Raw genomic sequence first — 115,343 nt, forward strand, 5'->3', positions numbered from 1 at the left:
TAGGCAGAAAAGAAGGAACGAAAGAGTTAACTCATATTACACATAAAGCTCCGATTGCGATTAGTCCAACAGATCAACTTTATTTTTTCCCTACCTATTCGTATTCTAGAAAAGAGTGCGCGTGGTTATCTCATTTTTATATTGAAAGCAATAAAGAATTAAAAGATGGAAACCTTATTATCCGATTTATAAATGGCTTTGCTGTGAAGTTAGAGATATCGAAAACTAGTTTTGAAAATCAACAAAATCGTACTGCGAAATTGCGAACGGAGTATGAAGATCGTAGGAAAAAACAAGGGAATCCTTGCTTTAAAGAGGTTGATCAAAGGGATGAATCAACATTAAGACCAGCTTATGAGAGAGTGTATGTTGTTAGAGAAGAGGATGTGTAAAAGGATTTTAGAAGTAGTTTAAAATGTAGTATGGGGTCTTTTAATATATGCGTCTTTCCGAAAAAAGCATTTCGGAAAGACGCATATATTTTTCGGGAGAATATATATATATTTATAATATAATATTAAAAGAGATTATATCGATTTCAAATTATAGAATTAAAAAATAGAAAGTGGGTATTAATTATGAAAAAAGTTAATTATAATTTATATTTCAAGTATATGACTTCTAGCTTTGTTGTATTAGTAGTGGCGCTGCCTACACTGCGTAATATGTTATGGCCATAAACAAATGCAGTTCTGAAAAGGAGTTATATTGATAGCTCCTTTTTTTGTTGTATACTCGGCAAGATTTCTTATTCTGGGAGGGTTTTGATGAAAAATATCCATAGTTATAAAAAAGAAATAAATTTTATACTTATTTCTTTTTTATTGGTAGTTTATTTTTCGACTATTATTGTTAAATATCCAATGCTGGGAATTGAAGTAGAGAAGATAGATGGAAATTATCAAATAGTAGATCTGGATGATGATAAATGGGCTGCAAAACAAGGAATTAAGAGGGGAGATATTATAAAGAATTTAGATAGAGAACCCCCGGAATTCAATTCATCTGTAAACATGTTTTCTAGAGTGGAAAAGGTACAAACTATTCATGTTCAACAAGGTGAAACTGAAAGGAAATATAATGTAATGTATGAAAAGGGTGATAAACAATTTACATATCATTTGTTTATGCCGTTGTTATATTACTTAATATTTATTAGTAGTTGTCTATTTATAATAATTTATAACGGTAGAAAAAATAATAATTGGTCTAACTACTTGTTGCAATTCCTTACATTGTTTAGCCTGACATATATTAGCTCAATTGCCTATGGGAGAATGGATGTATTAGGTATGATTGTTATGTCAAGTAGCTTCAATTACTCCCTAGTGTTATTCCTATTATTTTTAAATGCGTATTTTAACAATAGGAATGAGTGGATTATCAATGCTAAAACCCTTAATTTTCTGCAAAAAACTGTAATTATTCTATTAATATCAACGAATGCACTGCGGTTTTTTTATAATAGATTAGGTTCATTAATAAACGGAATTACCTTTTTAATATTGTTATTTACTATAATGTTTCTCTTAGTGCGCTTTATTTTTCGGAATAAACAAAATGTAAAATTGGAGTTTATTAAAGCTATTATTATTAGTTTTTTGATTTCTTTAATACCGTTTATATTCTTTTTTGTTATTCCCAGCTTATTTTTAGGGAAAGAATTAATAGAATTTGAAATATCTATAATATTTTTCTTATTCATCCCAACTTATTTTTTTTATTTATTGATTTCAAGGGATTTATTTGATGTGAATTTTATCATTAGTAGACTTAAATATTACTTATTTATATCATTGATTGTTTCAGGATTAATATTGATAATGGAAATAATTGTTTTTGACAAGAAGTTTGAGTTGGAAAATGTATTAGATTTTATTCAAGTAAATATTGTTGCTTTTATTTTTATTATTGTGAGTTATTATTTTAAAGACTATTTAGATTTTAAGTTTCGTAAGATCTTATATGATCATAAGAAAATTTATTCAAATAGTTTAAATAGATTTCTTCATCAAATGAAAAGTGAGTACAAACAATCTGATTTAATAAAAGTAATTAAACGAGAGTTTATAGACGTATTAGCAATAAAGGAAATAATTTTTCTACAAATTAATAATGTCAACCAAGAGATAGAACCTATTGAGGGAAAAGTGTCGCTAAATTATGAGGTGTTAAAAAAAGTAAAGTGGTGCGAATTCACAGTAGGATCCGTGATATGGATAGAAGGATATTTTATCGTTGTGGTTTCAGATTTAAATGCAAGTAAAGTAGTATTAATTTGTGATAGAGAGAGTTTAAGTATTGACGAAATTTTATGGTTGGAAACAATTTCAAATTATATCCATTTGCAATTTGAAGCTACTAAAAAGTTAGAAGATTTTATGGATGAAATATCTCATGAAAATTCAGAAAAAGAGTATGTCAATCGATTTGCTCGTTTATCTTTAATGATAAGTGAAAAGGAACGAGGGGATTTGTCTCGGGATATTCACGATGGCGTTTTACAAGATCAGTTACGTTTGTATCGAAAAATGGAAGGATATAAAGAATTATTTGTAGATGAAAAAGTAGTAGAAGTATTAAATGAAATCAAGGAGGAATTAATGGATCAAATATATATTGTTCGAGAAACATGCAACAATTTAAGACCTCCATTTCTAAAGGAGTTAGGTTTGCAACAATCACTTCAGCGATTGTTTAAAAAGATAAGTTTTGAGGCGAATTTTCATTTGAATTATGACATTCAAGAAAAGTTTAATATGAGAAATTTAGAGTATGAAAATGCTATATATAGAATTATACAAGAGTTGTTAAATAACGCATTAAAGCATTCGCAAGCTTCTGTTGTATATCTATATGTGTTCGAGGAAGCGGAATCGATTTATCTTGTATATAAAGATGACGGTATCGGAATGAAAACAAGTGCATTAACTGAATCCTATACAACCATGGGAATATCAGGGGTTGTTACTAGGGTGAAAAGCTTAAATGGAGAAATAAAAATAAACTCGAATATAGGTCAAGGATTAGAGATAGATATTAAATTTAATTAAAGACTATATGTGATTTGCAAAAAATTGTTAATAGGAGTATGAAAATGATAGAGGTTCTTATTATAGATGACCATATGGCTGTTGGAATGGGAACAAAGGCACTCATAGAAACAGAAGATATTTGTGCAGATGTTTTGTTTGACAGTGCTGAATATTTAAGTTGTATTACTAAAAAAAATATGATGTTTATTTAGTGGATTTATTTATGCCTAATTTAAATGGGTTGGAAGTTACAAAGGGGATTTTAAAGCATGATCCGGATGCTGCTATAATAATTTATACAGGTTTTGACATAGAGCCGCATTTCAATCTACTTCTAGAAAATAATATTTCTGGAATTATCAGTAAGACGGCGTCTAAAGAACAGATGATAACTACGATTCGTTGCGCTAAACGAAAAGAAGTGGTTATTCCATTAGGCTTATTTAGGCAATTGCGAATTCAGCAGTTTTCAGCAAAATCATTGTTACAATCTGAAAAAACAAATGAACTTCCTATTACTTTAACTCAAAGAGAGCGAGAGATTTTAATTTTTGTACAGCAAGGAATGACTAATAAAAATATTGCACTAACGTTGAATTTAAGCCAACGTTCTATAGAATATACGTTAACGGAATTATTTAATAAGTTAAGAGTATCTTCTAGAGTAGAGGCTGTAGAGAAAGCAAAATCTCTTGGGATATTATCTAAAATTAATTTGTAATATATGTAATAAAAGATCAAAAATTTAGTTTGTTGAAATAACCTTCAATCACTTCTTTTTCTTTTTTACAAATTCACTCTTTTATTCCCTTTATTATGATGTAGAAAAGTAAATTTGTCTTTTTCCGAAAACTGTATTTCGGAAAAAGACAAGAAACTCTTCGTATGAAACTTGCATTGTTTTTAATATAGTTATGTATAGAAACCAAGATAAAGTAACTTGGTACATATTAAAAACGACGTTATGTCAGTTTAATTGGGGGAATTGTGATGAAAAAGAAACTATTTAAAGGTACAGCGTTAATGCTGTCAGCTGCAATTTTAGGTGGAAGTCTAGCAAATACAACTTCTGTAAGTGCGGCAGAAATTAATCCACCAACTTATTCATTAGAAGAGAAGGCTGAAATGGACAAAGCATTTAAGCTGTTAAGTGTTATTGAATCAATTCCTGATAGTGTATTAGCGGAAGGTAGTGATTCTGTAAATCAGTGGATGGCGGAAAATAATTATGATGGTTTATTCCAAGTTATGGATGCTGTCGAAAATGATGAAGCTGTAGCATATGGGGTAGCAGGTTGTGTTTCAGCTGTCGGGATTGCAGTGCTTTCTAATGTATTCTCAATTACTAAGCTTACAAAAATTAAAAGTGCATTACAAGCGCTAGGTGGGGCAAAAACATTTGTGAATAAATTGATTCCAGCATATAATGCTGCTAGAGCTAGTGGACAAAGTAAAAAAGCAGCTGCAACTTCTGCAGTGAAAAAAGCAGCAAGTGCAGCGGGACCAGAAGCTAAACAAGCGTTGCTAGAGTTCTTTGCTTTAGGAAGTATTTATTCTGCTTGTTTTGAATAATGATATAGGAGTGAAATATGACTATTATCAGTACGATTTTCTTCTTTAGTTTTTCAGTATTTTTTGTAATTCGTTACTTAAAATTAAAAAAGACATACGATTTATTAATGATATTTGTAAGCTTGTATGCAGGGATTATGAGTGTGGAATTAATAAGTTTAAGTACAACGGTATCATATGTTTTAGATACCATAGTTATTGTTCTAGTAATAATTTCTGTAATTCTTTTTCTTAAAGATAAAAAGAATCATTAAATTTTATTATTAAAATTATATTGAAGTTCAAAAAGAGTTTGACCCAAAAGTAGCTGAATAGCTACTCGGGTCAAACTCTTTTTTATTTATAGGGTGTATTGTTGATATAAAATAGCATTATGCACAGCAAATTTATTTTTGAAAAATACTGATTGTCACTATGTATATCATTCCTTTCTAAATATTGTCGAATATTGATAGATTATCATAGCATAATAATGAAGGAATTCTCATGAAAGATATGGAAACTTAATAATTACATCTCCATATGTCGTATCTACCATTTCCTCTTTCATATAGGCAATGATACAGTAGAGGTAGTACTTAGAGTAAAGGGGTAAAGTGTAGAATGGATTTTCAGACAATCAAAGAGTATTTTTCACCAGAAAATATGGATCATATTGTTGAAAGCTATAAAGCGTTCGGACCACTTCTTGGTATTGGGTTACCGATGATAGAGGCGCTAATTCCAGCATTGCCACTTATCGTATTTGTACTGGCGAATGCTGTTGCATTTGGATTTTGGCTCGGTTTTCTTTATTCTTGGCTTGGATCAGTAATGGGTGCCTTACTTGTTTTTTTCATAATCCGCCATTTTGGCCGAAGTCGTTTCTTTTCTTTTGTGAATAAGCATGAGAAAGTACGAAAGGCAATGGGATGGATTGAAAGGAAAGGGTTCGCGCCGATTTTCGTCATCTTTTGTTTTCCGTTTACACCGTCTGCGCTTATAAATGTTGTCGCTGGTCTATCACGCATTAGTGTAAAACAGTTTGGCCTTGCGCTTGCGTTCGGAAAGCTTGTGATGATTTTTATTTTAACGTATATCGGTCATGATTTAATGTCATTTATTCATAATCCAGTGAAATCAGTCATTGTAGCAATTGGTATTTTTATTTTATGGTATGTCGGTAAGAAAATCGAAGTAAAGTTAGAACTACATTAAGAATAGTCTTCTTTGTAAAGGAAAGCTTCATTATTAATGGATAAGGGGAGAAGCGGATGAAGAAAACTTTGAAAAAAGAAGGCATAGAGTGGATACGAACAATTTTAATTGGTGTATTATTAGCTGTATTTTTTCGAACGTTTTTCTTTTCAACGTACGTTGTAGAGGGGAAATCAATGATGCCGACATTGCAAGATGGCAATATGCTCGTTGTAAATAAGGTGAGTTATCAAGTGGGGGACTTGAATAGGTTTGATGTTGTTGTATTTCATGCGAACAAAAAAGAGGACTACGTAAAACGAATTATCGGTTTACCTGGGGATCATATTGAATATAAGCATGATAAACTATATATAAACGGACAATTCGTGGATGAACCTTATCTAGAGAAATATAAGAAAGAGATAAATGGACGACAACTAACAGGTGACTTTACGCTAGAAGAGTTAACGAAGGAAAAAACGGTGCCACCTGGATATATTTTTGTAGTAGGTGATAACCGCCTCGGGAGCTGGGATAGTAGACATTTTGGTTTTGTAAAAGCTGATACAGTTGTCGGTAAAGTTGATTTACGATATTGGCCAATTCAAGAGGTACAAACGAATTTTTCAAAAGGTTGATATAATAGGTAGAAGTATAGAAAAAGACAAACTACTCCGTTTGTCTTTTTTCGTGTCCTATAATACAATTATAGTAGCAAACTAACGTTCGTTATGTAAGTGAAAGGTGGGGTTACATGTCACTTCGATTTGTGATTGGTAGAGCGGGAAGTGGAAAAAGTACACTTTGTTTACACGAAGTGCAAGAAGAGTTAAAACAGCGCCCAAGAGGGGAAACAATATTATATCTTGTGCCAGAACAGATGACATTCCAAACGCAGCAGGCGTTAATTGGTAGTGAGGATGTTAGAGGTTCTATTCGGGCACAAGTTTTTAGTTTTTCACGATTAGCGTGGAAAGTATTGCAAGAAGTTGGCGGAGCGAGTCGTCTTCACATTGATGAAGCGGGCGTACATATGTTACTTCGTAAAATTGTAGAGTCTCGTAAAGATGGATTATCGGTATTCCAAAAAGCAGCGGAGCAAAATGGTTTCTTTGAACATCTTGGCAGTATGATTGCGGAGTTTAAACGATATAACGTGACGCCATCAAACGTATATGAAATGTGGCAACAATTAGATGCACATAGTAGCAGTGCTGAACAAAAGCTATTAGCGAATAAAGTGTATGATTTACAGTTATTATATGATGATTTTGAACGTGCTTTAATCGGAAAGTACTTAGATTCAGAAGACTATCTGCAATTGCTAGTGGAAAAGCTTCCGCAGTCTGAATATGTAAAGGGAGCTGAAATTTATATAGATGGCTTCCATTCGTTTTCACCGCAAGAACTAGAAATTGTAAGACAGCTTATGATTTGCGGTGCGAGAGTGACAATTACATTAACGATAGATGAAAAAACGTTAGCGCAGCCAGTAAATGAACTAGATTTATTTTATGAAACGACGTTAACGTATGAAAAAATAAAAAAAGTAGCGCGTGAAGAGAAAATAGAAATTGAAAAAACGATTCCGCTTATGGAACAACCGCGTTTTCATTCTCCAGCATTAGCGCATTTAGAAGCTCATTATGAAGCGCGTCCGAATGAGAAATTTAACGGGGAAGCAAGTGTAACGATTCATACAGCCGCGAATTTACGAGCTGAAGTAGAAGGCGTTGCTCGTGAAATTCGTAGACTTGTGGCAGATGAAGACTATCGTTACCGAGATATTGCAGTTCTTCTTCGTAACGGAGAAAGTTATTACGATGTAATGCGGACTCTATTTACAGATTATAATATCCCGCACTTTATCGATGAAAAACGCCCGATGTCACATCATCCGTTAGTAGAATGCATTCGTTCTGCACTCGAGATTATTAGCGGGAATTGGCGTTATGATGCAGTATTTCGCTGCGTGAAAACAGAGCTTTTATATCCATTAGACGTAAGAAAAGAAACGATGCGCGAAGAGATGGATGAGTTTGAAAATTACTGTTTAGCGTACGGTGTACAAGGGAAAAGATGGACTTCTGAAGATCCGTGGATGTATCGCCGCTATCGTTCTCTTGACGATACGGACGGGATGATTACAGACAGTGAACGTGAAATGGAAGAGAAAATAAATCGATTGCGTGACGTTGTAAGAACGCCTGTTATTCGTATGCAAAAAAGACTGAAGCGTGCGGGAACGGTTATGCAAATGTGCGAAGCTGTTTACTTATTTTTAGAAGAGCTTGACGTTCCGAAAAAATTAGAAGCATTACGTATTCGTGCAGAAGAGAGTGGAGATTTCTTATTTGCGACAGATCATGAACAAGTATGGGAAGAAGTAATGAGTCTTCTTGATACGTTCGTTGAGATGCTTGGCGAAGAAAAAATGTCACTTTCTATGTTCACAGACGTTATGTCGACAGGTCTTGAGGCGCTTCAATTCGCAAACATTCCGCCGTCATTAGACCAAGTGTTAATTGCGAATATTGATCGTTCTAGATTATCAAATGTGAAAGCAACATTCGTCATTGGAGTGAATGAAGGTGTGATTCCAGCAGCACCGATGGATGAAGGTATGCTTTCTGATGAAGAAAGAGATGTTCTTAGCGCTGCAGGTATTGAACTCGCACCAACGACGAGACAAACTTTATTAGAAGAACAGTTTGTTATGTACCAAATGGTAACGAGAGCAACTGAGAAATTATACATTTCATGCCCGCTTGCAGATGAGGAAGGAAAGACGTTACTTGCTTCTAGCTTTATTAAGAAAATAAAAAGAATGTTCCCTGATGTGAAAGATACATTTATTACGAACGACGTAAATGATTTATCACGTTCGGAACAAATTTCATATGTAGCAACACCAGAAGTAACGTTGTCATATGTTATGCAGCAACTTCAAACGTGGAAGCGATATGGATTTGAAGGCAACTTAGACTTTTGGTGGGATGTATATAATTTCTACGTTACTTCAGATGAATGGAAGCAAAAAAGTAGCCGCGTATTATCAAGCTTATTCTACCGAAATCGTGCGCAAAAGCTAAGTACAGCTGTAAGTAGAGATTTATACGGAGATAAAATAAAAGGAAGCGTTTCTCGTATGGAATTATTTAACCGTTGTGCGTACGCTCATTTTGCGCAGCACGGTTTATCGTTAAGAGAGCGTGATATTTTCAAACTGGATGCGCCAGATATCGGAGAGCTCTTCCATGCAGCGCTGAAGAGAATTGCAGATAGGCTATTACGTGAAAATCGTACTTGGGCGGATTTATCAATAAAAGAGTGTGAGCATCTTTCTACTGTAGTAATAGAAGAAATCGCACCGTTATTACAAAGACAAATTTTATTAAGTTCAAACCGTCATTTCTATTTAAAACAAAAACTACAACAAATCATTTTCCGTACGTCAATCATTCTTCGTGAACATGCGAAGTCTAGCGGTTTCGTACCAGTTGATCTAGAAGTGCCATTTGGTATGGGCGGTACAGGATCACTTCCGCCAATGGAATTCTCCTTACCTAATGGTGTGAAGATGGAAGTAGTTGGCCGTATTGACCGTGTTGATAAGGCAGAAGATGAAAAGGGAACATTCCTACGTATTATTGACTATAAATCAAGCTCAAAAGCGTTAGACTTAACGGAAGTGTATTACGGATTAGCACTTCAAATGTTAACGTATTTAGATGTTGTTACTTCAAATGCGCATACGTGGATGAAAAAAGGCGGCACGGCATCACCAGCTGGTGTATTGTATTTCCACATTCATAACCCAATTGTGGAGGTAAAAGGTGACGCATCTGAAGCAGAAATTGAAAAGGAAATTTTAAAGAAATTCAAAATGAAAGGTCTCGTACTAGGAGATGCTGACGTTGTTCGTTTAATGGATAACAAACTTTCAACAGGAAGCTCTGATATTATTTCTGCTGGTCTGAAAAAAGACGGTAGTTTTAGTGCGCGTTCAAGTATTGCCAGTGAACAAGAGTTTAACGTCCTGCAAAAATACGTACACCATACGTTTGAAAATATCGGGAAAGACATTACAGAAGGCGTTATTGATATTGCTCCTTACAAAAAGGGGAATAAAGCGGCATGTACGTTCTGTAACTTCAAATCTGTTTGTCAGTTTGATGAATCACTTGAAGATAACCAATTCCGTACGCTAAAAGATATGAAAGATAGCGAAGCGATGGAGAAAATTAGAGAGGAGGTTGGCGGAGAATGATAGAAAATTGGCCTAAAAAACCAGAAGGTAGTCAGTGGACAGATGACCAGTGGAAAGCGGTTGTAGCGAACGGACGTGATATTTTAGTCGCGGCAGCAGCAGGATCAGGGAAAACAGCAGTATTAGTTGAACGTATTATTAAAAAGATTATTAATGAAGAAAACCCAGTCGATGTCGACCGCCTGCTCGTTGTAACATTTACGAATGCAGCGGCGCAAGAGATGAAAAACAGAATTGGGGAAGCGTTAGAAAAAGTATTAATTGATGAGCCGGGCTCTCAGCACATTAGAAAGCAGCTGAGCTTATTAAATAAAGCTTCCATTTCAACGATCCATTCATTTTGTTTACAAGTCATTAGAGGATATTATTACATGCTTGATGTTGATCCTCGTTTCCGCATTGCGAATCAAACCGAAAATGAATTGTTAAAAGAAGAAGTGCTAGATGACATATTAGAAGAAGAGTATGGGATAGAAGATAATACGATATTCTTTGAACTCGTTGATCGTTATACGAGTGACCGTAGTGACGATGATTTACAACGTATGATTTTAGCGCTTCATACAGAATCAAGAGCGCATCCAAATCCGGAAAAATGGCTTGATAAATTAGTAGAAGCATATGATGTGGAAGGAAAGACAATTGAAGATTTAGTGTACGCTTCCTACTTATTAGAAGATGTGAAATTTCAACTTGAAACAGCGGAACAGCATATTCGTAAAGCGACAGAGCTCGCAATGCTTCCTGACGGTCCAGCGCCTCGCGTTGAAACCCTGCAAGCAGATTTAGTTTTACTTGGAACGTTATCATCAGCTGCTCGTGAGTCATGGACAAGCGTGTATGAAGCGATGCAAAACGTATCGTGGCAAACGTTAAAGCGTATTAAGAAAAGTGATTACAACGAGGATGTTGTAAAACAAGTAGACTCCCTTCGTAATAAAGCGAAAGATGAAGTGAAAAAATTACAAGAAGAGCTATTTAGCCGTAAGCCTGAAAGTTTCTTACGAGATTTTCAAGATATGCATCCTGTATTAGAAAAGCTTGTTCAGCTCGTAAAAGTATTTACAGAACGTTTCCAAGCGATGAAGCGAGATAAAGGAATGGTCGATTTCACAGATTTAGAGCATTTCTGTTTACAAATTTTAAGTGAACAAAGTGAAAATGGTGAAATGAAGCCATCAGCAGTAGCGCTTCAATATCGTAATAAATTTGCTGAAGTATTAGTCGATGAATATCAAGATACGAACTTCGTACAAGAATCAATTATTAAATTCGTAACGAAAGATTCTGAGAGTGAAGGAAACTTATTCATGGTTGGTGACGTGAAGCAGTCGATTTATCGTTTCCGACTAGCAGAACCAGGATTATTCTTAGGGAAGTATAAACGTTTCACGCAAGAAGGATTAGGCGGCGGAATGAAGATTGACTTAGCGAAAAACTTCCGTAGTCGTCATGAAGTGTTAGCAGGTACAAACTTTATTTTCAAACAAATTATGGGCGAAGAAGTTGGGGAAATCGATTACGATGCTGACGCTGAATTAAAGCTAGGTGCTAGTTATCCAGAAGGTGAAGATGTAGCAGCTGAACTATTGTGCATTCAGCAAACAGAAGAAGAAGTAATAGACGGTGAAGAAGGTGCGGAAGTAGAAAAAGCACAGCTTGAAGCACGTCTTATGGCGCAGCGCATTAAAGCGATGGTTGATTCAGGTTATGAAGTGTATGATCGTAAAACGGATAGTATGCGCCCTGTACAATACCGCGACTTCGTTATTTTACTTCGCTCCATGCCGTGGGCACCGCAAATTATGGAAGAGTTAAAATTGCAAGGAATTCCAGTATACGCTGATCTTGCGACTGGTTACTTTGAAGCGACAGAAGTAAATATTATGATGAACGTATTCCGCGTTATTGATAATCCGATGCAAGATATTCCGCTTGCAGCAGTACTTCGTTCCCCAATCGTTGGATTAAATGATGAAGAACTTGCAACGCTTCGTGCTCATGGGAAGAAAGGATCGTTTTATGAAGTAATGAGCTCATTCTTAAAAGGGGCACCGCTTGAAGAAGAAAAAGAACTACATGATAAATTAGAGTGGTTCTATAACTTATTACAAGGATGGCGTGAATTTGCGCGCCAACAGTCTCTTTCTGATTTAATTTGGAAAGTGTACGGTGAGACAGGTTATTATGACTTTGTCGGTGGTTTACCAGCTGGAAAGCAAAGGCAAGCAAACTTGCGTGTACTATATGACCGCGCAAGACAATATGAAGCAACATCGTTTAGAGGACTATTCCGCTTCTTACGCTTTATTGAGCGTATTTTAGAACGCGGTGATGATATGGGTACGGCGAGAGCTTTAGGTGAACAAGAAGATGTCGTTCGCATTATGACAATTCATAAAAGTAAAGGACTTGAGTTTCCAGTCGTATTTGTCGCTGGACTTGGTCGTCGCTTTAATACACAAGACTTAATGAAGCGTTTCTTACTGCATAAAGACTTCGGTTTTGGTTCGCAATTTATCGATCCTCGTAAACGAATTAAATATACGACATTATCACAACTTGCAATTAAGCGTAAAATGAAAATGGAATTAATCGCGGAAGAAATGCGCGTCTTATACGTAGCGTTAACACGTGCAAAAGAGAAGTTAATTTTAATTGGAACGGTTAAGGATGCAACTAAGGAAATGGAAAAATGGCTGGATGCGAGAGAGCATAGTGAATGGTTATTACCAGATCATATACGTGCCGGAGCGTCTTGCTACTTAGACTGGATTGCACCTTCATTATATAGGCACCGTGATAGTGAAATACTTCTTGAATTAGGACAAGGAAGTGTTCCAGATGAAATTTATGGGTATGACACTAGCTGGAAAGTAGAAGTTGTTGACGGTAACACGTTACTCGCGCCAGAACCGGTTCAAGAAGAGAAACAAGAATTGTTAGAAGCACTTCGTGAGAAAAAGGCCGTTCCCCTGCAAAGTGAACGGAAAGAAGAGGTGTACGATAGATTAATGTGGAAGTACGGATATGAGGAAGCGACATCTCATCGTGCGAAGCAATCTGTTACAGAAATAAAGAGAAATTATCAATCTGAAGAAGGTAGCGATAATGCCTTTATTAAAAAATTACGTGCACCAATTAGGACACGTCCTCGTTTTATGGAGAAAAAGGGATTAACATATGCAGAGCGCGGAACAGCAGTACATGCCGTTATGCAGCATGTTGATTTGAAGAAGCCGATTACAGAAGAAGTGATTCGGGAGCAAATTGCTGGAATGGTAAATAAAGAATTATTAACATTCGAGCAGGCGGAAGAAATTGCGATTGAAAAAGTAATTTCATTCTTTGATAGTGACCTAGGTAAAAGGGTATTAGCGGCGAAAAGTGTTGAGCGTGAAGTACCATTTACGATGATGCTTGCAGCAGAAGAAGCGTATCAAGATTGGCAAGGGCAGAGCGGGGAATCCATTCTTGTCCAAGGGGTTATTGACTGCATGATTGAAGAGGAAGATGGTATTACTTTAATCGACTTTAAAACGGATACGATTGAAGGGAAGTTCCCAGGTGGATTTGATCAAGCGAAACCAATTTTAGAAGAGCGATATAAAGTCCAGCTTTCGTTATATGCAAAGGCACTTGAGAAAAGCTTACAACATCCTGTGAAAGAGAAATGTTTATACTTCTTTGATGGTAATCATGTTATAAAAGTTGAGGAATAGAGGGGCTTGCAAATGGTAACGGAAAAAACGTTAAGAACGTGTGAAAAAGGACATGAGTACTATAAAAGTAGCGATTGTCCAACTTGCCCAACCTGTGAGAAAGAGAGAACGCCAAAAGAAGGGTTTCTTTCCCTTCTTTCAGCGCCAGCAAGAAGGGCGCTAGAGCATCATGGAATTCACACTGTAGAAGAACTCTCAAAGTATAGTGAGAAAGAAGTTTTAAAACTGCATGGTATGGGACCTGCGTCGATGCCGAAGCTTAGAAAGGCTTTGGAGGAACAAGGATTATCATTTAAATAAAAAGAGTGCTATGCTCTTCTAGAAGAAATAGAAAAGAGTCCATCACGTTAGATGGACTCTTTTACTATCTACCTATAAAGAGTAATTACAGGGCAACTGTTTGATTAAGCTGTTCCAATCTGGTCTTGATCCGCCACATCAGAATCAAACGTATTTGTTGCACTAACACCGTTAAAAGTATTCACGACAAATCCAACATTGGAAGCTCCAGATCCATTATAAGCTTTCGTATTTTCTTTCGGAGAAACGTTATAAAAATCCCCTAAATTGAAAGAACCATTACTGTTTTGCACGACGAGATTTCCAACAACAGAAGGCATACCATCCACCTACTTTACTAAACTTTGTAATTACTATATGAATTATTGTGCGGAAGGTTCATCTGTAATATATTGGCGAATTTGCATAATACGAGAGTTATTAAAAACATAATCAACATTTCCAATTTGAAATCCACCAGAGTTTAAAAGTGTGCGCAATTCAACGTTATTCACTTCAATAAAAGGACATTCATTTACAATGTTTAATTTTACATCTGTCGTTCGTTTCGGGATTGTAATGTATTCATCTGTAAAGATTTCAAATGCATCTAAGCGACCTTCGTCTTTTATATAACAAGGGAATTCCCGGTGAACGGCAAGAGCTCTACTTTTTAATTCCATTTGATTGGCATCTCCAACTTGAAATACGGCAGCAATCCCTAACGAAACAATAGAAACATTTTGGACAATAGACACGTGATGTAACATAATTTCTCAGTCTCCTTAACCTGGAGTAGGAGGGACATCTGTTACTAATGGCACAAATGGACCCTCTGTAACAGTTTCAAACGGCGTATCAAGAATAGAAGATAGAATGAGGAAATTTGCATCCCCAATTAAAAAGAGTGCGGACGACGATACACCGTTCATTTTAATCTGTCCGACTTTGAACTCGCGGTTTACAACGTTAAGGTTCATACATACTTACTCCTTTCGGAAATTGCCCGGTATGTGTTGAATAAAAGAGAGGAAGGCTTTGTCGATATCATGTTTCATAGCTTGAATAATGATATCTCGTAAATAATCTGGATCTGTTGAAATCCCTTCATGTGATTGTGCTTGTGATAAATAATAAGGAAGTCTATGCTCCATCTGTTTCTTTATGTCGTCAACCATCATTTGTCGATACATTTCATCGAGCGGCGTTCTCTCTTCCTGTTCAAAATGGAGAATTCGATTATATGCTTCTTCATCTAAGTAACGATGCATTTCCTGAAGGATACCTTGGTAAAAGTCTGGGTTTGTATCTGTTTCAGGATTGACCTTCAAAGTTTCCGTGTCAACTTGAAAATCCTCAATTTGTTGTCCTTTTGTTGAAAATGGATTTAATCCAATATTTAAAGTGCCATTTAAATTTTCTACTTTTAATTGATCGAATTTATATTCCACTTTTCCTATAGAAGAGGAGGGGCGACTTTTTAATTCATTAAGCTCTTCTTGTAATTGACGAACTTGATCTTCTAAGTTAAGAATGGTCGCTTGTTGTGCTTGAAGAGCTTGTTGAAGTTGGTGTAAGTAAGTATATATATCTTGATTCATTTGTGAAACCTCCTTTTCAATAGGGAGGGTAAATATATTCCTACTATATATTTATGACAAGGATGTCTTAAGAAGAACTAGTTGATGGTTTGATAGAAATAATTTGTCCTTTCGCTTGTAATGGGCGAAGGGGTTCTGTAAATCCGCCAGTATTTGAGAATTTAGATAGGGCTTTAATACTTCCGGCAGTACCAATCTGGAATACAGAAGAGGTTGTAATGCTATCAATTTTAATACTGTTAATGATGATGCTTTGGTTTACATAAAAATTCAATACAATCGCCCCCTTTAAGTTGAACCAATTATCGCTTGATCAACAACATCTGAATCATTAACAGTCGTTGCGCTTTGATAATTGTAGACAGAAACGTTATCTCCAACATTAAAAGAGCCGGCCCCAGCGAAAGCGCGTGAATAACTAATAGGCCTAATCGCAAATACATCTCCAATATGAAAAATACCACTTGATCCAATATTAACGATACGAATATGTCCGACCATAGCTGGCATACAAAACACCTTTCGTTTTTAAAATTTTCTTTTCTACTATTGTATGGGCGTTTTTAATAAAATGTGTGTTTTTTTGAAATAAAAGAAACACACACGTTATTGTGTGTGTGTGTCGAGTGTTTGATTAGGGTGAAAATCCGTATGTACATGCCAAATTGCATTTAAGAGCCTGTCCAGTTCTTGGCTACAATCCACTGTTTTTTGAGAAGTCATTCCGTAGCGTTCAGCAAAATAAATCATTTTTTCACGTTTTTTTTCAATCGCTTGCTCAAACATTGAAATCGGCTCCATCTCTAAATGAAATTTTTAGTATATATGTAGTACATATTATACAAAAAAAACATAAAAAAGAAATGCATTCGCTAAAAAAAGTGAAATTTCTACATTTTATGCCAAATGATAAAGGAGTAACGAATCGGATATGAGAAGAATATTGTAAAAATTAGCGTGTATGAGAAGGTTTTTTTCTTACAGATGCGAATACAATTAAAAGGTATGAGTTTTAGGATGGAGAGTGGAAATGTTGCGTTTGGTAACGGCGAAAAAAGAAGAAAAGGTATTTGTAGGTATTGTGGATGAAGAAGAAGAAAAGGTATTGCACTTAAGAGAAGCGCAAAGGCAAAAGGGAGAAAAGGTTACAATCCCTATTACAATGTTAGAATGTATTGAAAGAGGAACCGAATGTGTTGAAAAAATGTGTGAAATTGTCAATTGGGCGAAGGAAAATGAAGGAACGGCGTATTACCCGTTAACTGAGGTGAAAATATTAGCACCAATTCCAAGGCCAAGAAAGAATATTCTTTGCGTTGGAAAAAATTATCGTGAGCATGCGATGGAAATGGGCGGCGTAGAGTCAATTCCAGAAAATATAATGATCTTTACGAAAGCACCAACGACAGTGATTGGAATGGATGAAAAAATTAATAGTCATCCCCACGCAACAAATGAATTAGACTATGAAGGGGAACTAGCTATCGTCATTGGTAAGCGAGGGAAACAAATAAAAAAAGAAAAAGCGCTTGAGCATGTTTTTGGTTATACCATTATAAATGATATAACTGCTCGCGATATTCAAAGGAAGCATAAGCAATTTTTCCTTGGAAAAAGTTTCGATACATTTTGTCCGATGGGACCGTATTTAATTCATAAATCGATGGTTAGTGCGCCAAATGCGTTACACATTGAAACGGTAGTAAATGGAGAAGTAAGACAAACTTCAAATACAAATAAAATGATTTTTTCAATAGAAGAAATCATTTCAACGATAAGTAAAGGAATGACATTAGAACCAGGAGATATTATTGCAACAGGAACCCCGGCTGGTGTTGGAAAAGGTTTCACACCACCGAAGTTTTTGCATGCCGGTGATGAAGTAGTTGTTACAGTAGAAGGAATTGGTACTTTGCGAAATGTAGTGAAGTGAAGAAAAGAGCTATCTTATTAATAAGATAGCTCTTTTCTATGGTCTTGGGTGATAGAGGTAATCGATAACGGAAAAAGTGTAAAGACCAATGACTGCAAGTGTACAAATGCCAAATAGTATAACCGTAAGTGCGCTTTTTTCGCGTCCAAAACCAATGATAGTAAGAATAACAGTAGTCCAAAATGATGCTTTCAGTAGTGTGAATGTAGTGGGAGTTGAGTAGTGACTAAGCGATGTTACGGAAACTAGGAAGCCAAAGAATGTAACTAAAAGAAAAGTTGTAGCTAAATAGTTAATATGTTTGCCGTATCTTAATAACATATCGCACCTCCTTTATGAATTTAAAATACAGAAAATTACAATTTTATTTTAGTATAAATCAATATAAAATGAAAGAGGTTGTCCCAACATGTAGGACAACCTCTCTATTATTACGATAATACAGCTTTAATTTTTTGGAATGCCCACTCTAAATCTTCTTCAGAGATTACTAGAGGTGGTGCGATACGAATTACGTTTTCGTGTGTTTCTTTACATAACAGTCCAGCTGCTTTTAGTTGTTCACAGTAAGGGCGAGCTGGCTCGTTTAATTCGATACCGATAAATAAACCTTTACCGCGAACTTCAGTAATCATTGGGTTATCGATTTCTTTTAATTGTCCAACTAATTTTTCACCTAATTGAAGAGAACGCTCTGTTAATTTTTCTTCTTCTAACACTTCAAGAGCTGCGATAGAAACAGCACATGCAAGTGGATTACCACCGAATGTAGAACCGTGAGAACCTGGCTCAAATACCCCTAAAATGTCGCGGTTTGCTGCAACGCAAGAGATTGGGAATACGCCGCCGCCAAGCGCTTTACCAAGTATGTACATGTCAGGAGTTACACCGTCCCAGTCACAAGCAAATACTTTACCAGTACGGCCTAAGCCAGTTTGGATTTCATCTGCTACGAATAAAACGTTTTCTTTTTTACATACTTCAAGAGCTTCTTTTAAGAAACCAGCTGGGGGGATGTTAATCCCTGCTTCACCTTGGATTGGCTCTAAAATGAATGCAGCTGTGTTTGGTGTAATAGCAGCTTTTAACGCTTCTAAATCACCGTAAGGAATTACAACGATGCCAGGAAGCATTGGACCGAATCCGCGCTTGTACTCTTCGTTTGAAGACATAGAAACAGCACCCATCGTACGTCCGTGGAAGTTATCTTCACAAACGATAATTTCAGCACGGTTTGCTTCTACTTTCTTCACATCATAAGCCCAGCGGCGAGCTGTTTTAATTGCAGTTTCAACAGCTTCTGCACCTGTATTCATTGGAAGTACCATTTCTTTATTAGTTAGTTTCGCAACTTTTTCGTACCAAGGACCTAATTGATCGCTATGGAAAGCACGAGAAGTTAACGTAACACGATTAGCTTGGTCAATTAAAGCGTTAATAATTTTTGGGTGACGATGACCTTGGTTTACTGCCGAATATGCACTTAATAAGTCCATATAGCGGTTTCCTTCAGGATCTTCTACCCAAACGCCTTCTGCTTTAGAAATAACGATTGGAAGTGGGTGATAGTTATTTGCCCCGTATGTGTCTGTAAGTTCGATAATATCCTTAGTTTGAATCATGATTGTTCCCCCTTTTGTTATTACAAGAAGTTTGTAAATACTCTAAATATTATAGCATTTAAATGTAAAAAAGCGAAACATTTCCTGAAAATAAATGAACATGTTATCATATAGAATGAAAAAGTGTGAAAAGAGGAGGTAAGGGATACGATGGTACATATGCATATTACAGCATGGGCGTTAGGTTTAATTTTATTTTTCGTTGCGTATTCACTTTATTCAGCAGGAAGAAAAGGGAAAGGTGTACATATGGGGCTTCGTCTTATGTACATTATCATTATTGTGACAGGTTTCATGTTGTACATGGGTATTATGAAGACTGCAACAAGTAACATGCACATGTGGTATGGTTTAAAAATGCTAGCTGGTATTTTAGTTATCGCTGGAATGGAAATGGTTCTTGTGAAAATGAGCAAGAACAAGGCAACGGGGGCATTCTGGGGATTATTTATTATCGCGCTTGTAGCGGTATTTTATCTAGGACTGAAATTACCGATTGGTTGGCAAGTATTCTAATAAAGAAAATAAAACCACCTTATAATCTCAAATGTTTGGGAGATAAGGTGGTTTTTTATTTTATGTTGCATCGATATGCAACTCTTCTCCGTTTACTTTCGTAAAACGAAACATATTTTTATTTGACGTAGCGTGACGAACGAAATGGTGCTGCAGTGTACAAATCATCTCTTCGTTATCAAATAAAAGAATATTTACTCCTTCGCATGCTTCCTCTTTCGGTAAAAAGGATAAATAATTATGACAATACATGCAATCATATAAAGAGTAATGAAGTGATTGCAATGCCTCTGTTAATAAGGCGAAGACAGAGTCAGGTAATTCCTCAAGCCATTCTGTATAGCTAAGGAGTAATTTTTTACGAATGCGTATCATTTCCCCATTTTGCAAATGGTGCTGTTCGTTGGCGATTTGTAATATATCTTGTTCATAGAAACGAGCCGGTAGCCAGTTGTTGTTATATAAAATTTCAAATCCATCTTCGGCAATATCTTCTAATAAAAATGCTTCCTCATTTTCATCATCAAAGAATACCCATTCATTGTTTATATATTCTACATTACCGACCGTATGAGCGCGAGGCTGGTTATATAAAATATGTTTACGTTGTATCATACACGATTTCTCCTTTTGAAAAGTAGTTATTCCTGTTATAGACAGTTCGTGCATTCTTTATAACTAGACACATCTACACATAGGTGGGCATACAATAAAACACGTTTTACTGAGTGAAAATGCTATTCCGTATATGGATAGTAGGTTATCGTCAAGTTTTTCATTTTGTAATCCGCACCTCTTAGGGTGGGGATTACTGCACGTTCAAGAAAAGAAATAAGATGGAAGGATGATTTATATGTGCGGGATTACAGGATGGGTGGATTATAAACGCTCATTAGAAGGAGAACGGGACGTCGTTACGAAGATGGCTGAGACGTTAGCGAAGCGTGGCCCAGATGATAATAAAGTTTGGATTAAAGGCAATGTCGCATTTGGGCATAAACGGTTAATCGTTGTTGATCCTGAAGGTGGTAAACAGCCGATGACTTGTTTAAAAGATGAAGCAAATTATGCAATTTGCTATAACGGCGAACTGTATAACACGGAAGATATTCGAAAGGAACTATTAAGAAGAGGATATACGTTCAAAGGTCATTCTGATACGGAAGTACTATTAGCATCGTATATGGAATGGAAAGAAGAATGTGTCGATCATTTAAACGGTATATATGCGTTTGCTGTATGGGATGAACAGAAAGAACAAGTGTTTATTGCGCGCGATCGATTAGGGGTAAAACCACTATTTTATAAATATGACAGTGGGCGATTACTATTTGGCTCAGAGTTAAAAGCGATATTGGCGCATCCAGATGTGAAGGCGGAAGTGACGTTAGAAGGATTATCTGAAATATTTGGCCTTGGACCATCTAGAACGCCTGGCCACGGCATTTATGCTGGTATAAAAGAATTACGTCCAGGTCATGCGATGACATTTTCAAAGAACGGTTTATGCATATGGAGATATTGGAATGTAGAAAGTAAAAAGCATGAAGATTCCTTTGAAGAAACAGTAGAAAAAACACGATTTTTATTACAAGATTCGATTACAAGGCAGCTCGTTTCTGATGTACCATTATGTACTTTTTTATCAGGCGGTGTAGATTCAAGCGCTATAACAGCAATTGCTGCAAAAGAATACGAAAGATCGGGAAAAGGTCAATTACACACGTATTCGGTTGATTACGAAGATAATGACAAATACTTTAAAGCAAATGCGTTTCAGCCAAATTCAGATGCACCATTTATTCATTTGATGACGGAGACGTTTCAAACGATCCATCATCGCTGCGTCATTTCAAATGAACAATTAGCGCAGTATTTAACAGAAGCAGTACTCGTTCGTGATTTGCCTGGTATGGCAGATATCGATTCGTCATTATTATGGTTTTGCCGCGAAATTAAACAAGATTTTGTCGTCGGTTTATCTGGGGAATGTGCAGATGAAATATTTGGTGGTTATCCGTGGTTTTATAGAGAAGATGATTTACAATCGAGCGCATTTCCGTGGATGCGTTCTACAGAAGCGCGTGAACAATTGCTAAAGAAAGAATGGAGAAATAAATTAAATTTACAACAATATGTACAGCAGCGCTATGAAGAGTCCATTCAAGAAGTTCCTATTTTAGATGGGGAAAGTCCGCTAGAAGCAAAAAGACGCCAATTATTTTATTTAAATATGGTATGGTTTATGACAACATTATTAGACAGAAAAGACCGTATGAGTATGGGGGCGAGCTTAGAAGTACGCGTTCCATTTGCAGATCATCGGCTTGTCGAATATGCGTGGAATATTCCTTGGGAAATGAAAATGTATAAAAACCGCGAAAAAGGTCTATTGCGTAAAGCGTTAGAAGGGTTACTTCCAAATGAGATATTATATAGAAAGAAGAGCCCGTATCCAAAAACACATAATCCGCACTATACGAAAGCAGTAACAGTATGGATACAAGATTTATTAACAGATAAAGGCTCGATTTTACACGAGCTATTTGATAAAGAACAGCTGAGTGGATTAATTGAGTCAGGCGGCAGTGCATTCCAAACGCCATGGTATGGTCAATTAATGACTGGGCCACAACTTTTAGCTCATTTAGCACAAATTCACGTTTGGTTTAAAGAATATGGAGTAAATATTAAAGAATAGGAGAAAAGCGACTTACTTTATAAGTAAGTCGCTTTTTATTAAATAAATTGTCATATAAAATTCAAAATCATATTAGAGAAAATACTTATTTAGAATAATTATCTTTACGTACTTATTATTAGTTGTTATAATTGGAAACAAATGTTCTTGAAAAAGATTCTCATTTATAAAATTGAGGTGTTATATAGATGAAAAAGAAAAAAATAGGTTTACTCGTAATGGCGTATGGAACGCCGGATTCATTAGATGAAGTAGAGGCATATTATACACATATTCGTCATGGGCGTAAGCCATCAGAAGAAGCACTCCAAGATTTAATTGGACGCTATAAAGCGATTGGTGGAATTTCACCGCTTGCAAAAATTACGAAAGAGCAAGCGCATAAATTAACAGACTCAATGAATAATATGTTTACAGAGTATGAATTTAATTGTTACTTAGGCTTAAAACATACTGCTCCGTTTATAGAAGATGCAGTAGAAGAGATGAAGCGCGATGGAATTGAGCAAGCAATTAGTATCGTATTAGCGCCGCATTATTCTACCTTTAGCATTAAGGCATATAACGAGCGTGCAATTCGTCTCTCGGAGGAAATAGGTGGTCCTGTTATTGAACCAATTGAACAATGGTATGATGAACCGAAGTTTATTTCGTATTGGGCAGATCAAATAAAAGAAACATTTACAAAAATTGAAGATAAAGAGAAAGCGGTTGTAATTTTTTCAGCGCATAGTTTACCAGAAAAAATTATTGCAGCAGGTGATCCTTATGTGGAGCAATTGCAGCATACGGCGGATTTAATCGCAGCAGCTGCAAACATCCAAAACTATACAATAGGTTGGCAAAGTGCCGGAAATACACCTGATCCATGGATTGGACCGGATGTGCAAGATTTAACGAGAGATTTATTTGAAGAGCATAGATATAAATCTTTCATATATTGCCCAGTTGGTTTTGTGGCAGAGCATTTAGAAGTTTTATATGACAACGATTACGAGTGTAAAGTTGTGACGGATGAATTAAATGCTGCGTATTTTAGACCAAATATGCCGAATGCACAATCTACATTTATTGATTGTTTAGCTACAATTGTTTCCAGAAAAATGAAAGAAATAGTTGACAAAGAACTAATTTCGAATAATAATTAATTTATAATAATTTTAAATAAATAATAATTACTATGAAAGAAAGAGGAGGATCCCCCTAGATGAATCCAAATAATCGCTTAACAACAAACCAAGGTGCTCCGGTCGGAGATAACCAAAATTCTCGTACAGCTGGTCGCCGTGGACCGGTATTATTAGAAGATTATCATTTAGTAGAAAAATTGGCTCACTTTGATCGTGAACGTATTCCAGAGCGTGTTGTGCACGCACGTGGTGCAGGTGCTCACGGTGTATTCGTTACGAAAAATAGCATGAAGCAATATACGAAAGCAGCATTTTTACAAAATGAAGGAACTGAAACGCCTGTATTTGTTCGTTTTTCAACGGTTATTCATGGTCAAGGTTCTCCTGAAACAGCACGTGATCCACGCGGTTTCGCTGTTAAATTTTATACAGAAGAAGGAAATTACGATATTGTAGGTAACCATTTACCAGTCTTCTTCATTCGTGATGCAATTAAATTCCCTGATATGGTGCATTCTTTAAAACCAGCACCTGATACAAATATTCAAACACCAGATCGTTACTGGGATTTCATGACGTTAAGTCCAGAATCTACACATATGATGACATGGGTATTTTCTGATTACGGTACACCAGCAAGCTATCGTGAAATGGAAGGTTTCGGTGTACATTCATTCAAATGGATTAATGCGGAAGGTAAAATCGTCTACATTAAATATCATTGGAAGCCACAGCAAGGTGTACGTAACTTAAGTGCAAAAGAAGTGCAAGAAGTACAAGGAAAAGACTTCAACCATGCAACTCGTGACTTATTCGATGCAATCGAAAAAGGAAATTACCCGAAATGGGATTTACACGTACAAGTGATGCAACTAGATGAAATGGATTCTTTAGACTTTGATCCACTGGACCCAACGAAAGTATGGCCAGAAGATCGTTTCCCATTAATGGAAGTAGGGACAATGACGTTAAACCGTAACCCGAAAAACTTCTTTGCGGAAGTAGAACAAGTAGCGTTCTCTCCAAGTGCAACTGTAAATGGTATTGAACCATCTGAAGATAAATTATTACAAGGTCGTTTATTCTCTTATCCAGATACACAGCGTTACCGCCTTGGTGCAAACTACTTACAAATTCCTGTAAACTGTCCATACGCAGCTGTTCATAATCAACAACGTGATGGTGCGATGCAAATCAATCAAAACCCATCTACAATTAACTATGAACCGAGCCGTCATGCTGAAAATCCAGTTGAAGACCCAGCTTACCGCGATTCAACTATGAAAGTAGAAGGCTATGTATCTCGTGAGAAAATTGACAAACCAAATGATTTCGAACAAGCGGGTGAGCGTTACCGTTCATTCTCTAAAGAAGAGCAAGACAACTTAATTGCAAATTTAACAAATGACTTAAAAGACGTAAATGAACGTACGAAATTACTAGCTGTATGTAACTTCTTCCGTGCAGATCAAGAGTACGGTATGCGTTTAGCGCAAGCATTAAACGTTGATATTACGCAATATGTAGGAAATGCTCCGAAATAAATTGGAAAAGACGACTGTTATGAAACGGTCGTCTTTTTTTGTTTATGTAAAGTTACACGCGGGTATTCTTCAGTTTCATTATGTCGGAATTTGTTGGTAAATCGATATATCGTGTCGAAACGTCGATATATTGAAATAATCGCTGATATATTTGAAAAATCGTCGATATATCCGAAGAATCGCTGATATATTTACAGGAATACTAGCTGGGGTATGCAGTGCCGATAAATGCAAAAAAGAGATGCAATCTACTATCAATAGATTGCATCTCTTTTTTAGTTCACTCGCTCAGTATATTCATAAGCTTTCTCTCCATGCATTGAAATATCAAGTCCCATATGTTCCTCGTGCTCATCTACCCGGACAGGGAGGAAGAAGTTAATTGCTTTAATAATCGCGTACGTCATTATAATTGTGAACGCATATGTTGCGCCGATTGCTACAAGTTGTTTCAACAGCAGCGCGGCGTTCCCGTAAAATAATCCGTTAGCACCATCACTGTTTACGGTGGTAGTTGCAAATAGTCCTGTCGCAATGCCGCCCCAAGTTCCGCCGATGCCGTGACATCCAAATGCATCGAGTGTATCGTCGTATCCGAATTTTGTTTTTAAGAAAAAGACCGCTCCGAAGCATAATACGCCGCCAATTGCTCCGATAAGAAGAGCTGAGAAAGGTGTAACGAACCCGCAAGCTGGTGTAATAGCGACTAGACCGGAAACAACGCCGCAAGCAGCTCCCATCGCGGTCGGTTTTGATTGGAAGAACCACTCTGAAAGCATCCAAGTTAATGCGGCGGCAGCGGCGGCTATATTTGTATTAATAAATGCAGTTAAAGCTACGTCGTTTAAAGATAATGCGCTTCCGACGTTAAAACCGAACCAGCCGAACCACAGTAAACCAGCGCCTAACATCGTAAATGGTAAATGATGAGGAGACGAACCGTTTATGTTTTTGCGTTTTCCAAGGAAAATAGCTAATACAAGGCCAGCCACCCCAGATGTAATATGAACGACATTACCACCAGCGAAGTCTAACGCACCAAGTTCTCTTAGCCATCCGCCAACGCCCCATACCCAATGAGCGACAGGATTGTAAACGATTGTTGTCCATAGAAGGATGAAAATAAGGAAAGCTGAAAATCGCATTCTTTCGGCAAATGCTCCTGAAATTAAAGCGGGAGTTAAAATAGCGAACATGAGTTGAAACATCATAAATAAATTGTGAGGAATAGTAGATGAGTAGTCTGGATTTGGTGCGTAGCTAACTCCGTTTAAACCGAACCAATCGAATGTGCCGATAAGTCCGTGCCAATCTGGTCCGAATGATAAAGAATAACCAATTAAAATCCATTGAATCGAAACGATAGCCATTGCGCTATAACTATGCATTGTCGTACTGAGTACGTTTTTACTGCGAACCATACCTCCATAAAAAAGTGCTAATCCTGGTGTCATTAACATGACCATTACTGTCGCTACAAACATAAAAACCGTATCTCCTGTATTCATTCTCTCTCCTCCTGTGATGTTAGAAAAAATAACATCAATTTGTTATGTTTCATATCATATTCGAAATAAAAAGAAAAATCAACTAAAAATTCAGAAAATTTTATATGTAATGTTAGAAAAGCTAACATGTATTAATTTGATAAGAATGAAATCAACGTATGCGATTCGTTCGGATAATTGGTATAATATTCTTACAATTAAAATACATGGGGGATGCGTGTGGGGAAAATACATACTAGGAAACTATTCATTTGTTTTTGTTTAGCTGTCGTTTTGTTTGTACCAATACATACATTTGCAGACGAAAAAAGAGAGTGGCGAGACGAAGTTATATATTCCATTATGATTGATCGTTTTAATAATGGGGAACCGAAAAATGACAAACAGTTAGAAGTTGGCAATTTAGAAGGATATCAGGGCGGAGATATAAGAGGTATTATAAAAAGAATGGATTACATAAAAAAAATGGGATTTACTACTGTTATGCTTTCGCCGCTTTTTGAAAGTGTAAAATACGATGGGTTAGACGTGCGCAATTTTCAGAAGGTAAATGAACATTTCGGAACAGAAAATGATGTGAAAGAACTTGTGCAAGAAGCTCATGCAAAAGGAATGAAAGTTGTATTTCAATTTCCGCTTGGAGAAAACGAACAACAAGTAATCGACTCGATGAAATGGTGGATCAAAGAAGTTGATTTAGATGCAAGTTATGTAATACATAGTGAAAAAAAATCGCCTGCTTTTTGGGATGATATGCAAAAAGATATGCAAGTGATAAAGAAAGATTTTCGAGTTATGACAAAAGAAGATAGTGAATACAACGAAAAAATAGTAGATGCGTTTTCCAAAGCGGACGTATCGGTGAAACCTTTATATGATGTAAGTAAAAAAGACGGAGCAGCCGCTACATTTTTAGATAATCAAGATACAAAAAGATTTGCTCGTATTGCAAAAGAGAATATGAATTATCCACCATCTCGTTTGAAACTAGCTCTTACATATTTATTAACAACACCAGGTATTCCGAATTTTTATTACGGAACTGAAATTGCATTGGATGGAGGAGGTACGCCAGATAATAGACGATTAATGGACTTCAAATCAGATGAAAAGTTTATGCAACATATAACGAAACTCGGTGAGCTTAGACAAGCGAGACCATCTTTACGCCGCGGTACGTTTGAGCTTCTATACGATAAAGATGGAATGAGTGTACTAAAGAGAAAGTATAAAGATGAAGTGACAGTAGTAGCGATTAATAATACGAGAGAAACACAAAAAGTTGCTTTACCTGCAAGTGCGATTGGTGAAAAACAAGAGCTAAGGGGATTGTTAGAAGATGAAATTATAAGAGAAGAAAACGGAAAATTTTATCTCGTTTTAAAGCGTGAAGAATCAAATGTGTATAAAGTTAACGGGGAAACAGGTGTGAATTGGCTATTTATTTCTTTAATCGTCGGTGTGAACGTATTGTTTATTGCTTTTTTAATTGTGGTTAAAAAGAGGCGGAAATAAGGGGATATTCTCTTTTGTGTTCAATTAAAAGTGCGTGATGAGGTGAGATGTTCAAGTCTTCTTATCGTATTCGTAATTCTGTATTTTGGGGATAACAGTGACGATGGGGAATTTGTTCGGTGGGACAGGCTAAGGAGAAAACTTTCTCCCTAGTCTGTTTTTCTTTGAAGTAAGACTCTCACCTCGAAATGCAACTGAGCAAAGAAGTAAAAAATCGATAGAAGAAACAATAATTGAAAATATACTAATTTTACATTACATTAAAGGGTGAAAAGTATTTTGTTACTCATTGAGGGCTATATTTGAGGAGGAAAAATGGAATTTTACGATTTGGGTATTACCATTAAAGAACTTAGAATGAAAAAGAATATATCACAATCTGAATTGTGTCATGGAATATGTTCGCAAAGTCAAATTAGCAAAATAGAAAAAGGTATGATTTATCCATCTAGCATATTGTTATATCAATTATCTGAAAGACTTGGTATTGATCCAAATCATATTTTCGCACTAACTCAAAACAAAAAACTAAAATATGTAGAAAATGTAAAATGTGTAATGAGAGATTGTACAAAACAAAAACAATATAATGAACTTTATGAAATAGTGAAACAAGAGAAAACCGAAAATAATTTCCAGTTAAAAGAAGATAAACAATTTCTAATATGGCATGAAGCGATTGCTATATTTTATGTGAATAAATCAATAAAAACTGCTTTAAATCTTTTAAATAATGCACTAAAACTAACTGTAACGAATGGTGATTTTTTATCGGAAAGAGAAATAGATATTATGCAGTCGATGGCTATATTTCATTGGGCAAATAAAGAATATGAAAAGAGTATTACTATATTAAGAAGATGTTTAACTAATTTTAACAAGTTAGATTTCCCTAGAGATAAAGAGATTAAATTAAAAATCATTTTTAATTTAGGGAAAATGTTAGGTCATGCAAATCAACATGAAGAGGCAATAAAATACAATGATATGGGTATTAAATTAGCTATTAATCTAAATACTTTATATTTATTAGGCGAATTATACTACGGGAAAGCTTGGAACATGCTAAAGCTGAAACAATGTAATGAAGAAGATGTAGCTGATAATATGAAAAAAGCATTATTTATCTTTGAACTAACAGAAAAAGAAGATCTGATAAAAATAGTTAAAGAAAAATATTTTGAACAACAAAATAAAAAAATCACTCATAATTTCTGATGAACATCTTATTATTCTCTATAAAAAAAGCACCATATGGTGTCTTTTTTATGATTTATATCATCGATTATTACAGTTCGTAGGTTTCTTATACCAAGCTTTGTTGATGTATTTACAATTCGCAGGTGTTGAAGTTTTAGATGTATCCCCAGGTGTAGTTATATTATTAGAACACCCTGCAATATATAGACAGAATGTAGTTAATAAAAAACATAGTATTAATTTCTTCAAATAACCACTTCTAACTCTTTTTAATTAACATTTTTCATAAAATAAATTCCTTACTAATTTTACATTACAGGAAAGGGTGGAAAATATTCTTATACTCATAATTTGTTACATTTGATTGGGGAGGGAGGTTTTTGTTCCGATTTTTAAAAGGTTCTTCTTCATTTATGCATAAAATTTATCCGATTGCCCGTAAGCTTAGACTTTTACAAGCTAAAAAGAAAAACATCCTCTACATAGAGGATGTTTTTCTTTTTAGCGGTAGTTAATAAATTGTACGTCAATTGGTAAATCAGCGCTACGAACTGCTGCGATAACTGCTTGTAAGTCATCACGGCTTTTCGCTGTAACACGTACTTGATCATCTTGTACTTGTGTTTTTACTTTTAATTTCATTTCTTTAATGATGTGGTTAATTTTTTTCGCGTTATCTTTATCGATACCTTGTTGAAGTGTTGCACGTTGGCGAACAGTGTTACCAGCTGCCGCTTCAACTTTTCCGTAATCTAAGTTCTTAATTGGAACGTTACGTTTTACGAGTTTAGAAATAAGAACGTCTTTTACTTGCTCTAATTTGAACTCGTCGTCAGAAGTTAAAACAAGTACTTCTTTTTCAAGTTTAATATCACTTTTACTTCCTTTAAAGTCATATCGGTTTTGGATTTCTTTTAATGCAGTGTTAATTGCGTTTGTTACTTCAGGTAATTCTACTTTCGAAACGATGTCAAAAGAACTATCTTTTGCCATAGTTAGCACCTCCAAATAAATTTCTACTCTTTTTATGTACTGTACATACTAAAGTATAGCTGAAAACGAGATTAGACTTAAGTGTTTTCATACTTATAATGATGTAACCTCATTTTATTATAGTGAATTTTGGGCAGTTGGACAAATAAAGAGAAAATCGTGTTATAATTAACTTTTGTTTGGAATGATAAAAATATAAAAAGTTAAAAAGTTCATTTTATATATATAGAAGGGAATTAAAAAAATATGTATTTACAAATAGGATCGATTGAACAGGTAACTGTTTTACGCGAAACGGAAATTGGATATATGGTTGGAAATGAAGAAGAAGAAATTTTCCTACATAAAAATGAAGTAGCTGGAGAAATTGAAGAAGGCGATACGATTGATGTATTCTTATACCTTGACCACCAAAATCGTATTTCGGCAACAATGAAGGAGCCAATTATTACAACATATGATTGGAACTGGGTAAAGGTTGTAGAAGTTATTCCTAGTTTAGGTGTGTTTGTTGATATTGGTGTATCAAAAGATATACTAATTCCAGCTGATGAATTCCCAATTTATATGCCAGTATGGCCTGAAGTTGGAGATGAATTATATTGTACGTTAAAATTAACGAATCGTGATCGTTTAATTGCTCTTCCGGCAAGAGATAGTGATATGCAAGAAATCGTTGTAGATGCGACACCATCTATGCGTAATAAAAACGTAAACGGACGTGTGTATCGTTCACTTCAAGTTGGTTCGTTCGTATTAACAGATGAGCATTTTCGTGCATTTTTACATCATACAGAAAGAAAAGAACAAGTTCGCATCGGTCAACGTGTAACGGGACGAATTATTGATGTAAAAGATGACGGTACAATTAACATTTCACTTCTTCCTCGTAAAGAAGAAGGAATGGAAGATGATGCTACAGTGATTTATGCATATATGGAAGAACGGGGCGGAGCAATGCCGTTTTGGGATAAGAGCTATCCAGAAGACATTAAAGAACGTTTCAATATGAGTAAAGCTGCATTTAAGCGTGCACTTGGTAAGTTGATGAAAGAAGAAAAGGTTTACCAAGAAGAAGGTTGGACGTACTTTAAGAAATAAAGGAAATAAAAAGCACCACCTTATATTTTACCTATAAGGTGGTGCTTTTTTAATTCCCTTGCTCATGTACAAGAGTAAACGTATCTTTCAACTCACTATCGTTTATTTTAATATTTGCTTTTTTTAATTCATTTTGCAATAGTTTTTTGCCGAATATAGGGTCAGAGATACGTTCTTCTTCTAAGTTTTTGCGAATAGAGTCTTTCACTTCATCATAGGGTTTTAATTCTTTTTTATCAGTTAATTTAATAATATGATAACCGTTTGGTGATGTAACGGGATTGCTAATTTGTCCGACCTTTAGTTTATAGGCAGCAGTTTCAAATTCAGGTGCCATTCTACCTGAATTGAAATATCCGAGGTCTCCGCCTTTTTCTTTTGATAGTAGGTCTTGCGATTCTTGTTTTGCTAGTTCTTCAAATGAAGCACCAGCATCTAATTTTTTCTTTATTTCTTTCGCTTCATTTTCGTCACTTACTAAAATATGGCTTGCTTTAATTTCTGGTTTATAGTGGTCTTTCACGTCTTTTTCTGTAATACTTTTCTTAATCGCTTCATTCATAGCAAGTTTGAACTTAATTTGATTTTTGAAATCAGCTTCATCTTTTAAACCATTGTTTTTCAATACGTTTTTAAATTGGTCTCCGTATTGATTTTTTGCTTTTTGTAATTCTTTATCTACATCATCGTCAGATACTTTATATTTTTTCGTGATAACGTCTTGCGCCATCATTTCGTACAGCATGTCTTTTCCGTAACGATCTTTCAACTGTTTTTCGAAGTCGCTCTTCGTAATGGTTGAGTCGGTTGCTGTAGCGACTGTATCTGAGTCGTTTTTTTGTCCACAAGCAGATAGCATTAATATACTTAGTAGTGCAGTAATAATGAAAATGTGTTTTCCTCTCATGCTAACACCTCATCCGAATATGTTATCGCTATTGTAGAATATAGAAGTGAACATGAAGTGAATTTTTAATGTTTTTTCCTGTGAAATGTAAAAAAAGTACATCAACAATATTGTTGATGTACGATGGGATCAAAGGTGATCGGTCTTTTTGGAATAAGCACGCTTACCTTGCTCTATATTCTTTTGTTCTTGCTCATTTTTTTGCGCGCGTTTTGCATTATTATCGCGTGCTTTTTTGTCGTTATCACTCGTATGTGGCATATGTATCAACTCCATTTCTAAACGTTGTACGTTTATCATTTCCTTTTTCGTAAAGACTATGTATAGCAGTGTATTCATGAATAATGAAGGTGTATTGGAAATGGATTTGAAGTTGAATTATACCGAACTTATAAAGAAGTTAATCGTTGTAATCGTCGCAGGTTTGTTAAATGCGATTGGAATGAATTTATTTTTAACGCCAGCGAAAGTGTATGCAAGTGGCTTTGCTGGATTGTCTCAATTGCTATCACAAATATTAGGTGATTTTTTATCTATTCACATATCAACCGGGGTATTATTTAGCTTGTTTAACATTCCAGTCGTTATTTTAGCATGGAAAAAGGTTGGAAAGGCCTTTACTTTCTTTAGTTTTCTTTGCGTTATCTTTATGACTATGTTTTTAGAAATTATTCCAGTTAGAGCAGTTTCAAACGACATCATATTAAATGCGATTTTTGGTGGGCTTATTTCAGCAATCGGGGTAGGGATTGCGTTGAAGTGGGGGGCTTCTACAGGTGGTTTAGATATAATCGCCATGATTTTATCAAAGATTAAAGACAAGCCTGTCGGTACGTATTTTTTCTTCTTTAATGCACTGATCATTATCGCTGCCGGCTATGTGTATGGATGGGAAAAAGCATTATATACTTTAGTGACTTTGTATGTGTCAACGCGAATCATCGATGCAATTCATACGCGTCATGTGAAGATTACGGCATTAATCGTTACGAAGAATGGGGCGGATGTACGAAAGGCGATTCACTCACGCTTAGTGAGGGGGATTACAACTATACCAGCAACTGGTGCTTATACGAATGAAAATAAGGAAATGTTAATGATTGTTATTACCCGTTACGAACTGTACGAATTGGAGAGGGTTATTAAACAAGTGGACCCAGGTGCATTTACAAACGTACTGCAAACAGTTGGGGTGTTCGGATTGTTTCGAAAAGATTAAAGAGGACCAAAGCTGGTCCTCTTTTTTAATGTGCATTCGTAATGTTTTGCAACTGCTCTTGCATTTCACGTAGCTGAACTTTTTCAGCAGTTGAAGAATTTGCGTAAGCGGATTGCAAAGCATTTTTTGCTCTATATACGAGATCTTGTTGCTCGACGCCGCTTGAACAAGATACAGCATTTGCAACAGCATCTCTAGCTTGTTGAAATAGTAAGTTCCCCATTTAGACCCCTCCAAAAGAAGAGTTACTTCTCGCTTTTTCTGCCTCAGCTAATGTACCTCGGTACGGGAATCTTGCATCATGCTTCATAACAGCATCGGCTCCTTGTTGGATAAAACGTTTTGATTTGTTCTTTTTACCCATTCGAAAAACCCCCTTTATTTAGCTGAAAACAATCGACGCGTTAACTTGTGCGTCTAATGATAGTATGAGCGTTTGGCGAGAAACTATAAGCAGGGAATTTTTAGATTACAACCCAAGAACCTCTTCTAAATATAGTGCAATACCATCTTCTTCGTTCGTTAGCGTCGTATGGTTTGCGAGTGATTTTAATTCAGGGATGGCATTTCCCATTGCGATGCCGTGACCAGCAAATTCAATCATTTCAAAGTCGTTATCTTCATCACCGAAAGCGATGATTCGCTCTTGTGGAATGTTATAATGACTAGAAATTTTTTGTAGTCCAACAGCTTTATTTAATCCGCTTTTTACAATTTCAATAATCGGCCAAGGTGCGCCCCACTTTCTATGGTCGATTACTTCAGCGTGCATATCAGTTAAATGTTGACGAATTGCACTGGAATGCTCGTCATGTGCGTCAATTAATAAGCAAGTTGGATGATCATTTAAAATATTTAATAAGTCTCCTGTAAAAATGTTTGGAGAACCGAATTCGAAAATATGTTTTTTATCTTCATCAATTTCACGTACATACACATCGTCCATTACTTCAGCGTATATGTTTTTTACGCCAAAATCAAAGCAAGCCCGGACAATTTCTTGCGCTGTTGCTAGCTCAAGAGGAGAGTGATGTGTGCCCCACTTTGAATCAAGAGGGTGATGTACGTAAGCGCCATTAAAGTTTACGATTGGTGTATTTAGACCAAGTTCTTTATAGTAATCATAACTAGCGCGGAATGGACGTCCTGTTGAGATAACAATAATATGTCCTTGTTCCTTTGCTTTTGCAATTGTATGTTTCGTTCGAGTGGAAATTATTTTGTTGTCTGTTAATAAAGTGCCGTCTAAGTCTAGTGCGATTAAATGTTGTTTGTTCATAATTTCACCTCTTATAATATTTTTTTGTTTTTATCTGTATTTCCGTTTTTAATCTGCAGAAATAAGAGGTTAGACTGGGTGAGACCACCAAAGATGGAAAGTTCACTATATATCCATCTTACGTCGCAAAGTGCTGCGGTGTCTACTATTTCTCGTTGGAAATTAAGAAAAGTCAACATCTTTTTAGAAAGTTCAAACAATGTTTCTTTCATTATGGACAAATTGTGAAAAGGGTTACATTTCTCGTATGATGAGGCTTATAATGAACATGTAATCTTCTCGTATATGTTTGACTCTCCTTTGAAACTGGCCTATAGTAGGTTGGTTTCTTTTTTTCTACAAATAGGAAAGAAATCCCTGCTTTAAGCTTGTGTCATTCATGTATATGTACAAGAACGAAATGTAGTACCTGTTTCCTAAACATGACAGAAAAGCTTTCTTTTAAAATGGATATACTAATGAGGCAAAGACGTCATGGAAGGAGAATGGAAATGGGACAAAATCGCAGGTTTCGTTCTGGACAAAAAGCGCCGAATGATGGCATTTACGTAGAAATTGGTGAAACGGGAAGTATGGTAAAAGACCCGCAAATGGTGAAACTAACTGCTGGTGACAAGTTTCCAGATAACACGAATCATAACCGTCAGTGGACGTATAAAAGAAAACCGTAACAGGAGCCGCAATCGTTATTGCGGCTTTTTTGTCGTTACACATTTTAATTTCATTTACCGTATATTTTTCAGTTGTATCATGAATGCTCCTTTTTTCTTTTTCAAATAATAAGTTTGAAAATACATAAGCAAAATTATTGTATAAAAAAGTCAGTTGGCGTATAATCAAATCAAAGGTCAAAGAAAGTCAAACATTTGGAGGACTGTAAAGATGGACTTAAATCAAATGACAACAAAAACACAAGAGGCGATTATGAGTGCCCAATCTTTAGCGGTATCTCATCACCATCAAGAAGTAGATACTGTTCATCTCTTGTTTACATTATTAGAAGAGCAAGATGGGTTAGCAGTACGTATTTTTCAAAAAATGAACGTCGATATAGAAGCATTAAAACAAGGCGCCGAAAATTTAATTAAGAAAAAGCCTTCCGTAACGGGGAGCGGTGCAGAAGCAGGTAAATTATATATAACAGGTGCTCTGCAACAACTACTTGTAAGAGCAGGAAAAGAAGCAGAGAAATTGCAAGATGATTACATTTCAGTGGAACATGTATTACTTGCTTTTACTGAAGAAAAAGGCGATATAAACCAATTATTTACAAGATTTTATATTACGAAAGATAACTTATTACAGTCTTTAATGACAGTTCGGGGGAATCAAAGAGTGACTAGTCAAAATCCAGAAGCAACTTATGAAGCGTTAGAAAAATATGGTCGTGATTTAGTAGCGGAAGTAAGAGCGGGGAAAATTGACCCTGTTATCGGCCGCGATAGTGAAATTCGCCGCGTAATCCGCATTCTTTCACGTAAAACGAAAAACAACCCAGTTTTAATTGGTGAACCAGGTGTTGGTAAAACAGCAATTGTTGAAGGGTTAGCACAGCGTATTGTGAAAAAGGATGTACCTGAAGGATTAAAAGATAGAACAATCTTTGCATTAGATATGAGTGCGCTTGTAGCTGGAGCGAAATTCCGTGGTGAATTTGAAGAGCGTCTCCAAGCTGTATTAAATGAAATTAAAAAGAGTGAAGGACGCATTTTATTATTCATTGATGAACTTCACACAATCGTCGGCGCTGGTAAAACAGAAGGCGCAATGGATGCAGGAAATATGTTAAAACCGATGCTTGCGCGTGGTGAACTGCATTGTATCGGGGCGACGACGTTAGATGAATATCGTAAATATATTGAGAAAGATCCAGCGCTAGAAAGACGTTTCCAACAAGTATTAGCAGAAGAACCAACTGTTGAAGATACAATTTCCATTTTACGTGGTTTAAAAGAGCGCTTTGAAATTTATCATGGTGTAAATATTCATGACCGCGCGATTGTAGCAGCATCAGTTTTATCAGATCGATATATTTCGGATCGTTTCTTACCGGATAAAGCAATTGATCTTGTTGACGAAGCGTGCGCAACAATTCGTACAGAAATTGATTCTATGCCAACAGAATTAGATGAAGTAACGCGTCGCATTATGCAGCTGGAAATTGAAGAAGCAGCTCTTGGAAAAGAGAAAGACTTTGGTAGCCAAGAACGTCTAAAAACATTGCAACGTGAATTATCGGATTTAAAAGAAGTGGCAAGTGGCATGAGAGCCAAATGGGAGAAAGAAAAAGAAGATATTCACAAAGTTCGTGACTTACGTGAACATTTAGAGCGTCTGCGCCGTGAATTAGAAGAAGCAGAAGGTAATTACGACTTAAATAGAGCAGCGGAACTTCGCCACGGAAAAATTCCTGCAATTGAAAAAGAGTTAAAAGAAGCAGAAGAAATGGGCGCGAATAATAAACAAGAAAATCGTTTATTACGTGAGGAAGTAAGTGAAGAAGAGATTGCTGATATTGTTTCACGCTGGACTGGTATTCCTGTCGCAAAACTCGTTGAAGGTGAACGTGAGAAATTATTACGATTAGAGCAAATTTTATCAGAGCGTGTTATCGGACAAGAAGAAGCGGTAAGCCTAGTATCAGACGCAGTTCTTCGTGCTCGTGCTGGTATTAAAGACCCGAACCGTCCAATTGGTTCCTTCATCTTCTTAGGACCGACTGGTGTTGGTAAAACAGAACTTGCAAAAACGTTAGCGCAGTCTTTATTTGATAGTGAAGAGCAAATGATTCGTATTGATATGTCTGAGTACATGGAGAAACACGCTGTGTCACGCTTAATTGGTGCACCTCCTGGATATGTTGGATATGAAGAGGGCGGTCAATTAACAGAAGCAGTAAGACGTAAACCGTATTCTGTTATTTTGTTAGATGAAATCGAAAAAGCACATCCAGAAGTATTCAACATTTTATTACAAATGTTAGATGACGGACGCATTACAGATTCGCAAGGACGTACAGTAGACTTTAAAAACACAGTTATTATTATGACGTCAAATATTGGATCTGCTCATTTATTAGATGGATTAGAAGAAGATGGCTCAATTAAAGAGGAATCAAGAGAACTTGTCATGGGGCAATTAAGAGGACATTTCCGACCAGAGTTTTTAAATCGTGTCGACGAAATTATTTTATTCAAACCTCTTACAACGAATGAAATTAAAGGTATTGTTGATAAAATTGTAAAAGAATTACAAGGCCGTTTGGCTGACCGTCATATTACGGTACAATTAACAGACGCAGCGAAAGAGTTTGTTGTCGAAGCTGGCTTCGATCCAATGTACGGAGCTCGTCCGTTAAAACGATATGTACAGCGTCAAGTTGAGACGAAATTAGCGAGAGAATTAATTGCAGGAACGATTACTGACAATAGTCATGTAGTTGTTGATGTAGAAAATAACGAATTAGTCGTTCATGTGAAGTAAAACAAAAAAGAGTTCGGATAAAATCCGGACTCTTTTTTTAGTGTTGTTCTACTGGCTCGTTTGGAATTGCAGCTGCAATTGCTAGTACGAATACCGCAAGAACAACTGAGAAAATAGACGCTTGGTTAAAATCGTATGTACCGCCAGTCATAGAGCCGATTACGTAGCTCATCATATGTACAAGCAAGAACGACCAAATTAATGCCCAAATGAAACGCATATTTTACACCTCTATTCGTTCAATCTGTCCTTATTGTAACACAATTGAAAAAAGAATATAGAAAAATATTTGTAGATTTTTCAACGCAAATTTGCATTCCGTTCATACATTATAAAAGAGTACTTTTATACGTTTAGAAAATAAGGCGGGGGAAAAATGAGTATTACGGAACGTTTTTTTTACTTAGAAAAAGAACCATGTGTCATTTATTTACCGGAGAAGCCAAATGGATTTTCTGTCATGCTTCTAGGTGATTACAACTACTTTATTGAGAATGGTACAAGTTTATGGACACAGCATGCGGGTAGATCTTATTTTTTACATGGCCTTATTGAGGAAGGCTATACGGTCTTTTCTTCTAATTTATACGGAAGACATTGGGGAAACGATCAATCTGTTCGTCTAGCAAAACGCCTATATGACGTTGTTCTGAGAAAAGAGACATTGAATGCGAAAATGCACATTATGGCAGATGGTATGGGGGCACTTGTAGCACTTGAAATGATGAACAAATACCCTGAATGTATACGCTCTGTCATTATGCTAAATCCGTGTTTAGATTTACCAGAATATGTCGAGTTTGAGAAAGAGCATAAGTTTTTTTACAAGAGACTCGTGAAGGAATTATGTTTAGCGTATGATTCCAAAGAAGAAGAATTAGAATCCAAAATAAATAAGAAATCATTTACGCTTCTTCCGTCTTGTGTACCTGTTAAAGTTTTCGTATCAACACAAGAAAAAAGAGGTAGAAAACAGTTGTTACGTAAATATGAGAAAATGAGGCAATTCAATCAATGTGATACTTCTGTCTTATTCCATCTGCAAGATGTGAAATATAAAATGGTTAGGCAAACGACTGATTTCTTTAAAAAATATGAAGAAGAATTGTGAAGCTCCCATATACATAAATGAGGAGCTATTTGTTTCAAGGAGAAAGGGTTGGTGGTATGGAACGCGTGCTAATTATAGGTGCACTTACGTTTGTAGGTTATCACCTTGTGAATAAAATGATTGCAGAAGAAGTAGAAGTATATGGTCTTGATTTTGATGAATTCGATAGTATGACAAAAATTAATGAAGAGAAGTTATTGTTAATTGGGCGAAATGCGTTATTTACGTATTATTCGATAAGAGATGAAGACGGATGGAGATCCGTAGAGGAAGAGAAATTTGATGCCGTTTACTTTTGTCTGTATGAGCCTAACCAACAAAGTGGCTTTCGAAATGAAAGAGTTATATTACAGTATTTAAAGCGAATGATAAGACTGTGTGAAGAACATAAAGTGAAGTTAAATCTAATTTCTTCTATTGAAGTAGGAAACGTAGATGAGTCCGAAAATAAACGTCTATTTGCGAAAGTGGAAGAAGGATTGAAAAAAGGAGAGGTACAATATAGTGTATTTCGAGTTCCTACATTATATGGGCCATGGCAACCATCTTTTATGATGTATCATCAGCTCATTTTATCAGAACTGGGTGAGAAAGAGTGCCATTATACGAGTGAGGAAAACGCCAGTGATCTACTGTACGTTGAAGATGTATGTGAATACTTATGGGAAAATGGAATGAACGAGGAGTATCTCGGTATATATAATTTACTTAGTGGTAAAAAATCATTATGGAAAAAAGGTATGAACCTTTTACGTGCAGAGGATAAAGTGAAAAAAGAGAATGTGGAAGAAAGAGATGGAACTGTAGAGGTTATTTCGATAAAAAGAAATACTCCGTTAGAATACGGTTTAAATAAACAATTGGCACATATGAAAAAATATAAAGAGTTATACGAAGGATAGCGAGCGTGTTACACTATGTATGTGAAAGTTTTAATGGAGAGGAAGAACATAATATGAATGAGAAAAGCATGCAATTTTTACAAATCGCAATGAAGCATTTACCAGAAGCAAAGGCCATTTTAGATGATAATGGAATTGCGCTTGATATGGAGAAAGCTCGACCTGTATTAGAGTTATTGATGAAAGTTATGAACGAAGCATATGAGCTTGGGAAAGCAGATCAAGAATAAAAAGAATAAAAAGCATCTTTTTAAGATGGAAGAGAGGCCCGAACCGTGGATAGAAGCGGTCAGGGCCTTTTTATATTTCGAAAGAACAGGGAAAGGTATGTTTCCGTTCCTTTTCATAAACAATAAGGTGAATAATGCGTTCGCTTTATGTTTTAGCAGAAATATATTCTAGACAAAAATACATTTATGTTTTAAAATTAGTACCAAGTCATAATAATTGATATAAAACGGAGGGCTGCGATGTGAACGTGGGCATTTTAGGGATCGGAAGATATGTGCCGGAAAAAGTAGTCACAAATCACGATTTAGAGAAAATAATGGATACATCCGATGAATGGATTCGTACGAGAACAGGGATTGCGGAAAGACGCATTGCCGATGATACAATAGATACTTCATATATGGCCGTAGAGGCTTCTAAAAAAGCGCTTGAAGATGCAGGGGTTAGCGGAGAGGATATCGATCTTATTTTAGTAGCAACAGTAACGCCGGATCGTGCTTTTCCAGCAGTGGCTTGTGTCATTCAAGAAGCAATTGGCGCAAAACATGCAGCTGCAATGGATTTAAGTGCAGCGTGTGCTGGTTTTATGTACGGAATGATTACAGCGCAGCAATTTATTCAAACGGGAACTTATAAAAATATACTAGTAGTTGGTAGTGATAAACTATCTAAAATTGTAGATTGGAACGATCGAAATACAGCAGTACTATTTGGAGACGGAGCCGGTGCGATCGTAATGGGAGCTGTTTCAGAAGGTAAAGGCGTTCTATCTTTCGAATTAGGAGCGGACGGAAGTGGCGGTAAGCATCTTTATCAAGATGAGTATGTTATGATGAATGGCAGAGAAGTCTTTAAATTTGCTGTTCGTCAACTTGGGGATTCTTGTCTTCGCGTTCTAGATAAAGCTGGTCTTACGAAAGAAGATGTGGATTTCTTAGTACCGCATCAAGCGAATATTCGTATTATGGAATCTGCAAGAGAGAGATTAAATTTACCACAAGAAAAGATGAGTATGACAATTGAGAAGTTCGGTAATACATCAGCTTCTTCCATTCCGATTGCAATGGTAGAGGAATTGCAAAACGGACGTATTCAAGATGGTGATTTAATTATACTTGTTGGTTTTGGCGGCGGATTAACATGGGGAGCAGTCGCTCTTCGTTGGGGTAAATAAGGACTGAGAGAAAAAAAGGAGTGTATTTTGTATGGAAAAAAAGAGGGTCGTAATTACAGGACTAGGAGCTGTTACACCGGTCGGTACAGATGTTGAAACAGCGTGGGAAAACATTAAAAAGGGTGTATCTGGAATCGGACGACTTACAAGAATTGATCCGGAACTATTTCCAGCAAAAGTAGCAGCAGAAATTAACGACTTTGAAGTCGAGAAATATATTGATAAAAAAGAAGCGCGTCGTATGGATCGCTTTACACAATATGCAGTAGCAGCAGCGAAAATGGCAGTTGCAGATGCAAAGCTTGAGATTACAGAAGAAAATGGACCTCGAATTGGTGTATGGATTGGTTCTGGTATTGGTGGTATGGAAACATACGAAGAACAATTTAAGATTTTTACTGAGAAAGGCCCGCGCCGCGTGAGCCCATTCTTCGTACCGATGATGATTCCAGATATGGCAGCAGGCCAAGTATCAATCGCAACAGGAGCAAAAGGAATTAACACTTGTTCTGTAACGGCTTGTGCATCTGGTGCAAACTCAATTGGTGATGCGTTTAAAGCAATTCAGCGTGGTGATGCTGATGCAATGATTACGGGCGGGGCAGAGGCGCCGTTAACAAGTATGGCATTCGCAGGATTTAGCTCAGCGAAAGCATTAACATTCAATGAAGATCCAGCAACAGCTTGCCGTCCATTCGATAAAAACCGTAGTGGTTTCGTAATGGGTGAAGGTTCAGGTATTTTAATTCTTGAAGAATTAGAGCACGCATTAGCTCGTGGTGCTCACATTTATGCGGAAATCGCTGGTTACGGTGCAACTGGTGATGCATTCCATATTACAATGCCAGCTCCTGGCGGTGAAGGCGGCGTGCGCGCAATGCGTCAAGCTTTAGCGGATGCAGGTCTACAGCCAGAAGATATTGATTACATTAATGCGCATGGTACAAGTACGGATGCGAATGAAAAGTATGAAACGATGGCAATTAAAGAAACGTTCGGTGAGCATGCGTATAAAGTAGCAATCAGCTCAACGAAATCAATGACAGGTCACTTATTAGGAGCAGCTGGTGCTGTTGAAGCGATCTTCTCTATTAAATCAATTACAGACGGAGTAATTCCTCCAACAATTAACTATGAGACACCAGATCCAGAATGTGACTTAGATTACGTACCGAATAATGCGAGACATCAAGAAGTAAACGCGGTGTTAAGTAATTCATTAGGATTCGGTGGTCATAACGCAGTATTAGTATTTAAAGCGTATAAATAATAGATGAGATAAGGAGTTTTTTCGCGATATATTGCGAAAAAACTCCTTATTTATTTTTACGTCTTTTTCTCTTTTTGCATATACATAAGAAAAAGGAGGGATAAAGATGGGGGTTGTTGAAACTGCTGAGTGGTTACATCTATATTATGGACGGCCAGAAAAGCTGTGTGAGAAGTTTACGAAGTATATCCCGCTGCCAAAAGAAAGGTTGTATCGCTTTTTAATTTCTAAAGGTATGTATCGCCCTGTTATGCGAGGAGAACGAGAAATTAAAGAGTTAGAGAAAAAGGAAGTTTGGAAAGAGTTACGTGCAGAGTATGAGAAACTGAAAAATTGGTTAAAAGGTCCAGATGTCCCTGTCTTTATTCTATTATCAGATTCCTATAATCGAACTGTACAAGAAGAGTATAACGGCAGGGCTGGATTATCTATGCGTCACGTTATTTTCTTATTCGTATGTGGACGGAATTCGGTGGAAGAATTAAAAGTGCTATTGGCGCATGAATATCATCATATATGCAGGTTGCATCAAATTGAGACGAAAGAAACGGAATATACATTACTTGATACGATGATTATGGAAGGGTTAGCTGAGCAAGCGGTAACGGAAAGATATTCAGAAAAAAACAATGCACCGTGGACGACGTATCTTTCAAAAGAAGAGGCTATATATTATTGGAAAAACGTTGTATATGAAAGAATAAGTATAAAGCGAGGAACAAGGGAGCACGACATCTTATTAAATGGATTTCACTCTTATCCGAAGATGCTTGGCTATGCGCTTGGATTTCATATTGTCAAAGATTGTGTAACTTTGGAAGGAGAAGATACACTTTCTTTATTACCTATAGATGCAAAAGAAATATTGAATAAAGCAAAAACATTTCATATATAAAAAAACAGGAGCTCTCTTTCCTGTTTTTTTAGTATTAATAGAAGAAAAAATAATAATTAGAATATATTTCCTTAGGTGGAATAAAGTTAAGAAAAATTGAACATAATGATGGATACAAACAGTAGTGAAGTGAGGGGTAGTGAATGTTATATCTACATGATGTATGGGTAAATTGGTTTGAAGGTGAAGAAAATGGGTATAACGTTTGTCATTTTTACGAATGGCGGAAAGATGATACGATTGAGCTATTAGATCAAGTGCCATTATTAAAAGTAGATTCCACATTATATCATTACATCGAGAACGAATTGTTAGAGCTTCCGCAAAAAATGTTGGAAGACGTACATCATAAGGCTTATATTCGTAAAAATCATGAACGTTTGCAGCAAGAGTATTGCTTTGTAGTTACAGATGGAAAAGGAATTATTGCAATCGACACAATTGGTTACAACGTACCGATTCGAAAGAGCAGACTTATACCGCGCCAAGAGCAGATGGTATATGAGATGGTAGAAAACGTACAAGCAGAAAAGTATGAGTTCCAAGTAGAAGAAATGGAAAAAGAACATCATATTTTATCACCATCACCTTCCATTATGAATGGCTTAACTCGTAAAGAAAGACAGCTTAAACAATTACTATTTATGGCGTTAGATCAATTACATACAACGAAAAACACAGCGGAAATTCGCTATTGGTTCACAGAGTGGGATCCATCAGCATACGGAATGGTTCAACATATGGAATTTGAAGATATTTGGGCTAAGCTGTATGATGAAGCGAAAACAGGTTGGTCTGAGAAGCACGAACAATTATGCGAGCGTCTCGTAAAAGGACAGCCATTTTTTGAAAAGTTATGGGAAATGGAAAACGAGCAAAAGGTAAATTAAAAAACCGCCAATCGGCGGTTTTTTTTATTTGTTGTAGTCTAGCTCCAGCGGCAAGAATGTTCGGTGGCTTCGCGCCTTCCTGCGAGGCAAAAAACGCCTCTACGTCAGGAGCTCCATCCCCCTCACATTCTAAGCGAGCCGCTTCTGCTTTATATGAAATCCAGCTCCAGCGGCAAGCTCTTCGTGTCTAAGAACCTTCCGCATAAGAAGGCAAAAAGCGCCTTTTATGCGAAAGAACCTTAGCCAGTCAGAGCTGAACGAGCCGCCTCCGCTTTATATGTAATCTAGCTCCGGCTCCTAACCCTTCGCGTCTAAGAACCTTCCCCACAAGAAGGTAAAAAGCACCTTCGCGTCTAAGAACCTTCCCCACAAGAAGGTAAAAAGCACCTTCTGTGGGAAAGAACCTTAGCCGTCAGGGCTAAGCAGTCGCCTCCGCTTTATATGTTACCTACGTTTTCTGCTTAGTCCCATTGCGTTTTCTACTTTGCGTAGTTGTTTGAATGCGACACGGTTTGCTTTTTCGGCACCTTTGTCTAGAATTTCGTCTAGTTCTGGTGAGTTGATTAGTTCGTTATATTTGTCTTGGATTGGACGAATTGCCTCTACGACTACTTGCGCTAAGTCGCCTTTGAAGTCGCCATATCCTTTTCCTTCGTACATTGCTTCAATTTCTTCAACTGTTTTTCCAGAGAATGAAGAGTAGATTGTTAATAAGTTAGAGATGCCAGGTTTGTTTTCTTTATCAAATTTCACGATACCTTCAGAATCAGTTACAGCACTCTTAATTTTCTTTTCAATTGTTTTTGGTTCGTCAAGCATGCTGATCATTGATTTTGGATTCGGATCAGATTTACTCATTTTTTTCGTAGGCTCTGTTAGTGACATAACGCGAGCTCCTACTTTTGGAATACGGATTTCAGGAATTGTGAATACTTCACGGAAACGTTTGTTGAAACGCTCTGCTAGGTCACGTGTTAATTCCATATGTTGCTTTTGGTCATCACCAACAGGCACGATTTCAGTGTTGTAAAGTAAAATATCAGCAGCCATTAATGGTGGATACGTTAGTAATCCAGCTGGTACTGAATCTCTACCTGACGCTTTATCTTTATATTGCGTCATACGCTCTAATTCTCCAACGTAAGCAACTGATTGCATAATCCATCCTAGTTGAGCGTGTGCCGGTACTTCTGATTGTACAAATAACGTAGCTTTTTCAGGATCGATACCGCATGCTACATAAAGTGCAGCAAGACTGCGGATGTTTTTACGAAGCCCGACGGGATCTTGAGGCACTGTAATCGCATGTTGATTTACAATACAGAAATAACAGTCGTGTTCGTTTTGAAGCTCTGTAAATTGCTTCATAGCCCCTAAATAGTTTCCAAGTGTAATCGTTCCACTCGGCTGAATACCAGAAAAGATAACTGACATAAGTAATTCCTCCTAAATTTGAATGCGTGATAGGGAAGAGAAGGCAAACAAAAAAGCCCATTCATCCCAAAAAACTATAGGGACGAATGGACCGCGGTACCACCCTAATTATTTCACTACTGTGAAATCTCTCTAATCCATAATAACGTTTGGATATAACGCCAAAGCCTACTACTTTCGGTTCGGTTTGGAGCTCAAAAGCCCATTCCATACTGTACAATTACTTGTTCACACCAGCCACAAGCTCTCTGAAATTGCCTCAATATGTACTCTTCTTTATCATCGCATACATATAAATTTATTTATTGTTACCTGAGCTCTTTTAAATATGAAAGAACTAAAGTTTTATAACAAAATGTTTTGCAGATTATTATATCATATGGGATAGTGTTTGCAAACTACATCAAAATAGTAAAGCTAATGAAGGTCGAGAACAACCCAAGAACGATACCGGTAATGCAAATTGGATACGTCCATTTGAATGAATATGTTTTATAAATACGTTCTTTCTTATCGACAGGTTCCTCTACTTCTTCAATTAAAGAGTCGATTTTTTTGTTCGTACCAAATACTCTTTGGAATGCGTAAATTGTTACGTTAAAAAATCCATTTTGAAATATGAATAAAAAACCGCCTGTAAGAATAAAAAATAGTGCAATATAAAAAGAGATGTTGACAAAATTCAACAAAAAATGCGATGAAACGAGGAATGCACCAATACTAGAAGCGATTATCGCTATGAAAATTAGTATACAAGTATGAAAAAAAACTTTATTCAAAATGTTCCCCTCCGTCAAAATATTACTAGAATTATTATACTATAAAAGCTATAATATGTACTAGAACTAATTTTTTGAAAATTATACGCAATTAAAGGTCTGATTGCAAGATGATGGTAGCAATGTTAACGTATCCCTTTACAAAAAAATAAAAAAATAAACATTTTATTAAAAATTTTAACAAAAAAACAAAAAACTATATTCACAATTGTTATATTATATGTATAATGAAAATTGTAGAAACTTGGAGATTATTCTTTCAATTCTACTTTTTTACAAGTGAGGGTACAGGAAGTGCAATTAGGGGAGGCAACACAACATGAAGAAAAAGATACCGTTATTACTTGCATCGACGTTGACTGTCAGTATGTTAGGAGCTTGTAGTTACCAAAAAGAGGATAATAAAGCAGGCGCGAAAGAAAAATCCTCAAACAAGCAAGTGTTAAATCTAACTGAGACAGCTGAAATCCCAACTATGGATACGACGTTATCAACAGATGCAACATCTTCTAACATCATGAATAACACAATGGAAGGGTTATATCGTCTGGGGAAAGATGATAAACTTGTTCCGGGTGTCGCTAAATCTTATGAGAAATCAGAGGATGGCAAAAAATATGTGTTTAAGTTACGTGAAGATGCGAAATGGTCTAATGGTGAACCTGTAACAGCGAAGGACTTCGTTTATTCTTGGCGAAGAGCTGTAGATTCAAACACGGGTGCCAAGTTTGCTTACATACTATTTGATGTTAAAAATGCGGAGAAAGTTAACAAAAAAGAATTACCAGTTGAAGAACTTGGTGTAAAGGCAATTGATGATCATACACTTGAAGTGGAATTAGATAACCCTGTTCCTTATTTTGTAAGTTTAACAGTCTATCCAACATTATATCCTTTGAATGAGAAATTTGTAACAGAACAAGGAGCAAAGTTTGGATTAGAATCCAATACGACACTTTATAATGGTCCATTCGTATTAAATGAATGGAAGCATGAACAAAGTTTCCAACTTAAGAAGAATCCAACGTATTGGGAAAATAAAGAAGTAAAACTTGAGGAAATAAACTTCAATATTGTTAAGGATCGTTCAACTGCTATAAATTTATATGAAACGAAAGCAATTGATCGTGTAGTCTTAACATCAGAGTTTGTAGATAAATACAAATCAGATGCTGACTTTAAAACGATTAAGAGACCATCTACACAATTTATTCGCTTAAATGAAAAGAATAAATTTTTAGCAAATAAAAATATCCGAAAAGCAATTGCAATGTCCTTTGAACGTGAAAACATCGGAAAAGTAATCTTAAACGATGGTTCAGAGGGTATATATGGTTTTGTTCCGAAAGGCTTAGCAAAAGGTCCGAATGGAAAAGACTTCCGTGAAGAAAACGGAAAGCTTATAAAAGAGGATATGAAAGAAGCACAAAAATACTGGGAAGCTGGTAAAAAAGAACTTGGTGTAGACAAAGTAGAGTTAGAGCTATTAAACTTTGATACTGATGATGCTAAAAAAATCGGAGAGTATTTAAAAGGCCAATTTGAAAAGAACTTACCAGGTTTAACAGTTCCAACAAAAATGCAACCATTTGCACAAAAATTAAAACTTGAAGCAAGTGGAGATTATGCAATGTCATATGCGGGATGGAGTCCAGATTATATGGATCCAATGTCATTCCTTGAAATGTATACGACAGGTAATGCACAAAACAAAGTACATTACGCAAACCCAGCGTATGATGATTTAATTAAAAAAGCAAAAACAGAAGTTGATGTACAAGCTCGCTGGGATGCATTATTACAAGCGGAAAAACAACTGCTTGAAGATGCGGCGATTGCTCCAGTATATCAACCTGGAAAAGCATATTTACAACGCCAATCTATTACTGGCCTATTAGAACATAAGTATGGCGGGGAATTTAGCTATAAGTGGGTTGAACTCAAAAACTAAAAATGGTTTCCATCATGAATAAGGGTATATGCCTATGATGGGCGTGTACTCTTATTTTAAAAAAATAAAAGTAAGAATATTTTAAACTATCTTATTGCTTTTGAGAAAAACGGGGAGGTGCTTGACTATGGGACGTTATGTATTAAAACGTTTCGTGTACATGGCTTTGACATTATTTTTAATTACTACGTTGACTTTCTTTTTGATGAAATTACTTCCAGGTTCTCCGCTTAAAAATCAGGAGAAGTTATCACCGGCACAAAAAGAAATCATTCTTGAAAAATATGGTTTAAATGATCCAGTACCAGTTCAATATGCACGTTACTTAGGTAACTTAGCAAAAGGGGATTTAGGGGTATCATTCCAATATGATAACCGTCCAGTAACAGACATGATTGTGGATCGCATTGGACCATCAGCACAACTTGGTTTACAAGCGATTATATTAGGAACATTTATCGGTTTAATTTTAGGAATCGTTGCGGCACTTCGTAACAATACGTGGGTCGACTATGGAGCGACAATTATTTCCGTACTCGGGATGTCGGTACCATCGTTCGTATTTGCCGCATTACTACAATATTTCGTAGGGGTAAAACTTGGATGGTTCCCAGTAGCATTCTGGAAAGGGCCAGAGTTTACAGTAATGCCTACAATCGCTTTATCGATGGCAGTTATCGCAACAATCGCACGTTTCGCTCGTGCAGAGTTAATTGAAGTTATGCAAGCTGACTACATTTTAACAGCGAAAGCGAAAGGAATTAGCCAAGGCGTTATCATTATCAAACACGCCCTTCGTAACGCGTTAATTCCAGTTGTAACAATTTTAGGACCAATGGTTGCAGGGTTAATTACAGGTACATTAGTTATTGAGCAAATTTATGCTGTACCAGGACTAGGGGAACAGTTCGTTAAATCTATTACAGTGAATGACTATACAGTTATTATGGGAACTACAATTTTCTATAGTGCGATCTTCATCTTAGTTATTTTCATTGTTGATATTTTATACGGAATTATTGATCCTCGTATTCGTTTAGCGGGAGGGAAAAAATGATGAAAGATGTACAAAAATTATCTCCAGACTTATTTCAACAAGCTAATCAAAATAATGTGGATAATGAAGTCATTGCCCGTCCAAGCTTAACGTTTTGGCAAGATGTAAGAAGACGTTTGTTCCAACATAAAGGAGCAATGTTTGGTTTAGTTTTATTAACGCTTATTATCTTACTAGCAATCTTCGGACCGATGGTAAGTAAGCACTCGTATAAAGAGCAAGATTTAGGACGTGCAAAATTGCCACCGAAAATTCCAGTTATTGAAAATGTTCATTGGTTACCATTTGACGGTACAGATCAATATGGTGTTGACCAATATGAAAAACGTGATATTAAAGAGTATTTCTGGTTTGGTACAGATGATCTTGGACGCGATTTATGGACAAGAACATGGGAAGGTACACGCGTATCATTATATATCGCTCTTTTAGCAGCAGCAATTGACTTAGTAATTGGGGTTGCATATGGAGGTATTTCAGCATTCTATGGCGGTAGAGTAGATAACATTATGCAACGTATTATGGAGATTATTAACGGTATTCCATACTTAATCATCGTTATTTTAATGGTAATCATTATGGGATCTGGTATATGGTCAATTACACTCGCAATGGCAATTACAGGTTGGATAGGGATGTCGCGTATCGTTCGTGGACAAATCCTTAAATTAAAAAATCAAGAATACGTATTAGCATCTCGTACATTAGGTGCAACAAATACACAATTAATTGTAAAACACTTAATCCCGAACGTAATGGGACCAATTATTGTAATGACAATGTTTACAATTCCAACAGCGGTGTTTGGTGAGGCGTTCTTAAGCTTCATCGGTTTAGGTATTCAACCACCATTCGCATCACTTGGTTCTCTTGTAAATGACGGTTATAAATCAATTCAAACGTATCCGCATATGATGTTCATTCCTGCGGTTGTCATCAGTATATTAATTTTAGCGTTTAACTTAATGGCAGACGGATTACGCGATGCGTTAGATCCAAAAATGCGTAAGTAAAAGAGGGGAGAGGCAAAGATGAAAACATTGTTAGAGGTAAAAGATTTACAAGTCTCCTTTGATACACATGCAGGTGAAGTACAAGCTGTACGCGGCGTTACTTTTGATTTGAAAAAAGGGGAAACATTAGCGATTGTAGGAGAATCTGGTTCTGGGAAATCAGTTACTTCTAAAGCGTTAATGGGATTAATTCCGAATCCTCCTGGACGCATTAAAAATGGTGAAATCGTATTTGAAGGTCGTGACTTAACGAAATTAACAGAAAAAGAAATGCAGCAAGTACGTGGTAAAGATATCGCGATGATTTTCCAAGATCCAATGACATCATTAAACCCAACGATGACAATTGGAAATCAAATTATGGAAGGCCTTATTAAACACCAAGGAATGAGTAAAGCAGACGCACGTAAAGTTGCGTTGGAATTAATCGACCTTGTAGGTATTCCAAATCCAGAAGCTCGTTTAAAACAATATCCGCACCAATTCTCTGGTGGTATGAGGCAGCGTGTAGTTATTGCGATGGCATTAGCTTGTAACCCAAAATTATTGATTGCCGATGAGCCGACAACAGCGCTAGACGTTACAATTCAGGCGCAAATTTTAGAGCTTATGAAGGACATTCAACAAAAAACAGAAGCAGCAATCATTTTCATTACGCATGACTTAGGTGTAGTGGCGAACGTTGCGGACCGCGTAGCAGTTATGTACGCTGGTAAAGTTGTTGAAATCGGAACTGTAGATGAAATTTTCTACAATCCAAAACATCCATATACTTGGGGCTTAATCGCATCTATGCCAAGTTTAGATGGTTCAGAAGAAGAGTTATATGCAATTCCTGGAACGCCTCCAGATTTATTGAAGCCGCCAAAGGGAGATGCTTTTGCACCACGTAACCCACAGGCACTGAAAATTGATTTTGAAATGGACCCACCTTTATTTAAAGTAAGTGATACACACTATGCGGCAACTTGGTTACTTCATGAGCAAGCTCCAGAAGTAAAACCGCCGGCAGTCGTTGAAAAACGCATTCTTCAAATGAAAGCAGGTGAACAACATGACTAAACAACGTGAGAAATTAATTGAAGTAAAAAATGTAAAGCAGCACTTCGACGTGAGTGGTGGTGTTGTCAAAGCGGTTAATGATATTTCATTTGATATTTACCGCGGAGAAACATTTGGTCTTGTAGGAGAATCGGGTTGTGGTAAATCAACAACTGGAAGAACGATCATTCGTTTATATGATGCAACTGCAGGTGAAGTATTGTTCGACGGTGAAAATGTACATGGCAAAAAATCACGCGCAGAATTGAAGAAATTCAACCGTAAAATGCAAATGATTTTCCAAGATCCATATGCATCATTAAACCCTCGTATGACAGTAGGGGATATTATTGCAGAAGGTATTGATATTCACGGATTAGCGAAAAACAAAAAAGAGCGTATGGACCGTGTTCATGAATTATTAAACACAGTTGGCTTAAATAAAGAGCACGCAAACCGTTTCCCTCATGAATTCTCAGGTGGACAACGTCAGCGTATCGGTATCGCTCGTGCACTTGCTGTAGAACCTGAATTTATCATTGCCGATGAGCCAATCTCAGCACTTGACGTATCAATTCAGGCGCAAGTTGTAAACTTACTGAAAAAGTTACAAAAAGAAAAAGGTTTAACATACTTATTCATTGCCCATGATTTATCAATGGTAAAATACATTAGTGACCGCATTGGTGTAATGTACCGTGGTCAAATCGTTGAATTAACAACAAGTGATGAGTTATATGCAAATCCAATTCATCCATATACAAAATCACTATTATCAGCAATTCCACTTCCAGATCCAGATTATGAGCGCAATCGTAAACGTATCGTATACGATCCATCTCAGCACAATTATGGCAGTGAAGAACCGACAATGCGTGAAATTCGCCCGGGACATTTCGTACTATGTTCTGAAGCGGAGTACAAGAAATATAAAGAGATTTATCAATAATAAAAAATCCATTCTTCTATTACAGAAGAATGGATTTTTTTACTATATAAAAGAGTTGTCAATATTTCTCGGTAAGTCGATATATTTAAAGAATCGCAAATATAAGTTGCCTATACTAATGACTACACCTTAATTAAACGAGTATTATTGCGCCTGAACAGAAACAATCTCCTCTTGTTCTTCAGGTTTAACAAGTGCATAACGCTCCCACGCTCTACTTTTCCAGCGGAAGAACATAATAATGGCACGTGTCCATTCATCAATAGCAATTGCTAGCCAAATACCAACGAGCCCCATATCTAAATGGAAGGCGAAAAAATAACCGAGTGGTAAACTCATTAACACCATAGAGAATGCGCCGATTAAAACTGGGTACTTTGCATCACCAGCTGCGCGAAGTGAATTGATGATGACGATGTTCATCGTACGCCCTGTTTCAAGTAGTACACTTAGTAAAAGAACTGACGCACCTAACGCAATAATGTGCGGATTATCTGTAAATAGTCCCATTAATTGTGTGCGGAATGTAATAACGAGAGCAACCATACATAAAGTGACACCGATCGCCCACTTTACACTTTTCCATACACGTTCATACGCTTCATCTTTTTCACCACCGCCAACGAGGCGTCCGATAATAATTGCAGTTCCCATACCGATTGCAATAGCGAATAAATAAGTGAACATAGAGATGTTCGTAGCGTATTGTCTAGCAGCTAACGATTCCGTTCCTAAATATGTTGCATAGTATAAGAAGACAATTTGGCAAGCTTGATACATAACCTGCTCAAACGCAGATGGAATTCCGATTTTTAAAATTTTCCCGATATATTCTTTTGATAAGGTGAAGTAGTATTGTAATTTTACACGGTACTCCATAACGCGGTACAGTAACCAGAAGAAAACGAGAAGCGCTATAAGTCGGCTGACAGCAGAAGAAATGGCAGCCCCTTGTACACCTAGCTCTGGGAAACCAAATTTTCCGAAAATGAGTACGTAGTTTCCAGCGATATGAATAATATTCATTCCAAGAGAAATAAACATCGCTTGCTTTGTGAAGCCATGTACGCGGATAATTGCGGCTAATGAATTAATAATAGCTTGAAGGAAAATAGCTCCTCCGACGATAGATAAATAGCTCTGTGCATACATTAGTACATCGCCTTGTAAGTTCATTGCCATCATCATATGTTTTGAGAATAAAAGAAAACCAGCGCTTATAACGAGTCCGACCACTAAATTTAATGTGACGGCTAAAGCTGATATTTTTGATGCTTCCATAAAACGTTTGGAACCGAGGTATTGAGATACGACGATGGCTGCGCCGTTCCCGATGACTTCTAGTACCAAAATAGCGATATGGAGATATTGATTCGCTGCACCAACCCCAGATACAGCATCGTCTGATAATGCACTTAACATGAAAGTATCAGCGATCCCCATTAACATAAATAGAAAAACTTCTAGAAAAATAGGCCATGTTAATAAGAATAAACTTAATTTCTCAGTAGGCCTGTTTTTTGCCTGAATTGCTGTCATGTCCGTCCCCTCTTTACCGATATCTATTTTTAGCAAAGTGTATCGTAACATACTTTCTTAACCTTTGCACTCATTTTAACCTACATATCTTTATTATGAAGGGAGAGCTATTTTATGATAAAAACAGAAGGATAATTATGCGTAAAGTATTATAAGATATAAATTTTGTTTTTCTCTGATAATTTAGAAAAATATAAAAATAACTATTTTCAACACTTTAGTAAGGATAATTAGCAATATGAAACGTTTACAAAGGTTTAATTTTTAACAGAAAATTTTAATAAAATAGAAATATAAATATACAAAAAATATATTTGTGTGTATAATATGAATTATTAGAATATATATATATTTCTTTTTGTTTGAAAATGAAAGGGCTAACATTTTTGTGGAGGGTGGAAGTATGAAAAAAAAGATGCCAGTTTTTGTAGTATCAACAGTAGCAATGAGCATGATGTTAGGGGCATGTAGCTACCAAAAAGATGAACCGCAAGCGAACGCAAAAGGGGATAGCGGGAAAAGCGGTGCGAAGCAAGTTATTAACTTAATTGAAACGCAAGAAATTCCAACGATGGATCCAGCGTTATCAGCTGATGCAGTTTCTTCAAGAGTAATGACTAATACGATGGAAGGCTTATACAGTTTAGGAAAAGACGATAAGCTTGTTCCTGGTGTAGCGAAGGAATTCAAAAAATCAGAAGACGGTAAAAAATATACATTTACATTACGTGAAGACGCAAAATGGTCAAATGGTGAGCCTGTGACGGCAAAAGATTTCGTATACGCATGGCAAAGAGCGATTAACCCAGATACAGCTGCGAAATCAGCGTACATTATGTATGATATAAAAAATGCAGAGAAAATTAACAAAAAAGAGATGAGTCCGGACCAATTAGGGGTAAAGGCGATTGATGATTATACATTAGAAGTGGAATTAGACAATTCCATTCCATACCTTGTAGATTTAATGGTATATCCAATCTTCTATCCTGTGAATGAAAAGTTCGTGAAAGAGCAAGGTACGAAGTTTGGTTTGGAAGCGAATACAACACTCTATAACGGACCATTTACATTAAGTGATTGGCAACATGAACGTAGCTTTAAAATGACAAAGAGCTCGTCATATTGGGATAATAAAGAAGTGAAGATTGAGGAAGTAAACTTTAATATTGTTAAAGACACGTCTACACCAATTAATTTATATGAAACAAACGCAGTCGATCGAGCAACGTTATTAGCGGAGTTCATCGATAAATATAAAGGAAAACCAGATTTCCAAACAGTAGAAGATACATCTGTATTCTTCCTTCGTTTAAATCAAAAAGATCCAGCGTTAGCAAATAAAAATATTCGTAAAGCAATTTCACTTGCTTTTGAACGTAAACCGTTCGTTGATACATTATTAAATAACGGTTCTAAGCCAGCAACAGGATTAATTCCTGATAACTTCATTAAAGGACCGGATAAAAAGGACTTCCGTGCTGTAAATGGAGATATTGTAAAACCAAACGTGAAAGAAGCGAAGAAATATTGGGAAGCTGGTAAAAAAGAGCTTGGTAAAAATGAAATCGAATTAGAGTTATTAAACGAAGATGTTGAATTATCGAAGAAAACAGGGGAATATTTAAAAGGTGAGTTAGAAAAGAATTTACCAGGTTTAACAGTGAAAATTAAACAACAACCATTCGCGCAAAAACTAAAATTAGAAGATGCGGGCGATTTCGTCATGTCATTCTCTGGATGGAGTGCAGACTTCCCAGATCCAATTACATATCTTGATATGTTTGTAACTGACGGATCACAAAATAAAATGAAATATTCTAATCCGAAATATGATGAGATCATCATGAAAGCAAAAAAAGATGGAAGCGATGTAAATGCTCGTTGGAAAAGCTTACTAGAAGCAGAGAAAATGTTACTTGATGACGCTGCGATTGTACCGGTATATCAACGTGGTAGAGCATACTTACAAAGAGATTCCATTAAAAATATGTACAACCATAAATATGGTGGCGATTTAAGCTTTAAATGGGCGTCAGTAGAGAAATAAGAAAAAAGCAGGTAATTGCCTGCTTTTTTTAATACGTACGTTTCTTATAAATACCTTTCCCACCAACTTGGTTCCAGCCGGATTGTACATCCAAACTTTTATTAACAAACTTCATCTTTTCTTTTCCGCCAAAGAGTTTTTCACCAATACTATTTGTAATGACGCCAATCAATGCTGTTATTCCGATGATGAGGGCAGCAACAGTGACAAAATCAATAAAAAAAGCAATCATTTGCAAATTCCCCCTTTGCCTGTCTGTATTTTTATTGTATGAGATAAAAAATGAAAAAGAAAGAAATGTCAGAAAAATTTTTGATTTATTTTAGAAATCGTATGGACATGAATGAGAATGTTTGTTAAAATGAGAACAAACGTTCTTTTGATTCTCACTTGTATAGTCTTACATTTCTTAATTGATTTATCAAAAAAAGGTAAGAAAACGTTCTCTTTTTCATAGGAAAGATTATGAGAGAATAACTATAAATCATATGAAAAATCTATGAAAAGCAAGCGTTAAGAGGGTTGAAGATTATTGTTAAAGAACAGCTGAAGTAAGTGTGATTATGTTACATAGCAGTGAAATGCACGGAAGAGTTTTCTCAATTAGAAGGAAATTTACTGTATATTTCTTGCAAAATCTATTGTATAATGATTATAGAAGTTACTTATTAAAAGTAATTGTTGTTTACTAAAAGTTGTTGCTTACATGAAAAGCAATTTTTGCACTTTGTTTTAAGACAAGGTATCGCGAAAAATTGCTGAATTTAGAAATTTAAACTGTAATTAGTACAGAATTTGTACTCTTTAAGGAGAGTGAGCTTTGTATGGTAACATTATATAGTTCTCCAAGCTGTACGTCTTGTAGAAAGGCGAAATTATGGCTAGAGGAAAATCATATTCCTTATACAGAACGTAATATTTTCTCAGATCCATTAACGATTGAGGAAATTAAAGAGATTTTACGTATGACAGAAAGCGGAACGGATGAGATTATTTCTACTCGTTCGAAAGTTTTCCAAGAATTAAATGTAAACTTAGAGTCTTTACCACTTCAAGATTTATATAAGATGATTCGTGACTATCCAGGGATTTTACGTCGTCCAATTATGATTGACGAGAAACGCCTTCAAGTAGGTTACAATGAAGACGAAATCCGCCGTTTCTTACCACGTACAGTAAGAACGTTCCAATTACGTGAAGCACAGCGTCTTGTAAATTAATTATAATAATATGAAAACCTTCTACCTATTATATAGTAGAAGGTTTTTTTTAATGTTTCAAATTTCGTAATCGAACTCGTTGAACGATAAAGCCGATGCATAAGATGGTGAAAATAAATAAGTAAGGAATGCCTGCAGTGAAACTTGGGTTGTTATGAAAAAAGGTTGCAAGTCTGTCTTCATGTGTGACCATTTTTCCTGCTGTATAAGCGAGAATTGCTGCCCCGCAATAAATGAGGAGTGGAAAGCGTTCCATAAGTATTAAAATGAGTTTGCTGCCCCAAATAATAATCGGGATAGAAATGAGTAAACCGATTATTACGAGTAAAAATCTTCCGTGAGCTGCCCCTGCAATGGCGATAACGTTGTCAAATCCCATAACAAGGTCCGCGAATACAATTGTACGCACAGCTTGAAATAAAGTTGTTTTTCCTTGAATAGAAGAAAGATCGTTGCTATTATCAGTTAGTAAATTTACTGCAATGAATGTAAGTAAAATGCCCCCGATAAGTTGCAGAAATGGAATGTCGAGCAAATAGACAGCTAGTATAGTAAGGATAATTCTTAGTACGATTGCTAAAAGAGTACCGATCAAAATAGCTTTATTTCGTTTCGATTCAGGTAAATTTCGGCTAGCTAGTGCGATGACAATTGCGTTGTCACCACCTAATACAACATCGATACCGACAATCATTAGTACAGATGTTAAAAACTCTAAGTCCATTCGTCTGCCTCCATTTATGATGTTTTAATAAGCGAACTATATGTATGTGGTGAAAAGGACTAAAGCATCTTCTCTAATAAAAGTTTCACTTTATTACAGTGTACGGGGGAAGATGGAAATGTATGTCCAAATTTTTTATAAGTGAGGCATCGCGACAATGATATATTTGTGTATACCATTGAATGAAGATAGGTATATAACTATTTTTGTAAAATAAATCGATTTTATTTCCATTCTGGAGAATCTTATCATAAAATGAGAGTACAAGAATCTATTGATTTGTCATATGAGTGGGGAATCCCTTCATAACAATTCTAAGCAGGAAGGGAGAGTTGTATTTTGGATATTGAAAGAATTAATGATCATACGATGAAATTTTTTATTACGTACATTGATATAGAGGACAGAGGCTTTAATCGTGAGGAAATTTGGTATGACCGCGAAAGAAGCGAAGAGCTCTTTTGGGAAATGATGGACGAAGCTCGTGATCATGACGATTTCTTTATTGATGGGCCGTTATGGATTCAAGTGCAAGCAGTCGATAAAGGGATTGAAGTACTTGTAACGAAAGCAGAACTTTCAAAGGATGGACAAAAGCTAGAACTACCAATAGGTGTAGATAAAATTATAGACATTCCTCTAGATGAAGGTATTGAATCATTATTCCAGCAAGAATTAGTGGAAGAGGTAGAGGAACAAGCAGGTACAAACTTTAACGAAGATGGTACGTTTGGCTTTTTAATTAAGTTTAATGATTTTGAAGATGTCATTTCATTAAGTCATCGTCTTATCTTTGAAGATATAAAAGATGAGCTGTATTCATTTGAGGACCGCTATTATGTATATGTGGAATTCGATGAAGTGCTACATGATGAAGAAGAAATTGATCGCATTTTAAGCATTGTTTTAGAATACGGGGAAGAATCAACTTTAACAATTCATCGTGTAAGTGAGTATGGGAAACAAATTGTGAAAGAGCATGCGCTTGAAACAATTCGCAATAATTTTCCTGCTAAAACGTAGGCCGATTTCTGTAGTATGAAATCGGCTTTTTATATGAAGAATAGGAAAGCTTTCTTAGTAAGGAGGTAAGAGATGAAAAATACGTTAAAGTTGATTTTCTTTGTTTTACTATTGTTCGCATTATTTGTGTCATTACGTATGTTTATTGATGTAGCGTTTTATTCGGATGTAATTGGGATAAAAGATGTTTCGATTTTAGGTATTATTAGTATTTTATTTACGGTATCTGCATTTTTAATTGGTTGCGTTATTTTCTTAGAGAACCGTCATCCGTCAAAAACACTTACATGGCTCATTGTGTTAGGGATTTTTCCGGTATTTGGATTCTTCGCTTATTTATTATTCGGACAGAACTTTCGGAGGAAGAGAATGTTCCAAAAGAAGGCGTTGCTCGATGAACAAGCGTTTTTACAATATAAGGGGCATGAAGATTACGAAGAACGGATTTTGCGCAATCATAAGCATCAAGAGCTGTTATTTCGTTTAGCGGATCGCTTAGGCGCTTTAAATATTTCATTTCAAACTGAAACGAGAACATTAACAAATGGAGATGAAACGTTTCAGGCTATTTTAGATGGATTAAAACGAGCGAAACATCACATTCATATGGAATATTACATTGTGCGTGATGATAAACTTGGAACAGAAATTAAAGATATTTTAATACAAAAATCAAAAGAAGGCGTAGTCGTTCGTTTTTTATATGATGCGGTTGGAAGTTTTAAATTATCAAAATCATATATTGAAGAATTAAACGACGCAGGTGTCGAAATGATTCCGTTCTTCCCTGTACGTTTTCCGATTTTAAACGATAAGATTAATTATCGAAATCACCGAAAAATCGTTATTATTGATGGGAATGAAGGATTTGTAGGTGGATTAAATATTGGTGATGAATATTTAGGAAAGGATAAGTACTTCGGCTTTTGGCGAGACACGCATTTATATTTGCGTGGGGAAGCTGTGCAAAGTTTGCAGCTTATTTTCCTTCAAGATTGGTTTTATATGACTGGTGAGGTTGTGCTAGCCCCTGAATATTTACAAGCAAAAGCAGTTGAGGGGGAGCATTGGGGCGGCGTGCAGCTCGTTGCAGGTGGGCCGGATAATAAATGGGAAACAATTAAACATTTATATTTTGCCATGATTGCTTCTGCGCGGAAATCCATTTGGATTGCAACGCCGTATTTCATTCCGGATGATGATATTTTATCCGCATTAAAAGTAGCGGCACTTGCTGGTATTGATGTTCGGTTGTTAATGCCGAGTAAGCCTGATAAGCGAACTGTCTTTTACGCATCGAGATCGTACTTCCCAGAGCTTTTAGATGCAGGGGTAAAGATATATGAATACGAAAAAGGTTTTCTCCATAGTAAAGTTGTCATTGTCGATTCTGATTTAGCTTCAATTGGGACAGCGAATATGGATATGAGAAGTTTTCATTTGAACTTTGAAGTAAATGCCTTTTTATATGATACAGATAGCATTCGAAAACTTGTTCAAGATTTTAAAGACGATTTAGAAGAATCAAGTGAAATTCATGTCGATCGTTTTCATAAAAGGCGTCTTCATAGACGAATTGTTGAATCAACGTACCGGTTATTATCGCCTTTATTATAAAAAGAGATGTCCAAAATTGGGACATCTCTTTTTTAAAAGGAATTTGTAATAAATTGTAGAATATAAGGAGCTGAAAGGGTGTGATTCCAATATTTATCGCAAAAAGAGAAAACGGAGAAAAAATTCATCTACTCGATCATCATGATGAAGAGCTTTTACACCATATGCGTAAAAGGGAAAGTTTCTTTTGCATGGCTTGCGGGAAGGAAGTACTAATGAGATTAGGAAAACAAAAAAGGTGGCATTTTGCTCATAAGAAAGTAGATTCATGTTTAGCCTTTTATGAAGCAGAATCTACATATCATATGTACGGTAAAGAATTGTTATATCGGTGGTTCAAACGTCAAAAAGTTCATGTAGAGATAGAGCATTATCTACCAGAGATTCAGCAACGACCGGATATTTTTATAGAGAGAGCAGGGAGAAAAATTGCGATTGAATATCAATGCGCCAATCTTTCTATAGAGCAGCTCTGCAAACGAACCTATTCGTATTGGAAAGCTGGTATACAAGTCATTTGGATTCTTGGTGGAAATCAATTGAAAAAGCACTCTGCATACTGGATGAAATTCTCCTCAATTATGGCTTTCTCCTTACAATCTTATCCTCAGCCACTTCTTATTTTCTTCTGTTCGAAACAAAAATCATTTATGAAATGCACGTTTATTACATCATTTTCTACAAGCGTTGCTTTTTCACATATTATATATTTACCAATTGAAACGACTACTTTTGAAATGCTCTTTTCTCCTGTTCCTTTCCAAAGGGAAGTATTAAACCAAGAATGGAAGAAGCGAAAGGATTATTTTCGTCAAAACGCTTTGCCCATCTTGAAGTATAATGATAAGTCACTATTACGCCTCTTATATCAATGTAAATGTACCCCAGCAAATTTCCCTTCTGAAATTGGTGTGCCACTCCCGTCCTCATTTGCTTTTCAAACAAATTCATTTATATGGCAAGCTTTTTTATATATGAAGTGTATAGGTGAGCTTGCGGTAGGGGATTGTATTTCCCTCAAGTACGTGTGTAGTTATATAAAAAAGTATACGAAAAGGCGTATGCTCCCGTACTTTTCACAGCATATATGGAAAGTGGCAGTTACTGAATATATGACATTTTTATGTTATGCAGGTGTCTTGCAGAGAGTAGGGACTTATAAGTACCGGAAAATACGGGGGATATCCATGTTAAAAACAGAGGAGGAAGTTATGAAATATGATGAAAGGAGTTTAGCGTATGCCTTATCTTTATTTGAGGCAAAGTACAACATGAGAGAAGGAAAAGCGGATATAATAAAGACTAATCGTGAAGGAATTACATAAGAAAAATCGAATTGTATGTAAGTAGAGATATTTAAAGGAGGGCTTAAAGCATGTCTGAACAAAACACAGCAAAAACATTACCGGATCGTAACGAAATTGAAGAATCAAGTACGTGGCGATTAGAAGATATTTTCCAAACAGATGCAGAATGGGAACAAGAATTCCAAGCTATTAAAGAGCTATTACCGAAGTTAACTGAATTTAAAGGGAAACTTGGTGACTCTGCGAACAATTTACTTGAAGCATTGCAATATGAAGATGAAATTTCAATGCGATTAGGTAAGTTATATACATATGCACATATGCGTTACGATCAAGATACAACAAACTCTGTGTATCAAGCGTTAAATGATCGCGCGACAAATTTATATTCACAAGTATCTAGTAGCACAGCATATATTGTGCCTGAAATTTTATCGATTTCAGAAGATACATTGCAAACATTCTTGAAAGAAAATAGAGACTTAAGTGTATATGAACATGCGTTAGAAGAAATTACGCGTCAACGCCCTCACGTATTATCTGAAGCGGAAGAGGCTTTATTAGCAGAAGCATCTGAAGTAATGAGTGCGTCAAGTAATACATTTGGTATGTTGAATAATGCGGATTTGAAATTCCCATCTATTAAAGGTGAGGATGGAGAAGAAGTAGAAATTACACATGGCCGTTACATTCAGTTTTTAGAAAGTGATGATCGTCGTGTGCGTGAAGATGCATTCAAAGCTGTATATGAAACGTACGGGAAATATAAGAACACATTTGCAAGTACGTTAAGCGGAGCTGTGAAGCGTAATAACTTTAATGCACGCGTTCGTAAATATGACTCTGCACGTCAAGCAGCATTAAGTAATAATAATATTCCTGAAGCGGTGTATGATCAACTTGTTCAATCTGTAAATGACAATTTACACTTGCTACATCGTTACATTGATATTCGTAAGCGAGCACTAGGGCTTGATGAGCTTCATATGTATGATTTATATACACCACTTGTACCAGAAGTGAAAATGAATGTGAAGTATGAAGAAGCGCAAGACATGTTATTAAAGTCTTTACATGTACTTGGTGATGAGTATGTTGATATTTTGAAAGAAGCATATGAAAATCGCTGGGTAGATGTGTATGAGAATAAAGGAAAACGAAGCGGAGCATATTCATCTGGTGCCTATGGAACAAATCCTTATATTTTAATGAACTGGCATGATAATGTAAATAATTTATTTACACTTGCTCATGAATTTGGCCATTCTGTCCATAGTTACTACACAAGAAAAACGCAGCCGCACGTATACGGGGATTATTCAATCTTTGTTGCGGAAGTAGCATCAACTTGTAATGAAGCGCTTCTAAACGATTATTTATTAAAAACGACAGAAGATAAGAAAGAGCGTCTATACTTATTAAATCATTATTTAGAAGGATTCCGTGGTACTGTATTCCGTCAAACTATGTTCGCAGAGTTTGAGCATATTATTCATAAGAAAGTACAAGAGGGACATGCGGTAACACCAGACATGCTAACGGAGATCTACTATGATTTAAATAAGAAATATTTCGGTGATGCTTTAGTAATTGATGAAGAAATTGGTTTAGAGTGGTCTCGTATTCCGCACTTCTACTACAACTATTACGTATACCAATACGCAACAGGATTTAGTGCAGCAACGGCTCTATCTAAACAAATTTTAGAAGAAGGGCAACCAGCAGTAGAACGTTACATTAATGAGTTCTTAAAAGCAGGAAGCTCAGATTACCCAATTGAAGTGCTGAAAAAAGCTGGAGTAGATATGGCATCTCCAGAACCGGTAAAAGAAGCATTGCAAGTATTTGAAGAGAAATTAAATGAATTAGAAGCATTATTATTTGAAGAGAAGTAATAGAAAAGACGAGGAATTTGCCTCGTCTTTTTCTTGATGTCATTTTGTCGATATTTGTCGAGAAAATAAATCGAATTGTCTTCTTTTTTCTAAACTAGAAGGCAGTTTTACAGTTCATTAAAACCCTTTAAATCGTTTTTTATGGTTGAAATAAGAGAGAGCGATGACAATGACTCCAAATAAAAGAGGAAAGGCAATCATTTTAGGAAAAGCTTGTAGTAGGGAGAGGATGTACAAGAAAAAAGAAACAATGATAGCTAGAATGATAAGTAAAATATACGTTTTTTTCATACAAAACACCTCCAAAATAGCTTTTTTATAGCTTATTCAAAAATGAAAACGTTTAGAATGTGACAAAAGTGTGAAATTCGACAAAAGGGGTTGTCATCTGACGTCGAATCTTGTAATATAATAAGCGTGAACGAATTCACATACAAACATATACCCCTTTGTTTGAACGTGAAAATTTCTCCCATCCCCTTTAATATTTTTATAAGCCGTAAAGAAAAAGACCTGGTGTTTACACCAGGTCTTTTTCTTTTGCTATCCATTTCCAATAACGCTCACATTTTACGTCAATCATTTGTACTTTTCGTTTCAGTTGTAATTTTTTTAGTTCACGTTCAATTTCTTGCTTCGAGCAGTCATATATAAATGCTACTTCTTTTGAAGAGATAAATTGTGTCGCTTCCAGTAATACTTCTAAAGGTGGTAATGGCTCTGGCTCGATTTCACATTTTACAAGTTCTTTCAATAATTGTACGTAGACGTCGTAGGAATACGTTCCAGCGATTTTAATACCTTCTTCATCTGAATTTGCATGAAAGAATACGAGAGAAGGTATTTCTGTAATATGCATCTCATTTGTGAATTTTAAGTCACATTGGAAAGCCTTTTTTGCGCTAGCGGAATATAGGTCTTTTTTAAATTCTTCTACATCAATATTGCTATCTTTTGCGCATGCAAGTAATAATTCGCAGTCAGGATTTGATACATTTTCAAGGAAAATGTATTCTTGGAGTTTTCGCAAAAACTTCGAACCTGCTTTTCGGCCCTGCAACTCCGCTGCTTTAATTGCCATCGAAACTAAATATGGTGTTGACGATGCTTCTTGCATATGTACCTTTCCATCACATGAAAAACCTTGTAAACTTGTTGTCTTTTCCCACACAAATCGAATATTAGCAGGTTTATTCCATTTGTGTGAGGAAGCGTTCGTTCCGTCCACTTTTCCTGTTACGATATGACGAATAGAGAAGTATTTCCCGTATTCAAGCCATAGTTTAATAATAAAGGGCTCAATTTCCCAGCAATCTTTACAAAGTGGATCAATAAATAAATATGCTTCTACAGACTTATGCTCACATGCGGAAGGAGATGGCATATTGATATGCTTTGCTTCCTGTTTATCCATTATATTTCACCTGTTTCGTCTGGAGTATTAACCATATGCTGAGCAGTTAATGCTAAACGTTCAAAAACGAACTCTCTTATATGACCGTGCACTCCTGTGTCATCCATTGCTTGCTCCATGCACGATAGCCAAGCCTCTGCTCGTTTTGGAGTAATCTCAAACGGGAGATGGCGTGCTCTTAACATAGGATGACCATGTTCTTCCGTGTACAAATTAGGACCACCTAAATATTGTGTTAAAAATTGCTTCTGCTTCCTAGCTGTTTCTGTTAAATCATCCGGGAAGATGGGAGATAGGTCAGGGTGTTTACTGACATAGGAATAAAATGTGTCTACTAATATTGCAATGCATTGTTCACCGCCAATTGCTTCAAATGGTGTCATCGGTTGCTTGCTCATCCTTTTAAACTCCTTTTTCCATGAAATGTATATCTATTGTAGCAATGGAATGTTAGGGAGGGCAAATAAACCGCCTTCATAACGTTCTTTGCTTATTCTACAGATGTAAAAGAATCTTTTCTTTTTCAAAAAGTGAGATGTATCCACTAGTAGAACGTATTCACTAGTGGAATTTTCACTTTAGCGTGCTTTGTTTTGTTTGGCAAGGAAAAAGCGTTTTACTTTATTATTTGTATGACGGATTGGTATGTCGTGTTGCTTTAACAAATGAATAAAGGCAGCTTTGCCTGCTTCTTCATCTTGCACTTCAAATTCAATTTCATAATCATCGTGATTGTAATAGAAACTATGATCAAAGACAAGCGTTCCGCCTTCAAATAGTGTTTCGGCTCTTTCAGTTGTTAAACTACCCATATAAGTTAAAGCAGAAACAGGAATTTGTAATGTGTGTAGTTGATCTACTACAGCGCCTTGAATAATTGTATTTGTTTCCATCATCAATCTTGCTTCATCTGCTGTTATAACTTGATGCGTTTCTAACAAGCCGACTTCTGCAGGTTGTTTTAATGTTAATGTATAAGTTTCTCCTTTATGACGAATACGAAGTGCAGAGCCAGCTTCTTTTAATGAGAAGCTCGGTGTTTCAAAGTAGTGATTCACCTGTTTCGTAAATCCTTCAATAGAGAATGATTTACATAATGTATTGAATTCTTCTTCTGTAACAATATTTTTAAATTCAATTTCAATTTCTTGTGTCATTGTATGCGCGCTCCTTTTGAAAAATAATTCTTTACACATTATCGCTTTTTCACAAATTTGGTTCAATGTTTTATTTGTTTGCGTCCATGTTATGATACAATAATACTGTTAAGTAAGACAGGAAGTTGAGATGGAGGAGTTAGAGCATGCAAAATAAAATCCAAGTTAAGAGCGTAGAAAAGAGAGAGAATGCTCTTATTTTTTGTGCGGAAAATAGTGAAATAGAGGTAAAGGAGTTAAGTGCGCGTAATCACGTACTTGTAGACTCAGATAATTTATCATTTTTATATATCTTAGAAAACGAATCATCTTTCATTTATGTAAGCATTCCGCATACATGCTGGGAAGCAATGCATGAAGCGATGAATAACGACGTGATTATGTTCGTTCGCGTGAATGACATTGAAATGGAATTAGAAGGTTTAAAAGAAGAAGTAGAATATTTAGTTGAAAATATTGAAGGTAATGCAAATTACGGAGAAGAACTAGTAACTGCTGTAGAAAAAGTATTTCTATAAGCAAATGGCTAGAGCGATTGTAGGCAAGCACTTTTGTAGTTTTAAAATTATTGCTTGCCCACAATTTGCCCACGAGATTTTAAAAATTGATCGTATTGGTCTACGGATGTTTCGTCCATTGATTTTGTAACATGTAGATATACGTTGGCTGTCATGTCTATTGTGGCATGCCCCAAACGTTCAGAAACATATTTGATATTTGCTCCACTTTGAAGTAAGTGTACAGCATGAGTGTGTCTAAATCCATGTAAGGTTATATATTTTAAATTCCCTTCTTTACAGGCCCTTTGCAGGAAACATAACACGGGTGCGGGGAGCATGCAGGCGTTGTCCTCATGTGTGAAAATAAAATGGTAATCTGCATAGTAGTCTCCGTATTTTAAAATATTTTGGGCTTGCTGATTTCTTATTTGTTCTAGTAAATTTAGGGTGGTCGTATCTAATGACAAAATGCGGTTACTACTTTTGTTTTTTGGGGGCCCAAAAGCAATAGATTGACTCCTTTTCACAGATAGTAATGTTTTGTTAATAGTTAAGGTTCTTTTTTGAAAATTTACATCGGTCCATTGTAAAGCTAAACATTCGCCAATCCGTAAGCCTGTCCTTGATAAAAACATAAATAACGAATAATATTTAAATGATTTTTTTTTGTGTAAAATAAAATCTAAAAACTCTTGCAATTCGTCTATATCATAACATTTAATTTCATTTTGTACAGAGGTAATTTGAAGTGCTTTCATTTGGATTTTATCAGTAGGATTTTTATTTATGATATTGAGTTCCATCATAGCTATATTGAGCGCGCCATGAATAGTAGCATGTATCACATTCACAGTTTGTTTATGCAGTTTTATAAGCAATTTATTAATAAATTGTTGGTAGCGGACCCGAGTTAAGTCTTTGATTTTGGTACTTCCGAATTCAGGTAATATATATTTTCTAATGTTTTTATGGTATGCATAATATGTTCGTGGAGAGATGTTGCCCTTTTTATATGTGTCTAACCATTCGTACATATAATCGTGAAATGTAATATTGTTGTCTTGCATGTTTACTCCGTTTGCTATTTTTTCTTCTATTTTTGCAGCTGCTAATTGAGCTTCTTTTTTTGTTTTAAATCCTCCTTTGGAGGTTTCTTTGAATTTCCCCATTTCTTTATATCGAATGCGATATTCCCATTTATCATTACGTTTTCTAAAACTAGCCATTGTGTTCACTCCATTCAATTTTTATAAAAATGCTCCTCTTGTTAGAGATAAAATTGTAGAGCTATCTTTAAATAAATCTATCCATTTGTGTAGGTATTCCATAGTGCTGTAATAATTCTTGCTTTGTTTGTATGTAGTAATCATGATGACTTCCATCGATAAGAAATCTCGTTGCAAAATAGTTTGCTTCAGCTTCTATACGAATTTCAGAACAAAGAGATACCGTGGATAGTTTAGGTGTATTTTCATCTGGATGAAATAAAGCGTGCCCCAATTCGTGAAAACAAGTGAAGATTTGATTCTGATATGAAAGTCGTTCGTTAATATGTATAAAAGGGATACGAGATACTTTGTGGTAGTATCCATAAATATCCCCCAAGGATTCTGTGATAACGACTATGCCTTTTGCTTCAGCAATAAGGAACGGATCTCTGGTGTTATATTGTCTAAGTAGCTTGTCTATTGCTAAGTTAATTTGCTGTTTGGAAACCAATTAGATCCACTCCAGTCATTCTTCGTTTCTATATTTTTTAGGTGTAAATTTCTTTTTAGCCATTTCTTTTCCTAATCTCAGAGAATTTTCTAAAGAAATAATTAAAAGCTGTTTTGTTTCTTCTGACATCGGTTCGGAGTCTTTAGAGAATGCGAGTGCATCTGCGTTGCTCATATCCGCTATTAATGCTTCTAATTGCTTTTGAATATCTTTTTCATCTTTTTCGGTAAGCTCCCAATATTGTTTTTTTGTTCTGCCTAGTAAGTAATCTATCGAAACGTCAAAGTAGTCAGCCACTTTTTGTACACGTTCAACGGAAGGAGTTCTTTTTTTCCATTGGTAAATGGTGTTTTGACCAAATCCTAAATCTTCTTCTAACTTAGATACAGATATATCTTTCTTTTGGCAAAGTTGTTTTATGATTTCTGTAATTCCCATTAGATCAACCCTTTCAACTAGTACAGAGTTTTTTATTCAATAAGTTAGTTATAATTGTTGACAACTAACTTATTGAATAATATACTTTGTACATGAGCTACTTATTTAGCTGTTGAAACACTACAAAGAAAAGCAGATAAATCACGTTCCCCAACGTTTAAGTGCTACAAGTGTAGGTTTATTTAGCTATGACTTTATTTTATTCAATAAGTTAGTTCGAGTCAATAGAAAGCTAAAAATTTAGCTTATAAAATTAAAAAAGGAGTTAGCTTTATGGATAAAACATTCGGAAAAAAAGTTAAAACATGGCTGATAATTAATGATATGAAGCAAAAGGACCTAGCAGAAATGTTAGATATTTCGAATCCTTATTTATCGGACATTCTTTTAGGGAAGAGGGAGGGAAAGAAAGTAAAGGAAAAAATCATGAAAATTTTAGAAATAAAGGAGGCTTCATAATGACGGCGACGGTACAAGTCATTATTGATGATAGTTATGTGCAAAAAGAAGTTTCTCGTCAAGTAAATGAGCGTTTGGTAGACATGGGAATTGGCACTTGGTGGGATATGAAAAGACTTCAATATGAAACGAGTAGAAGTTATGACTGGTTAATGGAGTATGTGGTCTATGACTTACGGGTGCAAGGATTTGCGAAACAAAAGAATAATCGATGGTTATTTAAAGCACAAGAAATGAAAGAGTTTCTGACCAAATTTTATGATGAATTGTAAGAAAGAATCAGGAATTTAGCAAGAAATAATGAATGGAAATGAGAGAAGGGGCAAATATGAATAGGGTGTTATTCGCAAGTAAATTAATGAAAGCATCGGATGTTGTAAAAAGATGTGCAGAAATGAGAAATAATCCAGCGTTATTACTTATTACTGAATTAGAAGCAAAGTGTCAGCTAAGGGAAATGAACCGTAAGGTTTCAAATCGAAGGGAGGTGAATTAATTGAAGGAGATAACACTAGTTTTTAAATCAGGAGTTAAAACAAGTTTTACAGTAGAGCAATTTAAAACATTTAAAAATAGTTTTGGATTTTTATCAGGAATTGAATATGAAGGTGCAACTCCGACAGTACCATTCCACATTAGTTTGAGTAATATCGATGCAATATTTGTGAAAGACATTGGTGGAAAGGAATCCACTAAAGAACCTGATCATCCAATTGAAGATTTCTATGGCTGTGGAATTAAGCAAGATGATAAGTATTTTATGTTTGGCCAGGATGCTGTACTTGAAGGGAATCTAACGAATTACTTAATTGCAGAACAGAATGTTGAATGTTTTCGAGCTGTATAAAAGGAGAAACCGCCAGTTGGGGCTGACGGCCTAATAAAAACACATGTTGAGGTCATTATAGCATGAAATGAATGCATGTAAAGGAGTGAACGATCATAATTGAAAATCCAATGATTATAGGAAATCCAAATGATTCAGCGATAACGAATGTTATGGGGCATTGTGCGAGTTGCAATAAGGAAATCTACTGCGGTGAAGAGTACTTGGATTTTGAAGGTGATTGTATACACAATTCAACAGAATGCGTTAAGGAATACGTTGTTGTACATTCTACCCAAAAGATAGCAGGTGAATGAAATGAACTTACAACAAAAGATTGAAAGTGAGATATCCATTTTAAGGCGTCTAATTGATCGATACAAACTTTGTGATGATTCGGAATCCATTTGTATGGTGATTGCCTATGAATATGGATTGCAGGCGTTGATAGAAGCAAATGAAATGAGTAAACAAAAAGAGGTGCTGCCGTTTTGAATGGTGGAATTGAAGAACTAGAAAAGTCATTAATTGTGGAACAACGAAGGTTAAGTGAACACAAAAGAGAGTTAGAAAGGCTAATAGAAAAGAAACCGATTGTGGAACAAAATATTTGGAACACGGAAAGTAAAATTTTTGATTTGGAAGCTTCTATTTTTGTTTTGAAAAGCATGGCGAAGGAGTGAATCAATTGGAAATCACAAACGGTGCTGCCATTACCAAAAGTAAAAAAGCAAAAATCATTATCTATTCAAAGCCAGGTAACGGTAAAACAACGGTTGCTGGATTGTTACCAGGTAAAACATTAGTCTTGGATATTGATGGGACAAGCCAAGTTTTAGAAGGATATGAAAATGTAGATGTAGCTAAAATTGATGGTGAAAATCCACATGATAGCATCCTACAATTTTATGCATTAGCAAAAGCAAATATCGCTAAATACGATAACATCTTTGTTGATAATTTAACGCATTACCAAAAGTTATGGTTACTTAAAAAAGGTGAAAATACGAAAAGTGGTATGCCGGAATTAAAGGATTACGCTTTACTAGATAACCATCTTTTAAAGGTAGTAGAAACGTTTAACTCATTAGATGCAAATGTTATTTTTACAGCTTGGGAAACAACAAGAAATATCATTCATGATGATGGGCAGCAATATACACAATTCATTCCAGATATTCGGGATAAAATCGTCAATCATATTATGGGAATTGTTCATGTGGTTGGTCAATTGGTTAAAAAGGCAGATGGTACAAGAGGATTTGTTTTAGAAGGTAATCAAAGTGTTTTTGCTAAGAACCATCTCGATGTGCGGAAAGGCTGTATACAAGAAGAATTAATTGTGTCATCCACAAACTAATAAACAGGGGGAAATAAATAATGAGTTTCTTTCAATTTGATGAAACAAACGTAAATACAGGTTTTGAATTAGTTGCTGAAGGTAAATATGAAGCGGTAATTGTAAATGCGGAAGCTGGCAAAACACAAGCTGGTAAAGATAAATTATCGATAGATTTTGAAATTCGAAGTGATGTAACACAACATCATCAAGGAGCAAAAGTGCTTTATAACATGTTTACGTTCGAACATGAGGTTTCGGTTAGAATCGTCAATTCTTTATTAAAAGCATGTGGCTTTGGACATCATCATGCTTTCGCATCTGCTGAAGATATGGGGAAACAACTTCTCAATAAGAATCTACAAATCACAGTAAAACATGAAGAGTACGATAAGATTGTGGATGGTCAAAAACAAAAACGTACGGTAGCCAAGGCAAAATATTATGATGTGTCGGACGTAAATCCGATAACAAGTGGTCCAGCAGTAACAGTCGGTGATGATATGTTACCGTTTTAAATAACTACATAGAGAGGTTGGTTTGTACCGACTTCTCTTGTTTATATCTTAAAAGGCTAACCGGAGGTTGTAATGAAACAGAATCCATACAATTTTAATGAGATACCAACAGAGCTGAAAAGCTTACCGCAGTGGGTGCTTTGGCGCAAAGAAGAGAGAAATGGAAAACCGACGAAGATACCGTATCAAGCCAACGGCGAAATGGCGCAAGCAAATAATAGGCGTACATGGTCGACATTTGCAACAGCGGTCAAGTTTTATTTAGAAGGCGATTATGACGGAATAGGGTTCGTGTTCAGCAGGCAGGATAACTATATAGGAATAGACATTGATAAGTGTGTTGTGGCCGGAAAAACAAATACTTTTGCAACAGAAATTATCGATACAGTAGACAGTTATACAGAGTTTTCACCATCAGGAAAAGGTATCCACATCATTATCAAAGGGAACCTTCCACAATCTGTTTTAGGTACTGGAAGGAAGAATACCAAGCATGGTTTAGAAATTTACTCATACGGACGATTCTTCACATTCACTGGAAATCGAGAAAATTCTAATAATGTGTATGATCGTACGGATGAATTAGCAGAAGTGTTTGAACAGTATTTCGATGATAGTGACATACAAGGTCGCGTGAATTTAGCAGAATTTGAAAAAGATGAAATCAAAATTTCAAATGATGCTTTATGGGAGAAAATGTTCCGTAGTAAAAATGGCGATGAAATTCGCTCATTATACAATGGAAGCCTAATTAATAAAGATCATTCGGCAAGTGACCTTTCTCTATGTAACCATTTAGCATTTTGGACAGGGAAATCAGCAACACGAATGGATTCCATGTTTCGTGAGACGAGCTTAATACGTGATAAATGGGACGTTATCCATTTCAGAGATACAAACGAAACATATGGGGAAAGAACGATAGCAACGGCTATTTCATCTACTTCTTCCACAATTCTAGATTATAAGCAACCATTCGATGAATTTTCATTTGATTTTATAAGTGAAGATGTAGCTGAAGTTGTGGAAGACAAACCAAAAAGGAAATTTAAACTAACGGAACTTGGAAATGCGGAACGTATTGCTTATGAATACGGCCATGTAATTAAATTCGTTCATGATATCGGTTGGTATATATGGGATGGAAAACGATGGAGAGTGGATACGAAGAAAGAAATTGAAAGAATTACAGCAAAAGTTCTCCGTAGTCTTTCTAAATCAGAAGATGAATCGAAAATAAAATGGGCACGTATGTGTGAGCGTAGAAATGTAAGAATGAATAGTATCAAAGATCTTATGCCATTGGTCCCAGGAGCGCGTGAAGATTTTGATAGCCATAAATATTTATTCAATGTTGCAAATGGAATGGTAGACTTACAGACGGGGCAGCTTCGTCCGCATGATCGGGAGGTATATCTATCGAAAATCACCAATGTTACATTTGATGAGCAAGCGAAATGTCCAGAGTGGATGAAGTTTTTAGAACAAATTTTTCAGGGGAATCAAGAGTTGATGGAATATATGCAACGATTGATTGGCTATTCTCTTACTGGAGAAATTGCCGAGCAAATCATGGTCTTCTTAATCGGTGGAGGTTCTAACGGAAAATCAACTTTTATCAATATCATTAAGGACCTTATGGGTGATTATGGAAGACAAGCGAAGTCCGATACTTTTATCAAGAAGAAAGAAACAGGAGCGAATAATGATATTGCTAGGTTGGCTGGGGCCCGGTTTGTATCCGCCATCGAAAGTGAAGATGGGGAGCAACTCTCAGAGACATTTGTCAAGCAAATAACAGGTGGTGAGCCTGTATTAGCAAGGTTCTTAAGACAAGAGTTTTTCGAGTTCATACCTGAATTTAAAGTTTTCTTCACTACAAATCATAAGCCGGTTATAAAAGGTGTGGATGAAGGGATTTGGAGACGTATTCGTTTGATTCCATTCAATCTACAGCTACCTAAAGAAAAACGTGATAAGAAATTGCCAGAAAAACTAAGTCTTGAAATGCCAGGCATACTAAATTGGGCGATTGAAGGTTGTTTGAAGTGGCAGCAGTCAGGTTTAAATGATCCGGCGATTGTTAGGAAAGCCACAGGTGATTACAAAGAAGAAATGGATATACTTGGTCCATTTATGTTTGAGTGTTGTTTTAAAAGAGATGACGTTCAATTGGAAGCAAAACAATTATATGAAACGTATGCGAATTGGTGTTTTAGAAATGGTGAGCATCAATTAAAAAATAGGGCATTTTATCGGATTTTGGAAACGCAGGGTTTTAAAAGAGAGCGTGGCAACAGAAATAAGTATTACATCAAAGGTGTTACTTTAATAGACCGAAATAATACTGATAAGCAATCAAAGTTACTGGAAAACGAAGAAAATAGTGAGAATGTTACTAAAAGTAACAAATTTAAAATCTCATAAAAAACCTTGTGTATCAAGGGTTAAAGATGCTTTTTATATTCTTTTTGTTACTTTTGTTATTAAATATTACCTTCTAAAAAAATAATATATATATTCTATTAGGAGCCTACAAGGAATTTTTAGATAACACCAATAACACGAAACACTTCAATCCCTTGTGGTTGTAAGTCTTGTGACGTGTTACTAAATGAAAAAAAGCGTGATTTATGGTGTTTTTTGAGTGGGAAAAGGTCATTTTAGTAACAGGCTGGGTAATGGAGGTGGGTTATTATGAAAAAGTTTATAGAAGAAAATACCGAACGAGATATTAAAAGTTTTGAGTTAACTGATGACTTATATAAACGTTATTTGAAATATTGTGAAACGTATGATTTGGAATCTATTAGTAGAAGAAGCTTTAGTTATCAATTGAGTAAAGAACGAATCGGAGCATACCACAAGTTTAGAAATAAACCAGCAAGGTGGGGAGTGAAACTACTGCCATGCAAGTATTGAAAATTGTATCAGATATTTGGAAAGCGGGTGCGAATATTTATTTGGATCCGAGCGATGACCGAATGGGAATAACGAGACAAAACTTAATCTCAACGGAAGTGATGCAAGCTGCAGAACAACATTTTCAGGAAATCCATACATGGTTTCAATCCTGGAAGAATGAAAGTGTCGAGGACATCACCATGTTGAAGATTTTGTATCAATTCTGTGGATGGCAGCATAATCAAAAATTACATGACTGGTTACGAGCTGATGTAGATTCCTTACAACTCTTTTATGACTGGACGATTGTACTTGCGGAGAATGGTTGGACAGACATCTATGAAGACTATCGTCCATTTAAAAATGATAAATCGGTTGTAATGTCAAGAAAGATATATGAACGTGCGGTTATACATGTGAAGAAAGGAGTATGGAATTGATCAGTTATCGTTATACAGACACGGAAATACACAACATTCTTAAAACACTCACGATTGTAATTGATTCTCGTGAAAACGTAAATGGCCATATTCGCGATTATTTACATCAAAAGGGAGTCCCTATGAAAAATCAAAAATTAGATACAGGTGATTATGGTTACATGATTCCGAAAAATGAAGAACTGGGAATACCTCGTGATATCTATTTAGATAGCCGAGTAGAACGAAAGGCCCACATGGATGAGATCACAGGGAACTTACAAAAAAATACGCAAACAGCGTTTGAAAATGAATTGATTCGTTCAAAGGACATTCCATTCACTCTAATTGTGGAGGACCTACATGGATACGAAAAGATGCTACAAGGGAAGTATCATTCCAAATACAATCCACTAGCGTTACTGGGAAGGCTAAATACATTTAAAGCAAAGTATGGCTTTGAAATTGTGTATTTGGATAAAAAATTCAGTGGGAATTGGATTTATCATCATTTTTATTATCAAGCGAAATATTATCTTAAAACGGGCATTTTTTAATTTTGGGGAGAAACATGGATAAGCGTATTTATAAAGAAAGAGCCCTGAAGTAAAGGGCTCTCGGACCAGTGTATACCTACAATTACTAATAATATATGCTTAGCTTTTGTAAATGGTTAATTAAACCAAAAAAGATATTGAAATCCAGATGCAGTCTTCAATAACTTTCGGAAAAATTAGTGTAATCAGACTTTTTCAACTGAGTAAATTTTTTTATAGTGTATGTTCATCTTTAAGAAAAGGTTCATTGAACCAAAAGGAGCAACTAACAAAAGTTAGATGCCCAAGTGTAAAGAAGAAGCAAATCGGAAGGTAACTCAATGACCTTATGTGTATAGTATGGGCAAGCACAATTATTTTATACATAAGTGGAATGAAAAAATGGTTATAAATACCCAAAATAGTCAAAGCTAATTTTAATACAAACGATATTTTTATGGAAAGAGGAATGGATATGAAAAAATACAGACCTAGTATGGGAAAAGCGAATGTGGTGGAAGGTGAAACGCTACTGTTTCCATTTAGAACATTATCAAATGAAATTTCAAAAATAATAGGTGAAGTAGTGTCATTTGATAAAACCAGTGATGGTTTGGAATATATAGAGGTGAACGTAGGCGATAAAAGAATCAAACGATATGTAATTTAGTCAATCATTCATTTCCTATGAAAAAGGAGCTATATAATGAGGAAATTCAGCGTTTAAATATATTCTCAATACCATAGTTCTGTGGACGATAAAATGTCTAAAAATGTGTGAAACCAGTTTATAAAACAATTCATCAGTTTTGAGATGAAATCAAAGGGGGAGAAAACAATGAAAAAGGATACGAAACGTAAGGTTAGAAAGGCAATTGCTCGTAGAGGTAAGTTAGTAGAAAGATATCGTGTTGAAACAGCGTGGAGAAACATATTTGTACAAGCTGGCATCTTAAAATAAGTGAGGTGGCATACACATTGCTAGAATGGTTAAAAGGTTATCATAAGTTAGAAGATGAAATTATCTATTTAGAAAGTGATTTAGATAGAAGCAAGAAAGAGTTAAAACGTTGGATATATAGTGACTTGCAAGAAGTGCGATTAACTGAAGGGGCAGAAGGAGGAAAGCTTGAAGATCGTATTGCTGTACGTGAACATGACCTAGCTCATAAGATGAATGACATGTACGAATTAAAGAAAGTGATTCAATCATTCAAAGGATTAGAACATAAGATTATGTATGGTAAGTATGTGGAGGGTAAGACATTGGAAAAGCTTGCTGAAGAATTAGACTACAGTCCGCGTTATATCTATAATAAACATGCGCAAATAAAGCGAATGATTGAATATGCTCAAAAGCTAGGTTAACAAAACATTAAGTTCACTTCAGTTCATGTTAACTATTGCAAAAAGGAGTTATAGTAATAACATAAAGAATTGACGAAAAGATAGCTGGTCTACAGTTGTTCTTTCATCATGTCAAAAAACGCGTATTGGTGACAGAGGCAGTACTCGTTTTTTGAAACTGATAGTCTACTATTATTGTTATGAGAGTAAGTCCTAAATAAATAATAGTTTGACAAGAAGGATTTCAAGATAATATATGTAACAATAGATAAAGATTGTTACCAAAAAACTAATTAATTTTGTTGGATTTACCAAATTTCAGACATAATCGGAATGCCGAATCATACATTTATAGGGAACAGTTACAATTCCTCTTTACGAGAGGGCACTTATCTGGAGGGGAGTGCCCTCTTTCGTATGCCAAAATTAGAAGATGCATATGTCGTGAATAAGGTAAGGTTCGATAACAGTGGTGAATGGATATTAAAATATCACGTACCGTATTATATAATTCATTTCAAAAGGAATGAAAAATGCAAATGCAATGTATGGCAGGTCATGTGGAGTATAAATTCGCATGATGCATTTTTCATCCTTTATAGAAGAAGGACAAACGTATTTGGTTATATAATCGTGTGTGGAAACAAAGGGGAATTCATACAAACACAATATCATCTGTCCTTCTTCCATTCTTACTATGTGCTAATATTTGGTTTTTTATACCAATGAAAATGAGTTGCAATAAAAAAAGAGGCGAAGGAAATCGCCTCTGTTGTACATATAAACCAAAAACATAAGAGAGTAAGATATGTATTGTATTCTACGTTTGGTGTTAAATACCTTTTTTATTTTGATTTTTTCTTTCATTATGTAAAAAAACGAGTACCGGTGACGGAGTACCCGTTTTTTAGAAATTTACCGTGTTAAGGAAGGTGCTCAAGATACTATATGTAAATATTGGTTATTTGTAACCAAAATTAAAAATAAATTTGGTTTATATAACTAAAAAAATACAGAAAGTTAACAATGTGAAGTTTATGTAAGGAATCACAAATGCATAGTGTTAAAAAAATTGGTTTAAAGAAAATGTATAAGGATTGAATAAAGGGATATCTTATGTAAACTAAATAAACATTGATATAACAGTTGGTTCTTGATTTATCTACTAAAAATAAATAATGTTATAGGAAGTCACTTTGTATATTTAATTCGTTTTTATGCATAAATTAAACTCATCTGTGATAAGGACACGCTTGTCTATTTATTTACATACGATATAGAAGAAAATCGTAAATTGTGACACACCTTAGTAAGACTCAAAGGGAGGACTATATTATTATGTTTTTCTCAAACCTATGTGGAGTAGAGGAAGTTCCCGCAGTAGAAACAATGGCTCGAGGAAAGGCATATTTTGTATTAAGTCAGGATAATCGTAGTTTAGAGTTTAAATTGAGATTATATGCACTAGATCAGGTAACAATGGGGCATCTACATTTAGGTCCAAAGGGGACCAATGGTCCTGTTGTGGGGTTTTTATTTGGACCAATTGAAAAACCTATTTCAATAGAATATGCTATTTTTACAGGAGAAATTACTCAAGCTAATTTAGTTGGTTCATTAGCAGGTCATTCGTTAAGGGATCTTGTAAATGAAATTAATGTTGAAAATATTTATATTAATGTTCGTACTGTTCAACATCCTAGTGGTGAGATTCGTGGTCAGTTATCTTCTTGTTGTTGCTGATTCTATAAGAGATAGTCTTTCAATAGTAGCAAAAGCGAGGGAGTGTCATGTGAAATAAGGAAGCATCCATCTGGGTGCTTTTTGTTTTGGAGGAGGATGAAGAATGAAACTAATTAAACAAGAACAAGCCGTGATTATCGGCACATTCATTTCAATGTTAGGACAGGAGCTTGTGAATGAGCGTATCGATAAACGGAAATTAGAAAATGTAATTCCAATCTTTAATGGGTTGGAAGACAATACAACACCAAAGCAAAGAAGAGAAGCGATGGTTAGTTTGTTAGATAAAACTATGGATGAATTTTTAAAGAAGTAGAAAGAAATGAAAAGCACAGCTGCAGCATCATCTGTGTGAGATAAGCAACTGTGCATATGAAGTGTAAAAAAAGTCCATTATAACCATAATTGGTATTCGGAATGTTAGGGTACTTTTACTATAACAAGAAACAGACAAGTCTAGAATCGTAAATATAACCTTTTACAAATGTAAAAGGGAAGGGATAAAGAACAGTTGTATAATTTATAACAAAGGGAAATAATGGTGTAGGTTTAATAGGAAGTATACAACATGTTCCTTATCCTTCATGGAGTAACTGAAAGGATGAAGCGCATACATATTCATACATTTCAAAGATGTAGAATAGCTAATTGGGGTCATTCAATGTACAAAGCCGTAGTGAAAGTTCTTCATCCACTCTTATTATTTGTTAATTTTGGTTTTGTATACCAATAAAAATGAATATAAATTAGCAAATGCCCAAATGGTATTTGAATGAGAACAGATAAGACGAGGAGTGGAGAAGATGGAACATATTGAAACAGAGGTACAAAAGAAAATTGATGCGCTCGGTCTAAGTCCTTTGGACGATATAATTTATCATAGATATTTTAAAAATCGAACGGTAGTAGAAATGGATGAACTTCAGTTTAAATATTATAAAATGTATGGTCAACAACCTATGTTCTATTCAATGACTCATCTTATGGATTCGACAATAGAAGAATTAGTAAAGAATGATGAAAAGAATCAAAAACAATTCAATCCTTCCTTTTTTATGAGATTAAAAAGAAGGGTTGATAGATGGTTGTTTAGAGGAGTAGTTCGAAAGTAGAGTGGTAAAGAGAGAATGAGAGAATATAAAACAAAACAACAAAAACGTAAGTTCTATGACAGTAGGGCATGGAAACAATTGCGAGAAGAAGTAAAAAAGCGAGACAATTATGAGTGTCAGGAATGTAAACGAAATGGTCGTGTACAAACTGATACCAATGAGTACAGTGAGCGTGCCAAGCGTAAGAAGATTCAACTCGTTGTTCATCATATAAAAGAACTAGGACATCATCCAGAACTTGCATTAGAAATAGATAACTTAGAAACAGTCTGTGTGGATTGCCATAATAAAGAACACGGTAGAACATTCAAAAAGAAACCGAACAAATGGGAAAACGATGAAAAGTGGTGAAAATGATTCAGGGATAAGGCCCCCCGGTTCGAAGGTTGGGCTTTTTTTCGTCTAAGGGGCACCGGAGGAGGGGGTTAACTGTCAGGTTTTTTTGCTAAATTTACGCACGTAAGGGGGGTGGTGACTGTGAAGAACAAAGCGAAAGTAAAAAGAGAACTATTAAATCGAATAGATGAAGAAAATAGCATTCAAGTTGAGAAGGTTGAGAGGTATTTAAACCTCTTAGAATTGTACTATCAATTGGATGAAGCTATTGAAGAGTTTGGAACAATGATTACTACAATTAACGGATCGCAAAAGTTCACCAAACCAAACCCAGCGATTGCGGAGAAAAATAAAATTAACAGTTCATTAATTGCATTAGGAAAGGATTTAGGATTAGATTTTAATCCTCCTAAGATTGATAATTCTAATACTGGATATAGCAAAAGTGATTTAACATGATTAAGCAAAAGTATGTGGAAGAATACATTGAGTTTTATCGATCCGGAAAGGTAAAGTTCAACAAAGAAAGAGAACTGTTAATTAATTATCTAGAAAAATACGTTTTAAACAGAGACGATTTGTATTTTGATGATGAAATGATCCAGGACTGTATCAACTTCGGTGAGAAGTGGTATTTTCCTTTGCAGCCATTTCAAAAATTCTTAATAGCATTCGTTTTTTTACTTTATAAGAAGAATGGTCGTGTATTTTATCGCAAGTTCTTGTGGATGTTAGGACGCGGTGGTGGTAAAAACGGTTTAATATCAGTTATCGCTCATTTTTTAATTAGTGAATTGCATGGGATACCTGAATATAACATATCTGTTGTTGCAAATAGTGAAGAACAAGCGAAGACAAGTCCTGATGAAGTAAAGAAAACGGTTCGCAGACATGAAACTTTAAAAAAGGCTTTTAAAGCAACTGAAACACAAACTACTTCAAGAGCTACTGCAAGTGTATTGAAGTTTAGAACATCAAACGGAGATACAAAAGATGGTTTGCGAGACGGTGCGGTTGTTTTCGATGAAATACATCGATATGAAAGCAATAAAGATGTCCGCGTCCACATCAGCGGTTTGGGGAAAAGAAAGAATCCACGCGAGTTTTATATTGGTACAGATGGGTATGTACGAGACGGTTTCTTAGATAAATTAAAAGAAAAAGCAATGAAAATTTTAAAAGGCGAAGCACGTCCAAACGCTGTCTTTCCTTTTATTTGTAAGCTTAATGATGAAAAGGAAGTTGATGATATTGATAATTGGGAATTAGCTAATCCTATGTTATCGCAGCCACTAAGCGAGTATGCTGAGGGATTACTTGAAACGATAAAGGAAGAATATGAAGATTTAGAGGATGATCCAAGTAACCGAGAAGAATTTATGACAAAGCGTATGAACTTACCAGTTACAAATCTAGAACGATCTGTTGCAAAATGGTCAGAGATTCTTGCTACAAACCGTCCGTTCCCTGATTTACATGCTCAAGAATGCATAGGAGCGTTAGACTTTGCGAGTATTCGAGATTTCGCAGCATGTGGTCTTTTATTTAGACAAAATGGTGAATATATCTTTAAAACTCATTCCTTCGTACGAAAAGAATTTGTTGATATCTATTACGGGTATTCTAAAAAAGCAGGCGAGTTCAAGAAACAAAAATTCGCTCCAATCAAAGAGTGGGAAGAGCAAGGTTTGTTAACAGTTGTGGACGAGCCTACTATTAATCCTCAACATATTGTTGATTGGTTTGTAGCAATGCGCGAGCAATATGGAATCAAAAAAATTATAGCTGATAACTTCCGTATGGAAGCAATAAGACCGCTATTAGTAGCAGAAGGGTTTGAAATAGAAGTTATACGAAACCCAAAAGCTATTCATAGTTTATTAGCTCCACGTATTGAAATGGCATTTGCAAATAAACAAATTATTTTTGAAGATAATCCGCTAATGCGTTGGTATACGCAAAATGTGTTGGTTGTTATCAAAGCTGATGGAAATAAAATATACGAAAAGAAAGAGCCCGTTCGTCGAAAAACAGATGGGTTTCAGTGTTTTGTTCATGCTCTTTATCGGGCGGATGAGATACAAGAAGCTACTGACTTTGTTATAGGCAATATTAAATTCTAATAAAGGGGGTGATAACCATTGGATGGTTAGGTACAGTATTTAAAAGAAATAAAGAATTAGAATTTATGTTGGATCTGGACATAATAACTGATACAGCAAACAGGCTTCATATGAAACGCTTGGCGATTGATACATGCGTATCATTTTTAGGAAGGACGATTAGTCAATCTGAATTTAGAGTAAGGAATGGTAAATCATTTAAGAAGGATGAGCTTTATTATCGATTAAACATAAGACCAAACAAGAATATGACCGCAAGTACCTTTTGGGAACGGTTTATTCGCAAACTTATTTATGATAATGAGTGTTTAGTTATACAAGCAGATGATGGTGATTTACTTATTGCAGATGGATTTCAACATAATGAGTACGCTGTTTTTGAAGATACTTTTACTGATGTAAGGGTTAAAGATTATACGTTTAAGAGAAGTTTTAAGCAAAGCGAAGTTATTCATTTGAAGTATCGGAATGATAAATTATCTCCACTTATTGATGGATTATTTGCAGACTACGGAGATTTATTCGGCAGGATATTAAACTCTCAAAAACGTAAAAATCAAGTTCGTGGTACGGTTGATATGGATATGATTGGTGCCAAAACTGAAGAACAAATAGCAAAGTTACAAGAGTTTATAGACAACATGTATAAGTCAATTGGTTCGAAAGATATAGCTATTGTTCCACAGCAAAAAGGTATAAATTATAACGAGATATACAATGGTGTTGCGAATGGTCCAAGTGTGGAAGAAATTAATAAAGTAACAAATGGTTTCTTAAATCAAGTAGCTATGGCAATTGGTATTCCTATAGCTTTGATATATGGAGAAATGGCTGATGTAGAAAAGCAAACGAAAAATTATATGCTTTTCACAGTACGACCATTATTAAAAAAACTATCTGATGAAGCGAATGTTAAATTCTTCGAAATGAGTGAATATCTTTTGGGACAAAAAATTGAGGTTAAGGCGGTTTCCTATCAAAGTATATTTGAGCTGGCGACAAGTATTGATAAACTCATTTCTTCAAGTGCATTTACGGGGAATGAAATTCGTTCGGAAGTAGATTATGAAGAGTCGGATGATCCAAACCTAAATATCCATCATATTACGAAGAACTATACAAAATTAAATGACTCTGAAGGGGGTGAGAATACAAATGACGGTGAAAATTGACGTGAAAGGACCAATTATTTCGAATGATGAAGCGTGGATTTATGATTGGTTTGAAATGGATGCTGTAAGCCCAGGTAAAATTTCAAAAGAACTAACTAATGCCAATGGTGATGATTTAATTGTATCGATTAACAGTCCTGGTGGTTATGTACACGAAGGGTCAGAAATTTATACAGCATTAAAAAATTATCCTGGTAACGTGGAAGTTCAAATTGTTGGTTTGGCTGCAAGTGCGGCTTCTGTTATTGCGATGGCTGGTGATAAAGTCCGAATATCACCTACAGCACAAATTATGATTCATAATGCTTCAATGTGGAATGGTGGAGATCATCGTGACATGGAAAAGGCAGCTGAAATGTTGAAAACGACAGATAGTGCAATTGTAAATGCTTATGTCATTAAAAGCGGTAAATCAGAAGAGGAACTACTTAATATGATGGCTGAAGAGACTTGGATGGGTCCGCAACAAGCATTAGAAAATAAATTTGCGGATGAAATCATGTTTATGGAGAATACAGTTAAAATGACAGCTTCAAGCGCCAGTTCTTCCATGATTCCGCAAAAAGTAATCGATGGTTTTAGAAACGGAACACTGAGAAAGGAAAGATCACAAGGAATTACAAAAGAAGATTTAAGCGCAGCTTTATCAGGATTAAAAAATGAGATTCTGAATGATTTACAACTGAATACAAATCCCAAAGGGCCTATTCAAGTTCCTGTTAAACCGAAACAGAATTTGAGTACGCTCTTTTTAAATTTAGGAGGAAAATAAAATATGGTTATTAAGTTTAATAATTTCGAAGATAAAAAACTAGCTTTTGCAAAAGCGACACAGGAAGGTACAGCAGAAGAACAAACAGCAGCGTTAAATTCCATGATTGAAGCACTTGCTACAGATGTTCGTTCAGATATTTTAAATCAAGTGAATGAATCAATGGTAGATCGTTCTATTATGCAATCTCGTGGTGCTAATGTATTAACAAGTGAAGAAATGAAGTTCTTTAATGCCGTTGTTGAAGAGGGTGGCTTTAAATCTACTGAAACTTTACCTAAAACAACACAAGAGAGAATTTTTGATGATTTAGTTCAAGGTCATCCGTTACTAGAGCATATCGGTTTAGAGAATTTAGGAGCCGTGACAGAATTTATATATGGAGATCCAGATGGTGCAGCTGTATGGGGACCGTTATTTGGTGATATTAAAGGGCAATTAAATGCTGCATTCCGAAAAGAATCAATTACTCAACTGAAATTAACAGCATTTATTCCATTAGCAAATGATATGTTGAAGCTTGGTCCAGTATGGGTGGAACGATATGTTCGTACTATGATTACAGAAGCAATGTCAGTAGGTTTAGAACGTGGTTTTGTAGCTGGTACGGGTAAAAATGAACCTATTGGATTATTAAAAGACCCTAGCGGAAGTGTCACGAATGGAGTATATCCAGATAAAAAAGTTGCTGGAACTTTAACTTTTGAGCCTGGTCGTAAAACAATTAATGAATTAAAAGGCGTGGTCAAATTATTGGCTAAAAAATTAAATCCTGATGGTAAAACCGATGCAGATCGTCCGAAAAATATTGCTGGTAAAGTAGTTATGGTAACAAACCCATTCGATACTTTTGATATTCAAGCAAATGCTACGATTCAAAATGCGGCAGGTGTATATGTAACGAGCTTACCTTTTAATCCAATCCCAACAGAATCTGTATTTGTACCTCAAGGACAAGTGGTTTTCTTTGTTAAAGGGGAATACATTGCAGCGATGGGTGGAACAGAGCCAATCAAGAAGTATGAAGAAACATTAGCTTTAGAAGATGCAACTGTTTATATTGCTAAACAATATGCTACAGGTAAACCGAAGGATAAATACACTTCACAAGTTTATACATTAAAGCTTGAAGAAGTAACCCCACCAACACAAGGGTGATGTGAATGAATACAGTAATTTCGAATGAAATATTACAGCAATTTAAAGAAAGGATGCACTTAGGGGATGAGGAAGATGATAACCTAAAGCGCATCCTTTCTACGTCTAACAAGGCATTACTTAGGGTTTGTGGGAATTATGATTTAAATAAAGATGAGGAGTTCAAAGAATTAGTCTTTGAACGTTCTCGTTATGTTTATAACGATGCATTAGAGTATTTTGACAAGAATTTTTTAAGTCAGATTAATAGTTTAGGTATCGAGAAAGCATTAGAAGAAATTAAATTGGACGGTGATTAATATGCGTCCTTTTCAGTATAAAAAACCACTGAATACAGGTGATTGTAGAAATCGAATTATCATTGAGCAACCTGAAGTAATAAAAGATGATTTGAATCAAGAAGTTGAAACAGGTAATTGGCAAGAAGTAAAAAAAGCATGGGCAATGATAAAAACGGTAAAAGGTTCGGAGTATATTGAAGCTTCGGCATCACAATCTACACGAATTTATCGGTTTGTGATGCCTTATACAGCAGGTATTACAGAATTAATGCGAATCAATATGAAAGGTCGTATCTTTGATATTATCGAACCGCCAATGAATGATGATGAAATGTATCAAACATTGACTATTATCGCAAAGGAGCATATTTGATATGAATGATTTTGCGAGCGAACTTGCTAGAGAATTACAAAGATATGCCCATGTTGTGGAAGAAGAATTGTTGACAGCGCAAGAAGAAGTTGCTGATGTTGCTGTGAATAAATTAAAACAAAACAGTCCTAAAAAAACAGGTGCTTATCGTAAAGGGTGGCGTAAGAAAAAAGAAGATAATGGTGTTGTTATTCATAATACTCAAGGGCAATTAACACATCTTTTAGAAAAAGGACATGCGAAAGTTGGCGGTGGACGTGTTCCAGGTCAAGTTCATATTCGTCCAGTTGAAGAGTATGTAATTAATGAATTACCAAGACAGATTGAAAGGGCGCTTGGATAATGACATTAGGTGAATTAACAAAAATTCTTGAAGCTACAGGATATCCTGTGGCTTATTCGCATTTCACAGCAACACCAACGAAGCCGGTCCCAGCGCCACCTTATATTTGTTTCCTTGTGGATGGATCAGCAAACCTAATGGCAGATAACAAGGTTTATCACAAAATAAATGATTTAAATATAGAGCTTTATACAACTAAAAAAGATTTAGTCGCAGAAGCAAAGCTTGAAAAGGTCCTAGACGATCACGAGATTCCTTATGACTCGTACGGGACTTTTATTGAATCTGAAAAAATGTATCAAAAAATATACGGAACGAGGTTGATATAAATGAATGAAAATAAAGTAGCTTTCGGTCTGAAAAATGTCCATTATGCACTCTATGAAATTAAAGATGGTGCAATTACATTCAGTACACCGATTCGATTACCAGGTGCGGTTGAATTAACCTTTGATCCACGAGGAGATCTAATTGAGTTCTACGCTGATGACATGCTTTATTACGCAGCAAGCAATAACCAAGGTTACGATGGAACATTGAGCATTGCTACTATCCCAGAACAATTTGCTATTGATGCGTTAGGCGAACAATTAGATGAGACAGATGGTGTATTAAATGAAGTAGCTGATGCTAAAGGGAAACCATTTGCATTACTATTTGAATTCGATGGCGATATAAACGCTACTCGACATGTTATGTATAACTGTGCAGCGAGTCGTCCAACAATTGCATCTAAAACAAAAACAAATTCAGCCGAACCAAATACAAATGAACTGAAGTTTGTTTCTAGTCCAATCGTGTTAGCTCCTGGTGGAAGACCAATGGTTAAAACAAAAACAACATCTAAAACAACTCAAGCAATTTATGGTAATTGGTACAAAGAAGTATACGTTAAAAAACCAGCAGCACCAAAAGGAGCGTAATAGTAAATGGAAAAGACAATTACAGTAGATGGCCAAGACATTCGTTTAAAAAGTACAGGAGGGACACCAGTCCGATTTAAAGCGCAATTTGGAAAGGATTATTTCGCACAACTTCTCAAGTTAGCACCACTTGGAAAAATCGATATGGAAAATCTAGACCCAAGTAAGTTAGATAGTGTGGATTTCGAAGTATTCTATAATCTTGTTTGGACTATGGCAAAAACGGCCGATCCAAAGATACCAGAGCCAATGGTCTGGCTAGATTCATTTGATGAGTTTCCAATCATCGAAATTTTAGAAGATATTCAAGATATGATAGCTTCCACAATTCAATCTAAAAAAAAGTTGTAGATAGCAATAATAATAGTCAACAAGGAGCGAATCAGGGTGATGTGTTCACCACTGAGACGTTCCTTGTTTTGTGTTATAAATGCAAACTTACAAAAGCAGATTTAGAAGATATGACAATTGGTATGTGCCTTGATTATATCGATGGATATTTAGAAATGCAGAAGCCACCGCAAGAAAAAACGCGTAAAGCAACGCAAGCAGACTTTAATAGTTTCTAAAGAAGACCTGCGGTAGTATGTCAACTTAGAAATAACAAAGTTTAAAGTTGTCAAAGGTCAATTTGTTTAAAAAAGGCATCACAAAACTAAACCAGTAACGAATGTAATTTACTGGAAAATAATGAAAGGTAGCGATGACAAAATTTTATGTCATTCTTTCACACACCTTCCAGGCGTAAAAAGTTGGTGGCTACGTAGTAGCGCATCCACCAATCGCACAAATTTTCTTGCGGTTAGAACGAGTGCACGTTTGTGTTGATGTTTTGGTACTTCATTATATTTTTTCACGTAATACTCTTGATAATCTGATACATGCTTTCTTACTGAATTGGCGGCTTCAACTAAGTAATAACGCAAGTAATGATTACCTGTACGGGATAATGAAGTATCTTCGGCTGTAAAACGACCGGATTGGTGCTTTCGCCAGTATAATCCAGCGTATTTGGCTATTTTTGTTTCATCGTCAAATCTTTCGATTTGGCCAATTTCAGCAATGATACCGGCAGCGAAAACAGGGCCTACTCCAGGAATAGATTCAAGTGTTTGGGTCAAACCAGCCATGATTTTTTTAATAGACTTTTCTAATTCCTTGATTTGCTGTTGAAACGTACGAATGACTGCGATGGATGTACCTAAGATGACATCTATTGAATCTTCTACAACCTTATCCAAGCGATAAGAAACTTTCACAGCTTTGTGAATGGATGCTGCTACGCATTTTGGATCACCAAAACGGTTTCGACTTTTTTTCTGTAGGAACTCAGCGAGTTCTTCTAAAGGCATATTAGCGAGTTCCTCTAAGCTGAATTTTTCAAGAAATAGTTCTGTCATGGCGCTACCGAATACGGAAGTATCCACCTCTTGTGAAAATGTATTACATTTAAAACTTAGGTGTTGAAGAAAGTGTTGTTTTTCTTTCGTTAACATTTTGACAAGTTGGTATCGTGATCGAGTTAATTGCTGCAGTGCCACGTACTGGCTTTCTTTTACGATAGACATTTGATTACGGCCAAATCGTAAGTAATCAGCAATGACAAAGGCATCAATCTCATCGGTTTTATTCATGTCAGAATAACTTTTCTTAAAATTTGCGACTTGCTTTGGGTTTAGGAGAAATACTTTTGCTCCAAAACGCTGTAAATCTATATCATGGTGAAGAAACATAGAAGGATGAAAGCTGTAAACAGAGGTGGATTCTAGACCAATCTTAAGGATGTCGACCTCTTTACCTGCAACACACTGTAATAATTTTTCTTTGAGTGTAGTAGCTCCCGGTAGGTCATTACTGACCGAAAAAGAATCCAGTTTTTCTCCATCACCATTTAAAAAGCAAACTTTCATATCAAACGAACTTACATCTAAACCAACAAATAATCTCATGTAAGAGACCTCCCTTCTATATTAGAATCATTTCTTGGACGTCTCGAGATATCTCTAGTGTGTACGCCGACCAACAACCTCGTGTATGAGAGCTAGTCCTGAATCGAAAGCCGCCCTAGAGCTACTATCATCTAGGTTCGAGGGTCAGGCTGCTCAGCCTGCGAGTAGGGAGTCCGCACGTTCACTGAGAAACACTCTTCAAATGTGGTAAATCCACAGGAGGTGAAAGAATTGTCCCAAATGATCCTAAAATCATTATCTAGAAATATCTTGGGACGTCCAAGTATTTTTATTTATAGGGCTCTTATTAAGAAGAAAATCTAAGCCTGTAATAGGGCTTAAATATTAATATACGAGAGAGGTGAGAAAATGGCAGGAAAAATTAAAGGAATTACGATAGAAATTGGCGGGAATACAGAGCCGTTACAAAATGCTTTAAAAGATGTAAATAAGCGAAGTAATGATTTAACAAAAGAATTAAAAGATGTTGAACGATTGTTAAAGTTTAATCCAGGTAATGTTGAAGCATTAGCTCAAAAACAACAATTACTTACACAAGCAATTGAAAATACAACCCAAAAGCTAGATAAATTGAAGGCAGCAGAACAACAAGTGCAAGCTCAGTTTCAAAATGGAAAGATTTCTGAGGAACAATATCGTGCGTTTAGGCGTGAAATTGAATTTACAGAAGGGTCACTTAATGGTCTGAAAAATAAGCTTGGAAATATGAAAGCTGAACAAGACAACGTAGCGAGTTCAACAAGGCAATTAGAAACATTATTTAGAGCTACAGGGAAAAGTGTTGATGATTTTGCAGGAGTGTTAGGAAATCGTCTTGTGAATGCAATTAAAAGTGGTACGGCTACCAGTAGACAGTTAGATCAAGCAATTGGTCTTATTGGTCGTGAAGCATTGGGAGCAGAAGCTGATATTGAAAAGTTACAACGTGCGCTTCGTTCTGTTGATGATGGTAATTCAATACAACAAGTTCGAAATGATTTAAGGGACCTTTCACGAGAAGCTGAAAGAGCAGGTAAAAGCTTCAAAGAGTTAGATATCGGTTTAGAAAATATGTTAGGTGGAGCAATGGCGGCAGGTGGCATCTCAGGTGTAATTGAAAAAGCACTTGATGCCTCAAAATTAAAAACGAAAATTGATGTAACTTTTGAAGTCCCGGCATCATCTAAGAAATCAGTTGAACAAGCTGTTCGAGGAATCGAAGCGTATGGTGTAGATGTGGAGGAAGCTCTTGAAGGAACGCGTAGACAATGGGCTTTAAATAAAACCGTAAGCGATACAGCTAATACATCAATTGTAAAAGGTGCAGCAGCCATTACTACAGCTTATGCTGGTATTGATTTTACTGAGTTAATTCAAGAATCGAATGAAATCGGGAATGAATTAGGGATAACTAATGAAAGTGCTCTAGCATTAACAAATTCTCTTTTTAAAATGGGATTCCCACCTGAGCAATTAGATATTATCGCTGAATATGGTGGGCAATTAACACGAGCTGGTTATACAGCTGAAGAAGTACAAGCAATTATGGCAGCGGGTGTTGATACAGGAACATGGAATATTGATAATCTCTTAGATGGTTTGAAAGAGGGACGTATCAAAGCAGCCGAATTTGGGCAGGGTGTTGATAAATCAATGAAAGAAGCCTTGGAAGGTACAAAGATTTCAGTTGATCAGTTAGAAAAATGGGGGCAATCTGTAGCAAAAGGCGGTAAAGAAGGCTCAACCGCTATGACAAGTATCGCTAAAGCTTTAAATGAGGTTGAAAATGAAACAAAGCGAAATGAGATTGGTGTAAAACTTTTCGGTAGATGATAAATTGTGCCGAAGTAAAATCGCGGTATGAAGCAAGAAGGGTGAGATTCCTGACTTGAACCGAAGGTTATACGAAGTATAGTCAGGGGCAGAGCATAGAGGGTGAAAAGATATAATCCCTCCACGAGACCGCGACACTTATTAGTGAAAACGTATGCCGAACTTACAGGAAATGAACTGTAAGAAGTAGAAGGATAAAAAGCCTTTACGATAACAAAATGACAATGTTTGAAGATCAAGGACAAAATATTATAGATACATTGTTAAATGCTCAAGGTAAAGTTATAGATTTAAATGTGAGTCAAGAAGAGTTAAATGCAATGATTAAGAAAATGGATGCAAGTCCAGCTGTGAAGTTCCAAAAAGCAATGGGTGACTTAAAAATGGCACTTGAGCCACTTTTGGGTATTGTAGCTAATATTATTGGAGCTTTTGCGAGTTGGGTTTCAGCACATCCAGCATTAGCCGCAGCATTAACAACTGTTGCTGTAGCATTAGGAATATTAATTGGAGCTTGCATGGCCTTAGCCCCGGTATTTGTCACCTTATCCAGTATAGCTGGAATTGCAGGTGTAAGTATTGGGGCTGTTGCTGGTCCAGTTGCATTAGTGGTAGGTGGATTTATAGCCGCCACCGCAGCGATAGTTGGATTGGTAATCGGAATTAAAAAGTTGTGGCAAACAAATGAAGGTTTTAAAAATAGTATCACTGGCGTAATGAGTGGAATACAAAGTTTTATCGATATCTTAGTAGCGTTAGGTAAATATCTATTTTGGACAGCGGCAGATGGTGATCACTTAAATGATTGGATCACACACTTACCGAAAGGATTCCAGGATGCGGCTGAAATAATAGGACTGGCAGTAAGTAAAATACGTGAAGCATGTCTTCATCTTTTTGATGCTGTGAAAGCTGTTTTTTCAGGAGATTTTAGCCAATTAGGAGAGATTTTTAAGACAATTGGCCCTTCTATAGCGGGAGCGATTATTGGTGGGCTTCCTGGTGTTCTCATCTCGGTATCTCGTTATTTGCCAGCGATAGCAGAGTATTTGAATGCAAACTCCGGAATTATTCTTGAAACCATAACAAATATTTTTACCAATATAGCTAACTTTGTAACAACAGCATTACCGCAATTTCTTGAAGTCGGATCTCAAATGATTTCAAGTTTTGTGAATGGTTTGGTTGTAGCGGCTCCAATTATCCTTGAAGCCATTGTTGGAATCATTAATACAATTTCACAAATGATTGCAACTTATCTTCCTATGATTGTTCAAACGGGAATCCAAATTATTCAAACCTTAATTTCCGGAATTGTACAGGTTTTACCTACTCTTATCGAGACGGGACTTCAATTAATTATGACTTTAATTAATGGAATTATGCAGATGATTCCGCAATTAATACCAATAGCTGTAACGATTATAGAAACCATTATTAATGGAATTATGTCATTTTTACCACAGTTAATTGAAATAGGAATAAATTTATTAGTTTCGCTAATCACAGGTATTACACAAGCTTTACCTATGATCGGTTTAGCAATTATTACAGTCATTACAACTTTGATTGAAGCAATTACGTCAAATTTACCAATGATTATTGAAGCTGGTGTTAAAGTTTTAATTAGCTTAATAGATGGAATCATTAAAATGCTACCGCAATTAATAGATTTAGCGATAAATCTTATAACGAAAATAGCAGATACATTACTAGCAAACTTACCTAAAATAATTGAATCCGGTATAAAAATTCTAATGGCTATTATCGATGGGATTGTAAAAGTCTTACCACAGCTTATTAACGCAGCCTTAGATTTAATTGTTAAAATAGCATCCACATTAATTGCGAATTTACCAAAGATACTTGAAGCAGGTATCAAAATTTTGCTTATGTTAATTGCAGGGATTGTTCAAGTCTTACCACAGTTAATCGGGGCAGCGCTTAATCTTATTATCACTTTAGCAGGGGAATTAATTAGAAACTTACCAAAGATACTTGAAGCTGGTGTTCAATTAATTTGGGCATTAATAAAAGGTATTGTAAGCATGGTGGGACAGTTAGGTTCTACAATTGTGACTGATATTATACCGAAGATTGTTGATACTTTAAGAAAGATCGACTTATTTAAGATAGGTAAAGATATAATAAGTGGATTGATAGACGGTTTAGGAAGTATGGCTGGAAAAGTGTTAGATAAGGTAAAATCCATCGGTAGCAGTATTTTAGATGGTTTTACTGGATTCTTTGACATTCACAGTCCATCAAGATTAATGAGAGATCAAGTTGGTAAGCATATTGGAGCTGGTCTTGCGATTGGTATGGAAAACTCAATCGGCATAATAAACCGCGCATCTCAAGCAATGAGCGAAGCAGCAGTACCGACAGTTAATGTTGGCAATATAGGATTACAAGCTAACGGATTATATCAAGGTCAAGGGGTAAATGGTGAATTTGCAGTCCCAGGTGGTGGACTAGCAATTGAAGTGCCTGTAATTTTAGAAGGAAGAGAAGTTGCGCGGGGTACTTATCGATATACAACCGAGTATCAAGATAGAGAAGTAAAAAGAAACTCAGACTTTTAGGTTTGGGTTTATTTTATAAAGAAACGGGGTGTCAAAATGAGCTCTTTTACATTCAACAATCAACGAAAAGAATATATCCAAATAGAAAAAGGATGGAGTCCACCAACATGGGCACCTCTAAAACGTAATTTCTTAAAAACACCTGGATATCCAGGCGCAAGATTATTAGGAACGGATACAGATCCTCGTCCGCTTCCTGTCCCTGTAGGAATTATCGTTCCAGATGGAACGGATTTAGAAACGTTAAAAGAAGAAATAGCAGCATGGTTAATTACAGAAGAAGCAGTTGAGCTAGTATTTGATGCAACTCCTGATCGAACATATTTAGCTATAATTGATGAAGATTTTAATCCTGATGATTTCGTTACGTTAGGTAAAGGTACTTTGAAATTTATTTGTCCAATGCCTTATAAATTAGGACCTACTCGAACAGTAGATTTTCAAACAGGTGCGCTTGGGTTAACAGCAAATGTTCAAAACAAAGGAACTGTTCATTCTAATCCTATTATCGAGGTTAACATTACGAAACCAAACACTTTTTTAGATGTATGGTTCGGCGGAGTATCCTTAAGTGATCGAGATTATTTTCGTATCGGTATACCACTAAAAACTGTTGAAAAGCCTGTAGAAAGGAATCAACGTATTGTATGGGATGAAATGGCTACTACGGTCGGATGGAGTAAAGTCAGCTCAATGGAAGATGGTGAGCCAGTTGGCGAAATGAAATCAGATAAATATCAATTTTATTGTTCTGATTTTGGTACTGGAACAGGTAAAGGGTGGCATGGTGCAGCTGTTAAAAAGAGTATACCTGGTGGCCCAGTTCAAGATTTTATTATGCAAGCCTACGTTACTTGTAAGAGTAAGAAAATCAATGAAATGGGAAGAGTCGAGATAGCAATACTCGATGAAAATAGTAAGGTACTTTCAAAAATTGCTATGAACGATCTCTATTGGCAAGCCGAACAAAATTTTGGAACGATGGTTATTGGATACGATAATAAGCCAGGGAAAACAGGATTGATTTATGAAAGCGGTGATTATCCGAATACATGGAATCAATATTTTGGTCGATTGTGGATAGCTAGAACAGGAAACGTATGGGAAGCGTATATTTCAAAATTCCTTCCTGGGACAGAAAAAGATGATTCAGAACGTTTCGCAAGGTGGACTGATGAAAATAACTATCACATGGAAAAAGCAGCTCAAATACAGATTAGCATTATGCAATGGCAGGATGTACCACCAGTAGAAGCGATGTCAGTTAGTGATTTAAAGTTTTGGAAAGTAAATTTAAATACGAAAAACACACCACCTTATATAGTAGATGTTGGTGATAAAGTCGTAATTGATACAGAAAACAGTCATGTAACGATTGAGGGAAAGGATGCAATTAATATGAAGGATATTTTTAGTAATTTCCCTGTCATTAATAAAGGTATGAATACACTAGAAATTATGCCTTCTGATATCGGAACAGCAAAGGTTAAATATAGGGAGCGATTTAGATGAGAACACCAAGTGGAGTCTTGCATGTTATTGATTTTAAAACGAGTCAAATCGTTTCAGCTATACAACCAAAAGATTATTGGGATGATAAACGTCATTGGGAAATCAAGAATAATATCGATACTTTAGAGTTTAAAGTATTTGATAACACGACATATGCAGCAACACTTATGCAACAAAATTTAGTATTAAAAGAAGTAAGGGATGGGCGTATTGTTCCGTATATAATCACTGAAGTAGAAAAAGACCCTAACGATAGATCCGCAATTACTTATGCATCAGGTGCATGGATTAATCTTGCTAAAGATGACTATATTCGTCCACAGAAAATTGAAGGTAAGACAGTAAATGAATTTATGGATATTGCTCTTATAGGGACAAAATGGAAGCGCGGTAAAACGGAGTATGCTGGATTTCATTCTATGACTATTGATGAATTTATAGATCCATTGAGTTTCTTAAAAAAGATTGCTTCCCTATTTGAACTAGAAATGATATACCGTGTTGAGGTGGTAGGTGCTCAAATTGCAGGTTGGTATGTAGACATGGTGAAAAAAAGAGGAAGAGAAACAGGAAAAGAAGTCACGTTAGGTAAAGATTTAGTTGGAATCAAACGTATTGAGAACTCACAAAACATTTGTACAGCTTTAATCGGCTTTATCAAAAAAGAAGGTGGAGAAGTTCTCACTATTGCAGATATAAACAAAGGTATGCCCTATATTGTAGATAATGATGCTTTTCAACGTTGGAACGAAAAAGGGAAACATAAATTTGGATTTTACACACCAGAAACAGAACAAGATATAACACCAGAACGTTTATTGACTCTTATGAAAACAGAGTTAGCAAAACGTGTGAATACTTCTATTTCTTATGATGTTCAAGCACAAAGTATAGGCCGTGTATTTGGACTAGCTCACGAGTTAATCAATGAAGGAGATACAATCCGAATTAAAGATGTTGGATTTACACCTAAGCTTTATTTAGAAGCAAGGGCAATCGCTGGTGATGAATCACATACGAATCCTTTGCAAGATAAATACTCATTTGGTGATTACCGCGAAATTACTGATCCAAATGAAGAACTACGAAAGATTTATAAGCGTATTCTTAGTTCACTAGGAAGTAAGCAAGAACTGATAGATCAGTTAGATAAATTAGTGAAAGATGCAAATGAAACAGCTAATAATGCTAAGAAAGAATCCGAAGCAGCGAAAACATTGGCTGAAAAGGTTCAAGAGAATCTTAAAAATAACACGGTAGACATCATTGAAGCTAAGAATCCACCGACAACGGGACTTAAACCTTATAAAACACTTTGGCGTGATATTAGTAATGGAAAGCCTGGTATTTTGAAAATATGGACAGGCGCAGCTTGGGAATCGGTTGTACCTGATGTTGAATCTGTTAAGAAAGAAACACTTGAGCAGGTAAATAAAGATATTGAGTCCGCCAAAACGGAGTTAAATCAAAAGGTTCAAAGTGTGGAAGGTAAAGCGCAAGAAATAGCTGGACAAATAGTAGATGTTCAAAAGCAAGTCAATGGAAAAGTGGATCAAACATGGATTCATACACAGTTAAAAGATAAAGCCGATAAATCTGGAGTGTTTACAAAAGAAGAAATTAACAATGGTTTTATAGGGAAACAGATCTATGAAACTGATAAACAAGGGAACGTACAGAAATTCAAGGATATTAATACATCGATTGGTCAAACGAATGAAGCTCTTACACAGAAAGCGGAGAAGTCTGAATTAAAGAGAACGAATGAAGGTTTATCACAGCTAGAGCAGAAGACGAACGAAATTAAGACAACAGCTGAGGGGACGAAACAAACCCTTACTGAACTTAAAACTAAAGTTGATAATACTGAAATTGGTGTTCGTAATATATTACTAAATAGTCAATTGCCAGTAATTTATTCTAATAATGCACCTATCTATCCAATAGATGTATCTGAACAAACGGAAGGTACAGTTAAGTTTTTAAGGGTTAAGAACTCTAAAAAAGGTACAGATACTGTTACGCTTAGTTTGTATAATGGATTTTTACTATCAAACGTATCGGATAATATTGCTGGTAGGCAGGTTACTTTCTCTCACAAAGTTAGGGCATCAAAAGCAATGAGTATGACATTGATGGCACTGTTATATGGCAGCTCAGAATTTCCATTTCCTGATAGAAATAAAACATTTGAAGTTAATGGTAGTTGGGCTACTATATCGACCACTCTTACAATGCCAAATGACCTGTCTAAATATACTGGAATTAGATTTATCCTTTCAACTCCAAAGGTCCAACAAGCGGATATTTATGTGGATTTTAGGGAGTGGAAAATTGAGCTTGGAAACAAGCCTACAGACTGGATACCAGCACCAGAAGATCAAGTAACAACAACTGACTTTACCAAAAAGACAGTAGAAATTGAGACTACTATTAAAGGGATTAACACTACTGTTTCTAATGTTCAAAATGAACAAGGAAAGCTTACTGAACGTGTAACGAAATCAGAGCAAACCGCAGATGGATTTAAAACTTCTATTGAATCGTTAACAAAAACAGATACTGAAATCAGTAATAAATTAAATACGGTTGAATCGACTGTGGAAGGTACGAAAAAGACGATTTCTGATGTACAACAAACAACAAGTGAGCTTAAGAAAACAACAACTGAAATTAAAGAAGAAGCAGGAAAGGTCACCGAGAAGTTGAGTAGTGTGGAGAAAAAGTTTGATGATATGAAGATTGGTGGACGTAACATTCTGTTAAGTACAGGTGGCACACTTAAATCTGACACAGGAACAACAGTGTCTAATATAGTAAATAAGTCATTTAAAATTGTGCCGGATGGTTTATCGATGTTACAAGGGCAGCAGTTTACTGTTAGCTTTAAAGCTAGAACTATTGGATATGAAAAGGGAACACCGAATCCATGGGCTGGGGTAGAAGTGTGGATTAAGTATAAAGATGGTGAACAATTATGGCCTGGTGTTCGTTGCGAAAGTGATGTTAACGCAAACCAAGAATGGAAAACATATTCCTTTACTTATAATCTTAAAGATAAGGCAATTGAGGTTTTCAATCCGCAAACGCTATTACGTAATGTTAAAGGCATGATCGAATTAAAAGAATGGCAAATTGAAATTGGAAATAAAGCAACAGACTATAAACCAGCAGTAGAAGACCAAGTATCAACCGATGAATTCACGAAAAAAACAACCGAAATTGAAAAAAGTGTGGATGGTGTAAAAAATACTGTATCTAAGGTGCAGAATAGTCAAGATGGATTCGAAAAACGCATGACTACAGTGGAACAAACAGCAACTGGATTATCTTCCACAGTGAGCAATTTAAATAATGTAGTATCAGATCAAGGGAAAAAGCTTACTGATGCAAATACAAAACTCGAACAACAGGCAACAGCAATTGGAGCGAAAGTTGAGCTTAAACAAGTAGAGAATTATGTTGCTGGATTTAAGATACCTGAGTTGAAGCAAACCGTTGATAAAAATAAACAAGATTTGTTGGGCGAATTAGCTAACAAACTTGCAACTGAGCAATTTAATCAAAAAATGACTTTGATTGATAACCGCTTTATTATCAATGAACAGGGGATCAATGCTTCAGCCAAAAAGACAGAGGTATATACAAAAGATCAAGCAAATGGGCAATTTGCCACATCATCTTATGTAAGAGATATGGAAACCCGTCTTCAGTTAACTGAAAAGGGCGTTCGTATATCTGTAAAAGAAAATGATGTAATCGCAGCATTCAATATGAGTAAAGAAAACATTACTTTGAATGCGAATAGGATTAACTTAAGAGGTTTTATTACAGCGGATCATATCAAAGGGCAAGTTTTAGAAGGAGTAACACTTAAAACGAGTGGAAGTAGATTTGTTGAAATAAATAAGCAAGACATGAAGATTTTCGATGCAGATAGGCCGCGTGGTTATATAGGATTTATGGAAGCAAATGATGGAAGTATTCAACCTTCATTAGTCCTTGGTTCTGATAATAGAAAATACGCCGGCACAGGATCGTTTTATATTTATCAAGTCATGCCGCGAATTAATGGAGTTGATCAACCTTCTAAAGCGTATGCAAAGTTTGGGATTTCTAAAGGAGAAAATGCAGAAGGCACTAATATATGGTCATCATATATTCAAATGCAGAATGACGGTGGACATCTTTATGCATATGCAGCCGGAAGATTATACTTTGACAATTTGAATGACATTGTTTTTAACTCAGTGGGATGGGCTCCAGGATACGGAAAGTTTATAGTGACAACCACAGAGCCACATTATTTTAAAAATGACTATGGTGAGTTTCATTTTGATAGAAAAAGTACTGGTAACAGTATATACTTTGCCAATGGTGTTAATGATCATGATTTAAACATGGGAAGATTAATGCTAAGAGCAAGTCTTGTATCAGGCTATGATATGAATTTACAAATTAAAGATGTGTATGGTAATGGATGGCGAGATATAGAGTTAAGAACGCTACGAGCGAATGAGAATGTAAATGCCAATGGTCAAATGTGGGCCAAAGCATTTAATCCTACGTCAGCTAGAAATATGAAAGAGAATATAAAAGATATTCCTTTTTCAGCTCTTGATAAAATCATGAGTTTAGCTATCAAACAGTACAACTTCAAGGATGATATGTATGATCTGTACCAAATGCGTGTAAACAAGCCGGAAGAAAAAACAGAACCATATACAACAAAAGAAATTGAAACGTATTTCGGTATGATTGCAGATGATACGGAAGATATATTTACAGATAAAGAGAAACGGGCCATTAATTTATATAATACTGTTTCGATCTTTATTGCAGCTTTCCAACAGCAGTATCATGAATTTAACGAAGAGGTAACTACTGTTAAAGGTGAGAATAAACAACTAAAAGAGCAGGTTACGACCCTAGCAAACGATGTGGCCACATTAACAGATTTAGTTCAAAAATTAATAAACGGGAAACCAGAGCAGCCATAAGCTGGTCTTTTTTTATTGCCTAAAAAGGGGTGGTCAAAGTGGAAGCGTTACAAGATGTACGAAGTGATGTTCAAGAAATAAAGCAAGATATTAAGGACATTCGCTTAGAGATTAAAAGTTTAGAAATGAGGACAACAGGTAACGAGAAAGACATTATCAATATCAACAAACAACTAGATAAAATCAGCGCCAATACTACCTGGATTTTGCGACTTATAGTTGGCGGAATTGTTGGTGGCATTCTCACTTTCTTAATGAAAGGAGGTGGTATGTAATGTTTGAAATTACTGTAATGATTGGAATTGTAGTAGGTCTTTCACAGATTGGAAAAACAATTGGATTACAAACAAAATATGTTCCGTTACTCAATTTAACGCTTGGCATTATGCTAGGCGTTTTATTTATGGGCGGAGATATCAAAACAAATGTATTTCAAGGAATCATCATTGGACTGTCGGCAAGTGGATTATTTGACCACACAAAAATTATAAAAAAGGATGTTGATGCTAAATGAAAAAGACAATGAAACATATTACCTCGTTCCTTATGATTCTAGTACTTGCTGTTTCTTTTGCTACAAGTGCTTTTGCTGATAGAACACTTATTATTCCTGATTTACCGAAACAACCATACCGTTATGGTGTAGGTGCTTATGAGGGCGTTGTAGCACATTCTACAGCAACTGCAGAAGCTCCAGCTATTAACATTCAAAAATATGAGTCTCGTACATGGAGAAATGCATTTGTTCACTATGCAGTCGATTGGGACGAAACAATCCAAATTGCTGATACAAAATACATTGCTTATGGTGGCGGTCCTGCTGCTAATAAACGATTTGTACATGTAGAGCTCTCTGAAACAAGTGACCCTATTAAATTTAAAAAATCCTATGAGAGATATGTGAAGCTACTAGCTAAGATTTTACGTGATAGAAACATTGATCCATCCATTGGATTGTGGACGCATAAAGACATTACGTATAAACTTGGTGGCACAGATCACGAAGATCCGATTGATTATCTTCGCAGTCATGGTGTATCAGAATCAAAGTTTCGTGCTGATGTATTAAAAGCATATAATGGAAATTCTATTTCAGTTGAAGCGAAACCAAAGCAACCAAGTGAAGTACCTGGTGTTATGAATGAAGCGGGAGTAGCGTATATTGATGGATACCATATAAACCTTCGTTCTGGTCCATCCACAATAAATAGTGTTATTCGTAAGTTACAAAAAGGTGAATCATATAAAGTCTGGGGTAAAGTAGGAAATTGGTTGAATCTTGGAGGAAATCAGTGGATTTATAACGATTCCTCATACATTCGCTATAAAGAAGAATGGTTATCTGTAGAAGGTAAACGTGTAGTTTCTAAAGTGAATGACTTACGATTCTATTCAAAGCCTTCCTGGTTAGATAGAGATGTTGCAGGAACTGTGGATGAAGGGTTAGGATTTACAATTGAGGCGAAAGTAGGTGTGGATGGTTCATCGCAATATAAAGTACATAATAGTAAAGGGGAGATATATTATGTAACAGCAAATTTAGTCTGTGTATATGTGAAATAGGAAAAAAGAAGAAGGGCTTCTTTGACACATTTAGTGAAAGGGCCCTTTTTAGAATTTTCTCCTGGCTTCTTTTCTATTATTTTAGAAAATCAAAGCATATTATTTTCAGTTATTGCTGCTTAGGGTAGTCAAATGTTATATGATATTTAGACACTATTTCAAAATTAGTTGTGTTTTTTATTTTTACTTTCATTCAATACACCGTCAGCTAGAAATTTAATACTTGCGCCTATACTAAGAGCGAATATTACTCCTCCTATTTTAGTCTGATAGAAATTAAATATAAATAATACAACAGAAAGTACAATACTTAAGATAGCGATTATATAATATTTATTCATAGACTGGCTCCTTTTATTGTAATTTTGAAAGAGTTTTATCTCGAATCTCATAGATATAATCACCTAGTTGATTTTTAAACTCTTCAATATGAGTAACAAATATTAAACTATTGCCTCTTTCAAGAAATTTAACTAAAATTTTATATATTTCTTGTTGAGAATTTTTATCAAGTGCTGTAAAAGGTTCATCTAATAATAGAAGATTAATATTACGACTAATCATAGAGATAAGAAAGAGTTTATATTTCATTCCCAAAGAATAAGTATGTACTTGATCATGTAAAGATTCTTGACTAAGTTCAAATAAATCACAGTACATTTTAACTTCTTGTAGGTAATTATCTTTATCTTTTATTCTCCACAACGAGCATATGTATTGAATATTTTCCCATCCCGTAAGTAAATCAAAAATTGGTGGGTTGTTAGGAATAAAAGCTGTATTTCTTTTGAACTCTAACAAATCAATTTCTTTTCGTTTCTTATAAATTTTCGTTTCAGTTCCTGTCATCATATAATTTAGCAACGTAGTTTTACCAGAACCATTTGCTCCAGTGATACAGTATGATTTTCCATCTTCAATGATTAAAGAGGATTCCTGTAATATTATTTTATTTTCAAATTGTAATCTCGGTACTTGAATCTTATATGCCAATACCTATACCCCCAAATAATTGAACCATATTTAAACTGATAACTATAATAAATAAAATGGATAAAATAATTTTTGAAAAATTCGTACTAAACCCTACTAATTTCGTAAATCCAACATACATCGCTATACAAACTAATCCAACACTTAGTAATGAGAATACTACAAAAATAAACTGTGGTAAATCTCCTCCAAAATTTATAATGGTTAGAAAATTTAATGCTTGTGTAATCAAAAAGATTGAAGTTCCTGATAATATTACACTATACATTTTTTTTATGGATAGATCCGGTTTATTCATTAGACCTATCAATGACCAAAACATTGTAAAAATAAAACATAGTATGAGTATAAATGGTGTTATAATTGCTGATATTAACACCACTATAGTTAACCAATCTTTGAATGCGTGAAAGGATTTGAAATTGTAAATAACTGTAGATAATAATGTGTTAAAAAATAATAAAGAAACAATATTAAATAAAACAACCTTTTTTTTTGTATTAAAAAATGAACTAGAATTATTTTCGTTTTCTTTCATAGAAATTCTCCTTTTAAAATGAACTATAGTAACCTTCAATTAAAGATGCTAATCCACAACATACCGATGCGATTACAATTACACTTCCTATTTCTAAATAGACTTTTTTCCAAGAAAAAGATACTGTTTTTATTTTTATTAGAATATAAATAGGTAAGTAAGTAATAGAAGACATTAAAAATATGGACAACAATTCGGGTAATGCGTGTGGTAAAAATCCAGTGAATATAGGGGACATCCCTGCACTTTTAAATATCGTATATAAAGTCTCACCAACTATTACACCGTTAAAAACTACAACAAAGAGGGAATAAACACCCCCTGTTAAAGTCCCTATAACTAAAATACTGAAAAGCACTAAAATATTATTATTAAAAACTGTAGATGTATCTAACTCTTTTGGTTGTAAATTAATAATTTGATCATTTGCAGAGAAGCATCCGTAAATAAACCCACTTAAAAATAATAATAATTGTAACAGGATTAAAAACTTCCAAGGAAAAATTATAAGTTTAGCTTTCATTTTTTCACAACCTTAACCATTTAGAGTCAAATTTTTTAATGTTATTGACAGCATATTTTTTTGAAACAAATATAAATGCTCCACTTATTAAAATATAAAAGATTACATAGGTAGAAAAAATGTAAAATATCACTTGTACTGGAATCTGCATAAATAATAAGAAATATAAAAAATATAATAATGGTAGAACTAATATTTTTCGTGGTATGGCTTGAATTTTATTAATAAGCTCCTCTTCTTCTGTGGATCCTACATCCATATAAGTAATATAGTCTGTTTTAATTAGAAATGTAGTAGCCCACATTTGAACGATAGGTACTAATATGAATGTAATACATATTATGATTATCCCGAAGATATATGTAATATTTATAAACATCATATATATAGTAACTAGCAACAAACATATTGTAGGAATAATCATTAAAGTATACATTAGTGAAATTTTACTTCTATATAATGGGTATATGCCTGTTCCAGAAAAACGAAATAGTACAATTTTTTCTCTCATTGCACCTAATAAAAATAATTGAGGGTACTCTGTTCTTAATTCAAAACAATGATTAAACATGATTAACAATAATAACGCCATAAATAGTAAATATTCTAAGGCATTATCATGTGAAGAGTGAAATAAGTTCACAAAAAGTCCCATATAAAATAAAGATTCATATGTAAAGAAAATCATTTGGAAGAATTTTGGTGAAATTAAAAACCTTTCTCTTTCCAATAATTTAATTTCAAATTCCAAAATCTCATCGTTAAATATTCTTCTATTAAATGATGAATATAGTTTTGAGAAATAATACAGTAAATCTTTTTTATTTTTCACTGAAACTATAAACCTATTTAGTAAAGGCTTACTTTTTATAGATAGCACAAGTGCTATACATAGCAATAAAATGAAACTCATATACGGTGAAAAAATGACATAATCACAAATTGACTTTAATACGAATAATGTTTTATTCATACTGTCTTGCAAGGGATTAATAATAGAATTAAAAAATTCTTGTGTAACTGTCTCTGCATAATCTTCATCCGTTAAAATCTTAGACGTAATAATACGTTCGCGTACTACATAAAATGGTTGTTTAAAAATATCTACTAGTTTGTAACCTAAGAAAAAAAAGAGGCATGAAAATACAGCATAAAATAAAAAGCGAATTGCTCCTATTGGCTTTTGAATTTTACTAATGAAATAGGAAGCGGAAATTTTGTTAAATAAAGTGAATATTAATATTAGTAGTAATATACAGTTTGTAAGTGAAAGAATTGTATATACGAATCCTTTTAAATACATGTTCAATATAAACAATAAAGATAGGCCACTAATATTTCCAAACAACGCCCATAGTAAAGAAGAAAACATGTTTAAATTGTAGACTTTCTCCATGGGAAACAGACTGTAGATGTATATGTCAGACTTTAATATTGCTGTTTCTTTATATGAAGTAATTGATTTTATAAAGCAAGAAATTATGAGAAAACCAACATTTGCATATAAAATATTCCACATATATTTCTCATTGAATAAAACGTTTGAAATATAAAACATAAAAATTCCTATGAATATTTTAAATAACATACTACAAAGAATTAAGTTTCTATTGGATACACGTTTAGTAAAAGAAAATCTATTTAATATTGCAGAATATTGAGTTGTAAATTTTAATTTAAAATCTATTGATAGAAGTTTTAATATATTCACAACTACCTCCATTGTTTCTTTATATTTAATGTAAGAAAGAGACTGAATAGTATTATCCAGTCTCTTTCTTAATTTAAAATAAATTAGTAAGCAATTGCAGCTTTCTTACCTTTTTCTTTAGCTAAATCCGTAAGGTATTTTCTAATACCTTGTGCTCCAGCTGCAGCAACAAGAGCTGCTCCACCTGTTCCAAGAGAACCGATTAAAGCAACAAGGGAAACACCCCAAGAGATATAGTCAAGCCATGCAAAGACTTGTGCGGCTGCTACAGTAGATAAATTGAACTCTTTTACTAAATTCATTTCAGGTAAAATGCCTAATAAGAATGCATATGAAGCCAATAAAGCACCACCTACTGCAAGTAAAGCACCAAAGCTAACTGCTCTTCCTTTAACTGAGTATGTCATAATATCGCCTCCTTCCAAAAGTAATCTTAATATATAATTTTAAATATTTCAATTTATTTTTTTATTCAAAATATGCATAAAAAACTTTTGTGAATTTTTAAAACATATTATATATAAAAATAACTATAGTGATGAGAATTATAAATGTAAATTAAATGAAAAATGTATTTATATTCATTTTTTAGAAAAAACAAAATATTTCATCCTGTCATTATTTTAAAGTTATGATATATTTAATTGTTAATAAAATTAAAATTTATTATTAAAAAGGAGACATATGATGCAATCAAATATTATTTCTACCCCAAAAAGAAAAAAGAAAGAGATTATTGTTGGGGTTATTGCACTAATTGTTATTGTAGCGGCAATTAATATTTTTGTTATGCAAGGTAAGAAGAAGGGTGCATCAACAAATGCTGATGCTGTAAGTTTTGAGAAAGTGACAGAGCGTAAGCTGAATAATACAAAGTTAATTTCTGGTCAGGTGAAGCCTGGTAATATTGAAAGCTTCTATGCAGATCCGGCCAAAGGAAAAGTGAAAGATATTGAGGTAAAAGAAGGGCAAGAGGTAGAAAAAGGTACGAAGTTATTCTCTTATGACAATGAAGAGATTAACCTTCAAATGAAGCAAGCTGAGCTTGATCAGAAGATGGCGGATATGCGTTATGATCAAGGAAAGAAGAAGATTGATTCGCTCAAGAAAGAAATTAAGAAGGCAAAAGATAGCGGAGCTGGGAAAGAAGTAACAGATCCGATGGACGAGCAAGTAAACGAGTTAGAGATAGCTCAAAAGACAACTGATCTTGAGAAAGAAAAAGGAAAGTTGCAGAAAGAAGAGTTAAGTAAGAAGCAGAAAGAACTTACGATTTATAGTAATTTCGCTGGTGTTGTTCAAAAGTTAGATAAAGATGCGGCACAAAGTTCATCTCAAGCGTTAGGTGGTCAAGGAAAATCGTTTTTACAAGTAGCTTCTAAAGATCCATTCCAAGTTCAAGGTACGTTAACTGAGCTTCAGAAGTCACAAATTCAAAAGGATCAAACATTCACTGTAACGGCGAAAGCAAATAATAAGAAGAAGTGGACAGGTAAGATTACAGATGTAAGTGAATTCCCAACAAGTGCAGAGATGGCGCAAGCTGGCGGCATGGGTGAAGCAACTCAAAATATGTCCCAATATACATATAAAGCTAGCCTTGATAGTCAAGATGGTTTATCTCCAGGTTATCATGTTTCCCTGCAAGTAAACTTAGAGAATAAGACGATGATTGCTGTTCCAAGTAAAAGCATTGTAGAAAAAGGCGATGATGCATTTGTTTATGTTGAGGATAAAGGGAAGCTTCGTAAACAAAATGTGAAAAAAGGTTCTACTGATGGAGACTGGACAGAGGTTGTAGAAGGCGTAACAGTGGGGCAAAAGGTGGTTAAAAATCCTTCCGACGATGTGTATGACGGAATGGAAGTGAAAGAGAAATGATTACGTTAAATAATATTGCTAAAACGTATTATCAAGGAAAATTGGCGGTGCCGATTTTGCATGGTATTAGTTTAACGATTCAGAGTGGTGAGTTCGTTTCGATTATGGGACCGTCTGGTTCTGGTAAGTCGACGCTTATGAATATTATCGGTTGTTTAGATCGTCCAACAGAAGGCGAATATATGCTGAATGACGTGAATATCTTAACAGCAGACGAGTCAAAGCTTGCTTTAATTCGTAATGAATATATTGGCTTTGTATTCCAGCATTTTAATTTACTACCTCGTCTTTCCGCAGTGGAAAATGTTGAGCTTCCGCTCGTATATGGTGGCGTGAAGAAAGCGGAGCGTCGCAAGCGTGCTTTGGAGGCGCTAGGTAAAGTTGGATTGGCAGATCGCGTGCATCATTTACCAAATGAGTTATCAGGTGGACAGAAGCAGCGTGTAGCGATTGCAAGAGCGATTGCGAATAACCCAACGTTCATTATGGCCGATGAACCGACTGGTGCACTTGATACGAAGTCTGGTGAGCAAGTTATGGATATTTTCACGAAGCTTAATGCAGAAGGTACGACGATTGTTATGGTTACGCATGAAGAGGAAGTAGCAGCGTATTCTTCCCGCCGCATTGTACTGCGAGACGGGAAAGTTACAGAAGATAGAAGGTGTGCGGTATGAGTTTACTAGATAGTATAAAAATTGCCCTATCTTCTATTTTAGCTCATAAATTACGTTCAGCTCTTACGATGCTCGGTATTATTATTGGGGTAGGTTCGATTATTACGGTCGTTGCAATTGGGCAAGGCGGGGAAGCTGCATTGAAATCGCAGTTTGTTGGGGCAGGTAATCAAACAGTTCCGATTCATTATAGTGCAGATATAAACAATCCTTTCGGTATGGGAATGGTAGAAGCACCGAAGATAACTGAAGAAGACATTTTTGAAATTAAAAAAATTCCAGAAATCGCACATGTGGTAACAACAAATTCAAGTATGGAATCACTTGATATTGAAGATAAAGTAGAGATGGTGAGTATTACTGGATTAGATAGTGAGTACTTTGCAGTAAATAAAGTAAAGTTGTTAAAGGGACGTTCTTTACAAGAATCAGATGTGGATCAAGGTAATAACGTTGTTATGATTAGTAAACAAATGGAAGAAAAGGTGTTTAAGGATACCAATCCAGTCGGTAAAATTATTGAAATGAAAGGTCAACCGATGCAAATTATCGGTGTCTACAAATCAGATAATGAGTTTATGGGAATGGGACCATCAGAAGCACTAGTTCCAATTTCATTATGGCCGACACTGTATGGGAAAGATGAAATTCAAAATATTTCTGTTCAAGCAAAAAATGTAGATAATCTAGAAAAAGCAGGTAAAAAAGCTGCAGATGTTTTAAATAGTCGTAAACCGACTGATGCAACTGGTAAATATGAAGTTATGAATTTAAAAGAAATTCAAGAAGGTATTTCGAAGATGACCGGTATTATGACAATGATCATCGGTGGTATCGCTGGTATTTCATTAGTCGTTGGTGGTATCGGTGTTATGAACATCATGCTTGTATCTGTAACAGAGCGTACGCGTGAAATTGGTGTACGTAAAGCACTCGGGGCAACGCGTAGTAAAATTTTATTACAGTTTTTAATTGAAGCAGTTATGTTAACACTTCTAGGTGGTTTAATCGGAATTGGTCTTGGGTATGGCGGAGCATATATCGTTTCTACATTCGCAAAATGGCCACCACTCGTTTCGTGGGAAGTTGTCGTTGGAGGCGTACTGTTCTCGATGACACTTGGTATTATTTTCGGATTAATTCCAGCGAACAAAGCTGCGAAATTAGATCCAATTGAAGCATTGCGTTATGAATAATTAATAGTGTAGTAGAACTACATATTACCGTTCTAGTGGGCGGTTCGTAGCCTCTTGCGAGGAAGTGAACCGCCCGTTAGAACGGGTTATACAAATAGAGGGAGGCGTTATAATGGAAGCCAATATTAATACGCAAGATGTAGGTGCGAAGAAGCCATCATTATTAGGAATGATTACTTCTCCAGGTGAGCAATTTGAGAGAATGAAGGCGAGCGAGAAAGTTTGGGGTATGTTCTTTTTAGTTACATTGTTACAAGGGCTTGTAGGTGGTTTGACAACATATGTTGTGAACACGTCACCTGAAATGATTAAAATGCAGAAAGAATTAGGTGAACTTGCTGGTAAGGGTTCAATAACATCAGAAGTTATTTATGGAATTGGATCTGGTTTTGTTGGAGCGATGATTGGAGCGCTATTTGTAGCGGCTATTTATAAAGTATTTATGATGTTCTTTGGAAATGATACGTCTTATAAGAAGTTATTAACGATTGTTGTATATACTAATATTATTCTTATTATTGGTGGACTTATTAATGGTATTATAGCCCTAATTTTAGATGGTGGAGCAACCCAGTATACAAGTTTAGGACCATTATTTGAACAAGGTTCACTTGCATATGGAATAGGTAATACAATTGAATTGTTCTATTTATGGAATTTGGTTTTAATTTGGTTAGGATTACAAGTTATAGCTGGATTAAGTAAAGTGAAAGCAGCTATGCCAATTATTGTTTTATTCATTATTAAAGCGGTATTCTTAGCAGCAATTTTGGTATTAATAGCTAAGTTTTTACCAGGTATGCCAATATAAATAAATTATATGTATTATAAATAAGTTTAGTAAAAATTAGCAATATTATTAACCGGTGCTTTAATATACAATGTGCCGGTTAATTTGTCTTCGAATGATGTTTAAATGTAGGTAATCTTGTGGAGAACAGATACTCAAATAATAAATGTATCGTCAAAATAGAACTTGTCCATTAAATTGTTAACAATCCCGTTGAAATAAGCGAATTTACCCTTTTTCATTTTTGTTCCAGACTTAATTTTCATAACAAATTCTTTAATAGCTTTTAACCCAATAGTAAGCTCCTGGTCCTGATCGAATGCTTTATTACCTGTAGAGAAGTTTGTAACTTTATTACACTGCCTTACGACCTTCCACAGTTCTTGAATTGTTTTAGATTCACTGTAAAAAGAACTAATCAAAGAAACAAAACGTTCTGGTACCCAGTGAGCAACAAAATCAACTTGTTCAATATTTTCTTCTGGAGTATTGCTATTCTCATTACTATTACGTTTGTTTATATCTTTTATATTTTGTTTTAAGGAAACAGGTTTTATTTTAATGGTAGGACACTTTGGAGGACTTTTTATACCTACCTTGTCGGACACTTCTTCCACAATCGGTTGAATGATAATAGCATTTGAAGTTTGTAACATATCTTTTGTACGCTTCATTGCTACTTGATTAATCATCTTTAGATCCACAAGTTTCTTCATAAGACGTTGCACAGTTTTATAGGAAACTTTCATTTTTTCAGCTATACTATTTTTGCATAGGAAACTCACACCTACATATTTGCAGCTGTGGCGCTTTAACAGTTCAAGTAATCTAAGGAGTTTAGCTTGTACATCGGTACGCTTAATAGACATACGGATTGTGTCTCTGTATGTGCGTACCGTTTGATTTAGTTCTTCCACATCTTTGAATGAGGATAAGTTGTGGAAGGATTCTTCATTTGCGATAACATTGATTTTCTTTTTCATAGACTAAGAGCTCCTTTGTATAAACAAAAAGCAACGTCACCAATAATTTGGTAAACGTTGCTAAAGAAACCCTACATGATGTACAATAATTCATGAGAGTATGGCAAGTGTTTACCTGGTTGTGTCAGGTGGACGGTATATATAGTGTTGGTCGCACTGTACATACACGCTGTACTTTTTGTTATTAAAATTTAACCTTGTAGGAATACATCATACATAAGTGATTTTCTAATAGTGGGGCTGCCCACAATTTGCCCACATACTAATCATTTTGTAACTTTTTTAATCTGTAACAGTAAAAAACGTAAAGTAAATCATTGTTGATTTATAAGGGTTTTGATAAGTTTTTCGGTTAGTATCTTAAGGCGAAAAAGAAAAAGTATTTCTATAAGCAAATGGATTGATTTTGGTGGTGGTTGAAATGAATCGAAATTGGGAAGAATTTTTAGCACCTTACCACCAAGCGGTGGCAGAGCTGAAAGTGAAACTAAAAGGAATGCGTACTCAATTTGCAATGTTAACAGAGCATTCTCCAATTGAGTTTGTAACAGGAAGGGTAAAGTCTGTTGCAAGTATTATTGATAAAGCGGAGAAGAGAAATGTACCGTTAGACAGGCTAAGAGAAGATATGCAAGATATCGCGGGCCTTCGAATGATGTGTCAATTTGTTGATGAGATTAAGCCTGTTGTAGAATATCTTCGAAAACGAAATGACTTTGAAATCGTGGAAGAACGTGATTACGTCACGCAGAAGAAAGATAGCGGTTATCGTTCTTATCACGTTGTCATTAGTTACCCAGTTCAAACGATTCAAGGTGAACAAAAAGTATTGGTAGAAATCCAAATACGTACGCTAGCAATGAACTTTTGGGCAACAATTGAGCATTCTTTAAATTATAAATATAGTGGACGTTTTCCTGAAGATATTAAAATACGCTTGCAACGTGCAGCGGAAGCAGCATTTTTATTAGATGAAGAAATGTCTTCTATCCGTCTTGAAATTCAAGAAGCGCAGAAAGCTTTTTCAAGAAAGCAAGAAACGAAAGATTCCGAATCATAAACTAAAGGGTGTTGGGCGATGAAATTTACAATTATGTCAAAGGGAGATCAATCATCAGATGCACTGGCAAGCACGATGAAAGAATACTTGCTAGATTTTGGATTTATAATGGATGAAAAGGAACCCGATATTGTAATTTCTGTTGGGGGAGATGGAACGCTTTTATATGCGTTTCATCGTTATTATAATCGATTGGATGAAACAGCATTTGTTGGTGTACATACAGGGCATTTAGGTTTCTATGCAGATTGGTTACCGACAGAAGTAGAGAAATTAGTAATTGCAATTGCTAAAACACCATTCCAAGTGGTGGAATATCCGCTTTTAGAAGTGATTATTCGCTATGTGAATGGGAGTAAAGAGTCGCAGTATTTAGCGATGAATGAAGCGACTGTAAAAAGTGCAGAAGGTACATTAGTAACAGAAGTGGAAATACGCGGAGAGTACTTTGAAACGTTCCGCGGGGATGGCCTTTGTATTTCTACTCCTTCGGGAAGTACTGCGTATAATAAGGCGCTTGGCGGAGCAATTATTCACCCTTCTATTGAAGCGATTCAAATTGCGGAAATGGCATCTATTAATAACCGGGTGTTTCGTACGGTAGGTTCGCCGCTCGTATTGCCGAAACATCATACATGCGTGCTGAAGCCGACTGCAGGAATGAACTTACAAATTACGGTGGACCATTTAACGATGGTTCATCAAGATGTGAAATCAATTCAGTATCGCGTGGCAAATGAGAAAGTACGATTCGTTCGTTTCCGTCCATTTCCGTTCTGGAAACGAGTTCGTGACTCGTTTGTTGCAGATAAATAGAAAGGGTTTATATATTTGAACAGATTTACATTGAAATGGGATATAGACTCGGCTGAGGAAGGAACTTTAGTTAGAGAATTTTTAAAAACAAAAGGAATCTCCAAAGCCGCATTAACGGATATAAAGTTTCATGGCGGATCTATAGAAGTAAATGGTCAACATGCGAGCGTTCGTCATCAGTTGCAAGCTGGTGAAGAATTACGTGTCTTTTTTCCAGTAGAGGAAAGAAGTGAAGGGATGATTGCTGAAGATATTCCTTTATGTATCGTATATGAAGATGATGCAGTTCTTGTCATAAACAAAGAGGCAAACATGTCAACGATCCCGTCTAGAGAACATCCGGCAGGAAGTGTTGCGAATGCGCTCTTATCTCATTATGATAAGCGACATCTTACAAGTACGGTGCACATCGTAACGAGGTTAGATCGTGATACTTCAGGGCTTATGCTTATTGCAAAAAATCGTTTCGTACATCATCTTTTATCGAAACAGCATCAACAAAAAGCTGTGAAAAGAACGTATGAAGCGATTGTTCACGGTGAGATGGTAGAAAGAGAAGGAACGATTGACGCACCGATTGGACGAAAATCGGATAGCATTATTGAGCGAACCGTTTGTGAGGAGGGGCAAAGAGCCATTACTCATTTTAGAGTGATCGATAGCGTCAATCATAAGACGCACGTATCACTTGAGCTCGATACAGGGAGAACGCATCAAATTCGTGTGCATATGGCGTACATAGGACATCCGCTACTTGGCGATAATTTATATGGTGGAAAAAGAGATGAAATGAAACGACAAGCGCTTCACAGTACATCCTTGACGTTTTATCATCCTATTTTAGAGAAAGAAATGTCTTTCACTACACCGATTCCAAGCGATATGCAAGCGGTATTAAGACATATTTAAAAAGGGAACAAAATTCTTATGTAACGAAGAGTTTTGTTCCCTTTTTCTTAGCGGAATAATATTAAAATTTGATTGTCGCCCGTGCGCTTTATAACGAAAAAGCCACTTTCAGATTTTGTAGCAATGCCATCGTTATTTGGACGACAATATCCATGCGTTTCGCAAGTACCGTCATCACGTACTAACATTTGTCCAATTAATCCGACAGGAAGCCACTCGTTACGGTCTTTTCTTGCTATATATTTGCAAGCTGGATCCCATTCTGCATTTAAAAGAGGTTGTATGTCTTGCGATTCCGTACGTACATATTGACGTTTTCCGAAGCTATCTGTTTTATAGCGTTTTTGCCAACTTAAAGCACCGCTATTTCCTATAAGAGCGGGGGTGGCACTAGATATTCCTAAGATGAATGAATCGTTTGAAGTAGCGATTCGAATTTTTTCTTCGCTACTAAATGTAACGAAGTAACCTACATCAATAAAAGTATTGTCTACTGTTTCAAACATTTGTGCAAAATCAGTTCCGCTTGCA

122 protein-coding genes, 1 pseudogene and 1 other annotated feature (2 of these 124 only partly in view) are annotated in these 115,343 nt (G+C 35.6%); of the genes and pseudogenes, 84 read left to right on the top strand and 39 right to left on the bottom strand.

Annotated elements, in window-relative coordinates; translation table 11 throughout:
• The 9 genes and pseudogenes from PSR14_RS06550 to PSR14_RS06590 all read left to right on the top strand — a co-directional run.
• Nucleotides 1–392: the 3' portion of a competence protein ComK gene (locus tag PSR14_RS06550; RefSeq protein ID WP_000444431.1), read on the top strand. It extends 190 nt beyond the left edge of the window; only the last 392 of its 582 coding nucleotides appear in the window; its start codon lies off the left edge, out of view; it ends in the stop codon at nucleotides 390–392.
• Nucleotides 393–767: 375 nt separating this feature from the next.
• Complete coding sequence (locus PSR14_RS06555; protein WP_142328659.1) at nucleotides 768–3,053, top strand: ATP-binding protein; 2,286 nt, start codon at nucleotides 768–770, stop codon at nucleotides 3,051–3,053.
• Between the two features lie 44 nt (nucleotides 3,054–3,097).
• Nucleotides 3,098–3,756: pseudogene (locus PSR14_RS06560) on the top strand (response regulator).
• Nucleotides 3,757–4,025: 269 nt separating this feature from the next.
• Nucleotides 4,026–4,607: a hypothetical protein gene (locus PSR14_RS06565; protein ID WP_113733105.1), complete on the top strand. Its 582-nt coding sequence runs from the start codon at nucleotides 4,026–4,028 to the stop codon at nucleotides 4,605–4,607.
• Between the two features lie 603 nt (nucleotides 4,608–5,210).
• Nucleotides 5,211–5,804: a TVP38/TMEM64 family protein gene (locus tag PSR14_RS06570; protein ID WP_000347516.1), complete on the top strand. Its 594-nt coding sequence runs from the start codon at nucleotides 5,211–5,213 to the stop codon at nucleotides 5,802–5,804.
• Nucleotides 5,805–5,860: 56 nt separating this feature from the next.
• Nucleotides 5,861–6,424 (top strand): signal peptidase I, encoded by a 564-nt coding sequence (gene lepB / locus PSR14_RS06575; RefSeq protein ID WP_000751900.1) that lies wholly within the window; start codon nucleotides 5,861–5,863, stop codon nucleotides 6,422–6,424.
• A 116-nt stretch (nucleotides 6,425–6,540) separates the two neighbouring features.
• Entirely contained in the window at nucleotides 6,541–10,056 is a 3,516-nt protein-coding gene (gene addB / locus PSR14_RS06580) for a helicase-exonuclease AddAB subunit AddB (protein ID WP_098487486.1), read from the top strand.
• Entirely contained in the window at nucleotides 10,053–13,778 is a 3,726-nt protein-coding gene (gene addA / locus PSR14_RS06585; protein ID WP_086405318.1) for a helicase-exonuclease AddAB subunit AddA, read from the top strand. The genes addB and addA overlap by 4 nt, the downstream gene beginning before the upstream one ends.
• A gap of 12 nt (nucleotides 13,779–13,790) precedes the next feature.
• Complete coding sequence (locus tag PSR14_RS06590; protein WP_000255720.1) at nucleotides 13,791–14,078, top strand: RNA polymerase alpha subunit C-terminal domain-containing protein; 288 nt, start codon at nucleotides 13,791–13,793, stop codon at nucleotides 14,076–14,078.
• Between the two features lie 104 nt (nucleotides 14,079–14,182).
• Here PSR14_RS06590 and gerPF read toward each other — a convergent pair whose 3' ends face one another.
• From gerPF to PSR14_RS06625, 7 genes are all read right to left on the bottom strand, one after another.
• A complete protein-coding gene (gene gerPF, locus PSR14_RS06595) occupies nucleotides 14,183–14,398 on the bottom strand; it encodes a spore germination protein GerPF (RefSeq protein ID WP_001141566.1) in 216 nt (71 codons plus the stop codon).
• Between the two features lie 42 nt (nucleotides 14,399–14,440).
• Entirely contained in the window at nucleotides 14,441–14,827 is a 387-nt protein-coding gene (locus tag PSR14_RS06600) for a spore germination protein GerPE (protein ID WP_000902335.1), read from the bottom strand.
• A gap of 15 nt (nucleotides 14,828–14,842) precedes the next feature.
• Nucleotides 14,843–15,037 (bottom strand): spore germination protein GerPD, encoded by a 195-nt coding sequence (gene gerPD / locus PSR14_RS06605; RefSeq protein ID WP_001052802.1) that lies wholly within the window; start codon nucleotides 15,035–15,037, stop codon nucleotides 14,843–14,845.
• Nucleotides 15,038–15,043: 6 nt separating this feature from the next.
• Entirely contained in the window at nucleotides 15,044–15,658 is a 615-nt protein-coding gene (gene gerPC / locus PSR14_RS06610) for a spore germination protein GerPC (RefSeq protein WP_001070747.1), read from the bottom strand.
• 67 nt (nucleotides 15,659–15,725) lie between these two features.
• Nucleotides 15,726–15,932 (bottom strand): spore germination protein GerPB, encoded by a 207-nt coding sequence (gene gerPB, locus PSR14_RS06615; protein WP_001012508.1) that lies wholly within the window; start codon nucleotides 15,930–15,932, stop codon nucleotides 15,726–15,728.
• Nucleotides 15,933–15,946: 14 nt separating this feature from the next.
• Nucleotides 15,947–16,168, bottom strand: coding sequence for a spore germination protein GerPA (gerPA, locus tag PSR14_RS06620; RefSeq protein WP_001111188.1), 222 nt, complete (start codon nucleotides 16,166–16,168; stop codon nucleotides 15,947–15,949).
• A 96-nt stretch (nucleotides 16,169–16,264) separates the two neighbouring features.
• A complete protein-coding gene (locus PSR14_RS06625) occupies nucleotides 16,265–16,444 on the bottom strand; it encodes an aspartyl-phosphate phosphatase Spo0E family protein (protein ID WP_000462840.1) in 180 nt (59 codons plus the stop codon).
• Between the two features lie 244 nt (nucleotides 16,445–16,688).
• On the opposite strand from PSR14_RS06625, the gene PSR14_RS06630 reads away from it, so the two are divergent.
• Entirely contained in the window at nucleotides 16,689–17,591 is a 903-nt protein-coding gene (locus tag PSR14_RS06630; RefSeq protein WP_000945298.1) for a fumarylacetoacetate hydrolase family protein, read from the top strand.
• 36 nt (nucleotides 17,592–17,627) lie between these two features.
• Here PSR14_RS06630 and PSR14_RS06635 read toward each other — a convergent pair whose 3' ends face one another.
• Complete coding sequence (locus PSR14_RS06635; protein ID WP_000926869.1) at nucleotides 17,628–17,912, bottom strand: hypothetical protein; 285 nt, start codon at nucleotides 17,910–17,912, stop codon at nucleotides 17,628–17,630.
• A 110-nt stretch (nucleotides 17,913–18,022) separates the two neighbouring features.
• Nucleotides 18,023–19,213: an ornithine aminotransferase gene (gene rocD / locus PSR14_RS06640; protein ID WP_000616655.1), complete on the bottom strand. Its 1,191-nt coding sequence runs from the start codon at nucleotides 19,211–19,213 to the stop codon at nucleotides 18,023–18,025.
• Nucleotides 19,214–19,363: 150 nt separating this feature from the next.
• On the opposite strand from rocD, the gene PSR14_RS06645 reads away from it, so the two are divergent.
• A complete protein-coding gene (locus tag PSR14_RS06645) occupies nucleotides 19,364–19,729 on the top strand; it encodes a YisL family protein (RefSeq protein WP_000233491.1) in 366 nt (121 codons plus the stop codon).
• A 60-nt stretch (nucleotides 19,730–19,789) separates the two neighbouring features.
• Here PSR14_RS06645 and PSR14_RS06650 read toward each other — a convergent pair whose 3' ends face one another.
• Nucleotides 19,790–20,344, bottom strand: coding sequence for a DUF2777 domain-containing protein (locus PSR14_RS06650; protein ID WP_000616053.1), 555 nt, complete (start codon nucleotides 20,342–20,344; stop codon nucleotides 19,790–19,792).
• A gap of 238 nt (nucleotides 20,345–20,582) precedes the next feature.
• Between PSR14_RS06650 and asnB the strand changes: the two genes are divergently transcribed.
• The 3 genes from asnB (at nucleotide 20,583) to katB (ending at nucleotide 25,104) form a co-directional block, all read left to right on the top strand.
• A complete protein-coding gene (asnB, locus tag PSR14_RS06655; RefSeq protein ID WP_000333979.1) occupies nucleotides 20,583–22,430 on the top strand; it encodes an asparagine synthase (glutamine-hydrolyzing) in 1,848 nt (615 codons plus the stop codon).
• 188 nt (nucleotides 22,431–22,618) lie between these two features.
• Nucleotides 22,619–23,578 (top strand): ferrochelatase, encoded by a 960-nt coding sequence (gene hemH / locus PSR14_RS06660; RefSeq protein ID WP_406644174.1) that lies wholly within the window; start codon nucleotides 22,619–22,621, stop codon nucleotides 23,576–23,578.
• Between the two features lie 59 nt (nucleotides 23,579–23,637).
• The gene (katB, locus tag PSR14_RS06665; protein ID WP_098487487.1) at nucleotides 23,638–25,104 is read left to right on the top strand and encodes a catalase KatB; all 1,467 of its coding nucleotides are present in this window, start codon (nucleotides 23,638–23,640) and stop codon (nucleotides 25,102–25,104) included.
• A 275-nt stretch (nucleotides 25,105–25,379) separates the two neighbouring features.
• Here the strand turns inward: katB and PSR14_RS06670 are convergent, their stop codons facing one another.
• A complete protein-coding gene (locus PSR14_RS06670; RefSeq protein WP_098487488.1) occupies nucleotides 25,380–26,612 on the bottom strand; it encodes an ammonium transporter in 1,233 nt (410 codons plus the stop codon).
• A gap of 213 nt (nucleotides 26,613–26,825) precedes the next feature.
• On the opposite strand from PSR14_RS06670, the gene PSR14_RS06675 reads away from it, so the two are divergent.
• Together PSR14_RS06675 and PSR14_RS06680 are read left to right on the top strand one after the other, a co-directional pair.
• The gene (locus tag PSR14_RS06675) at nucleotides 26,826–28,127 is read left to right on the top strand and encodes an alpha-amylase family glycosyl hydrolase (RefSeq protein WP_098487489.1); all 1,302 of its coding nucleotides are present in this window, start codon (nucleotides 26,826–26,828) and stop codon (nucleotides 28,125–28,127) included.
• A gap of 315 nt (nucleotides 28,128–28,442) precedes the next feature.
• On the top strand, nucleotides 28,443–29,345 hold the full coding sequence (locus PSR14_RS06680; RefSeq protein ID WP_000397900.1) for a helix-turn-helix domain-containing protein: 903 nt from the start codon (nucleotides 28,443–28,445) through the stop codon (nucleotides 29,343–29,345).
• Between the two features lie 483 nt (nucleotides 29,346–29,828).
• On the opposite strand, the gene PSR14_RS06685 is transcribed toward PSR14_RS06680, so the two are convergent.
• Nucleotides 29,829–30,320 (bottom strand): YajQ family cyclic di-GMP-binding protein, encoded by a 492-nt coding sequence (locus tag PSR14_RS06685; RefSeq protein ID WP_098487490.1) that lies wholly within the window; start codon nucleotides 30,318–30,320, stop codon nucleotides 29,829–29,831.
• A 246-nt stretch (nucleotides 30,321–30,566) separates the two neighbouring features.
• Between PSR14_RS06685 and PSR14_RS06690 the strand changes: the two genes are divergently transcribed.
• Nucleotides 30,567–31,421 (top strand): S1 RNA-binding domain-containing protein, encoded by an 855-nt coding sequence (locus PSR14_RS06690; RefSeq protein ID WP_000281267.1) that lies wholly within the window; start codon nucleotides 30,567–30,569, stop codon nucleotides 31,419–31,421.
• A 49-nt stretch (nucleotides 31,422–31,470) separates the two neighbouring features.
• Here the strand turns inward: PSR14_RS06690 and prsA are convergent, their stop codons facing one another.
• Both prsA and PSR14_RS06700 read right to left on the bottom strand, forming a co-directional pair.
• Nucleotides 31,471–32,328 carry a peptidylprolyl isomerase PrsA gene (prsA, locus tag PSR14_RS06695; RefSeq protein WP_001214230.1) on the bottom strand — a complete coding sequence of 286 codons (858 nt, stop codon included), beginning with the start codon at nucleotides 32,326–32,328 and terminating at the stop codon, nucleotides 31,471–31,473.
• 129 nt (nucleotides 32,329–32,457) lie between these two features.
• Entirely contained in the window at nucleotides 32,458–32,589 is a 132-nt protein-coding gene (locus tag PSR14_RS06700; protein ID WP_001120845.1) for a DUF3941 domain-containing protein, read from the bottom strand.
• Between the two features lie 100 nt (nucleotides 32,590–32,689).
• Between PSR14_RS06700 and PSR14_RS06705 the strand changes: the two genes are divergently transcribed.
• A complete protein-coding gene (locus PSR14_RS06705) occupies nucleotides 32,690–33,547 on the top strand; it encodes a YitT family protein (protein WP_000364453.1) in 858 nt (285 codons plus the stop codon).
• A gap of 25 nt (nucleotides 33,548–33,572) precedes the next feature.
• Here the strand turns inward: PSR14_RS06705 and PSR14_RS06710 are convergent, their stop codons facing one another.
• The 3 genes from PSR14_RS06710 to PSR14_RS06720 form a co-directional block, all read right to left on the bottom strand.
• Nucleotides 33,573–33,770, bottom strand: a complete 198-nt coding sequence (locus tag PSR14_RS06710) for a DUF3813 domain-containing protein (protein ID WP_000527400.1) — start codon at nucleotides 33,768–33,770, stop codon at nucleotides 33,573–33,575.
• Nucleotides 33,771–33,911 (bottom strand): hypothetical protein, encoded by a 141-nt coding sequence (locus tag PSR14_RS06715; RefSeq protein WP_000516816.1) that lies wholly within the window; start codon nucleotides 33,909–33,911, stop codon nucleotides 33,771–33,773.
• 105 nt (nucleotides 33,912–34,016) lie between these two features.
• Nucleotides 34,017–34,826, bottom strand: coding sequence for a Cof-type HAD-IIB family hydrolase (locus tag PSR14_RS06720; protein WP_048557237.1), 810 nt, complete (start codon nucleotides 34,824–34,826; stop codon nucleotides 34,017–34,019).
• A gap of 491 nt (nucleotides 34,827–35,317) precedes the next feature.
• Here PSR14_RS06720 and PSR14_RS06725 point away from each other — a divergent pair, with 491 nt between their 5' ends.
• Nucleotides 35,318–35,497 (top strand): YjzC family protein, encoded by a 180-nt coding sequence (locus PSR14_RS06725; protein WP_000531418.1) that lies wholly within the window; start codon nucleotides 35,318–35,320, stop codon nucleotides 35,495–35,497.
• Nucleotides 35,498–35,708: 211 nt separating this feature from the next.
• Nucleotides 35,709–38,309 (top strand): ATP-dependent chaperone ClpB, encoded by a 2,601-nt coding sequence (gene clpB, locus PSR14_RS06730; protein ID WP_098487491.1) that lies wholly within the window; start codon nucleotides 35,709–35,711, stop codon nucleotides 38,307–38,309.
• A gap of 37 nt (nucleotides 38,310–38,346) precedes the next feature.
• On the opposite strand, the gene PSR14_RS06735 is transcribed toward clpB, so the two are convergent.
• On the bottom strand, nucleotides 38,347–38,529 hold the full coding sequence (locus PSR14_RS06735) for a YjzD family protein (RefSeq protein WP_001211114.1): 183 nt from the start codon (nucleotides 38,527–38,529) through the stop codon (nucleotides 38,347–38,349).
• A gap of 156 nt (nucleotides 38,530–38,685) precedes the next feature.
• Between PSR14_RS06735 and PSR14_RS06740 the strand changes: the two genes are divergently transcribed.
• The 7 genes from PSR14_RS06740 (at nucleotide 38,686) to PSR14_RS06770 (ending at nucleotide 44,782) form a co-directional block, all read left to right on the top strand.
• Nucleotides 38,686–39,420: a hypothetical protein gene (locus PSR14_RS06740; protein WP_000028705.1), complete on the top strand. Its 735-nt coding sequence runs from the start codon at nucleotides 38,686–38,688 to the stop codon at nucleotides 39,418–39,420.
• A gap of 29 nt (nucleotides 39,421–39,449) precedes the next feature.
• Nucleotides 39,450–40,322, top strand: coding sequence for an NAD(P)-dependent oxidoreductase (locus tag PSR14_RS06745; protein ID WP_000486163.1), 873 nt, complete (start codon nucleotides 39,450–39,452; stop codon nucleotides 40,320–40,322).
• 53 nt (nucleotides 40,323–40,375) lie between these two features.
• The gene (locus tag PSR14_RS06750) at nucleotides 40,376–40,552 is read left to right on the top strand and encodes a ComZ family protein (protein WP_098487496.1); all 177 of its coding nucleotides are present in this window, start codon (nucleotides 40,376–40,378) and stop codon (nucleotides 40,550–40,552) included.
• Between the two features lie 242 nt (nucleotides 40,553–40,794).
• Nucleotides 40,795–41,727, top strand: coding sequence for a beta-ketoacyl-ACP synthase III (gene fabH, locus PSR14_RS06755; RefSeq protein ID WP_001100541.1), 933 nt, complete (start codon nucleotides 40,795–40,797; stop codon nucleotides 41,725–41,727).
• 31 nt (nucleotides 41,728–41,758) lie between these two features.
• On the top strand, nucleotides 41,759–42,997 hold the full coding sequence (gene fabF / locus PSR14_RS06760) for a beta-ketoacyl-ACP synthase II (protein WP_000412651.1): 1,239 nt from the start codon (nucleotides 41,759–41,761) through the stop codon (nucleotides 42,995–42,997).
• 106 nt (nucleotides 42,998–43,103) lie between these two features.
• Nucleotides 43,104–43,892 (top strand): DUF2268 domain-containing protein, encoded by a 789-nt coding sequence (locus tag PSR14_RS06765; RefSeq protein ID WP_000539323.1) that lies wholly within the window; start codon nucleotides 43,104–43,106, stop codon nucleotides 43,890–43,892.
• A gap of 143 nt (nucleotides 43,893–44,035) precedes the next feature.
• Complete coding sequence (locus tag PSR14_RS06770) at nucleotides 44,036–44,782, top strand: YjbA family protein (RefSeq protein WP_098487492.1); 747 nt, start codon at nucleotides 44,036–44,038, stop codon at nucleotides 44,780–44,782.
• Nucleotides 44,783–45,226: 444 nt separating this feature from the next.
• Here PSR14_RS06770 and trpS read toward each other — a convergent pair whose 3' ends face one another.
• On the bottom strand, nucleotides 45,227–46,216 hold the full coding sequence (trpS, locus tag PSR14_RS06775; protein WP_000110985.1) for a tryptophan--tRNA ligase: 990 nt from the start codon (nucleotides 46,214–46,216) through the stop codon (nucleotides 45,227–45,229).
• A 75-nt stretch (nucleotides 46,217–46,291) separates the two neighbouring features.
• Nucleotides 46,292–46,508 (bottom strand) — a binding site (T-box leader).
• 106 nt (nucleotides 46,509–46,614) lie between these two features.
• Entirely contained in the window at nucleotides 46,615–46,995 is a 381-nt protein-coding gene (locus PSR14_RS06780; protein WP_001044989.1) for a DUF3899 domain-containing protein, read from the bottom strand.
• A gap of 319 nt (nucleotides 46,996–47,314) precedes the next feature.
• Between PSR14_RS06780 and PSR14_RS06785 the strand changes: the two genes are divergently transcribed.
• The 5 genes from PSR14_RS06785 (at nucleotide 47,315) to PSR14_RS06805 (ending at nucleotide 53,006) form a co-directional block, all read left to right on the top strand.
• Complete coding sequence (locus PSR14_RS06785; RefSeq protein ID WP_000727235.1) at nucleotides 47,315–48,946, top strand: peptide ABC transporter substrate-binding protein; 1,632 nt, start codon at nucleotides 47,315–47,317, stop codon at nucleotides 48,944–48,946.
• 127 nt (nucleotides 48,947–49,073) lie between these two features.
• Entirely contained in the window at nucleotides 49,074–50,003 is a 930-nt protein-coding gene (gene opp3b, locus PSR14_RS06790; RefSeq protein ID WP_000534165.1) for an oligopeptide ABC transporter permease, read from the top strand.
• Complete coding sequence (gene opp3C / locus PSR14_RS06795; RefSeq protein WP_000974101.1) at nucleotides 50,000–51,016, top strand: oligopeptide ABC transporter permease; 1,017 nt, start codon at nucleotides 50,000–50,002, stop codon at nucleotides 51,014–51,016. The genes opp3b and opp3C overlap by 4 nt, the downstream gene beginning before the upstream one ends.
• 18 nt (nucleotides 51,017–51,034) lie before the next feature.
• Nucleotides 51,035–52,078, top strand: a complete 1,044-nt coding sequence (locus PSR14_RS06800; RefSeq protein ID WP_000854346.1) for an ABC transporter ATP-binding protein — start codon at nucleotides 51,035–51,037, stop codon at nucleotides 52,076–52,078.
• On the top strand, nucleotides 52,071–53,006 hold the full coding sequence (locus tag PSR14_RS06805; RefSeq protein WP_000166346.1) for an ABC transporter ATP-binding protein: 936 nt from the start codon (nucleotides 52,071–52,073) through the stop codon (nucleotides 53,004–53,006). Before PSR14_RS06800 ends, PSR14_RS06805 begins: the two co-directional genes overlap by 8 nt.
• Nucleotides 53,007–53,150: 144 nt before the next feature.
• Here the strand turns inward: PSR14_RS06805 and PSR14_RS06810 are convergent, their stop codons facing one another.
• Nucleotides 53,151–54,596 (bottom strand): MATE family efflux transporter, encoded by a 1,446-nt coding sequence (locus PSR14_RS06810; protein WP_002163724.1) that lies wholly within the window; start codon nucleotides 54,594–54,596, stop codon nucleotides 53,151–53,153.
• A gap of 352 nt (nucleotides 54,597–54,948) precedes the next feature.
• Here PSR14_RS06810 and PSR14_RS06815 point away from each other — a divergent pair, with 352 nt between their 5' ends.
• A complete protein-coding gene (locus PSR14_RS06815; RefSeq protein WP_000728616.1) occupies nucleotides 54,949–56,595 on the top strand; it encodes a peptide ABC transporter substrate-binding protein in 1,647 nt (548 codons plus the stop codon).
• A gap of 28 nt (nucleotides 56,596–56,623) precedes the next feature.
• Here PSR14_RS06815 and PSR14_RS06820 read toward each other — a convergent pair whose 3' ends face one another.
• Complete coding sequence (locus PSR14_RS06820; RefSeq protein WP_000559978.1) at nucleotides 56,624–56,827, bottom strand: hypothetical protein; 204 nt, start codon at nucleotides 56,825–56,827, stop codon at nucleotides 56,624–56,626.
• Between the two features lie 592 nt (nucleotides 56,828–57,419).
• On the opposite strand from PSR14_RS06820, the gene spx reads away from it, so the two are divergent.
• The gene (spx, locus tag PSR14_RS06825) at nucleotides 57,420–57,815 is read left to right on the top strand and encodes a transcriptional regulator Spx (RefSeq protein WP_000258267.1); all 396 of its coding nucleotides are present in this window, start codon (nucleotides 57,420–57,422) and stop codon (nucleotides 57,813–57,815) included.
• A 49-nt stretch (nucleotides 57,816–57,864) separates the two neighbouring features.
• Here spx and PSR14_RS06830 read toward each other — a convergent pair whose 3' ends face one another.
• Nucleotides 57,865–58,539: a TerC family protein gene (locus PSR14_RS06830; RefSeq protein WP_000362603.1), complete on the bottom strand. Its 675-nt coding sequence runs from the start codon at nucleotides 58,537–58,539 to the stop codon at nucleotides 57,865–57,867.
• A gap of 339 nt (nucleotides 58,540–58,878) precedes the next feature.
• Between PSR14_RS06830 and mecA the strand changes: the two genes are divergently transcribed.
• The 4 genes from mecA to pepF all read left to right on the top strand — a co-directional run bounded on the left by mecA (nucleotide 58,879) and on the right by pepF (nucleotide 64,381).
• Nucleotides 58,879–59,562: an adaptor protein MecA gene (gene mecA / locus PSR14_RS06835; protein WP_000350710.1), complete on the top strand. Its 684-nt coding sequence runs from the start codon at nucleotides 58,879–58,881 to the stop codon at nucleotides 59,560–59,562.
• Nucleotides 59,563–59,634: 72 nt separating this feature from the next.
• Nucleotides 59,635–61,179: a cardiolipin synthase gene (locus PSR14_RS06840; protein ID WP_098487493.1), complete on the top strand. Its 1,545-nt coding sequence runs from the start codon at nucleotides 59,635–59,637 to the stop codon at nucleotides 61,177–61,179.
• Between the two features lie 80 nt (nucleotides 61,180–61,259).
• Nucleotides 61,260–62,504, top strand: a complete 1,245-nt coding sequence (locus PSR14_RS06845) for a competence protein CoiA (RefSeq protein WP_000612277.1) — start codon at nucleotides 61,260–61,262, stop codon at nucleotides 62,502–62,504.
• A 50-nt stretch (nucleotides 62,505–62,554) separates the two neighbouring features.
• A complete protein-coding gene (pepF, locus tag PSR14_RS06850) occupies nucleotides 62,555–64,381 on the top strand; it encodes an oligoendopeptidase F (RefSeq protein WP_000003390.1) in 1,827 nt (608 codons plus the stop codon).
• A 117-nt stretch (nucleotides 64,382–64,498) separates the two neighbouring features.
• Here pepF and PSR14_RS06855 read toward each other — a convergent pair whose 3' ends face one another.
• The 4 genes from PSR14_RS06855 to PSR14_RS06870 form a co-directional block, all read right to left on the bottom strand.
• Entirely contained in the window at nucleotides 64,499–64,672 is a 174-nt protein-coding gene (locus PSR14_RS06855) for a hypothetical protein (RefSeq protein ID WP_000754592.1), read from the bottom strand.
• A gap of 229 nt (nucleotides 64,673–64,901) precedes the next feature.
• Nucleotides 64,902–65,795, bottom strand: coding sequence for a ClpXP adapter SpxH family protein (locus PSR14_RS06860; protein WP_000360652.1), 894 nt, complete (start codon nucleotides 65,793–65,795; stop codon nucleotides 64,902–64,904).
• Nucleotides 65,795–66,193: a hypothetical protein gene (locus tag PSR14_RS06865; protein WP_000043380.1), complete on the bottom strand. Its 399-nt coding sequence runs from the start codon at nucleotides 66,191–66,193 to the stop codon at nucleotides 65,795–65,797. Before PSR14_RS06865 ends, PSR14_RS06860 begins: the two co-directional genes overlap by 1 nt.
• Nucleotides 66,194–66,373: 180 nt before the next feature.
• Nucleotides 66,374–66,952: a CYTH domain-containing protein gene (locus PSR14_RS06870; protein WP_000191110.1), complete on the bottom strand. Its 579-nt coding sequence runs from the start codon at nucleotides 66,950–66,952 to the stop codon at nucleotides 66,374–66,376.
• Nucleotides 66,953–67,098: 146 nt separating this feature from the next.
• Between PSR14_RS06870 and PSR14_RS06875 the strand changes: the two genes are divergently transcribed.
• On the top strand, nucleotides 67,099–67,470 hold the full coding sequence (locus PSR14_RS06875) for a hypothetical protein (RefSeq protein ID WP_001180002.1): 372 nt from the start codon (nucleotides 67,099–67,101) through the stop codon (nucleotides 67,468–67,470).
• A gap of 47 nt (nucleotides 67,471–67,517) precedes the next feature.
• Here PSR14_RS06875 and PSR14_RS06880 read toward each other — a convergent pair whose 3' ends face one another.
• The 3 genes from PSR14_RS06880 to PSR14_RS06890 form a co-directional block, all read right to left on the bottom strand.
• Complete coding sequence (locus tag PSR14_RS06880) at nucleotides 67,518–68,678, bottom strand: site-specific integrase (RefSeq protein WP_061656786.1); 1,161 nt, start codon at nucleotides 68,676–68,678, stop codon at nucleotides 67,518–67,520.
• Between the two features lie 67 nt (nucleotides 68,679–68,745).
• A complete protein-coding gene (locus PSR14_RS06885) occupies nucleotides 68,746–69,171 on the bottom strand; it encodes an ImmA/IrrE family metallo-endopeptidase (RefSeq protein WP_061656787.1) in 426 nt (141 codons plus the stop codon).
• A 15-nt stretch (nucleotides 69,172–69,186) separates the two neighbouring features.
• A complete protein-coding gene (locus PSR14_RS06890; RefSeq protein WP_061656788.1) occupies nucleotides 69,187–69,609 on the bottom strand; it encodes a helix-turn-helix domain-containing protein in 423 nt (140 codons plus the stop codon).
• A 273-nt stretch (nucleotides 69,610–69,882) separates the two neighbouring features.
• On the opposite strand from PSR14_RS06890, the gene PSR14_RS06895 reads away from it, so the two are divergent.
• The 31 genes from PSR14_RS06895 to PSR14_RS07045 all read left to right on the top strand — a co-directional run bounded on the left by PSR14_RS06895 (nucleotide 69,883) and on the right by PSR14_RS07045 (nucleotide 88,862).
• Nucleotides 69,883–70,068: a helix-turn-helix transcriptional regulator gene (locus PSR14_RS06895; RefSeq protein WP_061656789.1), complete on the top strand. Its 186-nt coding sequence runs from the start codon at nucleotides 69,883–69,885 to the stop codon at nucleotides 70,066–70,068.
• On the top strand, nucleotides 70,068–70,340 hold the full coding sequence (locus PSR14_RS06900; protein ID WP_061656790.1) for a DUF771 domain-containing protein: 273 nt from the start codon (nucleotides 70,068–70,070) through the stop codon (nucleotides 70,338–70,340). The genes PSR14_RS06895 and PSR14_RS06900 overlap by 1 nt, the downstream gene beginning before the upstream one ends.
• 56 nt (nucleotides 70,341–70,396) lie before the next feature.
• Entirely contained in the window at nucleotides 70,397–70,564 is a 168-nt protein-coding gene (locus PSR14_RS06905; protein ID WP_169509371.1) for a hypothetical protein, read from the top strand.
• Entirely contained in the window at nucleotides 70,565–70,915 is a 351-nt protein-coding gene (locus PSR14_RS06910; protein WP_006919349.1) for a hypothetical protein, read from the top strand. It abuts the gene before it with no gap.
• A gap of 297 nt (nucleotides 70,916–71,212) precedes the next feature.
• The gene (locus tag PSR14_RS06915) at nucleotides 71,213–71,389 is read left to right on the top strand and encodes a hypothetical protein (protein WP_169509370.1); all 177 of its coding nucleotides are present in this window, start codon (nucleotides 71,213–71,215) and stop codon (nucleotides 71,387–71,389) included.
• Nucleotides 71,386–71,577 (top strand): hypothetical protein, encoded by a 192-nt coding sequence (locus PSR14_RS06920; protein WP_098214351.1) that lies wholly within the window; start codon nucleotides 71,386–71,388, stop codon nucleotides 71,575–71,577. The genes PSR14_RS06915 and PSR14_RS06920 overlap by 4 nt, the downstream gene beginning before the upstream one ends.
• A gap of 5 nt (nucleotides 71,578–71,582) precedes the next feature.
• The gene (locus PSR14_RS06925; RefSeq protein WP_098214350.1) at nucleotides 71,583–72,254 is read left to right on the top strand and encodes an AAA family ATPase; all 672 of its coding nucleotides are present in this window, start codon (nucleotides 71,583–71,585) and stop codon (nucleotides 72,252–72,254) included.
• Between the two features lie 20 nt (nucleotides 72,255–72,274).
• Nucleotides 72,275–72,751: a DUF669 domain-containing protein gene (locus PSR14_RS06930; protein ID WP_098214349.1), complete on the top strand. Its 477-nt coding sequence runs from the start codon at nucleotides 72,275–72,277 to the stop codon at nucleotides 72,749–72,751.
• 72 nt (nucleotides 72,752–72,823) lie between these two features.
• The gene (locus tag PSR14_RS06935) at nucleotides 72,824–75,178 is read left to right on the top strand and encodes a phage/plasmid primase, P4 family (RefSeq protein WP_406644178.1); all 2,355 of its coding nucleotides are present in this window, start codon (nucleotides 72,824–72,826) and stop codon (nucleotides 75,176–75,178) included.
• A 270-nt stretch (nucleotides 75,179–75,448) separates the two neighbouring features.
• Entirely contained in the window at nucleotides 75,449–75,673 is a 225-nt protein-coding gene (locus tag PSR14_RS06940) for a primase-like DNA-binding domain-containing protein (RefSeq protein WP_023523441.1), read from the top strand.
• Nucleotides 75,661–76,095 (top strand): hypothetical protein, encoded by a 435-nt coding sequence (locus PSR14_RS06945; protein ID WP_098214347.1) that lies wholly within the window; start codon nucleotides 75,661–75,663, stop codon nucleotides 76,093–76,095. Before PSR14_RS06940 ends, PSR14_RS06945 begins: the two co-directional genes overlap by 13 nt.
• Entirely contained in the window at nucleotides 76,092–76,631 is a 540-nt protein-coding gene (locus tag PSR14_RS06950; protein WP_098214346.1) for an ERCC4 domain-containing protein, read from the top strand. The genes PSR14_RS06945 and PSR14_RS06950 overlap by 4 nt, the downstream gene beginning before the upstream one ends.
• Before the next feature lie 454 nt (nucleotides 76,632–77,085).
• Nucleotides 77,086–77,280: a hypothetical protein gene (locus PSR14_RS06955; protein WP_023523438.1), complete on the top strand. Its 195-nt coding sequence runs from the start codon at nucleotides 77,086–77,088 to the stop codon at nucleotides 77,278–77,280.
• 168 nt (nucleotides 77,281–77,448) lie between these two features.
• Nucleotides 77,449–77,571 carry a DUF3983 domain-containing protein gene (locus PSR14_RS06960; protein WP_006921851.1) on the top strand — a complete coding sequence of 41 codons (123 nt, stop codon included), beginning with the start codon at nucleotides 77,449–77,451 and terminating at the stop codon, nucleotides 77,569–77,571.
• 17 nt (nucleotides 77,572–77,588) lie between these two features.
• Nucleotides 77,589–77,978: a hypothetical protein gene (locus PSR14_RS06965; RefSeq protein ID WP_023523437.1), complete on the top strand. Its 390-nt coding sequence runs from the start codon at nucleotides 77,589–77,591 to the stop codon at nucleotides 77,976–77,978.
• Between the two features lie 1,317 nt (nucleotides 77,979–79,295).
• Nucleotides 79,296–79,700 carry a CHRD domain-containing protein gene (locus PSR14_RS06970; RefSeq protein ID WP_078187285.1) on the top strand — a complete coding sequence of 135 codons (405 nt, stop codon included), beginning with the start codon at nucleotides 79,296–79,298 and terminating at the stop codon, nucleotides 79,698–79,700.
• Between the two features lie 103 nt (nucleotides 79,701–79,803).
• The gene (locus tag PSR14_RS06975) at nucleotides 79,804–80,016 is read left to right on the top strand and encodes a hypothetical protein (RefSeq protein WP_006914581.1); all 213 of its coding nucleotides are present in this window, start codon (nucleotides 79,804–79,806) and stop codon (nucleotides 80,014–80,016) included.
• A gap of 487 nt (nucleotides 80,017–80,503) precedes the next feature.
• Nucleotides 80,504–80,812, top strand: coding sequence for a hypothetical protein (locus tag PSR14_RS06980; RefSeq protein ID WP_061656728.1), 309 nt, complete (start codon nucleotides 80,504–80,506; stop codon nucleotides 80,810–80,812).
• A 15-nt stretch (nucleotides 80,813–80,827) separates the two neighbouring features.
• Nucleotides 80,828–81,163 carry an HNH endonuclease gene (locus tag PSR14_RS06985; protein WP_078187444.1) on the top strand — a complete coding sequence of 112 codons (336 nt, stop codon included), beginning with the start codon at nucleotides 80,828–80,830 and terminating at the stop codon, nucleotides 81,161–81,163.
• A 126-nt stretch (nucleotides 81,164–81,289) separates the two neighbouring features.
• Entirely contained in the window at nucleotides 81,290–81,607 is a 318-nt protein-coding gene (locus PSR14_RS06990; RefSeq protein ID WP_006914586.1) for a P27 family phage terminase small subunit, read from the top strand.
• A complete protein-coding gene (locus PSR14_RS06995; RefSeq protein ID WP_098487494.1) occupies nucleotides 81,604–83,271 on the top strand; it encodes a terminase TerL endonuclease subunit in 1,668 nt (555 codons plus the stop codon). The genes PSR14_RS06990 and PSR14_RS06995 overlap by 4 nt, the downstream gene beginning before the upstream one ends.
• Before the next feature lie 8 nt (nucleotides 83,272–83,279).
• On the top strand, nucleotides 83,280–84,443 hold the full coding sequence (locus PSR14_RS07000; protein ID WP_098487495.1) for a phage portal protein: 1,164 nt from the start codon (nucleotides 83,280–83,282) through the stop codon (nucleotides 84,441–84,443).
• A complete protein-coding gene (locus tag PSR14_RS07005) occupies nucleotides 84,427–85,215 on the top strand; it encodes a head maturation protease, ClpP-related (RefSeq protein ID WP_098214552.1) in 789 nt (262 codons plus the stop codon). The genes PSR14_RS07000 and PSR14_RS07005 overlap by 17 nt, the downstream gene beginning before the upstream one ends.
• Before the next feature lie 3 nt (nucleotides 85,216–85,218).
• Nucleotides 85,219–86,373, top strand: coding sequence for a phage major capsid protein (locus tag PSR14_RS07010; protein WP_006914594.1), 1,155 nt, complete (start codon nucleotides 85,219–85,221; stop codon nucleotides 86,371–86,373).
• Between the two features lie 5 nt (nucleotides 86,374–86,378).
• Complete coding sequence (locus tag PSR14_RS07015; protein WP_340135139.1) at nucleotides 86,379–86,672, top strand: hypothetical protein; 294 nt, start codon at nucleotides 86,379–86,381, stop codon at nucleotides 86,670–86,672.
• A 1-nt stretch (nucleotide 86,673) separates the two neighbouring features.
• Nucleotides 86,674–87,027, top strand: a complete 354-nt coding sequence (locus PSR14_RS07020) for a phage head closure protein (RefSeq protein WP_089148395.1) — start codon at nucleotides 86,674–86,676, stop codon at nucleotides 87,025–87,027.
• Nucleotide 87,028: 1 nt separating this feature from the next.
• Entirely contained in the window at nucleotides 87,029–87,370 is a 342-nt protein-coding gene (locus PSR14_RS07025) for an HK97 gp10 family phage protein (protein WP_098214535.1), read from the top strand.
• On the top strand, nucleotides 87,370–87,699 hold the full coding sequence (locus tag PSR14_RS07030) for a hypothetical protein (RefSeq protein ID WP_098214536.1): 330 nt from the start codon (nucleotides 87,370–87,372) through the stop codon (nucleotides 87,697–87,699). Before PSR14_RS07025 ends, PSR14_RS07030 begins: the two co-directional genes overlap by 1 nt.
• A complete protein-coding gene (locus PSR14_RS07035; RefSeq protein ID WP_006914605.1) occupies nucleotides 87,700–88,293 on the top strand; it encodes a major tail protein in 594 nt (197 codons plus the stop codon).
• A gap of 6 nt (nucleotides 88,294–88,299) precedes the next feature.
• The gene (locus PSR14_RS07040; RefSeq protein WP_000415940.1) at nucleotides 88,300–88,644 is read left to right on the top strand and encodes a hypothetical protein; all 345 of its coding nucleotides are present in this window, start codon (nucleotides 88,300–88,302) and stop codon (nucleotides 88,642–88,644) included.
• A 68-nt stretch (nucleotides 88,645–88,712) separates the two neighbouring features.
• Nucleotides 88,713–88,862, top strand: coding sequence for a hypothetical protein (locus PSR14_RS07045; RefSeq protein WP_006914606.1), 150 nt, complete (start codon nucleotides 88,713–88,715; stop codon nucleotides 88,860–88,862).
• A gap of 150 nt (nucleotides 88,863–89,012) precedes the next feature.
• Here PSR14_RS07045 and PSR14_RS07050 read toward each other — a convergent pair whose 3' ends face one another.
• The gene (locus PSR14_RS07050) at nucleotides 89,013–90,242 is read right to left on the bottom strand and encodes an IS110 family transposase (protein WP_098487274.1); all 1,230 of its coding nucleotides are present in this window, start codon (nucleotides 90,240–90,242) and stop codon (nucleotides 89,013–89,015) included.
• A gap of 369 nt (nucleotides 90,243–90,611) precedes the next feature.
• On the opposite strand from PSR14_RS07050, the gene PSR14_RS07055 reads away from it, so the two are divergent.
• From PSR14_RS07055 to PSR14_RS07085, 7 genes are all read left to right on the top strand, one after another.
• Entirely contained in the window at nucleotides 90,612–92,075 is a 1,464-nt protein-coding gene (locus tag PSR14_RS07055) for a hypothetical protein (RefSeq protein ID WP_098214538.1), read from the top strand.
• A 218-nt stretch (nucleotides 92,076–92,293) separates the two neighbouring features.
• Nucleotides 92,294–94,660 (top strand): phage tail tape measure protein, encoded by a 2,367-nt coding sequence (locus PSR14_RS07060; protein WP_098487831.1) that lies wholly within the window; start codon nucleotides 92,294–92,296, stop codon nucleotides 94,658–94,660.
• A gap of 36 nt (nucleotides 94,661–94,696) precedes the next feature.
• Nucleotides 94,697–96,172 (top strand): distal tail protein Dit, encoded by a 1,476-nt coding sequence (locus PSR14_RS07065; RefSeq protein ID WP_098214540.1) that lies wholly within the window; start codon nucleotides 94,697–94,699, stop codon nucleotides 96,170–96,172.
• Nucleotides 96,169–101,172 carry a phage tail spike protein gene (locus PSR14_RS07070; RefSeq protein WP_098214541.1) on the top strand — a complete coding sequence of 1,668 codons (5,004 nt, stop codon included), beginning with the start codon at nucleotides 96,169–96,171 and terminating at the stop codon, nucleotides 101,170–101,172. The genes PSR14_RS07065 and PSR14_RS07070 overlap by 4 nt, the downstream gene beginning before the upstream one ends.
• Before the next feature lie 38 nt (nucleotides 101,173–101,210).
• Nucleotides 101,211–101,447, top strand: a complete 237-nt coding sequence (locus PSR14_RS07075; protein ID WP_000387825.1) for a hemolysin XhlA family protein — start codon at nucleotides 101,211–101,213, stop codon at nucleotides 101,445–101,447.
• Nucleotides 101,447–101,686, top strand: coding sequence for a hypothetical protein (locus tag PSR14_RS07080; protein ID WP_000461722.1), 240 nt, complete (start codon nucleotides 101,447–101,449; stop codon nucleotides 101,684–101,686). The genes PSR14_RS07075 and PSR14_RS07080 overlap by 1 nt, the downstream gene beginning before the upstream one ends.
• Entirely contained in the window at nucleotides 101,683–102,735 is a 1,053-nt protein-coding gene (locus PSR14_RS07085) for an N-acetylmuramoyl-L-alanine amidase (RefSeq protein ID WP_098214558.1), read from the top strand. Before PSR14_RS07080 ends, PSR14_RS07085 begins: the two co-directional genes overlap by 4 nt.
• A 164-nt stretch (nucleotides 102,736–102,899) precedes the next feature.
• Here PSR14_RS07085 and PSR14_RS07090 read toward each other — a convergent pair whose 3' ends face one another.
• From PSR14_RS07090 to PSR14_RS07115, 6 genes are all read right to left on the bottom strand, one after another.
• Nucleotides 102,900–103,076: a hypothetical protein gene (locus tag PSR14_RS07090; RefSeq protein ID WP_169509503.1), complete on the bottom strand. Its 177-nt coding sequence runs from the start codon at nucleotides 103,074–103,076 to the stop codon at nucleotides 102,900–102,902.
• 13 nt (nucleotides 103,077–103,089) lie between these two features.
• The gene (locus PSR14_RS07095; RefSeq protein ID WP_065485808.1) at nucleotides 103,090–103,728 is read right to left on the bottom strand and encodes an ATP-binding cassette domain-containing protein; all 639 of its coding nucleotides are present in this window, start codon (nucleotides 103,726–103,728) and stop codon (nucleotides 103,090–103,092) included.
• On the bottom strand, nucleotides 103,718–104,266 hold the full coding sequence (locus PSR14_RS07100) for a hypothetical protein (protein ID WP_098487855.1): 549 nt from the start codon (nucleotides 104,264–104,266) through the stop codon (nucleotides 103,718–103,720). Before PSR14_RS07100 ends, PSR14_RS07095 begins: the two co-directional genes overlap by 11 nt.
• A 13-nt stretch (nucleotides 104,267–104,279) precedes the next feature.
• On the bottom strand, nucleotides 104,280–104,789 hold the full coding sequence (locus tag PSR14_RS07105) for a stage II sporulation protein M (RefSeq protein ID WP_098214556.1): 510 nt from the start codon (nucleotides 104,787–104,789) through the stop codon (nucleotides 104,280–104,282).
• 4 nt (nucleotides 104,790–104,793) lie between these two features.
• The gene (locus PSR14_RS07110) at nucleotides 104,794–106,500 is read right to left on the bottom strand and encodes a hypothetical protein (RefSeq protein WP_098487854.1); all 1,707 of its coding nucleotides are present in this window, start codon (nucleotides 106,498–106,500) and stop codon (nucleotides 104,794–104,796) included.
• Nucleotides 106,501–106,583: 83 nt separating this feature from the next.
• Nucleotides 106,584–106,907 carry a circular bacteriocin, circularin A/uberolysin family gene (locus tag PSR14_RS07115; RefSeq protein ID WP_006922886.1) on the bottom strand — a complete coding sequence of 108 codons (324 nt, stop codon included), beginning with the start codon at nucleotides 106,905–106,907 and terminating at the stop codon, nucleotides 106,584–106,586.
• 280 nt (nucleotides 106,908–107,187) lie between these two features.
• On the opposite strand from PSR14_RS07115, the gene PSR14_RS07120 reads away from it, so the two are divergent.
• From PSR14_RS07120 to PSR14_RS07135, 4 genes are all read left to right on the top strand, one after another.
• Nucleotides 107,188–108,381, top strand: a complete 1,194-nt coding sequence (locus PSR14_RS07120) for an efflux RND transporter periplasmic adaptor subunit (RefSeq protein ID WP_262726835.1) — start codon at nucleotides 107,188–107,190, stop codon at nucleotides 108,379–108,381.
• Nucleotides 108,378–109,058, top strand: coding sequence for an ABC transporter ATP-binding protein (locus tag PSR14_RS07125; protein WP_000631624.1), 681 nt, complete (start codon nucleotides 108,378–108,380; stop codon nucleotides 109,056–109,058). Before PSR14_RS07120 ends, PSR14_RS07125 begins: the two co-directional genes overlap by 4 nt.
• Entirely contained in the window at nucleotides 109,055–110,254 is a 1,200-nt protein-coding gene (locus PSR14_RS07130) for an ABC transporter permease (RefSeq protein WP_098487851.1), read from the top strand. Before PSR14_RS07125 ends, PSR14_RS07130 begins: the two co-directional genes overlap by 4 nt.
• Nucleotides 110,255–110,366: 112 nt before the next feature.
• Nucleotides 110,367–111,065 carry a Yip1 family protein gene (locus tag PSR14_RS07135; protein ID WP_098214504.1) on the top strand — a complete coding sequence of 233 codons (699 nt, stop codon included), beginning with the start codon at nucleotides 110,367–110,369 and terminating at the stop codon, nucleotides 111,063–111,065.
• Nucleotides 111,066–111,199: 134 nt separating this feature from the next.
• Here PSR14_RS07135 and PSR14_RS07140 read toward each other — a convergent pair whose 3' ends face one another.
• Nucleotides 111,200–112,027 carry a helix-turn-helix domain-containing protein gene (locus tag PSR14_RS07140; protein ID WP_169509362.1) on the bottom strand — a complete coding sequence of 276 codons (828 nt, stop codon included), beginning with the start codon at nucleotides 112,025–112,027 and terminating at the stop codon, nucleotides 111,200–111,202.
• A gap of 421 nt (nucleotides 112,028–112,448) precedes the next feature.
• On the opposite strand from PSR14_RS07140, the gene PSR14_RS07145 reads away from it, so the two are divergent.
• Genes PSR14_RS07145 through PSR14_RS07155 form a run of 3 tightly spaced genes read left to right on the top strand, consistent with a single transcriptional unit; the run spans nucleotide 112,449 to nucleotide 114,812 of the window.
• Entirely contained in the window at nucleotides 112,449–113,087 is a 639-nt protein-coding gene (locus tag PSR14_RS07145) for a GTP pyrophosphokinase family protein (protein ID WP_001081482.1), read from the top strand.
• Between the two features lie 18 nt (nucleotides 113,088–113,105).
• Nucleotides 113,106–113,903 (top strand): NAD kinase, encoded by a 798-nt coding sequence (locus PSR14_RS07150; protein ID WP_000673184.1) that lies wholly within the window; start codon nucleotides 113,106–113,108, stop codon nucleotides 113,901–113,903.
• A gap of 15 nt (nucleotides 113,904–113,918) precedes the next feature.
• Complete coding sequence (locus PSR14_RS07155; RefSeq protein ID WP_001079093.1) at nucleotides 113,919–114,812, top strand: RluA family pseudouridine synthase; 894 nt, start codon at nucleotides 113,919–113,921, stop codon at nucleotides 114,810–114,812.
• A 47-nt stretch (nucleotides 114,813–114,859) separates the two neighbouring features.
• On the opposite strand, the gene PSR14_RS07160 is transcribed toward PSR14_RS07155, so the two are convergent.
• Nucleotides 114,860–115,343, bottom strand: the end of a protein-coding gene (locus PSR14_RS07160; RefSeq protein ID WP_000730496.1) for a peptidase G2 autoproteolytic cleavage domain-containing protein. 905 nt of this gene lie beyond the right edge of the window; the window shows 484 of its 1,389 coding nt (coding positions 906–1,389); the start codon falls outside the window, past its right edge; it ends in the stop codon at nucleotides 114,860–114,862.

This window comes from Bacillus sp. A01H (assembly GCF_045277205.1).
Lineage (GTDB): Bacteria > Bacillota > Bacilli > Bacillales > Bacillaceae_G > Bacillus_A > Bacillus_A paranthracis.

Excerpts from the sequence above, each read along its gene's own strand:
- PSR14_RS06555 (WP_142328659.1), top strand. The coding sequence starts at position 768 with ATGAAAAATATCCATAGTTATAAAAAAGAAATAAATTTTATACTTATT.
- PSR14_RS06565 (WP_113733105.1), top strand. The coding sequence starts at position 4,026 with ATGAAAAAGAAACTATTTAAAGGTACAGCGTTAATGCTGTCAGCTGCA.
- PSR14_RS06570 (WP_000347516.1), top strand. The coding sequence starts at position 5,211 with ATGGATTTTCAGACAATCAAAGAGTATTTTTCACCAGAAAATATGGAT.
- lepB (WP_000751900.1), top strand. The coding sequence starts at position 5,861 with ATGAAGAAAACTTTGAAAAAAGAAGGCATAGAGTGGATACGAACAATT.
- addB (WP_098487486.1), top strand. The coding sequence starts at position 6,541 with ATGTCACTTCGATTTGTGATTGGTAGAGCGGGAAGTGGAAAAAGTACA.
- addA (WP_086405318.1), top strand. The coding sequence starts at position 10,053 with ATGATAGAAAATTGGCCTAAAAAACCAGAAGGTAGTCAGTGGACAGAT.
- PSR14_RS06590 (WP_000255720.1), top strand. The coding sequence starts at position 13,791 with ATGGTAACGGAAAAAACGTTAAGAACGTGTGAAAAAGGACATGAGTAC.
- gerPF (WP_001141566.1), bottom strand. The coding sequence starts at position 14,398 with ATGCCTTCTGTTGTTGGAAATCTCGTCGTGCAAAACAGTAATGGTTCT.
- PSR14_RS06600 (WP_000902335.1), bottom strand. The coding sequence starts at position 14,827 with ATGTTACATCACGTGTCTATTGTCCAAAATGTTTCTATTGTTTCGTTA.
- gerPD (WP_001052802.1), bottom strand. The coding sequence starts at position 15,037 with ATGAACCTTAACGTTGTAAACCGCGAGTTCAAAGTCGGACAGATTAAA.
- gerPC (WP_001070747.1), bottom strand. The coding sequence starts at position 15,658 with ATGAATCAAGATATATATACTTACTTACACCAACTTCAACAAGCTCTT.
- gerPA (WP_001111188.1), bottom strand. The coding sequence starts at position 16,168 with ATGCCAGCTATGGTCGGACATATTCGTATCGTTAATATTGGATCAAGT.
- PSR14_RS06625 (WP_000462840.1), bottom strand. The coding sequence starts at position 16,444 with ATGTTTGAGCAAGCGATTGAAAAAAAACGTGAAAAAATGATTTATTTT.
- PSR14_RS06630 (WP_000945298.1), top strand. The coding sequence starts at position 16,689 with ATGTTGCGTTTGGTAACGGCGAAAAAAGAAGAAAAGGTATTTGTAGGT.
- PSR14_RS06635 (WP_000926869.1), bottom strand. The coding sequence starts at position 17,912 with ATGTTATTAAGATACGGCAAACATATTAACTATTTAGCTACAACTTTT.
- rocD (WP_000616655.1), bottom strand. The coding sequence starts at position 19,213 with ATGATTCAAACTAAGGATATTATCGAACTTACAGACACATACGGGGCA.
- PSR14_RS06645 (WP_000233491.1), top strand. The coding sequence starts at position 19,364 with ATGGTACATATGCATATTACAGCATGGGCGTTAGGTTTAATTTTATTT.
- PSR14_RS06650 (WP_000616053.1), bottom strand. The coding sequence starts at position 20,344 with ATGATACAACGTAAACATATTTTATATAACCAGCCTCGCGCTCATACG.
- asnB (WP_000333979.1), top strand. The coding sequence starts at position 20,583 with ATGTGCGGGATTACAGGATGGGTGGATTATAAACGCTCATTAGAAGGA.
- hemH (WP_406644174.1), top strand. The coding sequence starts at position 22,619 with ATGAAAAAGAAAAAAATAGGTTTACTCGTAATGGCGTATGGAACGCCG.
- katB (WP_098487487.1), top strand. The coding sequence starts at position 23,638 with ATGAATCCAAATAATCGCTTAACAACAAACCAAGGTGCTCCGGTCGGA.
- PSR14_RS06670 (WP_098487488.1), bottom strand. The coding sequence starts at position 26,612 with ATGAATACAGGAGATACGGTTTTTATGTTTGTAGCGACAGTAATGGTC.
- PSR14_RS06675 (WP_098487489.1), top strand. The coding sequence starts at position 26,826 with ATGCGTGTGGGGAAAATACATACTAGGAAACTATTCATTTGTTTTTGT.
- PSR14_RS06680 (WP_000397900.1), top strand. The coding sequence starts at position 28,443 with ATGGAATTTTACGATTTGGGTATTACCATTAAAGAACTTAGAATGAAA.
- PSR14_RS06685 (WP_098487490.1), bottom strand. The coding sequence starts at position 30,320 with ATGGCAAAAGATAGTTCTTTTGACATCGTTTCGAAAGTAGAATTACCT.
- PSR14_RS06690 (WP_000281267.1), top strand. The coding sequence starts at position 30,567 with ATGTATTTACAAATAGGATCGATTGAACAGGTAACTGTTTTACGCGAA.
- prsA (WP_001214230.1), bottom strand. The coding sequence starts at position 32,328 with ATGAGAGGAAAACACATTTTCATTATTACTGCACTACTAAGTATATTA.
- PSR14_RS06700 (WP_001120845.1), bottom strand. The coding sequence starts at position 32,589 with ATGCCACATACGAGTGATAACGACAAAAAAGCACGCGATAATAATGCA.
- PSR14_RS06705 (WP_000364453.1), top strand. The coding sequence starts at position 32,690 with ATGGATTTGAAGTTGAATTATACCGAACTTATAAAGAAGTTAATCGTT.
- PSR14_RS06710 (WP_000527400.1), bottom strand. The coding sequence starts at position 33,770 with ATGGGGAACTTACTATTTCAACAAGCTAGAGATGCTGTTGCAAATGCT.
- PSR14_RS06715 (WP_000516816.1), bottom strand. The coding sequence starts at position 33,911 with ATGGGTAAAAAGAACAAATCAAAACGTTTTATCCAACAAGGAGCCGAT.
- PSR14_RS06720 (WP_048557237.1), bottom strand. The coding sequence starts at position 34,826 with ATGAACAAACAACATTTAATCGCACTAGACTTAGACGGCACTTTATTA.
- PSR14_RS06725 (WP_000531418.1), top strand. The coding sequence starts at position 35,318 with ATGGGACAAAATCGCAGGTTTCGTTCTGGACAAAAAGCGCCGAATGAT.
- clpB (WP_098487491.1), top strand. The coding sequence starts at position 35,709 with ATGGACTTAAATCAAATGACAACAAAAACACAAGAGGCGATTATGAGT.
- PSR14_RS06735 (WP_001211114.1), bottom strand. The coding sequence starts at position 38,529 with ATGCGTTTCATTTGGGCATTAATTTGGTCGTTCTTGCTTGTACATATG.
- PSR14_RS06740 (WP_000028705.1), top strand. The coding sequence starts at position 38,686 with ATGAGTATTACGGAACGTTTTTTTTACTTAGAAAAAGAACCATGTGTC.
- PSR14_RS06750 (WP_098487496.1), top strand. The coding sequence starts at position 40,376 with ATGAATGAGAAAAGCATGCAATTTTTACAAATCGCAATGAAGCATTTA.
- fabF (WP_000412651.1), top strand. The coding sequence starts at position 41,759 with ATGGAAAAAAAGAGGGTCGTAATTACAGGACTAGGAGCTGTTACACCG.
- PSR14_RS06765 (WP_000539323.1), top strand. The coding sequence starts at position 43,104 with ATGGGGGTTGTTGAAACTGCTGAGTGGTTACATCTATATTATGGACGG.
- PSR14_RS06770 (WP_098487492.1), top strand. The coding sequence starts at position 44,036 with ATGTTATATCTACATGATGTATGGGTAAATTGGTTTGAAGGTGAAGAA.
- trpS (WP_000110985.1), bottom strand. The coding sequence starts at position 46,216 with ATGTCAGTTATCTTTTCTGGTATTCAGCCGAGTGGAACGATTACACTT.
- PSR14_RS06785 (WP_000727235.1), top strand. The coding sequence starts at position 47,315 with ATGAAGAAAAAGATACCGTTATTACTTGCATCGACGTTGACTGTCAGT.
- opp3b (WP_000534165.1), top strand. The coding sequence starts at position 49,074 with ATGGGACGTTATGTATTAAAACGTTTCGTGTACATGGCTTTGACATTA.
- opp3C (WP_000974101.1), top strand. The coding sequence starts at position 50,000 with ATGATGAAAGATGTACAAAAATTATCTCCAGACTTATTTCAACAAGCT.
- PSR14_RS06800 (WP_000854346.1), top strand. The coding sequence starts at position 51,035 with ATGAAAACATTGTTAGAGGTAAAAGATTTACAAGTCTCCTTTGATACA.
- PSR14_RS06805 (WP_000166346.1), top strand. The coding sequence starts at position 52,071 with ATGACTAAACAACGTGAGAAATTAATTGAAGTAAAAAATGTAAAGCAG.
- PSR14_RS06810 (WP_002163724.1), bottom strand. The coding sequence starts at position 54,596 with ATGTTACGATACACTTTGCTAAAAATAGATATCGGTAAAGAGGGGACG.
- PSR14_RS06815 (WP_000728616.1), top strand. The coding sequence starts at position 54,949 with ATGAAAAAAAAGATGCCAGTTTTTGTAGTATCAACAGTAGCAATGAGC.
- PSR14_RS06820 (WP_000559978.1), bottom strand. The coding sequence starts at position 56,827 with ATGATTGCTTTTTTTATTGATTTTGTCACTGTTGCTGCCCTCATCATC.
- spx (WP_000258267.1), top strand. The coding sequence starts at position 57,420 with ATGGTAACATTATATAGTTCTCCAAGCTGTACGTCTTGTAGAAAGGCG.
- PSR14_RS06830 (WP_000362603.1), bottom strand. The coding sequence starts at position 58,539 with ATGGACTTAGAGTTTTTAACATCTGTACTAATGATTGTCGGTATCGAT.
- PSR14_RS06840 (WP_098487493.1), top strand. The coding sequence starts at position 59,635 with ATGAAAAATACGTTAAAGTTGATTTTCTTTGTTTTACTATTGTTCGCA.
- pepF (WP_000003390.1), top strand. The coding sequence starts at position 62,555 with ATGTCTGAACAAAACACAGCAAAAACATTACCGGATCGTAACGAAATT.
- PSR14_RS06855 (WP_000754592.1), bottom strand. The coding sequence starts at position 64,672 with ATGAAAAAAACGTATATTTTACTTATCATTCTAGCTATCATTGTTTCT.
- PSR14_RS06860 (WP_000360652.1), bottom strand. The coding sequence starts at position 65,795 with ATGGATAAACAGGAAGCAAAGCATATCAATATGCCATCTCCTTCCGCA.
- PSR14_RS06865 (WP_000043380.1), bottom strand. The coding sequence starts at position 66,193 with ATGAGCAAGCAACCGATGACACCATTTGAAGCAATTGGCGGTGAACAA.
- PSR14_RS06870 (WP_000191110.1), bottom strand. The coding sequence starts at position 66,952 with ATGACACAAGAAATTGAAATTGAATTTAAAAATATTGTTACAGAAGAA.
- PSR14_RS06875 (WP_001180002.1), top strand. The coding sequence starts at position 67,099 with ATGCAAAATAAAATCCAAGTTAAGAGCGTAGAAAAGAGAGAGAATGCT.
- PSR14_RS06880 (WP_061656786.1), bottom strand. The coding sequence starts at position 68,678 with ATGGCTAGTTTTAGAAAACGTAATGATAAATGGGAATATCGCATTCGA.
- PSR14_RS06890 (WP_061656788.1), bottom strand. The coding sequence starts at position 69,609 with ATGGGAATTACAGAAATCATAAAACAACTTTGCCAAAAGAAAGATATA.
- PSR14_RS06895 (WP_061656789.1), top strand. The coding sequence starts at position 69,883 with ATGGATAAAACATTCGGAAAAAAAGTTAAAACATGGCTGATAATTAAT.
- PSR14_RS06900 (WP_061656790.1), top strand. The coding sequence starts at position 70,068 with ATGACGGCGACGGTACAAGTCATTATTGATGATAGTTATGTGCAAAAA.
- PSR14_RS06905 (WP_169509371.1), top strand. The coding sequence starts at position 70,397 with ATGAATAGGGTGTTATTCGCAAGTAAATTAATGAAAGCATCGGATGTT.
- PSR14_RS06915 (WP_169509370.1), top strand. The coding sequence starts at position 71,213 with ATGAACTTACAACAAAAGATTGAAAGTGAGATATCCATTTTAAGGCGT.
- PSR14_RS06930 (WP_098214349.1), top strand. The coding sequence starts at position 72,275 with ATGAGTTTCTTTCAATTTGATGAAACAAACGTAAATACAGGTTTTGAA.
- PSR14_RS06935 (WP_406644178.1), top strand. The coding sequence starts at position 72,824 with ATGAAACAGAATCCATACAATTTTAATGAGATACCAACAGAGCTGAAA.
- PSR14_RS06940 (WP_023523441.1), top strand. The coding sequence starts at position 75,449 with ATGAAAAAGTTTATAGAAGAAAATACCGAACGAGATATTAAAAGTTTT.
- PSR14_RS06945 (WP_098214347.1), top strand. The coding sequence starts at position 75,661 with ATGCAAGTATTGAAAATTGTATCAGATATTTGGAAAGCGGGTGCGAAT.
- PSR14_RS06955 (WP_023523438.1), top strand. The coding sequence starts at position 77,086 with ATGAAAAAATACAGACCTAGTATGGGAAAAGCGAATGTGGTGGAAGGT.
- PSR14_RS06960 (WP_006921851.1), top strand. The coding sequence starts at position 77,449 with ATGAAAAAGGATACGAAACGTAAGGTTAGAAAGGCAATTGCTCGTAGA.
- PSR14_RS06970 (WP_078187285.1), top strand. The coding sequence starts at position 79,296 with ATGTTTTTCTCAAACCTATGTGGAGTAGAGGAAGTTCCCGCAGTAGAA.
- PSR14_RS06975 (WP_006914581.1), top strand. The coding sequence starts at position 79,804 with ATGAAACTAATTAAACAAGAACAAGCCGTGATTATCGGCACATTCATT.
- PSR14_RS06980 (WP_061656728.1), top strand. The coding sequence starts at position 80,504 with ATGGAACATATTGAAACAGAGGTACAAAAGAAAATTGATGCGCTCGGT.
- PSR14_RS06985 (WP_078187444.1), top strand. The coding sequence starts at position 80,828 with ATGAGAGAATATAAAACAAAACAACAAAAACGTAAGTTCTATGACAGT.
- PSR14_RS06995 (WP_098487494.1), top strand. The coding sequence starts at position 81,604 with ATGATTAAGCAAAAGTATGTGGAAGAATACATTGAGTTTTATCGATCC.
- PSR14_RS07005 (WP_098214552.1), top strand. The coding sequence starts at position 84,427 with ATGACGGTGAAAATTGACGTGAAAGGACCAATTATTTCGAATGATGAA.
- PSR14_RS07010 (WP_006914594.1), top strand. The coding sequence starts at position 85,219 with ATGGTTATTAAGTTTAATAATTTCGAAGATAAAAAACTAGCTTTTGCA.
- PSR14_RS07015 (WP_340135139.1), top strand. The coding sequence starts at position 86,379 with ATGAATACAGTAATTTCGAATGAAATATTACAGCAATTTAAAGAAAGG.
- PSR14_RS07020 (WP_089148395.1), top strand. The coding sequence starts at position 86,674 with ATGCGTCCTTTTCAGTATAAAAAACCACTGAATACAGGTGATTGTAGA.
- PSR14_RS07025 (WP_098214535.1), top strand. The coding sequence starts at position 87,029 with ATGAATGATTTTGCGAGCGAACTTGCTAGAGAATTACAAAGATATGCC.
- PSR14_RS07030 (WP_098214536.1), top strand. The coding sequence starts at position 87,370 with ATGACATTAGGTGAATTAACAAAAATTCTTGAAGCTACAGGATATCCT.
- PSR14_RS07035 (WP_006914605.1), top strand. The coding sequence starts at position 87,700 with ATGAATGAAAATAAAGTAGCTTTCGGTCTGAAAAATGTCCATTATGCA.
- PSR14_RS07040 (WP_000415940.1), top strand. The coding sequence starts at position 88,300 with ATGGAAAAGACAATTACAGTAGATGGCCAAGACATTCGTTTAAAAAGT.
- PSR14_RS07050 (WP_098487274.1), bottom strand. The coding sequence starts at position 90,242 with ATGAGATTATTTGTTGGTTTAGATGTAAGTTCGTTTGATATGAAAGTT.
- PSR14_RS07055 (WP_098214538.1), top strand. The coding sequence starts at position 90,612 with ATGGCAGGAAAAATTAAAGGAATTACGATAGAAATTGGCGGGAATACA.
- PSR14_RS07060 (WP_098487831.1), top strand. The coding sequence starts at position 92,294 with ATGACAATGTTTGAAGATCAAGGACAAAATATTATAGATACATTGTTA.
- PSR14_RS07065 (WP_098214540.1), top strand. The coding sequence starts at position 94,697 with ATGAGCTCTTTTACATTCAACAATCAACGAAAAGAATATATCCAAATA.
- PSR14_RS07070 (WP_098214541.1), top strand. The coding sequence starts at position 96,169 with ATGAGAACACCAAGTGGAGTCTTGCATGTTATTGATTTTAAAACGAGT.
- PSR14_RS07080 (WP_000461722.1), top strand. The coding sequence starts at position 101,447 with ATGTTTGAAATTACTGTAATGATTGGAATTGTAGTAGGTCTTTCACAG.
- PSR14_RS07085 (WP_098214558.1), top strand. The coding sequence starts at position 101,683 with ATGAAAAAGACAATGAAACATATTACCTCGTTCCTTATGATTCTAGTA.
- PSR14_RS07090 (WP_169509503.1), bottom strand. The coding sequence starts at position 103,076 with ATGAATAAATATTATATAATCGCTATCTTAAGTATTGTACTTTCTGTT.
- PSR14_RS07100 (WP_098487855.1), bottom strand. The coding sequence starts at position 104,266 with ATGAAAGAAAACGAAAATAATTCTAGTTCATTTTTTAATACAAAAAAA.
- PSR14_RS07105 (WP_098214556.1), bottom strand. The coding sequence starts at position 104,789 with ATGAAAGCTAAACTTATAATTTTTCCTTGGAAGTTTTTAATCCTGTTA.
- PSR14_RS07115 (WP_006922886.1), bottom strand. The coding sequence starts at position 106,907 with ATGACATACTCAGTTAAAGGAAGAGCAGTTAGCTTTGGTGCTTTACTT.
- PSR14_RS07120 (WP_262726835.1), top strand. The coding sequence starts at position 107,188 with ATGCAATCAAATATTATTTCTACCCCAAAAAGAAAAAAGAAAGAGATT.
- PSR14_RS07125 (WP_000631624.1), top strand. The coding sequence starts at position 108,378 with ATGATTACGTTAAATAATATTGCTAAAACGTATTATCAAGGAAAATTG.
- PSR14_RS07130 (WP_098487851.1), top strand. The coding sequence starts at position 109,055 with ATGAGTTTACTAGATAGTATAAAAATTGCCCTATCTTCTATTTTAGCT.
- PSR14_RS07135 (WP_098214504.1), top strand. The coding sequence starts at position 110,367 with ATGGAAGCCAATATTAATACGCAAGATGTAGGTGCGAAGAAGCCATCA.
- PSR14_RS07140 (WP_169509362.1), bottom strand. The coding sequence starts at position 112,027 with ATGAAAAAGAAAATCAATGTTATCGCAAATGAAGAATCCTTCCACAAC.
- PSR14_RS07145 (WP_001081482.1), top strand. The coding sequence starts at position 112,449 with ATGAATCGAAATTGGGAAGAATTTTTAGCACCTTACCACCAAGCGGTG.
- PSR14_RS07150 (WP_000673184.1), top strand. The coding sequence starts at position 113,106 with ATGAAATTTACAATTATGTCAAAGGGAGATCAATCATCAGATGCACTG.